The organism is Vibrio spartinae, from assembly GCF_024347135.1.
Taxonomy (GTDB): domain Bacteria; phylum Pseudomonadota; class Gammaproteobacteria; order Enterobacterales; family Vibrionaceae; genus Vibrio; species Vibrio spartinae.
The window spans coordinates 1-115,343 of sequence record NZ_AP024908.1; the positions used below are offsets into that span (position 1 = coordinate 1).

Annotated in this window: 93 protein-coding genes, 4 pseudogenes and 1 riboswitch (1 of these 98 running past the window's edge); of the genes and pseudogenes, 51 read left to right on the plus strand and 46 right to left on the minus strand. The window is 43.1% G+C overall.

Annotated elements, in window-relative coordinates; all coding sequences use genetic code 11:
* The first annotated feature begins 6 nt into the window (after positions 1-6).
* From OCU60_RS17800 to OCU60_RS17815, 4 genes are all read left to right on the plus strand, one after another.
* On the plus strand, positions 7-1,224 hold the full coding sequence (locus OCU60_RS17800) for an AAA family ATPase (RefSeq protein ID WP_074371990.1): 1,218 nt from the start codon (positions 7-9) through the stop codon (positions 1,222-1,224).
* 6 nt (positions 1,225-1,230) lie between these two features.
* Positions 1,231-2,202 carry a ParB/RepB/Spo0J family partition protein gene (locus OCU60_RS17805; RefSeq protein WP_074371991.1) on the plus strand — a complete coding sequence of 324 codons (972 nt, stop codon included), beginning with the start codon at positions 1,231-1,233 and terminating at the stop codon, positions 2,200-2,202.
* 142 nt (positions 2,203-2,344) lie between these two features.
* A complete protein-coding gene (locus OCU60_RS17810; protein WP_083602581.1) occupies positions 2,345-4,378 on the plus strand; it encodes a tRNA(Met) cytidine acetyltransferase TmcA in 2,034 nt (677 codons plus the stop codon).
* A 154-nt stretch (positions 4,379-4,532) separates the two neighbouring features.
* Positions 4,533-6,212 (plus strand): FapA family protein, encoded by a 1,680-nt coding sequence (locus OCU60_RS17815; RefSeq protein WP_074371992.1) that lies wholly within the window; start codon positions 4,533-4,535, stop codon positions 6,210-6,212.
* Positions 6,213-6,257: 45 nt separating this feature from the next.
* Here OCU60_RS17815 and OCU60_RS17820 read toward each other — a convergent pair whose 3' ends face one another.
* The 4 genes from OCU60_RS17820 to OCU60_RS17835 are packed head-to-tail and all read right to left on the minus strand — an operon-like array spanning position 6,258 to position 12,429.
* Positions 6,258-8,369, minus strand: coding sequence for a type I secretion system permease/ATPase (locus OCU60_RS17820; protein ID WP_074371993.1), 2,112 nt, complete (start codon positions 8,367-8,369; stop codon positions 6,258-6,260).
* 28 nt (positions 8,370-8,397) lie between these two features.
* A complete protein-coding gene (locus tag OCU60_RS17825) occupies positions 8,398-10,311 on the minus strand; it encodes a bifunctional diguanylate cyclase/phosphodiesterase (protein WP_074371994.1) in 1,914 nt (637 codons plus the stop codon).
* 6 nt (positions 10,312-10,317) lie between these two features.
* Entirely contained in the window at positions 10,318-10,986 is a 669-nt protein-coding gene (locus tag OCU60_RS17830) for a transglutaminase-like cysteine peptidase (protein WP_074371995.1), read from the minus strand.
* A 51-nt stretch (positions 10,987-11,037) separates the two neighbouring features.
* Positions 11,038-12,429 carry an HlyD family type I secretion periplasmic adaptor subunit gene (locus OCU60_RS17835; RefSeq protein ID WP_074371996.1) on the minus strand — a complete coding sequence of 464 codons (1,392 nt, stop codon included), beginning with the start codon at positions 12,427-12,429 and terminating at the stop codon, positions 11,038-11,040.
* A 247-nt stretch (positions 12,430-12,676) separates the two neighbouring features.
* On the opposite strand from OCU60_RS17835, the gene pdxH reads away from it, so the two are divergent.
* On the plus strand, positions 12,677-13,327 hold the full coding sequence (gene pdxH / locus OCU60_RS17840) for a pyridoxamine 5'-phosphate oxidase (RefSeq protein ID WP_074371997.1): 651 nt from the start codon (positions 12,677-12,679) through the stop codon (positions 13,325-13,327).
* Between the two features lie 94 nt (positions 13,328-13,421).
* Here the strand turns inward: pdxH and OCU60_RS17845 are convergent, their stop codons facing one another.
* A complete protein-coding gene (locus OCU60_RS17845) occupies positions 13,422-15,254 on the minus strand; it encodes a formylglycine-generating enzyme family protein (RefSeq protein ID WP_074372049.1) in 1,833 nt (610 codons plus the stop codon).
* A 157-nt stretch (positions 15,255-15,411) separates the two neighbouring features.
* Positions 15,412-16,518 carry a PEGA domain-containing protein gene (locus tag OCU60_RS17850; protein ID WP_074371998.1) on the minus strand — a complete coding sequence of 369 codons (1,107 nt, stop codon included), beginning with the start codon at positions 16,516-16,518 and terminating at the stop codon, positions 15,412-15,414.
* A gap of 535 nt (positions 16,519-17,053) precedes the next feature.
* Between OCU60_RS17850 and OCU60_RS17855 the strand changes: the two genes are divergently transcribed.
* The 4 genes from OCU60_RS17855 to putP all read left to right on the plus strand — a co-directional run bounded on the left by OCU60_RS17855 (position 17,054) and on the right by putP (position 23,619).
* Entirely contained in the window at positions 17,054-17,869 is an 816-nt protein-coding gene (locus OCU60_RS17855) for a helix-turn-helix domain-containing protein (RefSeq protein ID WP_074371999.1), read from the plus strand.
* A gap of 306 nt (positions 17,870-18,175) precedes the next feature.
* Complete coding sequence (gene putA / locus OCU60_RS17860) at positions 18,176-21,352, plus strand: bifunctional proline dehydrogenase/L-glutamate gamma-semialdehyde dehydrogenase PutA (protein ID WP_074372000.1); 3,177 nt, start codon at positions 18,176-18,178, stop codon at positions 21,350-21,352.
* Entirely contained in the window at positions 21,342-22,040 is a 699-nt protein-coding gene (locus tag OCU60_RS17865) for a 1-pyrroline-5-carboxylate dehydrogenase (protein WP_074372001.1), read from the plus strand. The genes putA and OCU60_RS17865 overlap by 11 nt, the downstream gene beginning before the upstream one ends.
* An 88-nt stretch (positions 22,041-22,128) precedes the next feature.
* Positions 22,129-23,619 carry a sodium/proline symporter PutP gene (gene putP / locus OCU60_RS17870; RefSeq protein WP_074372002.1) on the plus strand — a complete coding sequence of 497 codons (1,491 nt, stop codon included), beginning with the start codon at positions 22,129-22,131 and terminating at the stop codon, positions 23,617-23,619.
* A gap of 729 nt (positions 23,620-24,348) precedes the next feature.
* Here putP and OCU60_RS17880 read toward each other — a convergent pair.
* From OCU60_RS17880 to OCU60_RS17895, 4 genes are all read right to left on the minus strand, one after another.
* Positions 24,349-24,888: an MltR family transcriptional regulator gene (locus OCU60_RS17880; protein ID WP_074372004.1), complete on the minus strand. Its 540-nt coding sequence runs from the start codon at positions 24,886-24,888 to the stop codon at positions 24,349-24,351.
* A 67-nt stretch (positions 24,889-24,955) separates the two neighbouring features.
* Positions 24,956-26,101 carry a mannitol-1-phosphate 5-dehydrogenase gene (locus OCU60_RS17885; protein WP_074372005.1) on the minus strand — a complete coding sequence of 382 codons (1,146 nt, stop codon included), beginning with the start codon at positions 26,099-26,101 and terminating at the stop codon, positions 24,956-24,958.
* Positions 26,102-26,173: 72 nt separating this feature from the next.
* On the minus strand, positions 26,174-28,063 hold the full coding sequence (locus OCU60_RS17890) for a PTS mannitol transporter subunit IICBA (RefSeq protein WP_074372006.1): 1,890 nt from the start codon (positions 28,061-28,063) through the stop codon (positions 26,174-26,176).
* Between the two features lie 673 nt (positions 28,064-28,736).
* A complete protein-coding gene (locus OCU60_RS17895) occupies positions 28,737-29,093 on the minus strand; it encodes a DUF413 domain-containing protein (RefSeq protein WP_074372007.1) in 357 nt (118 codons plus the stop codon).
* Positions 29,094-29,264: 171 nt separating this feature from the next.
* Between OCU60_RS17895 and OCU60_RS17900 the strand changes: the two genes are divergently transcribed.
* Positions 29,265-30,155 carry a LysR family transcriptional regulator gene (locus OCU60_RS17900; protein ID WP_074372008.1) on the plus strand — a complete coding sequence of 297 codons (891 nt, stop codon included), beginning with the start codon at positions 29,265-29,267 and terminating at the stop codon, positions 30,153-30,155.
* An 11-nt stretch (positions 30,156-30,166) separates the two neighbouring features.
* On the opposite strand, the gene OCU60_RS17905 is transcribed toward OCU60_RS17900, so the two are convergent.
* A complete protein-coding gene (locus OCU60_RS17905; RefSeq protein ID WP_074372009.1) occupies positions 30,167-30,610 on the minus strand; it encodes a DoxX family protein in 444 nt (147 codons plus the stop codon).
* A gap of 277 nt (positions 30,611-30,887) precedes the next feature.
* On the opposite strand from OCU60_RS17905, the gene OCU60_RS17910 reads away from it, so the two are divergent.
* Positions 30,888-31,280 (plus strand): hypothetical protein, encoded by a 393-nt coding sequence (locus OCU60_RS17910; protein WP_074372010.1) that lies wholly within the window; start codon positions 30,888-30,890, stop codon positions 31,278-31,280.
* Positions 31,281-31,395: 115 nt separating this feature from the next.
* Here OCU60_RS17910 and OCU60_RS17915 read toward each other — a convergent pair whose 3' ends face one another.
* On the minus strand, positions 31,396-33,045 hold the full coding sequence (locus OCU60_RS17915) for a methyl-accepting chemotaxis protein (RefSeq protein WP_074372011.1): 1,650 nt from the start codon (positions 33,043-33,045) through the stop codon (positions 31,396-31,398).
* Between the two features lie 601 nt (positions 33,046-33,646).
* Here OCU60_RS17915 and OCU60_RS17920 point away from each other — a divergent pair.
* Positions 33,647-35,053 (plus strand): glycoside hydrolase family 1 protein, encoded by a 1,407-nt coding sequence (locus tag OCU60_RS17920; RefSeq protein WP_074372012.1) that lies wholly within the window; start codon positions 33,647-33,649, stop codon positions 35,051-35,053.
* A gap of 220 nt (positions 35,054-35,273) precedes the next feature.
* Here the strand turns inward: OCU60_RS17920 and OCU60_RS17925 are convergent, their stop codons facing one another.
* The 3 genes from OCU60_RS17925 to OCU60_RS17935 are packed head-to-tail and all read right to left on the minus strand — an operon-like array spanning position 35,274 to position 37,863.
* Positions 35,274-36,308, minus strand: coding sequence for a DUF2955 domain-containing protein (locus OCU60_RS17925; protein WP_074372013.1), 1,035 nt, complete (start codon positions 36,306-36,308; stop codon positions 35,274-35,276).
* 13 nt (positions 36,309-36,321) lie between these two features.
* A complete protein-coding gene (locus OCU60_RS17930; RefSeq protein WP_074372014.1) occupies positions 36,322-37,380 on the minus strand; it encodes an HlyD family secretion protein in 1,059 nt (352 codons plus the stop codon).
* Positions 37,381-37,401: 21 nt separating this feature from the next.
* Entirely contained in the window at positions 37,402-37,863 is a 462-nt protein-coding gene (locus tag OCU60_RS17935; protein WP_074372015.1) for a MarR family transcriptional regulator, read from the minus strand.
* Positions 37,864-38,414: 551 nt separating this feature from the next.
* Between OCU60_RS17935 and OCU60_RS17940 the strand changes: the two genes are divergently transcribed.
* A complete protein-coding gene (locus OCU60_RS17940) occupies positions 38,415-40,010 on the plus strand; it encodes a carboxylesterase/lipase family protein (RefSeq protein ID WP_074372016.1) in 1,596 nt (531 codons plus the stop codon).
* 152 nt (positions 40,011-40,162) lie between these two features.
* Here OCU60_RS17940 and OCU60_RS17945 read toward each other — a convergent pair whose 3' ends face one another.
* The 3 genes from OCU60_RS17945 to OCU60_RS17955 all read right to left on the minus strand — a co-directional run bounded on the left by OCU60_RS17945 (position 40,163) and on the right by OCU60_RS17955 (position 44,274).
* Complete coding sequence (locus OCU60_RS17945) at positions 40,163-42,079, minus strand: methyl-accepting chemotaxis protein (protein ID WP_074372017.1); 1,917 nt, start codon at positions 42,077-42,079, stop codon at positions 40,163-40,165.
* A gap of 150 nt (positions 42,080-42,229) precedes the next feature.
* The gene (ribB, locus tag OCU60_RS17950) at positions 42,230-42,886 is read right to left on the minus strand and encodes a 3,4-dihydroxy-2-butanone-4-phosphate synthase (protein ID WP_074372018.1); all 657 of its coding nucleotides are present in this window, start codon (positions 42,884-42,886) and stop codon (positions 42,230-42,232) included.
* Positions 42,887-43,000: 114 nt separating this feature from the next.
* Positions 43,001-43,156, minus strand: a riboswitch (FMN riboswitch).
* Positions 43,157-43,335: 179 nt separating this feature from the next.
* On the minus strand, positions 43,336-44,274 hold the full coding sequence (locus tag OCU60_RS17955) for a LysR family transcriptional regulator (RefSeq protein ID WP_074372019.1): 939 nt from the start codon (positions 44,272-44,274) through the stop codon (positions 43,336-43,338).
* Positions 44,275-44,473: 199 nt separating this feature from the next.
* Here OCU60_RS17955 and OCU60_RS17960 point away from each other — a divergent pair, with 199 nt between their 5' ends.
* Entirely contained in the window at positions 44,474-45,274 is an 801-nt protein-coding gene (locus OCU60_RS17960; protein ID WP_095533273.1) for a DODA-type extradiol aromatic ring-opening family dioxygenase, read from the plus strand.
* Positions 45,275-45,310: 36 nt separating this feature from the next.
* On the opposite strand, the gene OCU60_RS17965 is transcribed toward OCU60_RS17960, so the two are convergent.
* From OCU60_RS17965 to OCU60_RS17995, 7 genes are all read right to left on the minus strand, one after another.
* Entirely contained in the window at positions 45,311-46,189 is an 879-nt protein-coding gene (locus OCU60_RS17965; protein WP_235862148.1) for an ROK family protein, read from the minus strand.
* 153 nt (positions 46,190-46,342) lie between these two features.
* Positions 46,343-47,209 carry a ketose-bisphosphate aldolase gene (locus tag OCU60_RS17970; protein ID WP_074372021.1) on the minus strand — a complete coding sequence of 289 codons (867 nt, stop codon included), beginning with the start codon at positions 47,207-47,209 and terminating at the stop codon, positions 46,343-46,345.
* 25 nt (positions 47,210-47,234) lie between these two features.
* Positions 47,235-48,098, minus strand: coding sequence for a class II fructose-bisphosphate aldolase (locus tag OCU60_RS17975; protein ID WP_205410467.1), 864 nt, complete (start codon positions 48,096-48,098; stop codon positions 47,235-47,237).
* 29 nt (positions 48,099-48,127) lie between these two features.
* The gene (locus OCU60_RS17980) at positions 48,128-49,213 is read right to left on the minus strand and encodes a PTS fructose transporter subunit IIC (RefSeq protein ID WP_074372023.1); all 1,086 of its coding nucleotides are present in this window, start codon (positions 49,211-49,213) and stop codon (positions 48,128-48,130) included.
* A gap of 22 nt (positions 49,214-49,235) precedes the next feature.
* A complete protein-coding gene (locus OCU60_RS17985; protein WP_072954087.1) occupies positions 49,236-49,553 on the minus strand; it encodes a PTS fructose transporter subunit IIB in 318 nt (105 codons plus the stop codon).
* Positions 49,554-49,557: 4 nt separating this feature from the next.
* A complete protein-coding gene (locus OCU60_RS17990) occupies positions 49,558-50,019 on the minus strand; it encodes a PTS sugar transporter subunit IIA (RefSeq protein ID WP_074372024.1) in 462 nt (153 codons plus the stop codon).
* 35 nt (positions 50,020-50,054) lie between these two features.
* Complete coding sequence (locus OCU60_RS17995; RefSeq protein WP_074372025.1) at positions 50,055-51,563, minus strand: BglG family transcription antiterminator; 1,509 nt, start codon at positions 51,561-51,563, stop codon at positions 50,055-50,057.
* A 1,220-nt stretch (positions 51,564-52,783) separates the two neighbouring features.
* Here OCU60_RS17995 and OCU60_RS18000 point away from each other — a divergent pair.
* The 11 genes from OCU60_RS18000 to OCU60_RS18050 all read left to right on the plus strand — a co-directional run bounded on the left by OCU60_RS18000 (position 52,784) and on the right by OCU60_RS18050 (position 66,471).
* Entirely contained in the window at positions 52,784-52,921 is a 138-nt protein-coding gene (locus OCU60_RS18000) for a hypothetical protein (RefSeq protein ID WP_205410468.1), read from the plus strand.
* 148 nt (positions 52,922-53,069) lie between these two features.
* Positions 53,070-54,494: a hypothetical protein gene (locus OCU60_RS18005; protein ID WP_074372026.1), complete on the plus strand. Its 1,425-nt coding sequence runs from the start codon at positions 53,070-53,072 to the stop codon at positions 54,492-54,494.
* A gap of 326 nt (positions 54,495-54,820) precedes the next feature.
* Entirely contained in the window at positions 54,821-56,071 is a 1,251-nt protein-coding gene (locus tag OCU60_RS18010) for a hypothetical protein (protein ID WP_074372027.1), read from the plus strand.
* A 146-nt stretch (positions 56,072-56,217) separates the two neighbouring features.
* The gene (locus OCU60_RS18015; RefSeq protein ID WP_074372028.1) at positions 56,218-56,925 is read left to right on the plus strand and encodes an aspartate/glutamate racemase family protein; all 708 of its coding nucleotides are present in this window, start codon (positions 56,218-56,220) and stop codon (positions 56,923-56,925) included.
* A 108-nt stretch (positions 56,926-57,033) separates the two neighbouring features.
* Positions 57,034-57,978 carry a D-2-hydroxyacid dehydrogenase family protein gene (locus OCU60_RS18020; RefSeq protein ID WP_074372029.1) on the plus strand — a complete coding sequence of 315 codons (945 nt, stop codon included), beginning with the start codon at positions 57,034-57,036 and terminating at the stop codon, positions 57,976-57,978.
* A gap of 81 nt (positions 57,979-58,059) precedes the next feature.
* Positions 58,060-58,551, plus strand: a complete 492-nt coding sequence (locus OCU60_RS18025; RefSeq protein ID WP_074372030.1) for a GNAT family N-acetyltransferase — start codon at positions 58,060-58,062, stop codon at positions 58,549-58,551.
* Between the two features lie 107 nt (positions 58,552-58,658).
* A complete protein-coding gene (locus OCU60_RS18030) occupies positions 58,659-59,930 on the plus strand; it encodes an O-acetylhomoserine aminocarboxypropyltransferase/cysteine synthase family protein (RefSeq protein ID WP_074372031.1) in 1,272 nt (423 codons plus the stop codon).
* A gap of 224 nt (positions 59,931-60,154) precedes the next feature.
* Entirely contained in the window at positions 60,155-60,463 is a 309-nt protein-coding gene (locus OCU60_RS18035) for a cupin domain-containing protein (protein ID WP_159439443.1), read from the plus strand.
* Positions 60,464-60,622: 159 nt separating this feature from the next.
* Positions 60,623-61,273: a LysE family translocator gene (locus OCU60_RS18040; RefSeq protein ID WP_074372033.1), complete on the plus strand. Its 651-nt coding sequence runs from the start codon at positions 60,623-60,625 to the stop codon at positions 61,271-61,273.
* Positions 61,274-61,954: 681 nt separating this feature from the next.
* Positions 61,955-65,185: a non-reducing end alpha-L-arabinofuranosidase family hydrolase gene (locus OCU60_RS18045; RefSeq protein WP_083602585.1), complete on the plus strand. Its 3,231-nt coding sequence runs from the start codon at positions 61,955-61,957 to the stop codon at positions 65,183-65,185.
* A gap of 125 nt (positions 65,186-65,310) precedes the next feature.
* The gene (locus tag OCU60_RS18050; protein ID WP_074372034.1) at positions 65,311-66,471 is read left to right on the plus strand and encodes a sialate O-acetylesterase; all 1,161 of its coding nucleotides are present in this window, start codon (positions 65,311-65,313) and stop codon (positions 66,469-66,471) included.
* A 74-nt stretch (positions 66,472-66,545) separates the two neighbouring features.
* Here OCU60_RS18050 and OCU60_RS18055 read toward each other — a convergent pair whose 3' ends face one another.
* Together OCU60_RS18055 and OCU60_RS18060 are read right to left on the minus strand one after the other, a co-directional pair.
* Positions 66,546-66,746, minus strand: a complete 201-nt coding sequence (locus OCU60_RS18055) for a hypothetical protein (RefSeq protein ID WP_074372035.1) — start codon at positions 66,744-66,746, stop codon at positions 66,546-66,548.
* A gap of 281 nt (positions 66,747-67,027) precedes the next feature.
* Positions 67,028-67,219: a hypothetical protein gene (locus OCU60_RS18060; protein WP_074372036.1), complete on the minus strand. Its 192-nt coding sequence runs from the start codon at positions 67,217-67,219 to the stop codon at positions 67,028-67,030.
* Between the two features lie 1,400 nt (positions 67,220-68,619).
* On the opposite strand from OCU60_RS18060, the gene OCU60_RS18065 reads away from it, so the two are divergent.
* From OCU60_RS18065 to OCU60_RS18100, 8 genes are all read left to right on the plus strand, one after another.
* Complete coding sequence (locus OCU60_RS18065) at positions 68,620-69,207, plus strand: DUF6036 family nucleotidyltransferase (RefSeq protein ID WP_074372037.1); 588 nt, start codon at positions 68,620-68,622, stop codon at positions 69,205-69,207.
* A gap of 12 nt (positions 69,208-69,219) precedes the next feature.
* Positions 69,220-69,603 carry a hypothetical protein gene (locus OCU60_RS18070; protein WP_074372038.1) on the plus strand — a complete coding sequence of 128 codons (384 nt, stop codon included), beginning with the start codon at positions 69,220-69,222 and terminating at the stop codon, positions 69,601-69,603.
* Between the two features lie 221 nt (positions 69,604-69,824).
* Complete coding sequence (locus tag OCU60_RS18075; protein WP_261854752.1) at positions 69,825-70,706, plus strand: HEPN domain-containing protein; 882 nt, start codon at positions 69,825-69,827, stop codon at positions 70,704-70,706.
* A 456-nt stretch (positions 70,707-71,162) separates the two neighbouring features.
* Entirely contained in the window at positions 71,163-72,728 is a 1,566-nt protein-coding gene (locus OCU60_RS18080; protein WP_261854753.1) for an S-type pyocin domain-containing protein, read from the plus strand.
* Between the two features lie 8 nt (positions 72,729-72,736).
* Positions 72,737-72,982 carry a bacteriocin immunity protein gene (locus tag OCU60_RS18085; protein WP_074375120.1) on the plus strand — a complete coding sequence of 82 codons (246 nt, stop codon included), beginning with the start codon at positions 72,737-72,739 and terminating at the stop codon, positions 72,980-72,982.
* Positions 72,983-73,269: 287 nt separating this feature from the next.
* Positions 73,270-74,139, plus strand: coding sequence for a HEPN domain-containing protein (locus OCU60_RS18090; protein ID WP_261854754.1), 870 nt, complete (start codon positions 73,270-73,272; stop codon positions 74,137-74,139).
* A gap of 521 nt (positions 74,140-74,660) precedes the next feature.
* Entirely contained in the window at positions 74,661-76,415 is a 1,755-nt protein-coding gene (locus OCU60_RS18095) for an ATP-dependent nuclease (protein WP_074375046.1), read from the plus strand.
* Positions 76,416-76,882: 467 nt separating this feature from the next.
* The gene (locus tag OCU60_RS18100; protein ID WP_074375048.1) at positions 76,883-77,743 is read left to right on the plus strand and encodes a hypothetical protein; all 861 of its coding nucleotides are present in this window, start codon (positions 76,883-76,885) and stop codon (positions 77,741-77,743) included.
* Between the two features lie 392 nt (positions 77,744-78,135).
* Here the strand turns inward: OCU60_RS18100 and OCU60_RS18105 are convergent.
* Positions 78,136-79,162: pseudogene (locus OCU60_RS18105) on the minus strand (IS110 family transposase).
* 91 nt (positions 79,163-79,253) lie between these two features.
* Here OCU60_RS18105 and OCU60_RS18110 point away from each other — a divergent pair.
* The 3 genes from OCU60_RS18110 to OCU60_RS18120 all read left to right on the plus strand — a co-directional run bounded on the left by OCU60_RS18110 (position 79,254) and on the right by OCU60_RS18120 (position 81,003).
* Complete coding sequence (locus OCU60_RS18110) at positions 79,254-79,727, plus strand: GrpB family protein (RefSeq protein WP_074375049.1); 474 nt, start codon at positions 79,254-79,256, stop codon at positions 79,725-79,727.
* A gap of 95 nt (positions 79,728-79,822) precedes the next feature.
* Complete coding sequence (locus OCU60_RS18115) at positions 79,823-80,281, plus strand: hypothetical protein (protein ID WP_074375050.1); 459 nt, start codon at positions 79,823-79,825, stop codon at positions 80,279-80,281.
* A gap of 293 nt (positions 80,282-80,574) precedes the next feature.
* Positions 80,575-81,003: a hypothetical protein gene (locus OCU60_RS18120; RefSeq protein ID WP_139302173.1), complete on the plus strand. Its 429-nt coding sequence runs from the start codon at positions 80,575-80,577 to the stop codon at positions 81,001-81,003.
* Positions 81,004-81,257: 254 nt separating this feature from the next.
* Here OCU60_RS18120 and OCU60_RS23085 read toward each other — a convergent pair.
* Positions 81,258-82,606, minus strand: a pseudogene (locus tag OCU60_RS23085) (transposase).
* Between the two features lie 177 nt (positions 82,607-82,783).
* On the opposite strand from OCU60_RS23085, the gene OCU60_RS18135 reads away from it, so the two are divergent.
* A complete protein-coding gene (locus tag OCU60_RS18135) occupies positions 82,784-83,155 on the plus strand; it encodes a hypothetical protein (protein ID WP_074375052.1) in 372 nt (123 codons plus the stop codon).
* On the plus strand, positions 83,145-83,732 hold the full coding sequence (locus OCU60_RS18140) for a hypothetical protein (RefSeq protein WP_074375053.1): 588 nt from the start codon (positions 83,145-83,147) through the stop codon (positions 83,730-83,732). Before OCU60_RS18135 ends, OCU60_RS18140 begins: the two co-directional genes overlap by 11 nt.
* 461 nt (positions 83,733-84,193) lie before the next feature.
* Here OCU60_RS18140 and OCU60_RS18145 read toward each other — a convergent pair.
* A pseudogene (locus OCU60_RS18145) lies at positions 84,194-84,807 on the minus strand (transposase); the annotation flags it as partial.
* Positions 84,788-84,997 (minus strand): annotated as a pseudogene (locus OCU60_RS18150) (IS110 family transposase); the annotation flags it as partial. The pseudogenes OCU60_RS18145 and OCU60_RS18150, both read right to left, overlap by 20 nt.
* A gap of 123 nt (positions 84,998-85,120) precedes the next feature.
* On the opposite strand from OCU60_RS18150, the gene OCU60_RS18155 reads away from it, so the two are divergent.
* The 5 genes from OCU60_RS18155 (at position 85,121) to OCU60_RS18175 (ending at position 88,768) form a co-directional block, all read left to right on the plus strand.
* Entirely contained in the window at positions 85,121-85,450 is a 330-nt protein-coding gene (locus OCU60_RS18155; protein WP_074375054.1) for a YciI family protein, read from the plus strand.
* Positions 85,451-85,633: 183 nt separating this feature from the next.
* On the plus strand, positions 85,634-86,155 hold the full coding sequence (locus OCU60_RS18160) for a GrpB family protein (RefSeq protein ID WP_074375055.1): 522 nt from the start codon (positions 85,634-85,636) through the stop codon (positions 86,153-86,155).
* Between the two features lie 31 nt (positions 86,156-86,186).
* A complete protein-coding gene (locus OCU60_RS18165) occupies positions 86,187-86,618 on the plus strand; it encodes a GNAT family N-acetyltransferase (RefSeq protein WP_074375056.1) in 432 nt (143 codons plus the stop codon).
* Positions 86,619-87,183: 565 nt separating this feature from the next.
* Entirely contained in the window at positions 87,184-87,903 is a 720-nt protein-coding gene (locus OCU60_RS18170; RefSeq protein WP_205410546.1) for a hypothetical protein, read from the plus strand.
* Positions 87,904-88,003: 100 nt separating this feature from the next.
* Positions 88,004-88,768, plus strand: coding sequence for a hypothetical protein (locus tag OCU60_RS18175; RefSeq protein WP_205410547.1), 765 nt, complete (start codon positions 88,004-88,006; stop codon positions 88,766-88,768).
* Here the strand turns inward: OCU60_RS18175 and OCU60_RS18180 are convergent.
* The 3 genes from OCU60_RS18180 to OCU60_RS18190 all read right to left on the minus strand — a co-directional run bounded on the left by OCU60_RS18180 (position 88,746) and on the right by OCU60_RS18190 (position 92,790).
* The gene (locus tag OCU60_RS18180) at positions 88,746-89,954 is read right to left on the minus strand and encodes an IS256 family transposase (RefSeq protein ID WP_261854726.1); all 1,209 of its coding nucleotides are present in this window, start codon (positions 89,952-89,954) and stop codon (positions 88,746-88,748) included. The two genes, OCU60_RS18175 and OCU60_RS18180, sit on opposite strands and share 23 nt — an antisense overlap.
* The gene (locus OCU60_RS18185) at positions 89,855-90,703 is read right to left on the minus strand and encodes an AAA family ATPase (protein ID WP_083602776.1); all 849 of its coding nucleotides are present in this window, start codon (positions 90,701-90,703) and stop codon (positions 89,855-89,857) included. The genes OCU60_RS18180 and OCU60_RS18185 overlap by 100 nt, the downstream gene beginning before the upstream one ends.
* A gap of 347 nt (positions 90,704-91,050) precedes the next feature.
* Positions 91,051-92,790: a DUF262 domain-containing protein gene (locus OCU60_RS18190; protein WP_074375045.1), complete on the minus strand. Its 1,740-nt coding sequence runs from the start codon at positions 92,788-92,790 to the stop codon at positions 91,051-91,053.
* Between the two features lie 330 nt (positions 92,791-93,120).
* Between OCU60_RS18190 and OCU60_RS18195 the strand changes: the two genes are divergently transcribed.
* Together OCU60_RS18195 and OCU60_RS18200 are read left to right on the plus strand one after the other, a co-directional pair.
* On the plus strand, positions 93,121-95,994 hold the full coding sequence (locus tag OCU60_RS18195) for an RHS repeat domain-containing protein (RefSeq protein ID WP_261854755.1): 2,874 nt from the start codon (positions 93,121-93,123) through the stop codon (positions 95,992-95,994).
* A 3-nt stretch (positions 95,995-95,997) separates the two neighbouring features.
* Positions 95,998-96,210, plus strand: coding sequence for a hypothetical protein (locus OCU60_RS18200; RefSeq protein ID WP_074375165.1), 213 nt, complete (start codon positions 95,998-96,000; stop codon positions 96,208-96,210).
* Positions 96,211-96,407: 197 nt separating this feature from the next.
* Here OCU60_RS18200 and OCU60_RS18205 read toward each other — a convergent pair whose 3' ends face one another.
* The 5 genes from OCU60_RS18205 to OCU60_RS18225 all read right to left on the minus strand — a co-directional run bounded on the left by OCU60_RS18205 (position 96,408) and on the right by OCU60_RS18225 (position 100,693).
* Positions 96,408-96,605, minus strand: a complete 198-nt coding sequence (locus OCU60_RS18205; protein ID WP_021021299.1) for a hypothetical protein — start codon at positions 96,603-96,605, stop codon at positions 96,408-96,410.
* Between the two features lie 555 nt (positions 96,606-97,160).
* Positions 97,161-98,099 (minus strand): STM4504/CBY_0614 family protein, encoded by a 939-nt coding sequence (locus OCU60_RS18210; protein WP_074375166.1) that lies wholly within the window; start codon positions 98,097-98,099, stop codon positions 97,161-97,163.
* Between the two features lie 49 nt (positions 98,100-98,148).
* Positions 98,149-98,523, minus strand: coding sequence for a helix-turn-helix domain-containing protein (locus OCU60_RS18215; protein ID WP_074375167.1), 375 nt, complete (start codon positions 98,521-98,523; stop codon positions 98,149-98,151).
* A gap of 471 nt (positions 98,524-98,994) precedes the next feature.
* Positions 98,995-99,411, minus strand: a complete 417-nt coding sequence (gene mntR, locus OCU60_RS18220; protein ID WP_083602788.1) for a manganese-binding transcriptional regulator MntR — start codon at positions 99,409-99,411, stop codon at positions 98,995-98,997.
* A gap of 4 nt (positions 99,412-99,415) precedes the next feature.
* The gene (locus tag OCU60_RS18225; protein WP_074375169.1) at positions 99,416-100,693 is read right to left on the minus strand and encodes an Nramp family divalent metal transporter; all 1,278 of its coding nucleotides are present in this window, start codon (positions 100,691-100,693) and stop codon (positions 99,416-99,418) included.
* 347 nt (positions 100,694-101,040) lie between these two features.
* Here OCU60_RS18225 and OCU60_RS18230 point away from each other — a divergent pair, with 347 nt between their 5' ends.
* Positions 101,041-101,661 (plus strand): class I SAM-dependent DNA methyltransferase, encoded by a 621-nt coding sequence (locus tag OCU60_RS18230; protein ID WP_074375170.1) that lies wholly within the window; start codon positions 101,041-101,043, stop codon positions 101,659-101,661.
* A gap of 284 nt (positions 101,662-101,945) precedes the next feature.
* Here OCU60_RS18230 and OCU60_RS18235 read toward each other — a convergent pair whose 3' ends face one another.
* Positions 101,946-102,665, minus strand: coding sequence for a tRNA-dependent cyclodipeptide synthase (locus OCU60_RS18235; protein WP_074375171.1), 720 nt, complete (start codon positions 102,663-102,665; stop codon positions 101,946-101,948).
* Positions 102,666-103,012: 347 nt separating this feature from the next.
* On the minus strand, positions 103,013-103,825 hold the full coding sequence (locus OCU60_RS18240; protein ID WP_074375172.1) for a helix-turn-helix transcriptional regulator: 813 nt from the start codon (positions 103,823-103,825) through the stop codon (positions 103,013-103,015).
* A 184-nt stretch (positions 103,826-104,009) separates the two neighbouring features.
* On the opposite strand from OCU60_RS18240, the gene OCU60_RS18245 reads away from it, so the two are divergent.
* Complete coding sequence (locus OCU60_RS18245) at positions 104,010-105,425, plus strand: MFS transporter (RefSeq protein ID WP_074375173.1); 1,416 nt, start codon at positions 104,010-104,012, stop codon at positions 105,423-105,425.
* Between the two features lie 12 nt (positions 105,426-105,437).
* A complete protein-coding gene (locus OCU60_RS18250; RefSeq protein WP_074375174.1) occupies positions 105,438-107,405 on the plus strand; it encodes a glycoside hydrolase family 127 protein in 1,968 nt (655 codons plus the stop codon).
* Between the two features lie 184 nt (positions 107,406-107,589).
* Here the strand turns inward: OCU60_RS18250 and OCU60_RS18255 are convergent, their stop codons facing one another.
* Positions 107,590-107,784 (minus strand): hypothetical protein, encoded by a 195-nt coding sequence (locus OCU60_RS18255; protein ID WP_074375175.1) that lies wholly within the window; start codon positions 107,782-107,784, stop codon positions 107,590-107,592.
* 286 nt (positions 107,785-108,070) lie between these two features.
* Here OCU60_RS18255 and OCU60_RS18260 point away from each other — a divergent pair, with 286 nt between their 5' ends.
* Positions 108,071-109,831 (plus strand): SgrR family transcriptional regulator, encoded by a 1,761-nt coding sequence (locus OCU60_RS18260; protein ID WP_074375176.1) that lies wholly within the window; start codon positions 108,071-108,073, stop codon positions 109,829-109,831.
* Between the two features lie 194 nt (positions 109,832-110,025).
* Here OCU60_RS18260 and OCU60_RS18265 read toward each other — a convergent pair whose 3' ends face one another.
* Positions 110,026-111,066: a methionine synthase gene (locus OCU60_RS18265; protein ID WP_074375177.1), complete on the minus strand. Its 1,041-nt coding sequence runs from the start codon at positions 111,064-111,066 to the stop codon at positions 110,026-110,028.
* Positions 111,067-111,097: 31 nt separating this feature from the next.
* Complete coding sequence (locus tag OCU60_RS18270; protein WP_074375178.1) at positions 111,098-112,072, minus strand: DUF1852 domain-containing protein; 975 nt, start codon at positions 112,070-112,072, stop codon at positions 111,098-111,100.
* Positions 112,073-112,490: 418 nt separating this feature from the next.
* On the opposite strand from OCU60_RS18270, the gene OCU60_RS18275 reads away from it, so the two are divergent.
* Entirely contained in the window at positions 112,491-112,931 is a 441-nt protein-coding gene (locus OCU60_RS18275; protein WP_074375179.1) for an Lrp/AsnC family transcriptional regulator, read from the plus strand.
* Between the two features lie 12 nt (positions 112,932-112,943).
* Here OCU60_RS18275 and OCU60_RS18280 read toward each other — a convergent pair whose 3' ends face one another.
* Positions 112,944-113,891 (minus strand): LysR family transcriptional regulator, encoded by a 948-nt coding sequence (locus OCU60_RS18280; RefSeq protein WP_074375180.1) that lies wholly within the window; start codon positions 113,889-113,891, stop codon positions 112,944-112,946.
* Positions 113,892-113,999: 108 nt separating this feature from the next.
* Here OCU60_RS18280 and OCU60_RS18285 point away from each other — a divergent pair, with 108 nt between their 5' ends.
* The gene (locus OCU60_RS18285; RefSeq protein WP_205410555.1) at positions 114,000-114,965 is read left to right on the plus strand and encodes a DMT family transporter; all 966 of its coding nucleotides are present in this window, start codon (positions 114,000-114,002) and stop codon (positions 114,963-114,965) included.
* Positions 114,966-115,310: 345 nt separating this feature from the next.
* Here OCU60_RS18285 and OCU60_RS18290 read toward each other — a convergent pair whose 3' ends face one another.
* Positions 115,311-115,343, minus strand: partial view of a hypothetical protein gene (locus tag OCU60_RS18290; RefSeq protein ID WP_074375182.1) — the 3' portion only. Its footprint extends 1,122 nt past the window's final position; only the last 33 of its 1,155 coding nucleotides appear in the window; its start codon lies beyond the right edge, outside the window; its stop codon occupies positions 115,311-115,313.

Consider the following 115,343-nt stretch of genomic DNA (forward strand, 5'->3'; position numbering starts at 1 on the left):
TTGGCAATGAAGAGAGAAAAAACCATAGATAATCTCTACCAACTCGCTGAACAAACCAAACAAGTTCAGGCGGACCGGATAGAAATCGTTCTTGAAGAACGTAAAGACGATCACTTTCCCCCAATGTCTAAGGCATTGATGGAAACGCGTTCCGGTCTCACACGCCGAAAGCTGGATGAAGCTATTGCAAAAATGGAAGCTGAGGGGCATCAGTTTACGAAAAATAATGCCAATCATTATTCTATCTCTCTTGCCGAAGCGCATATGTTGATGGATGCGGCTGGCGTGTCTACTTTCCATCAACGTAAAAAGAACAATGATAATAAGCCTTGGATTATTAATGTTCAGAATCAAAAAGGTGGCACGGGAAAATCGATGACTGCGGTTCATCTGTCTGCCTGTCTGGCTTTAAATCTGGATAAAAGATATCGTATTTGCTTAATCGATTTAGATCCTCAAGGATCATTACGTCTATTTTTGAATCCTCAGATTAGTACAGAAGAAAATGAAAGTATTTTCTCTGCGGTGGATATCATGCTAGACAATGTGCCGGATGACACGACGGTGGACCGTTCTTTTCTGAATAAGAATGTACTGATGTCCACTCAGTACCCGAACTTGAAAACCATTTCTGCTTTTCCTGAAGATGCGATGTTTAATGCTGAAGCATGGCAATATTTATCACAAAACCAGTCATTGGATATTGTCCGTCTCTTGAAAGAAAAGTTGATTGATAAAATTGCTGATGATTTTGATATTATTGTCATCGATACGGGGCCACATGTTGACCCTTTAGTCTGGAATGCAATGTATGCGTCTAATGCGCTTTTGATACCATGCGCAGCGAAACGTCTGGATTGGGCATCAACCGTTAACTTCTTCCAGCATTTACCGACCGTTTACGAAATGTTTCCGGAAGATTGGAAGGGACTTGAGTTTGTTCGTTTGGTACCGACGATGTTCGAGGATGATAATAAAAAGCAAGTTTCTGTTTTGACGGAGATGAATTATCTGCTCGGAGAGCAGGTTATGATGGCAACGATACCACGCAGTCGGGCATTCGAAACCTGCGCTGATACCTATAGCACGGTGTTTGATTTAACTTCCGGTGATTTTGAAGGCGGGAAGAAAACACTGGCGACAGCGCAAGATGCCGTTCAAAAAAGTGCATTAGAGCTTGAGAGAGTACTACATACACATTGGCCATCGTTGAATCAGGGGTAAGAGAATATGGCAATGAAAACATCAGAATTAAACGCGAAACTGTTTGGTAAGGCCGATAAGCGCCGGGCAACAACCCCGCAAGAGGCGCAAAACGCTGCAAAAGAAAAAGCACATGTCATCGAATTGGCTGTGGCTGGCAAAGATTTAGTCACCTTTGAATTACAGCGTATACCAGCAGACCGTATTGCGACCCAAACGACCGTTTTTGAGCGGAATGCCCGTGAACAGTCGTTTCTGAATGAACATGCATTGTCTGATATTTTGAGTACGCTGCAAGACCGGGGACAACAGTATCCAGCCGTTGGACGACGTTCAACCGACGGTATGATTGAAGTGCTCGATGGTAGCCGACGTCGTATGGCATGTATTCTGGCAAATCAGGACTTCCTCGTTTATGTGGCGGGCGGAATTAATGAAGAACATGCCAAATTCTTGTCTGATGTGGCAAACGCGCATAAGCCGTTATCTCTCTACGAAAAAGGCAAAGAGATGCAGGCGAAACTGGATAGTGGCGAAGCTGAAGATCAAAAAGCCTTAGCAAAAATGTTCCAATGCAGTGAAGCGCTCGTGAGTGGTGCACTGAAGGCTGCCGATTTGCCTCTTGAGTTACTTCAAGCCTACCCCAATGTTGTTGAGCTTGGCCGCCCGACCATCGTAAAACTTCATAAGCAATATAGTGTTTTAGATGAGGAACAGCGGGAGCAGCTCTTAGATAAATGCCGTGCCGATGGTGAATTTGTCTGGCAAAAAAGTGAGGTTCAAGGTGTTGCTCGGTTGACCAAAGAAGTGACGGAAACACTGGAACAGTGGATGGCTTCACTTGCACCGAAACAGAAAGTTGCCTCGCATAAAATTGAATTAGTCAAAGGACGCGCGAGTTATTCTCGCAAAGGTAGCCAGTTAGTGCTGAATCTAAAGCGGGTTGATGATCAGCTTATGGATGAATTATTTGAATTTATTCAGAGTAAAATGAACTAACGTCTTGATTTCTTCTTGAAATAAAAAAGCCCGGTGAATCACCGGGCTTTTTTGAATCCTGAATTCCTCATGAGAAACACTTCCTTTTCCTCAGATGATTTGTATGATGTGATACCAATATTCCTGTTTTTATGGCTTTGCGATGATGTGTGCTTTTTCTGAGGTTCTTTCCCCATTATGCTCTTATTTGGAACAAACGTTCTACCGTGCCGGTATTGTGCTGAAAGGAACGCCAAAGTGGACTGAAGCCCGACTGTTGCAATTAAAGGACTATTTTGGCAGTCGGCATATACAGCTTGGCGGTCATCCCAGAGAAGGATATGAATGGTTCGATATTAAGTCTGGCCGTCGCTTACTGGGTCAGGAATGTGGACTGTTATTGGTTGATTTATCGGTTGGATTCGATGCTGACAGTTTTAATGCCGCTCTTGGAACGCTGCAAGGTGGCGGAATTTTAGTGTTTGTTAATGTCCCTGAGTGGGCTGAAAATTTAAATCCGGCCCAACAATGGTTACGGCGTGCTCTGGATCAACTGATATTCGTGGATGAGTTACAGTCGTCTGTCGAAGTCGATTTTTCACCACGACCATCAATGCGAATCGATCGATTTGAGCAACAGGACAAAGCCATTGAGTCAATTATTCATGTCGTCGAAGGGCATCGAAAACGTCCCTTCGTATTGACTGCTGATCGTGGTCGGGGAAAAAGCAGTGCATTGGGCATTGCTGCATCCGTTTTAATGACGCGTCGTCCATTTATTCAGATGATTGTTACGGCTCCTGCTTTCTCGTCGGTTGACCCGATTTTTTGCCATCTTCAACGAATGCTTCCTGACGGACAGATACAGGGAAAGACATTTATTTATCAGCAAGCCAAACTCCAGTTCATTGCACCAGATGAACTCATTTATGAGCGCCCGGGCTGTGATCTACTCTTGATTGATGAAGCCGCTGCGATACCTATATCGATGCTCACTTCTTTAACCCATCACTACCATCGTTTAGTTTTTTCGACCACTATTCATGGTTACGAAGGATGTGGCAGAGGATTTACGCTCAAATTTTTACCGTGGCTAAAACACCACAGGCCCGGTTTAACGCATCAGAAATTATCAATGCCGATCCGCTGGGCTGAAGGTGATCCACTTGAAAAGTGGCAGTATCAGACATTTTTGCTTGATGCTGAGTTACCCGCGATAGAAGATATACAAGATGGTCCAGTTCAGTATCGTAACCTGACTCGTGACGAATTACTGAATGAGCCAGCGTTGTTCGCAAATCTCTTTTCTTTACTAACCAATGCCCATTATCAAACGACACCGAATGATTTAATGGGCATTCTTTCTGATTCGAAGATCACAGTCTTTATTGCGCAGAGGGCATATCATCTTGTGGGATGCATTCTTGCAATACGGGAAGGACCGTTATCGCCAGATGCAGTTGCAAGAATTCAATGCGGTCAGCATCGTCCGAAAGGACATCTGGTGCCGACTTCTTTGGTGAACCAACTCGGGTTATCTGATGCGGCTGGGTTGTCTTGTTGCCGAGTGATGCGGATTGCGATCCATCCTGCCTGGCAAGGTCGAGGATATGGTTCTGCACTACTTTCCGCATGGACTCGTCAATGCTCGACTGACTATATCGCCACCAGCTTTGGTGCCACTTCAGCGCTCCTTCAGTTTTGGGAAAAAAATGGTTTTCATCCAGTGAAAATCGGTTCGCGTAGAGACCAGGCGAGTGGCTGTTACTCTATTGTGATGATTTACCGTAATTCGTATTCGTGGTTTGAGTCTGCGAGAAAACAATGGTCATACTATTTCCCACATGCCTTAAAAACAGAACTGACTCGGTTAGAGCCTGATGTTGTTCGGCAGTTGCTAAAGATGTGCGTCAATTTACCGATAATAAATATACCTGTCACATTGATTCGAAATTATGTTCAGGGCGGCTCCAATTATGAGAGTGTCGCGGTATGGATATCTCTCTATATGTCAGCGCTGCCACCTGAACATATCGACATGATTGATGACTTGTTGATTGAGAAAGTATTACAGAATCAGGCGTGGTCAACGATAGTTACTCATTCTTCTGTCACTGGCAGGAAGCAGATTGAGCAGAGAATCCGAGACAACCTTTCATCTATCATTGCGAGTTTACAGTGTAAATTTGAGTTATAGTCAATCAATCAAATTTGCCTATTTACACTGTAAATCTACTAAGTTGGTGACCCAGCACTGAATTTTCAATAGCGCTTATTTAGTTGCTGTCATGAGATGAGTAAAATATAAGCGAATAGAATGGATTGCGAGTATGTACGATAAGGACGCATAGATGTGGAAGAGAATTTTATCTATCACAGAAGATAAAAAGTCAGTCATCGCGAACCTGAAACCGATAGACACGCTGAGTAAGAAATTATCGAAAAGCGGAATCATGGAAGCTTTAACAAATTTAGGTGCCTCTGCGTTCTATTTGGATCAGGAAGTATTGGAACGGTTTATCAATGCTGCGAACGAAGGCAAAGGAGATGCTTATAAGGATACTGTCGTTGCGAAGCGTCTTCATGCACAAGTGAGGGTTGAGTTAGCAGAACAAGACATGCTTGCGAGTATGGTGGTTACGGGCGCATATGGTGGTCGAGGATTGCTCGGTAGTGATTTAGTTCATGCACTTGCCCAGTCAAGAGTCACTAAAGGTATCAATAAGGCAGCACTGAAAAAAGTTTTAATTGTCAGTAGAACGCTCTCCCCGGGAGAGGTATTTGTTCAGCCTATCGCACAAGGGAAAAATCCTGTCAACGGAGTTGATACGAAATTTATTCCTTTAGTTGATGATGTGAAGAAACGTGTATTGGCGCCACAGCATAAAGAAAATTCGTCAAAATTCGACATGAGAAATTTGGGAGAGACCATTACGGTAGGAGAAGGTGATGAAGTGATGCGCCGGATTCCCGCCACAAAAGGGACGCCCGGTTATACGGTTCAAGGGACGAGTATTCCCGCAAAACCGGGGAATGACTCACCCATGAAAGAAGGCAAAGGCACCACTCTTTCTGCGAAAGATCCCAATATTTTAGTCTCGACGATTTCCGGAATGCCGTTGATCAAGGAACGAAGTATCGATGTTGATAATGCATTATGTATGCAAAATATCAATGTGGGGACGGGACATGTGAAATTTAAAGGAGCCTTGATTGTCGCTGGCAATATTGAATCCGGAATGATTGTCCGTGCGACCGGCTCTATCACTGTCGGTGGATTTATCGAATCTGCAGATGTTCAGGCCCAAGGCGATATTCTCGTCGGGAAAGGAATCATTGGTCATACGACAGCCGATGACGAAAAACGCACTTGCACAGTAAAATCTGGTGCGACAATTAGAGCCAATTATGCGCAGTATTCTGAAATTCAGGCACATGATGATATTCATCTGAGCGTGCATAGCATTAGCAACAATATTCGTTGTGGGCAGGATCTGTATGTCATCGATGAAAAAGAGAAGCAAGGCACATTAAGTGGTGGCATGGCTAAAGTTGGCTGTAAACTCATCTGCGTCAATCTTGGGGTTGAGGGGGATACCGCAACGCGTGTTGAAGCGTTTGGCTGCTATGCGAGTTACAGAAAGCGTCTGGAGCAATACAAAGAACAATACAAACAGACACAGGCTAAAACAATGGACATTGTCCGTCGGGAATTAGAATTTAATAAGCGACCTAAAGAGAAGCGAACAGAAGAAGGACGTGAAGAGATTGAGCGTCTGAAACAAGAAACGAGTGAGCAGATGGCTAAAGAAAAAGAGATGCTCGCAGTGATGGAAGATGAATTTGAAGACAGGCTGAGAGAAAGTACCGTTGAAGTCAAAAGTAAAGTTTTCAGTCATGTGATTATTCAATTCGGCGATGAGCGTATTGTGATCAAGCGATCTCATGGCCCTAGTCTTTTTAATTTCACCCAGTATGAAATTAAATGTCGTTCTTTATTAGATGAAAATGATGTTGTCTCTGAAATGTGACTCCATATCGCGGCAACATCATTTTATTGTCTGCTGATGGGGGCGTTAAACAGCCCGGACGTTTCCCTGACGCAGATTGTTTAGCACTTCCTCTTTCGCACCATCAGCAATCACGTAACCTTTTTCCATCACGATAATACGATCGACAATATCCAGCATTGATGTTTTATGGGTGATGAGTATCAGTGTTTCGTTGGGGGTTAACTGCTTAAACTGATGCTTCACATGCATTTCTGAGCGGTTATCCATGGCACTGGTCGGTTCATCCATTAATAGTACCGGTGGACGACCTAACAAGGCGCGAGCAATTGCAACTGCCTGTTTTTGCCCCCCGGAAAGTAATTGTCCGCCTTCTCCGACTTGCCGTTCCATTCCGGCAGCGTCCTGTTGAGTAAACATCGTCACACCGGCACGATTTGCTGCATCGAGAACATCTCGGTCATCAACTAATGGTCTTCCGAGTGTAATGTTTTCACGAATTGTCCCGAAAAATAGCAGGCTATCTTGTGGCGTACAGCCAATATTTCTACGAATATCAATGTGATGTAACTGAGAGATATTGGTGTCATCAATACGAAGGTGGCCTTCTGTGGGTTTATACAATCCCATGATCAAGCGTTCTAATGTGGTCTTTCCTGAGCCCACTCTACCGATAATTGCGACTTTTTCTCCGGGATTGATGGTGATACTGACATCACGAATCGATGCTGTCGCCGAGCCTGGGTAGTGAAAAGTCACGTTGTCTAACTCGATTTTGCCTTTAAAGATGGGGCGATGAATATAGCGTTTCCCTTCCTCTTGTTCTTCAGGCATCGCCATAATACCTTCGATTAACGTGAAAGCTGATTTGGCCTGCGTATACCGTGTCGAGAGCAAAGAGAGCTGAATCATGGGCGCGATTGCTCGGCTGCTGAGCATCGTGGCTGCAATCATCCCCCCCATGGTCAAGTCACCTTCAGAAATCAAATAAACACCGACAATGATCATCCCGATGTTGCTCACCTGCTGGACAAAACCCGCAGCATTTTGAATACCATTGGTTATTTTTCTGCTTTTAATGTTCCAATTCGCCATGTGTGCGACTGCTTCTTCCCAGCGATATTGGAATTGACTTTGTGCACCAAATAATTTGACGGTTTCTAAACCGGAAAGGCTTTCAATCAGGTTGGCATATTTTTGAGACGCAAGTCTTGAGCCTTCTTCGATTGCGACTTTGAGTTTGCCCTGAATCAGGTAGGAGTAACATGCCAAAATCACCACGCCAACAATCGGTACGATGACCAGTGGACCTGACATTAACCAGATGAGAAATAGAAATAAGAAGGCAAACGGTAAATCAATCAGTGATGAAATTGTTGCAGATGTGAAAAACTCCCGGATCGACTCGAATTCTTGGAGGTGTCTGGCAAATGCTCCGACAGAAGGGGGGCGGTTTTCCATACGGATGCCCAGCACCTTACTGTAGAGTTTTGAAGAGATCAGAATGTCTGATTTCTTTCCTGCGACATCAATGAAATAGCTTCTGAGCATTTTTAAGGTGATATCAAACAGAAAAATACAAACGATACCGCTGGAGAGCACCCAGAGTGTTTCAAATGCGAGGTTCGGCACGACTTTGTCATACACTAAGCGGGAAAACATCGGTGCAGCAATTGCGAAAGCATTGATCAGCAGTGATGCTATCAGTACATCACGGTAAATTTTTTTCGATTGCCAAAGGGTACTCCAGAACCAGTGACCTTGATTTGTTTTTAAGACTTCCGGAGATCTTTCATCATAACTGAACTGCTTTTTGACCATAAAATAGCGGCCGATATAGCGTTCTTCCAGATCCTGAAGAGAATAGGAGATCGGTACCATTCCGGATGACTCGGTGATAACTTCAGCTTCTTGTTGCTCTTCATTAAGACTGAGTAATACGCATGACTCGCCCCCTTTAAGTAGGAGTACGACGGGGAATATCAGTCGAGGTATCTCGCTCAATTTTGCGCGGTTTTCTTTGGCAACCAGCCCTGCCCTTTCTGCTGCCCGGGGGAACAAAAATGGAGTGAGTCTCCCATCTGATAACGGTAATCCATTAACCAGCGCTTCCGGAGAGTTAGCTAAGCCATAATACCGGCTGATATAAATCAGCGAATTGAGTAATGTATCTTTCATTCAAGCTGACCTTTTCAATTATTTTCCATCACTTATCAACAATAAAGCCTTGGAATACATCAATAAAGTGTTCAGCCAGAAAGTCTAGCTGCTCTTGTGTTTCTATTCTTGACGCTACCGTTGTAATGTCTAGGTTATGCGCGGCTCTTGAAATCGACGCAAGTGTATAGGTCTGTTTCTCGTCTTTCAGATTATGTGTGAATACGTAATCCAATTTCACGTAATTCGGTCTGAATTCGTTGAGGTAATCCAGTGTCTGGAAATGTCGGCCATAATGATCGACACCAAAGTCCGCACCAGTCTCTCGGATGGCATGACAGAATAGTGCAGTATAGTTGGCGTTTTCGATAAAACAGGCTTCCGGAATTTCAAAATGGAATCGTTTCGCGACCGATGGATTTTGTATCAGTAACTGAGAGATCCAGCGAATAAAGCTCGGATCCGAAATGCTGTTGCTAGAAATATTAATCGCCAGAATGTCGTTGCCGCTTTCATCCTGAGCTAATTTTTCGAACATCTGCTGAATCACATACTCATCGAAAATATGGCTGACGTTAAGCTGTTCCAGCGCAAACAGGTATTGTGGCGCACTGTATCGTTGACCATCTTTTTCGATTGAGGAAAACACCTCTTTATGTAATTCCTTACCATCCTTGTCACATGCAGTCTGAAATCGAAAGCGAACCAAATCATCTTTCATTGCTTGATCAACTAGCGTTTTCCACTGCTGTTTACCCATGACTAGGTGATTTTCATCACTGTTGATATAGCTGTATGGTTTTGTCCGCTCCGCTTTTGCAGACGCTAAAGCGTTATCCAGTAGCGACAATATATTGGAAGTTGTGGTTTTCGATTTATTCAGCACCAACCCCAGATAAGCTTCCGGAGAGACAAGCCCCGTCGGATCCGGTGTTATGTTAGAGACGCAGTTCATTATATTTTCCGCAATGGCCTGAATTTCATCGTCCTCAGCATGAGGGAAAAGAAAGGCGAATTCACTATTTGATAAGCGTGCAAGAGTCGTTTTCGGAGCGTTAACCGACAGTTTGAGATGTTCTGCCAGTGTTTTTACTTGCGCGTCGCCGCTCTCATAACCCTCAACATCATAGCTTTCTTCGATAAACGTCGCCTGAAGTATCGCAACAGCACCGTATCCGCCTTCACTTAACCAGCTTTCCAACTGATTCATATAGTAAGAGCGATTGCCCAGTTTTGAGACGGTATCGAGATAAGCCCGGTCTCGCAGTTGTTGCGCTTCTTTGGCCTGAGCCATAAAAGCTTTTTCGATCTGAGAAGACATCCGGTTGATCCCGTCAACGACATGGACGAGGTCTTTCGTCATTGGCGGGGGCAACGGCTTACCAAACTGGCTGCGCGCGACCTGCTCCATTTTAATCACTATCGCATGAAGGGGGCGTAGAGAGTGTTTGATCATCAGCGAAATTGCGATCAGCCCGAATAGGAAAATACAGCCGAAAACAATGCTCAGGCGAATGAGGGCATCCCATAATTGTCGATATGCTTCGCCCGGATGGCTGACAATGTTCACTTTAGCGAGCTGCATCCAGCCACTGGTCACCACGCGGCTTCTATTGATTGGTTTAAACAAGCCAAGGTGAGTGAACCATGCAGGGACACCGTTTGGTGTAATGGGATACGTTCGCACAATCGCAGGGCGATCATCGAAAAAGGTTAATTTGACCAGTGAATACGTGCTGCCATCAAACAGTGCATTGATTACCGACTCGGCTGAAACCGTGTCTTTATCTTCCAAATACGGGGCCAGTGCCAGTCCTACGGTATTGATGGTGTTGCTGACTTCTGAACGTTGCTGTTGTTCAAGATTGCTGCGTGTCGTATTAAATTCAATAATAAATACAGAACTAATCAGCAAAATAAACAGCGCAATCATTCCCATAACGATTTGCTTGTAAAGAGTCATATTTCCCTACCCATCGTAGCTAACTATCGGTTTATTCAAAATGAGTTCCCGTTCCCGATCCCTTAAGTCATTCCACAGACTCAGACGAGATGAGTCGCCCGCCAACTGACCGTTTTTCGATTTCATCAGCCATAGATTCCGACCATTGAAGCTGTAGATCGGCAATAAATCGGTTCTGCGCCTTGCTGGCTTGATTTGAGGTATCAAATTATCGAGGATGAGAGGCTCTGCATCTGGTGTTTTGTAATAGGCAAGTACCATGTGAAACTGATTGAGTTTAATGGCTTTAACATAGACTAATCTTAGTTTGCTGTCCGGTACGCCAATTTCTCTGAGAGAAAAATATTTGGCAATTGTAAAATCTTCGCAATCTCCTGCATTCGCTCCCAGAAATTCCAGCGGCGTTGCCCAGTAATCTTGCTTACCCCATAGCTTGATATCGCTGACAAAGTAGAGTTGATTGAAAAAGGCATTCACTTTTTCCAGCTTTTTTTGTGTTGAAAGTGGTTTATATTCGGCCAAAGCATTCCGCCAGGCTTCGACTCGTTTACCAGCCCGCTCACCGTAAACTCGTGTTACGGCATTTACCCACTTCTGTTCCGTGGTATCAAGGGCCTGTAATGACGATACCGTCAGTAGTAATAGCATAAAGATGACTGTCAGCCAGCGTTTCATAATGCCTCTATTTTTCTGATCGGATTACTCATGGGCAGATGTCGGGCTCCATTATTCTTTCAGTGCGTTTTCCTGAGCACCAAGTATCGGCTGTAAAAGATACTCCATCACGGTTCTTTTCCCAGTGATGATATCGACTGATGCGGTCATTCCCGGGATTATGGGGAGGTCTCCATCATGATGCAATGTGGTGGAAAACGTCCTGACCCGAACGATATAGAAACTGTTGCCCTCTTCATCCTGAGAGGTATCGGCACTGATATGTTCAAGCGTGCCTTCCAATCCACCATATTTACTAAAGTTATAGGCGCTAAACTTGACGATAGCATGTAAATTCGGACGGAGGAAAGCAATGTCTTGGGGGGCAATTTTTGCTTCAACGAGTAATGTATCTTCTGACGGAACAATTTCAACAATATCCATGCCCGGTTGAATCACGCCACCCACTGTATTGACATTGAGCGTTTTGACCGTACCGGTGACCGGAGAAACGACCACCGTCCGGTTGACCCGATCTTCCAGCCCGACGGCTGACTCGGTGAGCGCTGATAATTTATCCTGAGCCTGATTTAACTTGTCCTGCTGCTCGGAACGGAAGGTTTGTGCGGTATCAATACGGCTATACATCGCTTCTTTGAGCGCCGCTTTTGCCAGTGGTATTTTTAATTGACCAGATGTCATATCTCGGCGGATATCGTTCACTTGCCGTTGTAATTTTAGGATCTCGATCTCTGGCACAACGCCTTCTTTTGCCAGCGGTTCAGTCATCTGTAGTTCTTTTTGAACATACTTATAGCTTTGCTCCAAATTCGCGACTCTGGCTTGTAATTCAATCAGATCCTGATTTTTCTGTTTGATTTGTTGATCGACCACCGAAAGCTGGTTTCTCAAATTATCCAGTGACTGCGTGTACTGTGCTTTTTGTCGTGTCACTAATTTGGCTTTTTTTTCGGCCAATGCTTTAGGAAATTTCAAATGACTGTAGGTTACGACAACATTTTTCTGCCAGTTGGTTTCGTCGAATTTCTCATTAATTTTCACACTGTTGATCGATGTGGACAATTGGACGACGTTTGCTGTTAAGTTGGCAACTTCCTGCTCCCGCTCGCGGTAATCGGATAAGAATTGGGTTTTATCAAGGAGTATCAGTTGTTGCCCTTTTTCGACGTGCTGGCCTTCTTTGACCAGAATTTGTTTGACCAGCCCGCCTTCTAAGTTTTGGATCACTTGAACTTGGGAGGAGGGGATGACTTTGCCATTTCCGACGGTTACTTTATCTATTTCAGCAAAAGATGCCCAGATGATTGCGATAACAAAAAAAACAGCCATAACCCATAACATAATCCGAGCACTATCTGGGGTATTCAGTAGAAGTGCCGCCGTTTTATCGTCAACATATTCCAGTTCTTCTGATGAAAGTTCGCTGTAGCTGTCTTTACGCATCAAGACATCCTATTCGGTTCGGATTACTCTGTTGATTTTATTACTAGTCTGATGAAATGTTAAGAATCGGCATCAGATAGATGCTGAAAATCGCTGAATTCCTCTATTTTCGCTAGAAACTGTACCATACCTTGACAAGATTGCTTGGTTTTTCTGGAAATTGTTGCCGTTTTGTCGCGGGGTTGATGTGATACTTGTCTTATCAATATGAAAGGCGCACAATCACGAAAAAAATGCAGGAGCACGCATGGAACTCTCAGATATTCGTCGGGAATATATTCAAGGTGGCTTAAGAAGAAAAGATTTGATGTCAAATCCTTTTCATCAATTCGAGCATTGGCTACAACAGGCGATTAATGCCAATATTTCTGATCCGACAGCCATGACTGTTGCGACAGTTGCTCCCGACGGTCAACCTTTTCAACGGATTGTGTTGCTGAAGGATTCTGGTGAACATGGCTTTATTTTCTATACCAATCTGGGCAGTCGTAAAGCTCACCATATTGAACACAATAATCGCATTAGTCTCCATTTTCCGTGGCACATGCTAGAGCGTCAGGTGCATATCACCGGACGGGCTCAGAAACTTTCAGCGATGGAAAATTTTAAATACTTTTCCTCTCGTCCAAAAGATAGTCAATTGGCTGCCATTGCAAGTCATCAGAGTCAGCGAATCTCTGCTCGGGGCATCCTGGAAGGGAAGTTTCTGGAGTTAAAACAAAAATTTGTAAAAGGAGAGATTCCTGTCCCCAGTTTTTGGGGGGGGTATCGGGTGATTCCTGAAAGTTTCGAATTTTGGCAGGGTGGGGAACATCGTTTACACGATCGATTCCTTTATGCACAACAGGAAGCATGTCAAGGTGACGGACAGTGGGAGATTAACCGATTGGCTCCTTAAGCCGTTGCATTTGTTATCGCCCTCATCGGCAATCGGATGACGGCAGAACCAAAAAAGGGAAGCCATGGCTTCCCTTTTTTGGTTGATCAGTGAATTACTCTTTAATTTCTCTTACAACCCGAAAGCCGATGTAATTCGCGGCTGTTGATGGCTCAGAGAAGAGTTGGCTATAGACCACGGCATTGAGTGGCGAGAAACTCCAAGCACCGCCTTTGAGGAGACCTTGAGGCGCGCTGGTCCATTCCCAGACGTTGCCGATAACGTCATACAGCCCGAGAGGGTTCGCTGGGAATGATTTGACCGGAGATGTACTTTTGTTTGCCCAGAAAGAGCCACTCCACCCGGTATTGGCTAAACCAGTCGCAAAATCATCGCCCCACCAGTAGTCGGTTTGCGTGCCAGCCCGAGCTGCAATTTCCCATTCATCTTCCGTTGGGAGTCGGTATTTAAACCCTGTTTGTTTTGAAAGCCAGTTTGTAAATGCTTTCGCATCATTTTGGCTGACGCAAACAACAGGCGATTGCGAGGATTGTTTAAACCCGGGGTTACGCCAGTAATGACCAGACTGTGGGGTCATTTGGTTATTGATCATCGCCACACACGTTTTCATCAGTTCTGCATCTGAACGGTAATTGGTCTGCGTGACAAACACTTTGAACAGTCCAACAGTGATGGGGGTCGATGAAATTGCGAAAGCATGATCAAGGAACACTTGAGTCGATGCATGTTCCCCGATGAAGAATTTCCCTGGCGTTATCGTGACCAACTCGGGGCCTGAGAGGCTTTGTGATAATCCATCCGCAAATGCATAGCCAGTTTTCAACTGATTATGCTCTTCTTTCAAAACAGCCCGAAGTTGGCTGTCTGACTTCAAATTAATCTCTGTTTGATATGGAATATAACCTGTTTTTTCGATCCGGATCTGATGAACACCTTCCGATAGCGTTAATGTCAGTGGTGTATGACCATAGCGAACATCATCAATAATTACCTGATCGTCATACAGATTGGAACGAAGTATCAGATTAAACCAAGCAACTTCCTGCTGAATTGGTTGTTGATCGTCAATGATACAGTACTGGGCATCAATATCTAAAAGTTGGCAAGGCGCTGCATTGTCCGGCTTCGCTCCTAACCGTGCTTCAACAATGGTTTGATAACGGCTGGCATCAGAGAAACCTGATTGAACCGTTTGATGCTGAAGGACATGAATATTCAGGGATGCCTTTGAAGCATGTTTTATTGCAGTTGGAGATTCGCTAACACTGTTTATTAAAGACGTCTGGAACTGTTTGACCGCTTTTTGCAGAGCCAATTTTATGGTTTGCTGTTCACATGCGGCAATGGTCATTGATGGGTGACAACGGTTGGTAAAGCTGACTTTTTCCACCCCTTCTTTTAACAGTTCGATCCTCAACCGTTTTGCCCGAGCTTTCAACTTATTTCGCTGGAGATCGGCAATGTTCTTTTTGAGTAGAGAAACCTTGGTTTCCTGATCTTTGAGTGACCCTTTCTGTTCTTCCAGTTGGTTATCCATATCAAACAAACTCTTCTGATTTTGCTTGTATTTTGACCATGCATTCTGGTAGGTCGACTGATAAGAGCTGATATCCAGTTTGGGATCCGAGATCATCTTTTGATAGGCATTTTCCAAATCTTTTTTGGTTCGGTTCAGCTTGGCTGAAAGTTCCTTATCTTGCTGACGAAGTCTGCTGAGCTCGGTTTGTTGGTTTGCGACGGTCTGTTGTTTTTCTTGCAAAACGTTCTGGGCTTTTTCCAGATCTGTATTTTTACTGAAAAGTGCATCGTCAATTTGGTTGACTAAAGGTGCGGCTTTTTCTGGCAATGTCGCATCTTCAGCAAAAGCGCTGAATGATACGAAACCAAGCAGGAGGGTTGATAATAGAGCAGTTATTCCTTGTCGCATGCTTTTGTACTTCAATGTTGGATCGTCAAGTCGTCTGATCGATTGTAAACGAAAACGCCATTCGTCCATAAGTCATATATCAATAACTTACAGACAAAATGGCGTCGTAACCATATCTTTGTGAATCGTACCAAAAAAATAATTCACAAATTGGCATCTAGCTTTGCTTATTCGGACGAAGTTTGACCCATACCGTATCACTACTATTGACTGTAATGACCTGATTATATGTCTCATACCCGTCTTTGGACACTGTAAACTGATGGCGGCCATGTGGTAGAACGATCTCTACCGGGGTACTACCATAACTGACACCGTCAATGGTCACAGAATCCTGATATTGGTCAGAGCGGACGGTTATGTTTGCCCACTGCTTTTCCTTTTTTGGTGTATAGTTTTTCTGTCCTTGCAGACAGTATCGCGTCGATACAGCCAACAGTTTACATCCGGCAGTTGCTCCTGGCCGAGCCTGAAGTTGCGCTTGAATTTTGGTGTAGTAGTCATTGTTACCCTGAAAACCGCTCGACAAAATCTGGCTATCCTGAATGGATACATTCAGATCGACATTTTTAAGATTTTGCTTGGCGATGACAGACTCTGTCAGATTATCGAGTAGTTTATCCTGAAAGGCAGAGACCGCTTTCTGTTTGGTTAGATAAACACCTTGATTCGCACATTCACCCAACGTCATCGTCGTAGAACATGTTGTTTTATAGTTCGCTTCAATCGTGTTGCTATCCATCAACTCAGCATTAATGCGTTTGACCCGAGCTTCAACCCGAGACTCTTTCAGGTTATCGAGCTCGCTTTTCAGGCGGGCTTGCTTCTGTTTGAGCTGGGAGACACGCATTTCACTTTCAGTAATCGTCTGTTCATGATCCAGTCGAGATGCTTGATTTTGCTTTAACTCATTCCAGACTTCCTGATACTTCTTCTGAAAAGTCGCTAAATCGATGTCCGGATCTTCGAGAAGTTGGCTATATTGTTTGTCCAGATCTGATTTGGCACGATTTCTTTTCGTTTCCAGCTTACTGCCTTCGCGTTTCAAACGGTCTTGATCATTTTTCAACTGCTGGAGTTTTGTGATTTCAGTATCGTACTTGGATGAAATAGATTTTATCTCATCTTGTTTTGTATCTATTTTTGCATCAATCGTCGCAACAGGGTCAGTCTGTGCGACATTTGCTTCATCAGCATATGCGAATGCTGGTCCCAAAAGAGGGATAAGCGCCAATACGAGCGCTGGGATGTGACGTAGTATCATAGGTCCCTGCAACAATTTTTAACGTTTAGCCACAGTAACTCTGTGGAGAAGACAATGACTCGACAACTAGAAAAATAATGAAGTAGCTGTCTCATAATTCTTACTCTATTGGAAGCATAAATAACACAAAATCTAACTTAGGTCGCTGATTTTGTATATTTTAAATATGCTACTTCCATTTTGAGCCGAATGAGAAAATATGCAAGTATTTCACCTCAATCTCTGCTCTGGTTTTGCGTTTGAACAAACATTCTCCGTAATTTATGTGCACTTGATCATTGTTCCGGTTTTTGCTCAAACGTTCAGCGTCATACTCTTTCGAGATTTATCAACATGCTTAATATACATGAACGGCAATTATTTTCACGGAATTAGTTACAGATTTGGATCCATCACTTCTGATAATCATCTATATGCTTATTTGTGTCATTGTGTTTGAAAAAATAGCTGTTCTAAGGTAGAAATCTACTATTCATATGATTGACACTATATTGCGCATCGCAATTGTCGTACCGGATTTTGAGGAGGATGTGGGATGTCTATGCAAAAAAAAACTTCCCTACTTGTGTCCGATCAAGTTCCGACACCGAGACCGGCGGAAGTGATGACGTTGCCGTCGGGGATGGATTGTCATGCTCATTTTTATACACAAATTGTCGTGTGCCTCAATGGCATGACGGAGTTTGAAATCAGCGGATATGGTAATCGAGTCGGCCCGGGGCAGGGGTGTATTGTCCACGCGGGAGCCAACCATGCTTTCGGTGGGATTGTTGAAAGCGCTGATATCATGGTTCTCAATTTACCGTTTCCTGCCACAGAAACACCACTGATGATGCAACAACTCAATGATCTGTCGAGTTCGGGGTGTTATTTCTGTCTTGATGAACCATTTAAAAATCTGATTCGAATTCTGGGGCAGGAGATTGCCACAGCTCCGGAGGATTATCTCTTGAGTCAAGCTTGCCATGATACGCTGGTCTCGATCTTACCTCGTCATATCACTGGTTATGTTCCGCACGCTAAAGAATCTCGCTTTGATATGGATATCATCGATCATTATATCGACCGAAATATAGGCCGACCGATCACGGTTGCCCAACTTGCCGGCAGTGTTTTTCTCGGAGAAAGTCAGTTCCACTCACATTTTAAAGCAACGACCGGCGTCACACCGTATCAGTATGTACTGAATAAGCGGGTTCAAATGGCAAAACGGCTCATTCAACAGGGCGGATATACTTTGGGTCAAGTTGCGGATATCACCGGTTTCTCTGGTCAGAGTTCTTTCTCTCATGCATTTATTCGACTCGTGGGTCTTTCCCCTTCTGCTTACAAGAAACGTTATCAAAAATAAGACGTTGTTCCCAAATCGAACCTATCATTGTTGCTTCTTGCTCATTTATTTCTCACGCCATTGTTTATATGAACGGATCCGTTCGTGTCTGTTTTTTACCGCTCTCAAAGTGTTTATTTCTCTGGTTATTCGCTAAAAAAACATGTCGATAGATTAGCTTAATTGATGTGATTGTGTTTTTAATTTGTTAAATATCGGAGCTTTCCACAAAAAAAACGGAGTTTTTGACAAGTAATCCTCAGATGCTCAGAATACACTGCTAGCTATTGTAAAAGGCCCATTCGGGATCACGTTAAGGGAAAACGCATGTTTACTGCAAATGATGTGTTGAAGTCGGAGTTTGTTGAGCAGCCACTGAATAAACTTTGGGCACTTATCTCGCCACTATATATGGCTGATGAGTCACAATGGCTACAGGAATTGTTACCGCTGGCAACACCGACTGATCAAGAAAAACAAGAAATTACAGAAAAGACGACTCAGTTGATTCAGTCGATCAGAGCCGATAAGAAGTCAGTGCAAATGATTGACGCGCTGCTTCTGGAATATAGTCTGGATACGCAGGAAGGTATTTTGCTGATGTGCATTGCAGAGGCGCTGATGCGTATCCCTGATGCTGAAACAGCCGATGCCTTTATTAAAGATCGACTGAGTGTTGCTGACTGGCATTCTCATTTGAAGAACTCAGACTCGGTTTTCGTCAATGCTTCGACATGGGGATTGATGATTACTGGCAAAGTGCTGGAGTTATCAGATATTCAGAGTACCAGCCCGATGCAGGCATTAAACCGGTTAGTCAACCGTTTCTCTGAGCCTGTCATTCGTCAAGCGATGCATCAAGCCATGAAAGTCATGGGGCGCCAGTTTGTTTTGGGTCAGTCGATCGATGAAGCGCAGAAAAATGGCCAGTCAATGCGTGATAAAGGATATACATATTCTTTCGATATGCTTGGGGAAGCTGCGCTGACCAGTGCGGATGCAAATAAATATTGTCAGGATTATCTGTCAGCCATTGAGTCGGTTGGTAAAGCTTCAGAAGCGGGAACGCTTCAGTCATCGCATTCTGTCTCGATCAAACTGTCTGCATTGCACCCTCGTTATGAAGTCGCGAATCAGGAACGGGTTATGACCGAGCTGCTGGAGGCTCTGGTGGTGCTTGTTAAACGGGCGAGAGAGTTTGATATCGGTATCTCGATCGATGCGGAAGAGGCTGACCGGCTGGAGTTGTCTCTGATACTGTTTGAGAAATTGTACCGCCACGATGTTAACCGCGGCTGGGGCAAGTTGGGAATGGTGGTTCAGGCTTATTCAAAACGCGCGTTACCGGCACTCACTTGGCTGACTGGTTTAGCAAAAGATCAAGGGGATTTAATTCCGGTACGGTTGGTTAAAGGTGCTTATTGGGATAGTGAGATTAAGTGGTCGCAGCAAAAAGGGTACACCGGTTATCCGGTCTTTACCCGCAAAGAAGCATCAGATGTCTCTTACCTAGCCTGTGCTCGCTTTTTGTTATCGGAGCATGTTCGAGGTGCCTTATTTCCTCAGTTTGCCAGTCATAACGCTCAGACAGTGACCGCCGTTGCTGTGATGGCAACACACCATGATTATGAATTCCAGCGGTTACATGGCATGGGTGACGCACTGTTTAATCAGGTAATGACGACTTATCGCCCCGCAATCAGAATTTATGCGCCGGTGGGCAATCACAAGGATTTATTGCCTTATCTGGTGCGGCGTTTGTTAGAAAATGGTGCCAATAGTTCTTTCGTTCATCGGCTGGTCGATGCCCGTTGTCCGATCGATTTACTGAATCGCCATCCTGTGGAGGCACTACAGGCGTTTGAAACGTTGCATAATGCTGCGATTCCGTTACCGCTGGATATCTATCCCGACCGTCGCAATTCCTACGGTGTCAACATTGATATTGAAAGTGAAGCTGCTCCTTTTGAGCACAAAGTCTCTGAGCATTTACATCAGCAATGGCACGCGGCACCGATTATTCATGGCGAAGACCAATACGAAAGCATGATCAAGGAGAAAGCTGCGTTGACGCCGGTCACTGCACCTTATGATCATCGCATCGAAGTCGGAAACGTGATCATGGCAAATGAGCAGCAGATTACGACAGCGATTGAGATCGCACAGCAATCGTTTCCTCAATGGCGCGACACTGAGCTTGCTGTTCGGTCTGCGTATTTGACACATTTTGCTGATCTGTTGGAATCACACTTGCCAGAGTTTGTTGCATTGTGTCATCAAGAAGCGGGTAAAACCATCCATGACAGTGTTGATGAAGTCCGGGAGGCAGTCGATTTCTGTCGTTATTATGCCACTCAGATCATGCAACTCACGCCAACATCGCATCTCGGTTTCAATGGTGCTGAACGGCATACGCAGTATCTGGGACGTGGTGTTTTTGTCTGTATCAGCCCATGGAATTTCCCATTAGCGATCTTCGTTGGACAAGTGGTCGCGGCTTTGGCAGCAGGGAATACGGTGATTGCCAAACCCGCGGAACAGACGTCCCTCATTGCATTTCGTGCGATTCAACTGTTGTTGGAAACGGGGATTCCTGCCGGTGTGATCCATTTGTTGCCGTGCAATGGTAAAGACAGTGGTCACTTACTTACCTCTCATCCGTTAATTGCCGGTGTTGCTTTTACCGGTTCAACAGGAACAGCACAACGAATCAACCAAACATTAGCAGCAAGACCATGTGACCCGGTTCCTTTAATCGCCGAAACTGGTGGGCAAAATGCCATGATTGTTGATAGTACGGCATTGCCTGAACAGGTTGTGAGGGATGTTTTGCGTTCAGCATTCGCGTCAGCCGGACAACGTTGCTCAGCATTACGTGTGTTATTCATCCAAGAGGATGTCGCGGATCGGGTGGTGACATTGATTGAAGGGGCAATGCAGGAGCTTTCCGTCGGTGATCCCAAACTGCATCGTACTGATGTAGGGCCGGTGATCGATAAAGCAGCACAGAGCCGGTTATTCACGCATATTGAAAATATGAAACAGACTCAAACGCTCATTGCTGAACTGACCTTGGATGATGAATGTGCGCATGGCATGTTTGTCCCACCGGCGGCATTTGAAATTAGTGGGATTGAATGTCTGAAAGAAGAACATTTTGGTCCGGTATTACATATCGTTCGTTATCGGGCAAAAGATTTGCCACACATTGTTGAACAGATCAATCAGACTGGTTTCGGTTTGACCTTAGGGATTCATAGCCGGAATGAAACAACGTACCGGTGGATTGAAGCGCATGCCCGGGTCGGAAACTGTTATATCAACCGTGATCAGGTTGGTGCTGTTGTGGGCGTTCAGCCGTTTGGAGGGCAAGGATTGTCAGGGACAGGGCCAAAAGCTGGCGGGCCTCATTATCTCTACCGGTTTACCCGCCCTTTTTATCGTGACACAGCGGTAAAACATAGTGAAACAGCGGTAAAACAAGGAGCGGACCATGGTGAGTAAAACAACACATTTTTCTGATGCTGCTTTGGCATGGCAGCAATGGAACTTAACAGATTTTAGTTCTAAAAGTGAGCATTTACTTCGTCTTGCTCAAGCTTTGGAACTCGATGCGGCTGACTTTGCTCAGGTCATTACTTATCACCTCAATAGTGCGAGAACTCGGATTGCAGAGGGACAGCTTTTAGTTGGTCCGACAGGGGAAACAAACGAACTCTATAGTTCTGGACGCGGGGTTGTCGTGCTCCTTCACAAACGAAGCGGTGTCAATGCTTCACTGGCTGTGGTTGCTCAGTTAGCAGCCGCTTTAATTGCTGGAAACAGTATTTTACTTTGTTCTGATGATACGCCGCTGAATTCACGTTTGGCGTCAGCATTGGAAAACAGTTGTTTTCCCGTTCATCTGGTACAAATCGTGGCGGTTGAGGCATTTAATCAGATCATGACGTGTGACGTGCGTCAGGTCGGAATGATTTGTGAGCCGCAAGATGCCCGACAGGTAAATCAAGAACTGTCTAAGCGCCCGGGCGTGATTATTAGTCCGGTTATCGAAACGGATTTGGATCAGCTCCCGATGGCACATGATGCAGCACTAGTGTTACGTTTCATCACGGAACGGACACGCACTATAAATATAACAGCGATAGGGGGAAATGCTTCTTTATTAGAAATGGGAAGCTCGAACCACTAAAACCTGCTTTCCGACGTCTGTTGGTCTTCGGGCTGACAGACGTTCGGTGAGAAACAGGGAAGGCGATCAATATAGAGAGGAATGAATTATGGAAAATAGCTTTGCTATTACAACGACCTTTATCGTGTACCTCATTATGATGTTAGCGATAGGGATTTATGCATACTTACGAACGAAAAACTCAACCGACTACTTTCTCGGTGGGCGTTCTCTGGGGCCTTGGCCTGCAGCCTTGTCAGCCGGTGCATCCGATATGAGTGGCTGGTTGCTGCTGGGGCTGCCCGGTTACGCATATGCCGCAGGACTAGAATCTATATGGCTTGCCGGTGGCTTGCTGGCCGGAAACTGGCTCAACTGGTTTATCGCATCAAAACGTCTCCGTACTTACAGTATTACCACCGATGCTATTACAATTCCGGAATTTTTATCTCGCCGTTTTAATGATCGGTCGAAGCTGATTCAAACAATTTCTGCATTTTTTGTTTTGTTGTTTTTCCTCTTTTACACAAGTTCAGGCTTAGTGGCTGGTGGGAAACTGTTTGAGACAGTCTTTGGTCTTGATTATACCACTGCGGTAATTATCGGCACGATATGTGTGGTTTCGTACACGCTGTTTGGTGGATTCCTTGCTGTCGCATGGACCGACTTAGTTCAGGGCCTGTTAATGGCGGCAGCCTTGCTGATTGTACCGATGGCCATGATGCAAGATGGTTTTTCTGTGTTGGGCGATAACTTAACAAAGATTAATCCAGAGTTACTGACCATTTGGCGTGGTATGGATGGTCAACCACTAACCGCAATTGCTATTATTTCTCTGGCGGCTTGGGGCCTCGGATATTTTGGTCAGCCACATATTCTGGCGCGTTTTCAGGCGACGCGTTCCAATAAAGATTTGCGCACGGCGCGCCGAATTGCAATCGGCTGGTCTGCACTAGCGATGTTTGGGGCAGTGATGGTTGGGCTTGTTGGTTTGGTTTATACCACCAACCACCCAACGCTGACCTTAGAAGATGGCGAAAAGATCTTCATGCTATTGGTCAATGCTGCTTTCCATCCGGTGATTGCCGGCATTCTGTTAGCTGCAATTCTCGCTGCAATTATGAGTACAGCCGATTCTCAGTTGCTAGTGTGTTCATCAGCATTGGCAGAAGATTTCTATAAACAAGTCATCAAGAAAGATGCAACGTCTGAAGAAATTGTCCGGGTTGGTCGTCTCTCTGTTATGGCGATTTCTATTCTCGCCTTGGTACTGGCGATGACACCGGATAGCTCGGTGCTGGGATTGGTTTCTTATGCATGGGCCGGATTTGGCGCTGCATTCGGACCTGCACTGGTGATCAGTTTATTCTGGTCTCGTATGAACCGTAATGGTGCTTTAGCGGGTATCATTGTGGGTGGCGTGACGATAGTGGCTTGGAAGCAATTAACTGGTGGCATTTTTGATGTCTATGAAATTGTACCGGGGATTATTTTCTCTACACTGGCAATTGTCGTTGTCACACTACTCAGTCGTGAGCCGGAACAAACGGTTCAAGCACAACATCAGACATTCTTGAAACAGCTTAAAGAGCTCGATTAAAGATAAAAATAATATGAGGAACCCCTCTTTTTGAGGGGTTTTTTGTGCCACCAGAATAATGAGCTAAGCAATTGATAAATGGTTGCGGATCTGAACGAAATAGAGGTTTTTGGGAATAATTAATAAATTTTAGTGACTCGTGCCACAATTTTAATGTTGACCTTTGAGAGGATGTTTCTATATGGATAATTATGCTTATTATTAGCAATAAGTAATTTACTTGATGAGGTTTATCATGTCTGAAGCATATTGTCCCGTGTGTCGTAAAGTGACTCCACATAAATCAATTATGCGACGTTGTCAGACTGAACGTTGTGCTCGATGGAAAGAGATCCAGCTATTCATTTCCTTACTGATGCGTGGTAACCATTATTATAAAATGGAAAGGCAACACTTTTGCCGGGTATGTAACCACCAGAATGTCAGACCTGTACTCGCCCTCCCGAACAATCCCCAGAATGAGCCCCGAGTTTCTTAGTCTATAGGGTGAATCGCTTAGGCTAAAACTCTCCTCTGACGCTTTACAGTGTAAATCAGAGCCATCACATATATGGTTCACGGTTTGTTTTGGTTTGATAAACTTTATGCCTTGATAAACCTTATTCTTTCACAAACTGTTCTTTCACCGACTTTAGAAGACTCCCCCATATAATGATTTGAAGAGCCTCTCATTTTAGATGATGGGACATTAAAAATATGTCGTAGCACGACATTTTCCCGCTTGGCGTGCTACGTAGTAAAAGGGCTTTCAACATTGAGCAGATTACATATCTCAACAATAGCGAGCGACAGACTTGATTTAATCACTTGTTGTTGGCGGTCCAACTGTAATTGATAAAGTTTTGCATCGATTTCTTCATCATCGATTTGCACTGGTGTTAATTGAAATATTCCCATTTTTTTGAAAGCGCTAATTTTGTGAATCGAATCCAATATCTTTGGATCTGTAAAATGATATTCGGCCCCATCTTTGTTCAACTGATTTCTGAGGCGGATCATCGTCTCGATATCATGATAGACGTCATCCTGTATCACACCTAATCCAAACAGCAGTTTGATTCGGACACTTAAATCGCCAAGCGGACCCGAAGACTCCAGGAGTGGATTAATCACTGATTTGACAGCGAGATAATCACTCCGGAAAATACGTTGTACTAGTGAATCGATAGATTTTTCAAAGATATTGACAGCAGCGATGAAAAAACCTCTGACCGATGAGGCTGCATTCAACTGTTCAATAATGTCTGCTTCGTTAATTTTCTCTACCATAAAGAAAGCATCATAGTTAAAAAGGAGGAGGGGGCAGGAGCAGGCCCCCAGCCTCGCTTATTATTTTTTAGAGGGTGTTATAGATAGCTTCGACTTGCTTAGCTTCTGTCCCGTATTCATCCAGATTGGCATAGTGAGCTAATGTTGCCAAAACACCATGCTGACTCAGATATGCCTGTAATTCGACGGCCTGAGGATCTGAAGCGTTCGTGTATTTTAATGCAGCCGCAACGCCTTTCAACAGCGCTGTATTTGCAATACCATACGCTATTGTACCACGTAATGGTTTGATTAAACGGTCATTTTCTCCGAGCTTACGGATCGGTTGACGGCCAACCCGTTCAACGTCATCGATTAAATACGGATTTGCAAATCGGGACAAAATTTTCTCGATATAAGCCGCATGGGCTTGACGGTCAAACTGATAGCGTTGGATTAAAACTTCTCCACTTTCGGTCATTGCTTGTTTGACGTCAGCATAGATCGCTTCATCCTCAATGGCTTCTTTGACCGTCTGAAGACCCTTGAGACAGCCCAGATAAGCTGTAATACAGTGGCCAGTATTGAGCGTAAACAGTTTCCGCTCGATATAAGCCATCAGGTTATCGGTTTTTTCCATGCCCGGAATATCAGGAATATCACCGATGAATTGCAATTGATCAACAATCCATTCACTGAAACTTTCAACCGTGACATCCAGAATATTATCAGATGCTTCTGCCGGTGGGACGATGCGGTCAACGGCTGAATCAACAAAGCCAATCAGAGTATCTGCTTGGTTATGATAGTCTGCCGCCAGATGCAAATAGACTTGTTCTTTTAGATGTGAAGAGCCCCGAATCATGTTTTCACAAGCGATGATATTCAAGGGGGTGGTATTGCCACTCTCTATACGTTTCTGGATACCTGTCGCGATCGTTTTAGCAATAATATCCAGAACGTTTGGTCCAACGGCTGTCGTGATTAAGTCAACCTGAGTCATGTGTTGATAAATCTCATCACTGGTTGAATGAACGGCCGTGACATCTTTCACCGTTTGCCACTGACATTCTGACCCGACAACTTTCACTTGATACTGCCCGTCTTGGCGCAGTTTCTGGACGACTTCCTGATTGACGTCTGCAAAAATAACGTGGATTCCCGCATCCGCCAGAAGTTTGCCAATAAATCCTCGGCCGATGTTACCGGCACCAAAATGAATTGCCTTTTTCATAGACTGTTACCTACCAATTAAAAAACTCAGAAGAAAAAAGTAGAGATCGTGAACGACCTCTACTGGTGAACCTTATGCAGTGGGATTTCCCAACACGGCTAAAATGGCGTTCACGTCATCTGTTGACGTGAGTGTCGCGATCGCATCCGGGTCATCAAGCGCATTGGTGATCGTCGAAATGACCCCCATATGTTCATCGTTCTGTGCTGCAATACCGATGACCAGTTTGGCAATGCTGTCTTCGTCATCTGTAAATTGAACACCCTCTGGGTATTGGCAGATGACAATCCCGGTTTTCAGAACGTGATTCTTCGCTTCAATCGTACCGTGTGGCACTGCGATGGATTCACCCAGATACGTTGACACCATTTTTTCTCTTTCAAACATGGCATCGATATAGCTGGCGTCTGCATATCCGAGTGCGACGAGTTGTTCTCCCGCATAACGGATTGCTTCTTCTTTGTTACTTGCTTTGAGGTTTAAGTGAATGTTACGGGCTTCTATTTGGAATGCCGGTTGGGTCTCAGCGTCAGTGTTTCGGGGCGCGACAGATTGACCGGCATCAGACTTTTTTATCTCATTGACGAGATTGTTATACATTTCATTATCCAGAAAGTTGGTTAAAGAAATGTGGCGTGCCGATGGCGCATGTTTGCGGGCCCGATCGGTTAAATCTTTATGCGTAATGACGATATCAACATCTTGGGGAAGATTATTAATTGCCAGATTAGTGACCTGAATATCCAATCCCGCTGCTTGTACTTTTTTACGCAGCATACTGGCACCCATCGCACTGGATCCCATGCCCGCATCACACGCGACAATGATCTTTTTGACATCATCTGTGTATGCCTGAACGCTTGATGAGCCTTTGGATTCAGCTTTCATCCCTTGCACTTGCGCTGTTGCTTTCTCCAAAGAATCTTCATCATCGGTTTCTTGATTTCTTTGTGTTTTCATCAACAGTGACGCAACCGTAAATGAGACGGCAGTCGCAGCGGTGATTGAACAAAGCACTCCGATAAGTGAGCTCTTCGGCGTCATCAGTAATACGGCAAAAATCGAACCGGGTGATGCTGGTGATACTAAACCGGCACCAAATACAGTGAGTACAAAGACACCCGTCATCCCGCCGGCAATGGCAGCGAGAATCAAACGAGGATTCATCAGGATATATGGGAAGTAAATCTCGTGGATCCCGCCCAAAAAGTGAATGATGGTGGCGCCGCCGGCTGTTTGTTTGGCTGTCCCTTTACCAAACACGATATAGGCCAGAAGAATACCCAATCCAGGTCCCGGATTCGCTTCAATCAGGAAGAAGATGGATTTACCGGTTTCACTGGCTTGTTGAATCCCCAGTGGAGAGAAAATACCGTGGTTGATGGCATTGTTCAGAAATAGAATCTTAGCGGGTTCAACAAAAAGTGAAGTTAAAGGGAGTAGGTGTGCTTTCACTAAGACGTCTACGCCTGTTGCAAGAGCCGTTGAGAGAACTTTGACGAATGGACCAATCAGGAAAAAAGCGATGATCGCGAAGATCATACCAATAATACCGGCCGAGAAGTTGTTGACCAGCATTTCGAAGCCGCTTTTGATTTTCCCATCGACTTTTTGGTCAAACGTTTTAATTGCCCATCCACCAATTGGACCCGCAATCATTGCGCCCATAAACATTGGGATATCAGCACCGACGATAACGCCCATTGTGGTGATAGCACCAACGACAGCACCGCGTTCACCCCCGACAAGTTTACCCCCGGTATAACCAATCAGCAGTGGTAATAAGTAGGTAATCATTGGGCCAACAAGAGCAGCCAATGTTTCATTGGGTGTCCATCCGGTTGGAATGAACAGCGCTGTAATAAATCCCCATGCGATAAATGCCCCGATGTTCGGCATAACCATGTTGGACAAGAACCGGCCAAAATTTTGTATCTTGACCTTTGCATCTGGTGATATCATATGGATTCCCCGTTCGATGTATTATTTGATGTTGTTGTGTTGACGGCTCGGCAAAGCCGTGAGTTGAATCGTTCTAAATCAATCTAGCACACAATCTTTCAATTCAACTGAGAGCGGGTTTTTTGTGACTAACATCAAGGAATGGCAGGGTCACAACTGTCTTTTTAGTGATTTAAATCTACTTTTAGGCCTGTAATTTTGTTACAAAGTATTAAGTTTAAATAAGTCAATTAATTTTTAATGCGTCATGTCTGTTTTTCGTGAATTTATTTTTTATATTTATGGTGATGGTTATCACGTTTTTGTTAGTTTTTATCTTCGAAAAAAATTCAAGTGTGACGTATAACTCATTGTGATATTTATTTTAATACGTGAAATAAATTGGTTGAAGAATCAGCGTAGTTTTTGTAAGAAATGTACATTTCTGTCACGGTTCGTCGCTGTTTGTATCGCGGTTTCATTGACGAAGAGTGCTATGGACGAAGAGTGCTATGGACGAAACGTGCTACGGACGAAAAGTATTGTGGACAGAGAGAAGCAAAAGAGACCACCTCGCCGCAGCCGAGGGCTCGGAAAGACTGAATCACAAAGAGCAGAGAGAGCACGCTGCTCTTTGTATGACAGATGATGTTTGTATGACAGATACTATATGTGTGACAGATAATACTGGCACTCAGCTTTCTATCTCGATATCTGAATCACCAACAAATTCGTCGAGCGCATCCGGTTTGTTACGACCATTTAAGGTATGGAAGCGTTTTCGTCCACGAGCAAGACGCACATATTTCAACCAGACTCGCTCAAGTTTTGTTGTGGCTTTTTCTGGGTGGTCGAGCACCAGAAGAAAGTGCCTTTCATCGGGATTCATCGGCTCAAGGCCCCCTGATTCCAACTGGGACATGGTCTCACCAAACTGAATGAGTAGCTCTTCTTCAGCCAGCGTAAAATCACCTGATTTAGCAAATCCCCGTGGGAATTTTTTGTTGTCGTAAAACCGCTTCTTTCCGTAGCGGAATTCAGTCTCAGACATATCAACCTCGCATCAATTCAGCGTTACACTTTTTGTATTGAATTACGGCGAAAGTTAGGCGTAATCTAAGGAAAAGAAAAACAAAAATTTTTTATCGTCATCATTGCATTTCATTATGTATATATCCTAAATAACTTTAAGATGCAGTTTCAGTGAGAATAAAGGGTTGCTATGGACGTCAAAGTCTTTCGTACTTTTCTGGAATTGGCTCGGGTGCGCCACTTTGGCCGGGCAGCAGAAAATTTATATTTAACGCAGGCAGCAGTCAGTGCACGTATTAAGCAGCTTGAAAGTTATTTTGATACTCAGTTGTTTACCCGGGATCGCAATAATATCAAGTTGACCTCAGCCGGAGAGCGCCTGATTAGTTATGCAGAAGTCATGGTTGCGACCTTACAACAGGCGAAGTTCGAGCTGTCACTGGAAAGTGGTAAAGCTCTCCAGTTAACGATTGGCGGGACACCAAATATTTGGGATGCTTATTTACAACACTGTCTGGGTAAAGTGACGGATACGTTTACCGGCTATGGGTTTATCGCGGAAGTCATGGGACGGGAGCAACTGAGCCGTGGATTGCTTGAGCGTACTCTGGATATGGCATTTGTATTCGACCCGATTAAGGCCGAAGAGCTGCATTGTCGGAAAGTCACGGATCTGGCACTGCTCTTTGTTTCAACTCAGCCACAGTCAGTCGATGATGCTTTTCAGCATCACTATGTCTATGTGGACTGGGGGGCCCGGTTTGCTGCTGAACATGCGGAGCGGCATCCCGGTGTAACGACACCATTTCTACGGACGTCAACGGCCAGAATCGCACTCGATTTCATTCTTGAAAAGCAAGGAAGTGCTTACTTACCTGCATCGCTTGTGGAACCTTTTCTACGGACAGGTCAGCTACACTGTATTGATGGGGGATCTGAATGGAAAAGACCGGTTTATCTCAGTTATCGTAAAAATAGCTCGTCGGTTGATGCGATCGGACAGGTTGAACTGTTGGTCAAAGATATCGACCCGCTGACGGCTTTCTCATTGCAGCAAGCGGGCGATATCGGCAGGGATTAGCGTCAAATCGGTTATGATTTGATCGTGCGCAGGATGGCTTGATCGAGGCTCGGTTTTCCGGCGCCGGAGACAATGAGTGAGACAGAAATTGCGAGGAGTGCAAGCGCATACTCATAACCATGATTAGACAGAAACAGACCGTTGTTGATGTGTACGGAAAAAATCGCGACCACCATCGTAAAAGCGGTGACACATGCAGCCGGTCTGGTCAGTAGCCCGAGTAACAGGAACATACCACCGAAGAACTCTCCACTACCGGCTAGGCCTGCCATGAGCATACCGGGCTCAATACCGATGGAGGCCATCCATTTTCCTGTTCCTTCGAGACCATACCCACCAAACCAGCCAAAGAGCTTTTGCGCACCGTGAGCCATAAAAATGATGCCGACCGGAACACGAAGCATCAGTGGCGCATATTGCGCATTTGAACTTAGTAATTTACGTAAAAAATGCATATCATTATTCCTTATATCAAAAAAATTGAATTTGTTATGAAGCTTGTAATCACTATTAAAAGATGAAATTATCTCTTGATAAATGTGTTATTTTGAACGAACTTGTTTTAAAAAATTGAATAACAGAACGAAACTAACGATCATGATATGCAGGTCGAGATAATCAATGGCTATACTGTCTGTAACCGAAGTTCATATAAATCATGGATGATTTGTGAGGGAGTTGGTACGTTTTTTGTTCGGAAATAGCGTACTCTGGTAGGAGAGGAGGGTAGATATGTATCAATTCAAATATGCAGTGAAGTCGTATCTGGTCGTTCTATTGTCTTCCCTGTCGCTGTATGGATGTTTTCAGGAAGAGCTAGAGCATTGGGTGAATCAGGAAACTTATGCATTTCAGGGAACTTATGAGAATCAGCACAACACCGATTTGATCGCTTTTCGTGAAGCCAAAGTGTCAATTCAGAGTAAAGGGAAATCGATGGTTGTTCCTTTTGAGGTTGATGACAACTTTATCTACATCCAGGTCAGGCAAAGTTCGAAAGAGAAAAGAGAAGACATTGTCATGCGTATTCATGGTGATGGTGAAGTACTGACATGCAGTGCCTGTGCGAAATATAATCTGAGTAATATCTGGGTACGGACTGTGCCTGAAACACCGGCGGAATAACGCGTATCGTTGCGTTTTGTCTGTCGAAGGTACCGCTCGTTTCCCTTTTCGCTTATCTTTACTTTCCCTTGTCCTTACTTATGCGTGTGCAGTGTCACCATCATTCGATTCTCATTCAGGAAAGCTTAAATGATGCGACCTGCTGAGTGAGTTTCTGAATGGATAAAGTGACTTCATCGATTGCATTATTCGCTTCAGATGCGTTCACCGTTACCTCTTTTGAGCTTTCACGCATTTGCTCCATATTATTATTGACTTGATTGACGACCGTGCTTTGTTCTTCAGTTGCGGCTGCAATTTGAACAGAAAAGTCAGTAATACTGTTAACTCTTTCGATAATCAGATTCATATCTGCTCCCGCGGAATCGGTATAGCCGGATGTTTCAACGGCTTTTTCGGTACCGGATTTAATCGTCTCAACTGCTTTGTTTACGCCAGCATTCAATTCTGAGAGCGTTGTTTGAATGCTTTGCGTGGACTCTTGCGTTTTTTGTGCTAAAGCGCGGACTTCATCGGCAACCACCGCAAAACCTCTCCCGGAATCGCCTGCCCGAGCTGCTTCTATGGCGGCATTAAGCGCCAGTAAGTTCGTTTGTTCTGCGATACCCCGAATTACATCAACAACAGAGTTAATACTCTGGCTATCCTGTTCTAATTTGCTGATGACACTGGCAGCTCCTTCCATTTCCTGAACGAGAGCGGTGATCTGGTGAATGGCATTTTGAATCCCCTGATGGGAATTGGTGACATCCGTTCTGGCGTGATTGGATTCATCGGATGAGCGTTGAGATTGCTGGGCAACTTCAGAGATTGCCGTATTTAACTCAGAGATTGAGTGGGCAATATCATCGAGCGCCGTATTTTGATGCGCAGCACTTGTCCCGGTTTTAGATGTCAGGCTTTTTAGCTGATTGGCATGGTTACGGATCCCCGAGACCTCGTCTTCAATGGTCAGCAACATATTGTGCAGATAAATGATGAACTCATTGGTTGCTTTCGCCAGTTGTGAAAGCTCATTGTTACCAGAGTCCGGGAGCCTGAGTGTTAAATCACCGCCGGACTGACTCAGTTCTTGCATCTTGTCGGTCAATGCTTGTAACCGAGTTGAAATCAAGCGAGGAATATAGAATAAGAACCAAAGACCGATCACAACAGAAAAGAGACAGGTAACTGTCGTATAGCGCTCTTGCTGCGCCTCTAAATGGTTAATTTCTTTTGCGACGGCTTGGCGACGAGACTCCAACTTCTCACCGAATTTGTCGTAGTATGAACGCAGGGTAGAGAACACTTGCTCCTGATCTTGGATGAGGATGCCATAAGCAGGTTGGTATTGATCATCATCCACCAAACGGATGATCTTTTCTGAGAGGCTTTTCCACTGGTTAAAGGTGTTAATGTAAGTTTGATGTTCCTGAGGAATGAGTTTAATTCCGGCTTTTTCTCCGAGATCTCTCGATACTAGCATTCTGTCATAGGCTTGCCGTTGATTCTCATGATATCTGTTGAGTTGTTCTTTGCCGTCTTTCTGTTGTGAGGACAAATACATATAGTCTCGCAATGCAACGACTGACTGGTAGAGATCTCGATCTGCATTTAAAACCGTTGCTGTTGCCGGGGAGAGGTAATCTGTCAGCATATGGGTGTTCTGGGTCATCTGATCGTTCACTTTTAACCCGAGTGCCGCCACTGTTAAAATTGCTATCAATAAGAAAGCAATGGGTGTGAAAATCTGATACTTAATTTTCCAATCAGAAAAGTACCCCATAATATTTCCCCTTCATTTGTTGATATAACTATCTTTAAGCGGTTGCTTCTATTGCATTTTTAAGCATAGTCACTGTTAGCCTGAACGCTCACCTTTATTCACAGGCCATTCCGGGTGGATGAAATTTTCCGACCTATATCACAATCAACAGGGGGGAGGATTGTTTGTCTGAATGAGGGTCGGTATAAACACAGGATAGATTTTGTTATATCCTCTGTGCAGGAATAACCTGACGTATACGGAACGAATACCATGCAGGTGTTTCCAAGAGTGTCGGGTTTTTTTATAACTAAAAACTAGGATTGTTACCGCGTTCGCGGGCAAAGCCTGAAAGATGCAACTGACCGTATGGTGGGGCTGTTCTTTCGGGTTTTTTTTGTTCTCAATTTTGTGGTGCTGAATTTTAAATCATGATTGGCGGTTGCTATAACCCTGTGGATGGCGATGACCGGAGCATTTGTTGGGACTGGCTGGTTATTTGGGTGAATCGAGAGGAGCAGACCGTGCCGATCAATCGATGAATGAAGGGGCTACATCAGTTGCTGAATAAAGTTGCTGAATAATAGAGTTAACATCAGGATGAAACAGGAGAAGAGAGAAGATGAGTTTTAAATTTCCCGATTCGTTTTTATGGGGAGGCGCAACGGCTGCGAACCAGATTGAAGGTTCTCACTTGAGCGACGGTAAAGGTCTATCCACTTCAGACGTTTGCCCTTATGGTGCATTTGGCGACATTGTGCCTCGTCAGACAGGGGATTTTAATATTAAAGACCTTGCGATTGATTTCTATCACCGTTATCCCGAGGATATCGCTCTTTTTGCTGAAATGGGATTTACCTGTTTACGCTTATCGATTGCCTGGAGTCGTATTTTTCCTCATGGAGATGATGCGGAGCCGAATGAAGCGGGTTTGGCGTATTACGACAAAATTTTTGCGGAGTTGAAAAAACATAATATTCAACCACTGGTGACGCTATCTCACTACGAGATGCCGCTGAATCTGGCGGAAAAATATGAGGGTTGGGCGAGCCGGGATGTGATTGGCTTTTTTGAAAAATATGCGCGTGTGGTGTTTGAGCGCTATGGTCACGCGGTCAAGCTTTGGCTGACATTTAACGAGATAAATGTGACGTTGCATGAACCATTCACGGGTTCCGGATTGCCAAGAGACTGTGACGAACAAACTCGCTACCAAGCGATCCATCATCAGTTAGTTGCCAGTGCCAAAGCGGTGAAAGCGTGTCATGACATGATTCCTGATGCCAAAATCGGCAATATGATTCTGGGCGCGATACAGTACCCGTTCACCTGTCACCCTGATGATGTGATGCATACCCTGACACAAAACAGGGAATGGCTGATGTTCGGTGATGTTCAGGCAAGAGGATACTATCCGAGTTATATGACGCGGAAGTTCAAAGCGCTGGGCGTTGACATCAATATCACCGAAGATGACCGAGATGCCCTGAAAGAAACCATCGACTTTGTGTCGTTTAGCTATTACATGAGCGGATGTGCCAGTGCTGATCCGAATGAGCAGTCTAAAACGAAAGGCAACATGCTGAATATGGTGGCTAACCCGTATCTAAAAGCGTCCGAGTGGGGCTGGCAGATTGATCCGGTTGGATTGCGTTATCTGCTTAACTTCTTATATGACCGTTATCAGCTCCCGCTGTTTGTGGTTGAAAATGGCTTTGGTGCGAAAGATGTTGTCAATGAAGCGGGTGACATTGTTGACGATTATCGGATTGATTACCTCAATGATCATCTCTTCCAAATCGGCGAAGCAATTCAGGATGGTGTTGCGCTGATGGGGTACACTAGCTGGGGGCCGATAGATTTGGTCAGTGCCAGTACGGCGCAGCTTGCCAAACGTTATGGTTATATTTATGTCGATCGCAATGATGATAATCAGGGAACGCTTGATCGGATACGTAAGAAAAGCTTCTATTGGTATCAGGACATCATTCAGTCACAGGGGAAAAAACTGACGCCACCGAAAGCTTAAGGGGGTTAAACCCGCTGTAGACATGGTTGGTTCTGGTTGCTGAATATCAGGGCAGAGGCGAATCCGTTGGGTGTGTCTTTAAACGGATAATCAACATTCAGCAAGCTACAAAATACCGGATTGAGCGTCATCAGACCTCAATCCTTTTTTGTGACTTTACAGTGTAAAACCGGGTATATCTGGATATGCGATGTTGAGTAAGGGCTGTGCTTGTTTCGATTCAGTGCCCGTATTTGGTCGCTTCCATGGTATTCAAGAGGCGATGGATCAGATAAGTGGCAATCAATGTGGCAACGATGGCAAATAAGATACTACTAATCCGGTATAACGCATTAAATGTTAAGTCACTGGTCGGGGTCAGGTACTGACCGAATAAAATCCCTAGCGTGGTTAATCCGCCGAATCCAACCCCGGATCCGTTTGCTTCTTTCATGTGCAGATAGCCAAATAACATCGTTCCGATCCACAGCAATGGGATAACCAAGATTAACTGGTTCGAGCGATCATATAACAGGATTTGACAGCTCAGGCCAAAAACAACGCCCAAAATTGTCCCCATCGCCCTTTTTCTGGCATAGCCTAAAGCACCGTTCCAGTTCATCGGAAACAGGAGTAACAGGCTGGTGGACTGCGCTGACATCGAATCACTGAGGTTGAAGGTCTGGAATACAAGAAACGATAACGTCGCGACACCGGTTCCTAACAGCGTCTCATGGCGAAAACGATGAGAGCGCTTGGGTTCTGCCGGTGGTGGCGGCGGTTGTCTGGGGGCGACATCAGGAATGAGATAGTGCATGAGATATGCAATCCCAATCGCAAGGAAATTCGCGGCCATATTACAACTAATCATGTCGTTAATATCGGTGGTTGAATAACTGGCGAAATGCAGCATGATACTTAGGTTCAACACACAGTTTGCACCGAACAGGAATAACGGTCCGCGAGCCATACAGGCAAATTTGGAGAGAAACAGTAACAACGCAATGATTGTCATTATTCCCGGATGTCCGCCGAATAAACCTGCCAGCAAGCCGACTTCCAGAGTGCAGATCACTGCCGACGCAATCATTTGTCGGGCAATATGTCCGTTGAGTACCGGGATCATCCCCAGCAATAGCATCGGAACTACGGTAAAAAAGACCCCAAAGTTCCAGCCAAAGTATTTATTAAAAGCAAAACCAAGGGTCGCGCCAGTTGCAATCCGTAAACACTGCCGGAGATCGTTATCATTGAGAGGATGAGTCCATAAGCGCATCTTGTTCTCCGGATCAGTAAATGTAGTGTAATAAGCTCAGCGCATGAATTTGCATCTGTGCAAACCAAGCAAACACGGGTTGTCGGGGGATCAGTTGTACCGTGGCTCTGGCACCGGATGGCAGATTTTCTGGCAGTGGCTGATTGAGCGAGAGATGGAGTCGGATCCGCTGCGCATCTCTGACCCAACGATTCGAACTTGTCGGAGAGGCAAGAGAGCCGTTGGCATCAAACTGACCACTACTGACACCGGCATCAATGGTACTTACCTTTGCGGTATAAAGGCGACCCGGATCGCGATCAAAGGTAATCAGTGCCGGCGTATTATGGCTAAAATTGCGCAGACTCTTTTCTCTGAAATCTGCAATGATATCCAGTTTTTTATCGACCAGTGCAATCAATGGTGTGCCTTTATTGGCGTAACTTCCGACCATGAGTTGTAGGTTGGTGATAATGCCAGCATGTTCTGCTTTGACTTGGGTATAAGAGAGATTCAGTGCAGCTTGCTGAAGGTGGTTCTGCGCCATCTTCACCGTGATATTCTCATGCGTTGTCGTGCCGCGACGAACCCGTAGCTCTTTCAGTCTGGCTTGTGCGGCCATCAGGTTTGCTTTTGCCGCAGTCGCATTACTCAATGCATCATCGCGTTGTTGCTGGGAAACACCATTACGAGCGAAGAGTTTATCCAGCCGTTTGGCTTCCCGGACTTTTTGGTTAAACACGATTTGATTGGCTTCGGCCCCTGCTTGTGCAGCCGCAATTGAAGCATCTAATTGTTGATTGTCCTGAATGGCTTTTTCCAAATCGAATTTTGCTTGTTCGACTGCAAGCTGATAGGGCGCCGGATCGATCTCAAACAAGAGGTCGCCTTGCTGAACCTGTTGATTATTATGGACATAAACTTGATTGATTTGTCCGCTGACTCTGGGGGCAATTTTAGTAATGACACGAGTTGCCATCGCCTGTGGTGTCAGTGGCATCACTGTGTCTGCCAGTAAAAAATAGGCAAAAAGAACGATGAAAAACACACTGGCGTATTTCACCCAGCGTGCAAATTTTTGATCAGGGGTCATCTTGTGAAACTTCCTTCGTTATTATTCTGGCTGGTGCAGGTTTTCCTGAGCATTATGGGCAATTTTTTCTAATGTTTGACTCAGTTGGTTTAGCTCGGCTTCGTCAATATTGATGAGCATACAATGTCTGACGTGTAGCACTCTTTCTTCTATTTGTTTTAAAAGTTCTTTACCACTGTCCGTTAAATGGACAATTCGGGCGCGCTTGTCTTGTGGACAACAGTGGCGCTCGATAAGGTTTTGCTCTTCAAGCAGCTTTAAGGTTCTCATCAATGAACCGAGTTCGATTTCAAGTGCATCAGCCAGTATTTTTTGGCTGACACTGTCACCGAGACGTTGGAGCTTCCACAGGGCAACCCAACGACTTTGGGTTAATCCGAGTGGTGTAAGCGCCTGATTTGCGACGCTCTTCCACAAACGAGCCGCTCGGGCGAGTTGTTCGGCAAGCGATAAGTTCTTCAAAATAGTCAGATCATCGACCATGGTGGATTGTCTCAATTACTAAGCGTGCTCAGCAATATATAGTAGTTAGCAGGCTAAGTAAATATTTTTGACTTAGGTCACAGAAATTAATGTCAAATCTATTGGTAGACAATTGTACTTACTGGTGTTCTGTTATCGACTTCACAGGGTGAGCGGGAAACATTTGAGTTAGGGAGTGTATCTCATTAGATTAGTTTCATATTTGGATTGTTACTGTGGTTACTCAATAATCTGTGCTTGATGAGATTATGTGAGAATGATGCAGGCAAAACCTAGCTTTCCTGAAGCAATGCTTCGGGGGCTAGGTTTTTTTATGGATATTCGGTTTTCATGGAAGCTTGGTTTTTATCAAGAAAGGTTTTCATCAAGACAGGTTTCTATGGGGATATGTTGCCAGTTGCGATGCCACGGTTTTGGTCCGAATTGAATCACAACAAGATTATTAACGTGTGATATGAACAGCACGTCATCTGAATTCGGTCAGTCTGATGGTTGAGTGTAGACACCGAGGATGAGTTGATATCCAATCGATGAAACGGAGAATACTTCAAATGAAAAAGAACCGCATTTATATGCTGGCACTCGCACTTGTGGGGTTGAGCTGTAATGTGTCTGCACATGAGAATACGATAGTGGAAATTAACGATGGCCTCATGCAAGGGGTTCACAATGGTTCGGTTATTTCTTACAAAGGAATCCCTTATGCGCAGCCTCCCGTCGGAGACTTACGCTGGCGAGCACCCCAACCCGTAACGGCTTGGGATGGTGTTTTACAAGCGAAAGATTATGGCAGTGACTGTATGCAAGTCCCTTTCCCGGGCGATGCAGCACCACTCACTGGCACGCTGTCTGAAAATTGCCTGTTTTTGAACGTTTGGCAACCCGCAGAGCCAAACCGGACATTACGTCCTGTGATGGTATGGATCCACGGTGGTGGTTTTGTCAATGGTGGATCTTCCGCTGCAAATTATGACGGGACGTCTTTTGCTCAAAACGGAATTGTCATGGTCAGTATCAACTATCGTTTGGGACGTTTTGGCTTTTTTGCCCATCCGGCTTTGACAGCAGCAAATCAAGATCCGGCGCTGGGCAATTACGGACTGATGGATCAGATTGCGGCATTAAAATGGGTGCAAGACAATATCGCTCATTTTGGCGGGGATCCAAATCAGGTCACGGTTGTTGGTGAATCTGCCGGAGGCTTGTCGATTCATGGACTTTTAACGTCACCACTGGCTGAAAACTTATTTGGGCGAGCGATTATTCAATCGGGAGCTGGTCGTCGTAATTTCAGCGACCGCTATCTGAGCCATGAGAATAAATTTGGTCAAACCTCTGCTGAAACCGCTGGATTGCTATTTGCACAGAAGTTTCATATTGAGGGGCAAGGGCAAGGTGCATTGGACGCTTTGCGGTCGCTACCCACTGAAGATGTTGTCGGTGATTTGAGCATGATGAATATGGATAGTGAGACATACACCGGCCCGATGATTGATGGCACATTGATCACTGATCATCCTCAGAATATATACAACGCTGGGCGAGGGCTGTCTGTACCACTCCTGTTGGGGGCGACAACCTCAGAAATTCCCGTTTCATCTCCCTTTACCGAATGGCCTGAAACCATAGATCAAGCATTGTCTATTTTCGGTCCGGTGAGGGCTAAAATTGCGAAGTATGCCTATGGTGTCACCCCAGATACTCCTGTCACGAAGCTGGTTCTGGATATCATCCGAGATACGGGGATGGTTGAGCCTGCTCGCTTTGTGATGAAAGCTGCTGAGTTGCAGGGGCAATCCGTTTATGGTTATCGCTTTGGTTATATCGCTGACGTCTTGAAACCAACCTCGGAAGGGGCGGACCATGCCAGTGATATTGTTTACGCATTCAATACCTTGCACGCTCAATATCATGATGCAGTGACTGACGCTGATCAGGCAATGGCTGAGATGATGCATCAGTATTGGGTTAACTTTATTCGCAATGGCAATCCGAATGGTCCTGATGTGCCGCATTGGTCTCATTACCGGAGTTGGGCGGACAATCTGATGATGTTCTCCAATGAGGGCGCAGACCAATCCGGTATGGTTTTTGACCCTTGGAAAGTTCGCCTGATGTTGATTGAGTCAATCCAGCCATCGTTGTAATACGCACCGGTTGTGATCTTAACCAATCTTAAGTAACGAAAAAGCGCACCTTTTGGTGCGCTTTTTGTTCAACAAACGATAGGCGGTTTAAACAATCGGGGTTTAAACAACAGGGGCTTAAACGATAGCGTTTTATGGTTTATACCTTATCATTAAAGTTTAAAACGCCCGACAATGTTGATGAGGTTATGGTTGATATCATTGATGCCTTCCATGCCTGACAGAGACTGCTGTCCATTCTGATTCAATTCATTGACGATATCATTCAGCGCGGACATATTGCGACTAATCTCATGAGTGACACTGCTTTGTTCTTCTGCCGCAGTGGCAATTTGAGAACTTAAATCATTAATTTTGTAAATGAATTCGGTCATTTTTTCCAGACTGACTGCCACATTTTCAGAGCCGGTTGAGGTCTCCAGACAACGTTCTCTGGTATGCGCCATCGAATCGACAATGGTTTCTGTTCCCTTGAGCAGGTGAGACAGTGCCTCTTCTATTTCTTCTGTGCTTTTCTTGGTTCTGCTGGCCAGATTTCTGACTTCATCCGCAACAACGGCAAACCCACGCCCCTGTTCTCCGGCGCGTGCTGCTTCGATAGCGGCATTGAGTGCCAGTAGATTGGTTTGTTCTGCAATACTACCGATCACGGTCAGAATGGAATGGATACTCTGGGTCTCATTATTCATATTTTGAATGTGAGTTGAAGAGTTCTCCACATCATTCATTAATTCAGAGACAGTATGTTGAGACTGAGTCATGATTTGGCTTGATTCAGTGCTGGTTTCATTTGCCTGTTGAGTCAAATTGGCCGTATTAGCAGCATCTGATGCCATCGATTCGGCCGTTGCATTCATCTCTTCAATTGCAGTGACCACTTGTTCCGTTTCTATGACGTGATTTTTTAGGATCGCAGAGTTGTGTTCCGAAAGTTGCTTCATGTCTCCGATATTGGTTTGAAGCAGACCGGATGCGCTTTGGATTTCCTGCATCATTTCCTGCAAGCTACCAATGAACTGATTAATTCCCCCGGCAATTTGTCCCAGATCATCATTGGAATTAACATCCAAACGTTGGGTCAGATCACCATCACCACGAGAGAGACCGGCAATCATATTTTTCAGAGAAATAATGGGACGATATAAGACCTGAATAACAAAGAAGGCAATGATCACACTCACGATAGTGGCAATGATAGTTGTCGTAATGGCAGTCCGTTTGGCCGAGATCAGTCCTTTAAATGCAATCGTTCTATTGAGACCGATCATGAAATACCAGTTTTTATTGGCAACCTTAATCCGATGCGTAAACAAAATTTTATCTTGGCCGTTCAGTATATAATCTTGCATGGTCTGCTCTTGCTGGACGGCTTTGGTAACGACGTCTTTGAACCAATCGAAATCCGTGCCTTTGTCTCCGGGTTTTATGCTATCAGAAGACGAAGCCAGCACGGTCGTATCTTGATTCAAAATTACAGCGACGGAACCTTCAATGTCGTTTGAGTCTTTAACCAACTGACTCAAAAAGGCAAGCTTCATATCAACACCGATCATCCCATCTTTAATTTTCTGAACGATACTGACCCAGTAAACATCAGGATTAGATTCATCAGGATAGGGTTCTGTCATTGACGGATTGACCGCATTCCGACCATCTTTATAGTAGCTCATGGTGCGGATATCTCCGCTGTACTTATGATCGGGCCAGGCTTCACTGGCCTGATTCCAATACGCATCGCCGGTCGCTTCAAACCCGATGAATGAGCTGCCGGTATTGAGTGTGGTCGCAAAAATTTTGGCTTGATTGATATAGTCTTGGGGAGACTGGCCAGGGAGAGAGGTATCTTTATACATTTCACCGATACCTTTTATGCCTTGCACTTTCTCGCTGATGAACTGGGCGACCAAATCGGCTTTATTCGCCGCGTAATCTTTTCCGGATGCCGTGATCAATTGAGAAATTGCCTCAGCCTGTTTGATATAAGATATATAGCTGGAAATGGATACAGAGGCACCAACGAGTAACATCACTGAAATCAGTAATACTTGTTTAAGTCCGTATTTTTTCATATTGAATCCTTCCGGATAATTGGTCTCATAAACTTTTTCGGCATGGTTTATTCAAAGTTTAGTATTCTTTTTGATAATAAAGTAATTTGTATTGATATAAACCTGAAGAATTTTTTCTTCAGGTTTAATTATTGTGCGGAATGGATTTGATTAGGCAGATTTCAGATGTTTCTGAAGCAGGTAGGTTGCGATGTCTTCAATGGTCAGCACCGGTAAATCATGTTGATGACTAAAACGGATAATCTCCGGTGTTTGTGCCATCGTGCCATCTTCATTGGTCACTTCACATAAAATGCCCGCGGGTTGTAGTCCTGCCAGTTTCATCAGCTCAACCGTCCCTTCGGTATGACCCCGGCGGACTAACACGCCACCATCCCGGGCTCGCAGTGGGAACACATGCCCGGGGCGGGCCAAATCATCGCCTTTTGTTTCCGGGTGAACGGCTGTTTTGATCGTTGTCACCCGATCTGCGGCAGAAACGCCGGTGGTTACGCCGACTTTCGCTTCAATACTCACGGTAAATGCTGTTTGGTTCTGACTGTTGTTTATTTGAACCATTGGCGGCAATTCCAGACGATCTGCATCTTTTTCTGTTAAGCACAGACAAACAATCCCACTGCATTCACGGATCATGAGTGCCATTTGTGATGGGGTCAGATGTTCTGCTGAATAAATAAGATCGCCTTCATTTTCCCGGTCTTCATCGTCAAGCAGTAAGACGCCTTTTCCTTCTCTTAATGCTTGCAATGCGGTTTCGACGCGATGTATCGGGTCACCGAATTCGGCGAGTAAATTTAACTGATTCATGGTTACCTCTATGTCGTTGTTCTACCAGAATCAGGGCAAATATGAGGGATGATAAATCACAGACACAACTTCCCCACTGCGGGAAGCCCGGTACAGGAAAGCGTTGTGACTATACTTAATTCTCTCTCATCCGGACTATAACCGTCGGCTCTGGCTTGGGACCAGATCTGCTTGACCCTGATATAGATACATATCAGGCGCTCGTGGGCTCGTCAGACTTATTTCTGACCTACCACCGGTGGGGAATTCCGCCCCGCCCTGAGAATATTAAACATACCGTACAGAAAATGAATGAATAGATTCAACCAATACGGCGCTCATATCATAAACTTGCCTAAGGTAAAAAAGAAGTGTCTTTTGACCGATGTAAACACGAGTGTGATTTCATGTCGTGTTTGTGTCCGGAGAAGTGGATGCAAATTGAGTCGGTGATCACATGGGGAGCAAGCTCACCGTTCAACCGTGGCGGTGTATGACGGATGACGGTCACACGGTTTGTCCCAGTAGGGCAGTTCACCATAGTACCCACTGATAAAGTCGATGAAGTGACGAATTTTGCTGGCCAGAAACTGACGGTTTGGATAAACCGCATATAATCCCATCATCTGGAGAGGGAACTGTTCGAGGACGACCAATTCACCCCGAGCCACGGCATTGTAAGTCAGGAACGTCGGTTGAATCGCAATTCCCTGATGCCGAATCGCTGCGTTGATCAGAATATCGCCATTATTGCTGACCAGCTGCGTATTTTGTTCACTAAATGGTGAATGCTCGCCCCATGATTCAGTCAGTTCTCTGCCTTCTGAGTAGCTATAGCGAAGATAGCGGTGCTGAGTCAGATCCTCTGCGGTTTTCGGCTCGCCATACTCTGCCAGATATTGGGGGGAAGCACAGGTGACCATGCGGATCGGTGCAATTTTCCGCCCGATCAGCGACGAATTTTTCAGGTGGCCGATGCGCAGAGCGATATCAACATTGGCTTCCAGTAAATCGACTTTTTGATCGGTCAGAAAAAGCTGAACTTTGACTGACGGATAGCGTGACTGAAACGCTGCAATCGGTGCAGAAAGATGGTGAATACCGAAAGACATCGGTGCGCTGATATTGAGTGTTCCCGTCACCTGATTTTGCAGGTCGGTCAGGGAATTTTCCATTTCTTCAATATCCAGCAGCACTTGCTGACATCGTTGCAGATAGATGTGACCGGCTTCTGTTAGATTTATTTTGCGTGTTGTACGGGTCAGTAAGCGGGTTTTCAGATCGGATTCTAATTGAGAGACGTACTTACTGATGAGTTGGGGAGATAAGTTCATCCGGTCAGCGGCTTTATGAAAACTGCCTTCAGTTACGACGGAAGTAAACGCCTTCATCATCAGAAGTTTATTCATAATATGGTATCGCGAATGGTTGGATGGCTTGTTTTTACCATAAATCGGTTGGTAAGTATATCTGGGGAAAGCTGGGACGCTGCTTGGTCAATTCACAACAATACGTTGTTAATCATTCAATAGATAAGGGTTTTATCATAAATCAGTTGATCGGTATATTGAAGGTATCTGATGAAGTGACGGGTTAAGAGAGGTTGTGATGAATAATGTACTGATGCCGACACTGTTTGTGTCTCACGGTTCTCCAATGATGATCGTGGAGCAATCTGAGACAACCGAATTTTTTACACAAATGGGTCAAACAATTCCACAGCCTGAGGCGATTATCATATTCTCAGCACATTTCGATATCGCGGGTCCGGTGATGATTACCAGTGGCCAAACATTGGGGACGATCCATGACTTTTACGGTTTCCCTCAATCTCTTTACGAGGTTGAATATCCCGCCCACGGTGCACCTCAGTTAGCGCAAAAGGCCGGTGAACTGTTACAGAAAAGTGGTTTTTCAATCGCGCTCGATCAGACGCAAGGCTTGGATCATGGGGCATGGGTTCCGCTGCAATATATGTTTCCGCACCGGGATATTCCGGTGATCAGTGTTTCGATTAATAGTCAGGCAAGTGCTCAGATCCACTATGAATTAGGGCAAGCCTTATCTCCGTTGCGACGGGAAGGGGTGCTCTTCATCGGTTCCGGCGGGATCAGTCACAACCTGAGAGCGGTATTTTCTCAAGCGTCCGATCCGGAAAGTATTCACAAAATGCAACTGTTCACAGATTGGATCGCTGAGAAAATAGAGCATCGGGATGTTGAGGCGATTAATCATTATTTACAAACGGCACCGCATGCGCTTTTCAATCATCCGACACCGGATCATTTTTTACCGCTTCCCTGTATTCTGGGTACCAGTGATGCCGCTGAAAATGGCAAAGTGTTGCATCGTTCGGTGGATATGGGGTTACTGGCGTTGGATGCATACGGGTTTGGCCTGACGGCGTAGAAAATAAGGTGTCCATCTTATCGGGTGAAGATCATTTTATCCCAATCTTAGTGCATCTTTTGCGAGGATAAACCCGCCGATAATTGCGGCCTCATTTTTCAGTTGAGGTCTGACAATATAATGATCAATGTCGGGGATCTGAATATAGTGATTTAACTGTTGATTCACCGAAGTTTTGACCATTTCCAATATATGCTCCTGTTGCATGACTCCGCCACCCAGTATAATTTTTGCCGGAGATAAAATCAGACTATATGTGACAATTGCTTGCGCCAAGTAATAAGCCTCAATTTCCCAGAGTGGATCATCTTTGCCAATTTGGTTCGGCGGCTGATGGGCTCGTTCAGCCAGAGCCGGCCCGGATGCCAGACCTTCTAAACAATCCGTGTGATAAGGACATATGCCGGCGAACGTATCCGATGGAAAACGTTTGACGGCGATATGCCCCAGCTCCGGATGATGATACCCATTAAATATCTGCCGATCCACAACGACGCCCCCACCGATTCCGGTGCCGACTGTGATATAGATACAGCTTTGTTCGCCAACCGCAGCACCGCGTTTTAACTCTCCCAAAGCCGCGACATTGACATCCGTATTCAGGGCGATCGGGATGCGATATTGTGCTTGTAATGCACCAAGGATATTAAAACCTTTCCATGCTAGCTTAGGTGTAGATTCAATATATCCGTAAGTCGGGGATGATAAATTCAGATCGATGGGACCAAAACATCCGACCCCCATAGCGGCAAGCGAATATGACGAGAAAAAGTCAGCGATTGCCCCCAGTGTCTGACTCGGATCTGTGGTTGGTACGCTGATTTTATCAATCAGATTCAGATCTTGGTCAGCAACTGCTGCAATACATTTCGTTCCACCAGCTTCTATTGCACCTAACATGAATGTATCTAACATAACAGCCTCATTTAATTATCATCAATAAAATACAGCAATAAAACACGGCAATAATACGCCCGTGCAATATCACGCGTGATATAACATATGAATCAGCATATTAAGCCGTGCTTTATTTTAAATAAAAATTAGAAGTTGCGTTGAACTCAGTAATTATTGAAGATAAAGCTCAACTTTATTTATCGAATTAAATAATTTCATTTTTGTCCGAATAACTTCTTTTGCCGCATCGATACAATCAGGATAAATAACATTTGGATCCCACCAAGTATTTTCTGAAAGAATCTCTCTACATTTATCAAAATAAGCCGCTTTCATATCACTTGAAATATTCACTTTCTGAATGCCGATTTCAATCGCACTGGCAATCTCTTCATCGGGATTTGCTGAACCACCGTGTAATACGAGAGGAATATCAACCCGGTTTGCAATATCTGCCAAAATATCCAGTTTCAGTTTGGGTTCCATATCTTTCGGATAAATACCATGTGCGGTTCCGATGGCAACGGCCAGCGTATCGACACCGGTTCGGGTGACGAAGTCTTCTGCTTCGGCGGGATCGGTATATATGACTTTGCTCACACCGCCTTCCACTGAGGTTCCTGTAGATCCGATGGTGCCTAACTCCGCCTCAACAGAGACCCCGATGGAATGTGCAGCTTCAACCACTTTTTTAGTTAACGTCACGTTATCTTCGTAAGGGAGCAGCGAACCGTCGATCATCACCGAAGTAAACCCACAGCTGATCGCCCGCATCACATCATCAAACGAACCACCGTGATCTAAGTGAATGACAAAGGGAACCGGACTATTTGACGTTCTCTTCGCGACATAGGCAAAAAAATCATCGGTCAAAAATGACAATTCCGTAGGATGGATAGAAATAATTGCCGGGGCCTGACAAGCTTCAGCTTCTTCAACCACTGCACGTACAAAACTACTGTCTGCCACATTGAAAGCACCGATGGCGAATTTATTTTTCTTGGCAACTGATAATAAATAATTCATTGAAACTAACATAGATAAATTCCTTATAAATTCAACTTTAATGATGTAAATAATTACTCAGCAAGGATTTCCCTTCGGATCCAGAAATAGAAATGTAATACTTAATTATTTCTTTACTCTGTTCTTCAGCTTGTCGAATAACTTCCCAGTAATTTTTATTTGGATTCTCATGGAGCTGCTCTTGAATACTATTCACATTGGCTTTCATAAAATCGCTCCCAACATTAATTTTATTAATGCCCAATGCGACTGATTGTTTGATATTGTCAGCACCCACGCCGGATCCCCCATGTAAAACTAAAGGCGCATGTGTTGCTTGCTTAATTTTTGTCAGAATATCGAAATTCAATTCTGGCACTACGCCTTGCGGATAGTGGCCATGTGAAGAACCATATGAGACCGCCAAAGCGTCAATCCCGGTTTCATCAATAAATTTTTTCGCTTGGTCAGGATTGGTAAACATGGCTTCATTGGTGTAATCCCCCGACATTGTCAGGCCAATATTTCCCAGCTCACCTTCGACACTGGCATCATATATTTTGGCAAAATCCACGATTTCTTTGGTGTAGCGGATATTTTCATCAAATGAATACTTGGATGCATCGACCATCACGCTCGAAAAACCGTCAACCATACATTTTTTGATTAAGCCAATATCTTCTCCGTGATCCAAATTTAAAGCGACATCGACATTGGCCCGACGTGCCAGTTCAATCACCAGCGGTGTGATCAATTTGCTGTCACAGTGATGACATAGGTGTTCCTGAACAATATCGATAATCATCGGTGCACGCAGTTCCTGCGCAGCTGATATCACACTCCTGACGGTTTCCAGGTTGAAGCAGTTTATTGCCATAACAGCGTAATTCTGCTGATTCGCCTGAGATAGCATCTTTTTCATAGAGACATACATGTGATTTAACCCTCTATTTATTGAGAAATTTTGATCGATGAGAGATCGAGTTCTTCTTCATCCTCATCTTCTGTCGCTGAGTCGTCTTCCTTCGGTTTTTTCTTCAGGATGACAAGCAGTAATGCGGTAATGAGTGAGCCGGCCAGCAAAGCGATACAAAATGAGAGAGGGTGGTTCATGGCCGGTACAATAAACATACCGCCGGACGGTACCGGAGAGCCGATTCCTAGATACATCGATATACCACCGCCAATCGCAGCACCCACGGTACATGAGAAAATTACCCGGATTGGATCGACGGCCGCGATAGGAATGACGCCTTCGGTGATCATGCAAATCCCCATCGGGAATGCGATTTTGATATTGTTTTTCTCAGAAGTGGAGTAGATTTGTTTACCAATGAGTTTGGATATGAGTAAAGAGATCGTGACCCCGAAAGGCGGCACCATCGACGCTAATATTTTGATCGCTTCCGGCTCTTTAATCCCCTCTAGTAATAGTCCGTCGGCAAACAGAGAAGCCACTTTATTGACTGGACCGCCAAAATCAAAGGCCGCCATGCCACCCATAATCATACCAAAGACAAACCGGGTTCCGCCCTGCATACTCATCAGGAAAGTGGTTAACACATGGGTTGCCCAGACAATGGGAACGCCAATGACGAAATACATCAGGATGCCAATACAAACGGTGGAGACCAACGGGATGATCATCATCGGCATCAAGCCTTGGGCCCAGCTCGGGACTTTGATTCTGTCTTTTAAAAATAAGATAAAGAATCCGACCACATAGCCGCCTAACATCCCGCCAAGGAATCCGGCGCCAATTGAATTGGCAATCAGCCCCATCATCAATCCGGGGGCTATCCCCGGCCGATCAGCAATCGAATAGGCGATTGCCGCAGAGATTACCGGGGCCAGTAATCCCATTCCGAGGACTCCCAGAGAGACCAGTGCATCGGGAATATTATAGGCAGCTTTATAGTCATGAATGACGTTACCTCCGGTTAAATTGCCTATTGCAATCAATAGACCGGCAGTGACAACTAAAGGCAACATGTAGGATATAGCAGTTAATGCATGCTTTTTAAGTTCAAGTTTCATCGTTTAACTCTCTATAATAAAGTTATACTTTAGGAATCATATCTTCCTGTAATTTATTGATTAACGCCTTAGGAGATTTAATTAATAATTGCGTTGGTACTTCAACGATACGTTTTCCCGCAAATCTCTCTTTTCCTGATACTTTTATATCAGCGGCAATAATAACAACGTCCGCTTCGGCAATATTTTCTTTTCTTAATTCATTTTCTACACCGATGGTTCCCTGAGTTTCTACGTAAATACTATGTCCTAAAGATTGTGCAGCTTTTATCAGTTTTTCTTTAGCGATATAGGTGTGGGCGATTCCAGAGGTGCAGGCTGTAATAGCGACTATGTTCATAGTTTTAGTCCTCTTCTATGTTTCCAAATAAACTGAATAGTTCTTCTTTTGATTTGATGTTTAAAAGTTGATCTAATAAATCATCATCTGCTAAAAGCTCAGATACATGAGCTAATAATTTTATATGTACGGTAGATTTATCTATCATTCTGACGGCAAATAAAATAATGAAGCGAACGGGAAGATCATCTAAAGATTCCCATGCGATATCATGAGGTGTTTTCCCAATGGCAATCGATGTCTTAATCACTGAATCTGATTTTCCATGAGGAATCGCAATGTAAGATCCCAACCCAGTTTCACCTTCATGCTCTCTTAAATAAACATCCTTTAAAAAAGCATCAACATCTGAAATACAACCATTGTCGTAAAGCATATGACAAAGTTCATTTAATACTTCATCTTTCGTCTTTGCCTGAAGATTTAAATTAATTAGTTTTTCATTCAATACGTTTCTGATATTCATTTCAGCTTACCATTTCAATTGATTAAAGATTCTATTCATAATATAGATTGTTCATCCACTTCTAGTGTTTTAGTTATTTTTAATATATTATCGATGTCTTTTTCATTAATAAAAGCACTGACGTGAACATAAGGTATCTTATAGTCAAAACTCTCTATATTAATCGTTGTTAGTATTAAATCCACATTTTCTATATCTTGGACATTTTTTATCTTTGAAAACGGAATGATGTCGATAATTTTCCATTTTGGGAAAGATTTTAACACCCGACCCTTTAAAAGATGAGATGTCCCGATGCCTGTGGAACAAACAATAACAATATTCAAAGATTGCAAATGTTGCTCATAGTAATATTGAAAATACAAAGTGAGGTAACCGATTTCATCATAACTAATGTTTTTATATTTATTAAATTCGGTTGAGTTGTTAATGATTTTGGTTAGAGAGTTAAATAAAAGATCACACTCACTTCTAATCTCGTTCAACAGCGGGTTGTGGATATTGATGTGATGTTTTAACCGCATGATCAACAATCTTACATGTGGCATGAGATTTCGCCGTAGTTCATTGTTATCAAAGAATTTAGCCGAACATTCATCGACCATGTTGACGATGAGAAAATCAGTAAAATTCACACACTCCATTTCTTCATTGGAACTGTCGAATTTATTTCTATTACAGTTTTCAGAAAATCTTGATGAGTAAATAAGGTAATATAGATTATCTTCTTCATAATCATTTAATATACTCATGGTATATGATGATATTCTTTTGGTTAATTCGCTCGCTATTTTTCTGATAGCTGAGTTTTTTGTTCTCTCTTTATTTGGGTAATTTACCCGACCTAAATATTGTCCCGTTTTAATTCTTTTTATCGTTACAATTATATAAATTAGTATATTAATGTAATAGGGCTCTTCTAATGAGATGTCTTCTGACATGATATATTTTAAAATATTTTTAGTGAAAATAATTTCTTCATATAGAAAATAATTCTGAAGTAAAATAAGATCATAACTATAGTCATTATTGGTAATAATGTTAATGATAAAGTTTTTCAGTAATTCCCTTATTTTTGCTTCGTCACCATGAATAAAGGTTCCCTGACTTGTTTTTATGAGTTTAACATTGGTATCATTGATTATCTCTTCTATATGCTCAAGATCATGGGCGATAGAAGATGCACTGATCATATATAATTCTGATAATCTGGCAATTGATGTTTTTTCTGGAGAGCTCAATAATAAATAAATGAGTATTTTTTCTCTCCGCTCACTGGTGGACATTGCATGTTTTTTATAGGCATTATTATTTGAGTTAGAGAACTTGCTAATATATTCTTCGTAATTTATTTTAAATCCTTTACCAATATGGTTAATGATGATGTCCATGTACTTAGATTGACTTTCTTTAATGCTTTTTATTTCGCGATATATTGTCTTCTCAGATACATTCAATTTTATAGAGAGTTCTTTTGCGGTAATGAAATTATCCTCTTGAACTAGATGGTCAAGAATATTTTTTTGTCTTTTAGATAAAATCATATAACCCCCCTCCCTGTAGCATTTTTTAGTTCCTATCTGCAACACTTCTATAATAGCAACATGAATCACATATAATGAATAACATAATCTGTCCATTTTTAATGGACACGATTAAAGTTAAAAGTTTGATCTGGATCTTATTTAATGTTCATTGTAAAAAGTGCAATTAAACAGCCTACCTTAATTATGGTTCAGTTTTTGTGTTCTATGACGACTACTAGGAAATTTTGAAAGAATACCCATAAAGTTGCATGAGCAATTAGATAATTGAATACAACAAATAACATCCTCAAGGGACACTGGATGATATGACACTATGAGACTATTTCATGAAATATGAAAAACTCGGAAAATTTAACCAATGGATATAATTAATTAACCCATGAGCCATCGTTTTTTGGATGGGTGTTGAATATAAATTTGGGAGGCGATATTGGTTGACCAGAAAGTGCTCATATTCGGCTAGAAGAACTGCAAAGTCTCGTCCTTCAAGTCGCTTCTGAGCTGGAACTTTTGAGTTGGGGCAGGGTAAAGCCAAATCATGACTTCAATGGGGTGAGCGAAGCGACCGTGTGAAAACCGGGCAGTTGTGTTGCCCTTATCAAGTCGCTGCCAGAAAAGATCATTGCATCTCAAACCGCAACATCATCACTTTTGACTGACGGTTAAAATACCGCAATTTTGTACAAATCATGCCCATGTCAAAGAATGTCATGTTGGTATTCATTTATTCTGGCGGTTCTCTGCTATTTATTCAGTGCTATGTACGGTGTTCCGATGCTTATTCTTAATCAGTCGATCTTATCCGAGAAGAGTCTGGATTGCGGTCGTGTTGATGAATCATGCGTGCGCAGATTAAGACAGCACAATGGGGGCATGTCTGCCTGATAATGATGCCGGACTGATATTTTTATGCGTATTTTTAAGTCATTTTGTATGGCTATCAAGTGATATGTTTCTTGATTGTTAAAAGGCAACCCTGAATTGTATTTCTCTGAAATTAACTCTAGAAGCAAGTTATTGATGTCAGTTTTAATGGCTGTCGTTATATCGAAAACCAAAGTGGACATTCAAGTGAATGAGTTGAGGTTTACATAAAGTGATATTGACCTAATTAATTAGACTGATATCTAACAAAAGCTTCAAACCGACAGCCAACGCTTGATACTTTTGGTTTGTGGTTATTTTAGTGTTTACGGTGCAATGCCGCGGTTTGTTTTATGCTTTGTCTGCGGTTTAAGCTGGCGTTATTGGCGTTATTGGCGTTATTGGCGTTATTGGCGTTATTGGCGTTATTGGCGTTATTGGCGTTATTGGCGTTATTGGCGTTATTGGCGGCATTGTTCAAGGTGGAATGAAATAGAGATGTTTTGTAAGTATTCGGCCTTGTAATCTTTATTTTGTGGAAAGACTGAAAAATGCGTGACTGGCTCAATTGGTTGTGTCGTTGTGTTGAATGATTAGTTTAAATGGACCATTTATTTTTTAAATGTTAAAGGATAAGTTATGAAAAATGTTACAAAAGGATTATGTCTTTTTGTTCTAATCGGATTCGCTTGCGAATCACCGATATATGCTGCTTCAAGTAAGCTGGACAGGGCTATTAAATCCTATGAGAAGAAAGTGGTACGGGCTGAGCAAAAGGACTGTAATACTAATCTTGGAAAGCCAATCGGAACCATCAGTAAGCGTTGTGCAAGGTCAATGAAAAAACTGGACAAGGTCTTCGATAGATATTCCGATGAAATTAAATCCGACGCCAAGATTAGCAGCTTACGGGAAAGACAGGAAAAATTGCGAGGATTGCTTGATGGGATGGCGCATCAGGCCATCGTTGAGAAAGCTGCTCGAAATTATCGCAATAAAATTTCACTCATGGAAAGAAAATCCTGTCCCAAAAAGGAGAGCTATGGCTCTCGGGACGCATATGTCTGTCTGGAGGATGTGGAAAAAGCGGATAAGATCAAGGCAAGAATTCCTGCCGAGTTGTTGGATGAGCCAGTCATCAAAGACCTGATTGCGCGTCATGATGCCTTGAAGAAAATGCCGGAGTATATGGATAACATCTATGCCGATAAAAATGCGAAGTTTATGGAAAATGTTAGTCTGGTCGGTGATTTTGACAATACCGTCCACGATATCTCTTATTGGAATCAATTAGTCGTCGGAAAAGCGAACAAGCCGGCTGACATCGGTTATGTCAAGGGGTTGAAGAAGGATTTGCCTCGAATCAAACAATTAGCCGTGGATTGTAAAGGTAAATACGCGGAAATGGTTAAGAAGAACACCGGCAGAGACAGACAGGCAGAATGTGAATTGGCCGAAAATGCGGATAAATATTATGCACAATTGGCCGCTGTTTCATACCAGCGTCATCTTCAACAGGAAATCAAAAACATTAACGCCGTTATCGCCCGCTTGACCGATGACGGCTATATAGAATGGTCTGACTACAAGAAGTTTGTGTTGGATGGCAAAGACTATGTTCGCGAGTTGGAACAGAATATAGCTGAAAGCCATAAATTAGCTGGACTTGCAGAGCCCTCCTACGCTGAGCTGGAAGCTGGCATAGCCAAGATTCCGGAGACGATCAAGGTAGTTGCAACGTCTAAAAACAAAAACCGCTGGGCCGATGAAAAGACTGTATCCGTTTCGGATGCCATTGAAAAAAGGACAACTCAGGTTGTGAAAAAAATGGGGTATGAATTGGTTAAAGTCGGCCGTCAGGACGGGCCCTGGACCTTAGTTAAGAATGGATTGGGAATACCCCTGTACAAGAGCACAAAGGGGTGGGTCATGATGAAATATTCAAAAGACTCATTCTGCCGCATGCAACATGCCTCGTTTACCCGGACATATGACGGCACCGGTTATGCCGATGCTTCAGGTGTTAGCATTATTCCGGCAATTGTCCCCGTCCCGTGTGACTAGTCTCCTCTTGTCCCTTATTTTTAAAGTAAGGATGGGGAGTTAAACAGGCCCGATACCAGATCAGGATAGTTTGGTGTCGGGCCAGTTTTTTCAATCCTCTTCGGCTGTTTGGGTTATTGTGTAGGCTGTAAATTAAAGTATTATTTACGATTATAACTGAACCCATAGCATGAGACTCCCAGATAGGTATTGGCAATGCAGTTAGCCAGTATTTTTCTAATAGAGGGCATCACTTCTGTGGTGTTTGAAGGGGTCACAAAAAGATGTCACAAGATGTCTACGATTGTGAGAAAAGGACTGGTCTTTTTTAATATGAGTTATCGTCAATGTTACTAGTTAATCGCTTTAAAGTAAGAATTCTCGTGGCATTGTGCCTGAGTTTTTTTCTTTTCCATTCACCGCTTCCGGCTGCGAAAGACTTAACCCCTGAATCACAGCTAAAGCATGATATTAAGTATCATAAATTCACACAAAAACAGATGCATAAAATCCGGCAATTCCTCAATGCGGAGTCATATAAGAGTGTGGAGCGCAGTGTCAAGCAAGCTAAAATTTTTTATGCAAAAATCTCAGATGGGTATAAGGCCGTACCTGAAGGCCGTACCTTGAAAGATGAGTATGAAAAATTAATTCAGGAAGCTGAAAGTACGGTTGCAGGTAAACAAAATCCATCAATAGACAAGAAAATACTTAGGCTAGAAAAAGTCAATTTCTACAACCAAATACCTCAAATTGACAAACTTATAACATTATTGACTATCGGTAAGAAGAAAACGGCAAAAGAGTCTATTCTTTCTTACCACGATCTTGATTTTATTAAAGAGAACATTCCTGATTTACTCGCGTATGAGGATGAATTTCGCAAATCTTTTCCGGTTCTTATTGAAAAATTTCCAGAGTACGGCGTCCATGGTTCATACATGACCATTACTATCAATATGGTTTTAGATTCTTTTAAAAATGCCAGGGTATACCAGGCTAGCTTGTTAGAAAGAACCTGTAATGCAGCCGCGCAAAAGCAGGTTGAAAAAATGGTTAAGGTAAAAGACCTATTTATGGAAAAGCGCATTATTGCAGAATCCTGGCTCGATGTTTTCTACTCTAATAATACCGATGCATTTATCAACAAGCTTATCAAAAGAGATTCTTATTGTGTCAATAATGGACATCCACTTGATAAAAAGGTAACTGCTAGATTAGGCGCAATAAAATCCGATATCATCAAGCAGTTAGAGTCAAATCCACGTAAATGGACGTTTGCTGAATACCCACAACAAACCGCTAGAATGAGAGATTTAGCTAAAAAATATGCCAAAAAAGTGGGGGGGAAACTCGAAAGGTACGGCGCTGAAAATGATGCGACCTTGTTTAAAAATTCTGGTGGCTTCCCGCTTTATAAAAGTTATTCTGGTGTCATGGTTATCCATATGAAGAATGAGCCGTTTAGCAGAGGCTATTTTACCAATTTTAAAAACCCATTTGATGGTACGGGATACTCTGGTATTTCTGAGATGTTAAAAGTCAGTCCATATGTCGCTGTATTTAACCCGAATTCCGCAGTTGAACGCTCGTATTAGAGGGTAACCTGCTGTTGCGTAGTATCATATATAAAGACACCCAATGATTCAGTAATGACTTCAGTTAAGTAAAAGTGAGCTTCGGATGCTGAAGAGTATCTTGTTCGGCAGTTATGCCAAAGGCGATTTCAATTATGGAGTACAGAATGAAAACAATCGGAATGTTAGGTGGGATGAGTTGGGAATCAACCGCCAGCTATTATAAGGCAATCAATGAGGGGGTTAAGTCTGAACTTGGTGGTCTACATTCTGCAAAAATTTGTTTATATAGCGTCAATTTCGATGAAATTGAAAAGCTACAACATGAAGGCAAGTGGAATGAAACGGCATTGATTTTATCGAATGCAGCAAAGTCAGTTGAAGCTGGTGGTGCTGATTTTTTAATGATTTGCACCAATACAATGCATAAAGTTGTTCCAGAAATTGAGGCTGAAATTTCTATCCCAATTCTTCATATTGCCGATGCAACTGCCAATAAATTGGTTGCTGACGGTGTTAAAAAAGTTGGGTTACTTGGTACTCGCTTCACAATGGAACAGGATTTCTATAAAAGTCGTTTAGTTGATAAATTTGGGATTGATGTCATTGTTCCTAATCCCCACGATCAGACCGTTGTTCACGACATCATTTATGACCAATTGTGTCGGGGGATGATTTGCACTGAATCGAGAGAACAGTATTTGAATATTGTAAACAGTTTACATCAGCAGGGTGCCGAGGCTGTGATACTTGGTTGTACTGAAATCGCGCTGCTTATTCAACAAGGACATACACAAGTACCATTGTATGATACGACTGAAATTCATGCTGCACGGGCCGTTCAATTAGCAATATCGAATGATATGGTAATATAAATCAAGGTGATGCGTTATACTCAGAGGTTTTGGTCGCGTGTTTGGTATGCTTTGCTGGTTCAGTGTGGTACACCTTATTGCAGGCGTTATAATAACAAGGAAAGTTGAATGAAAATAACGGTATTGGATGACTATCAGGACGTGGTCAAAACTCTGGATTGTTTTGAATTACTGTCAGCGCACGATGTCACGATCCTCAATGAAACCCTCCCGGAGGCAGAGTTAGTCACCAAGCTGATAGATACTGATGTTCTCGTGTTAATCCGAGAGCGCACCGTCATCACTGAGTCACTACTTTCTCAGTTGCCACGCCTACAGGTTATTAGTCAAACGGGTAAAGTCAGCAATCATATTGATGTTCGCTTGTGTGAGAAACACGGTGTGAAAGTACTAGAAGGTCGCGGCTCTCCAATCGCGCCTTCAGAGTTGTGTTGGGCTTTGCTCATGGCAGCAAGTCGTCATATTCCAGCATATGTTTCTAACCTTCAAAATAACCAATGGCAGGACTCAGGTGTCCTTGGCTTAGGTCGCACTTTAAAGGGGTTAAAACTCGGTATTTGGGGTTACGGAAAGATAGGACAACGAATAGCTCAATATGCAAAAGCGTTTGAAATGACAGTTGTCGTTTGGGGGAGTATTCAATCTAGAAATTTAGCCCTCGAGCATGGTTTTGAAGCTGCGGCGTCAAAACAAGCGTTCTTCTCTACCTCAGATATAGTGTCACTGCATTTACGGCTAAATAAAGCAACCAGAGCATGTGTTTCTGCCGAGGACCTCCGTCTCATGAAACCAGATTCTTTATTTATCAATACCAGCCGTTCAGAACTTGTCGCAACTTCGGCACTTTATCATGAGCTGGTCTCCGTACCAACGAAGCGAGCAGCCATCGACGTGTTTGATCATGAGCCAGCATCTGTAAGCAACGAACCCTTGCTTTCATTACCCAACGTAACGGCAACACCTCATCTTGGATACGTTGAACAAAATAGTTATGAGTTGTACTTCAAAATAGCATTTGAGAATATTTTAGCTTTTGAGCCGGGTGCAGTATAAATCGTTGCATCGCTATGGTGGGTCTCACCTTAAATTAGGATTATGTTGCTATTCGAATTCATCGTATAAAAGGGAAGAGAAATGGTTGTGCTCAGAGAGATGAGACAAGAAGAATATCCGGCATTCTGTCAGTATTTTATTGATGACTATAGTCAGGAAATCGCTACGAATTACGGTCATTCAATGGCGTTGGCAATTGAGCTAGCGGAAAAAGATTTGAATCGTTGTTTTCCAAATGGTCTGAAAGACACAGAGCATTCACTGCTATGTATTGATGCGGAAATTGAAGGGGAACAACATTTAGTCGGTTATCTATGGCATTCCGTTAATCACAACGACAGTTCAACGTTTATCTATGATTTCTTTATCGCGCCAGAGCATCGAAGCCGAGGTTTCGGCCGGCAAGCCATATCAGCGTTAGAAAAACAGCTTCAATCAGCAGGCATAAATCAAATAAAGTTAAGAGTCGCGTATCATAATGAACGAGCATTAAAGTTGTATAAAGAGGTCGGTTTTGCCGTAACAGGTTTCAATATGTCGAAGACAATATTGAAACGGGAGACGAGTCATTAATCAGCATCAAACTGGACGAAAAATCATAGAGTAGTGGCTTTTCTTAACCAAAAAGAAAGCTGTTATTGAAAGTAATATAACCACTATAAATTTAGATGAGACATCCGATGAAACTCGAATCAATTGCTCTGCATGAAGGCTATAAATCCGAAGCGACCACGAAAGCCGCAGCTGTACCCATTTATCAAACCACATCGTATACCTTTGATGATACTCAGCATGGCGCAGATCTGTTTAATTTAGCTGTACCGGGTAATATTTATACTCGGATTATGAACCCAACGACCGATGTGTTGGAAAAACGTGTGGCAGCGATGGAAGGCGGCATTGCGGCGCTCGCGGTGTCATCAGGTATGGCGGCCATTACCTATGCGATTCAGTGTATTACGCAAATGGGTGACAATATTGTAAGTACCAGCCAATTGTATGGCGGTACGTATAATTTGTTTGCGCACTCGCTGCCACGCCAAGGTGTGGACGTGCGTATGGTGTCGCATGATGATTTTGCGGGGTTTGAAAACGCAATCGACGAAAATACCAAAGCGGTATTTTGTGAATCGATTGGTAATCCAGCCGGCAATATTGTAGATATTGCACGTTTGGCGGAGATTGCACACAAACACGGTGTCCCTTTGATTGTCGATAATACGGTCGCCACGCCTTATTTGTGTCGCCCGTTTGATCTGGGTGCCGACATCGTTGTGCACTCACTCACGAAATATATTGGCGGCCACGGTACAACGATTGGCGGGATTATTGTTGATTCTGGCCAGTTTGATTGGGTTGCCAATAAAAAACGTTTTCCGATTCTTAATGAGCCAGACCCTTCCTACCACGATGTGGTTTACACTGAAGCCCTTGGGGCTGCCGCGTATATAGCGCGTTGTCGAGTGGTGCCACTGCGCAATACCGGCTCTGCCATTTCACCGGTGAATGCGTTTCAAATTTTACAAGGTTTGGAGACGTTGGGTTTGCGGATGGATCGCCATTGTGAAAACGCTCAGCGCCTTGCGGAATATTTACAGCAACACCCGAAAGTCGAGTGGGTAAACTACGCTGCCTTACCGGATAGCCCGTATTATGCAACCTGCCAAAAAATTACGAAGGGCAAAGCCTCGGGTATTTTGAGTTTTGGCATCACCGGGGGAATTGATGCCTGTGCCAAGTTTATCGATTCGCTCGATATGATTTTACGCTTGGTCAATATTGGCGATGCGAAATCACTGGCATGTCATCCTGCTTCGACTACGCACCGTCAGCTGAATGAAGAAGAGCTGAAAAAAGCCGGTGTGAGTGCCGACTTGGTGCGTATTTCGGTGGGTATTGAGCATATCGACGATATTATTGCCGATGTATCGCAAGCGTTGGATAAAGCCTAAAGAGTGATTCGAAGGCCTGCATTGAATTTAGGATGACAATCCTCTTTCTGATGCAGGCATCCATGCCCGGAATGGTTTACTTGGTTTTGAATTGAGTGAAACACTTTAAAAGCTAACTTGATCGCGTGTATAGATTAGACAGCACTCATGCAGTGATTTCTGTCTTACCATTCTATTATATTCACTAATCATTTATGTAAGAAAAATATATGATAATCCCTCGTATGAAAGAAAATATAACATGGTCAAAAACGCCATTTTCTGGTGTTGAATTTTTTTGGCTATCTGAGAAAACTGAAAATGGTAGAACGGCAATACTCAAATTTGAGGAGCATGCAGAGTTACCGTTGCATCATCATCCCGGCTGGGAACAAATATATGTTCTTGACGGTCGTCTACAAATAAACTCAGAAATTTATGCAGCAAATGATTTTGTTCTTATCGGTGCAAGGACCGATCATTCGGTATTGGCTTTAGAGCCGAGTAAATATATGACTATTTCACAAATGGAAGGCGTAACAGTTGTTGAGTAACAGGTGTTGAGTAACGGTTAGTTAACAAACGGTTAGTTAACAAACGGCTTGGTGTTGACGGCGCATTGTGGTTAGTTGGTCATTGCGTTGGCAGATGCTTAACCGGGCGTTATATTTTTATCGAGTCGTGAATGCTCTCAAATAACAGGGAATTTAAATATGGATTGGGCACTCTTCAGTATATTTGTAACAGTCGCTATTGCGCATTTTCTGGCATTATTAAGTCCGGGGCCTGATTTCGTACTTGTTGTAAAAAGCGCTATAAAAAATGGTTCTAAAAAATCGATTGGGGTTGCAGCCGGTATAGCAAGTGCGAATGCATTATATATTGCTCTTTGCTTAATTGGTGTCGGTTCACTGTTGGCAAGCTCTGTAATCATCATGATCGCACTGAAAGTTGCAGGTGGTATTTTTCTTGTTTATCTAGCGATTATGGCTTTAAGAGCCAAGAAAAGTGACTATCAGGATCTGGAACTGTCTGACAGCCAGAGCCAGCAATCAGAGACTACTTTTGTAAAGGAATTCATTACAGGGTTTATGTCTGGCATTTTGAACCCTAAAAACCTTTTGTTTTACTTAAGCCTATTTACTGTCGTCTTAACTAATGATGTAAATTTTGGTTTTAAAGTGGGACTTGGTCTTTGGATGACATCAGTTGTTTTTGTATGGGATTTGTCTGTTATTTATGTACTATCAAGGGACAAGATGCGTCGCAAATTTTCAAAGCTAGCTTATTATATAGATAAATGTACTGGCGCTATTTTAGGCCTGATTGGTTTCACAATAGTAAAATCAGCTTTAACCAAATAGTTCGAGCGCAACAAAAATATAACAAGTTAATCAACTAGCAACAAGGTTGTGGACTTGCAACGTCTGCGGTTAACCCACTTTGTAACTTAGCGTTCAATTCAGGCTTAGTTGAAAACGTAGTCGCTCGTATTTTCTCAACAAATGTAGCCTTACTCCATGCTGTAAAAGCAAATAATTTCATTTTTGCTGGTACTGTCGTTGGGCGATAACGAAGAGCTGGGGAAAAGAGTGCTAAATAAAACATCCTGTGACTTACATCGATTTTTTCAACTAAAAGAGCGGCTTATTTTTTAAATTCAATCGTATGATTTTTATGTGGTTTATTTATTGTGATCAATACCTCAATTATTATTGTGTATTTACTTATTCGTGTGTTTGGAATTAGTGGCGGGGGTCAAAGATAATAAAAAACATAACCGATAAACAAATTATGAATATTGCGCTCTCAAAGCTAAATACTACATTTTAGACTAGCGTCAAAACGTCGGCTGTTATTTGACAAAACAGTCAAGATAACCACTCTAAAATTTTTCAATTAAGCGACGTAATTGACTAGAGATTATTATTTTTCAATCTGATAACGAATCGAGTGACCTTATTTTAATTAAGTCCCTTAATCGAGAAAGATCACAACATCTAATCCGAGCTAATAGGATGTTTACTTTATAAAAGGAAAACACAATGAATATAAAGTGTCTCTCTAAGAACATGTATGCCAAGGCATCGGCAGCCATTGTTCTTGGAGTACTTGCAAGCAGTGTTACTGTACCTGAAACTGCGCTTGCAGCGAACCCTATTGTATCACATGTTTATACGGCTGATCCTGCCGCCCGTGTTTTTAATGGGCGGGTCTATGTAGTGACCACGCACGATCAAGATACTCAAACAGGTTATAACGAATTGGTCGATTATTATTTATTTTCTTCCGATGACATGGTGAACTGGCAAGATCACGGCATTATTTGGAATTCTAAAACGAATACAAACTGGGCCAATTTGGCTTACGCCCCTGATTTTATAGAGCGTAATGGGAAATATTATTTATATTTTCCTGATGGTGGCGGTTCAATTGGTGTGGCTGTTGCTGATAACCCAGAAGGTCCTTATGTCGATCCACTCGGTCATCCTTTGGTAGATGGCAGTACACCAAATGGCAGTGTGCAGTGGATCTTTGATCCCAGCGTGTTTATTGATGATGATGGTCAAGCCTATTTGTATTTTGGTGGCGGTGGTGAGGGGAATGCCCGTGTGATCAAATTAAATGATGACATGATTAGCACCAGTGGCAGTGCCATATCCCTCAATGTCCCCAACTTCTTTGAAGCGCTTTATATGCATAAGCATAACGGCACTTATTACTTATCATATTCTTCCGATACCAGTTCGGGCATGAAAATTAATTATATGACCAGTAATAATCCGACTACAGGATTTTCCTACCGAGGTACGGTTTTGCCCAATCCATGGGAAAATAACTTCAATAACAATCATGCTTCAATTATTGACTATAAAGGTAAAAGTTACATTTTTTATCATAATCGGGTTGTGGCTAACGAACGTGGCGCGAGTACTTTTCAGCGTTCAGTCAATGTTGACCTTTTAGAGTACAACGCTGACGGTACCATAAAACAAGTGAATGCCGGGCGCGCTGGTGCACCACAACTGAAAACGGTCAATGCATTTAATATCAATCAGGCTGAGATGTTTGATGAAGAAAATGGCATAGAAACTGAGAACGCGTCTGATGGTACCTTGAATATCATGATGGGTACGGGTGATTGGATAAAAGTATCTGGTGTTAACTTTGGCAACGGTGCTCAAGAGTTAAAACTACGCGCAGCCACAGACACTGGCTCAAGTTTAGACGTTATTTTGGATCGCCTTAATAACTCTCCCGTCGCCACAATTGATATCAATGACACCGGTGGTTGGCAAACATGGCAAACCCAATTAACGGCATTAAACACCACGATAAGCGGTGTGCATGATGTCTATTTGCGCGCGAATGGGTGGCATAACTTAAACTGGTATCAGTTTACCGGCAGCGGTGGCAATGCCGGAAGTAGCTCATTAGCGGTCGAATTAGAGTCTTTATCAGGACAAAATCGCTTTAGTCCACTGAGTGTTAAATCAGATGGTGGCGCTTCCAATGGGAAATACATTGAATGGCCAAACAACGGCAGTCATCAAGTATTAAGTAGTCCTTCTAATTCTGCCAGCGGACAGGTGGCAATAAAATTCAACGTTTCTCAAACCACGAATGTCGGTTTTAATATGCTGGCGTCATTGGCTGGTGGTTACGATGATTCATTTTATTATCAGTTAGATTCGGGTAATTGGATCACGCAAAATAACACCACCACAAATGGCTGGGGTAAAATCACGCTTCAGACTTTCAATAACGTTGCTGCCGGTGATCACACACTCAGGATTTTACGACGCGAAGATGGTGCTAAATTAGATAAAGTCACACTCAATGCTGCAAGCGGTAATATTCGTTTACTTGCTGATGATAACAGTGGCGATGATGGCGATTATCAAGTACCCAGTAATAACTTTGCTGACAATGGTGGTGCAGAAGGCAGCTTAATGAATTGGTCTAAAACGGCCGGCTCTATCCGTTTAAGCAATACACAAAGTCACAGTGGCTCATCAAGTGTACTCATTACTGGACGCACTGCAAATTGGCACGGTATTACCTTTAACGTAGGCTCCTTAACCAATGGGAATCAATATGACGTCGCTGTATGGGTTAAATTAGCCGCAGGCTCAGCTGATGTACCCATTACGTTAACTGCAAAACGCCAAGAAGACGGTGATAGCTCAACGTACAATGAGTATGAACAGGTTGCGACTGCTGTTGCATCGGCGAATCACTGGACGCTATTACAAGGCTTTTATACCCAAAGCGGTACACCTTTTGAGCATTTTATTATTGAATCTGACAATGAAACCGTGAGTTTTTATGCGGATGATTTTTCAATTGGGGGTGAAGCTGGCAGTGGCAATCAAACGTGTGATTTGAAATCGAAATTCAGCTGGACATCAACCGGTCCGCTCATTTCTCCTCAAAGACGGAATTGGGCGTCAATTAAAGATCCAACCATTGTTCGTTACAACAATAAATATCACGTATTTGCGACGGTATTTGATACGGCTAGAAACACTTGGGGTGGGGTTTACTTAAACTTTAGTGACTGGAATCAAGCTGGTTCTGCAAATCAAGTCGATATGAACACCACTCGGGCAGGCAATACAGTTGCACCTCAAGTATTCTTTTTTGAACCAGAAAACAAATGGTACATGATTTACCAATGGGGAGCTAAATATTCGACTAATACTGATATTAGTAATCCAGCGGGTTGGACAACGCCTAAACCATTGTTACGGAATGGATTGAATAATGGTATCGATTATTGGGTGATCTGTGACGATAACTATTGTCATCTATTCTTCTCTGGCGACGACGGTAAGTTGTATCGTTCAAAAGTCTCGATTGGTAACTTCCCGAACTTTTCCGGTTATGAAGTCGTGATGCAAGATACCGCTGCGAGACTGTTTGAAGCCTCTAACGTTTACAAAGTGGAAGGAACGAATAAATATTTATTATTAGTAGAAGCATATTCTCCTCGTTATTTCCGCTCTTGGACATCGACAAGTTTAGATGGTCCTTGGACACCGTTAGCTGATACCAAATCAAATCCTTTTGCAGGGGCGGCAAATGTGTCTTTCCCTGGCGGCAAATGGACGGATGATATTAGTCACGGTGAGATGATCCGTTCAGGATATGATCAAACCCTTAAGATTAATGCCTGTAATATGCAGTATTTGTATCAAGGGCAAAATCCAAACTCAGGCGTATCAGATTATAATCGTTTACCTTATAGACTTGGTTTAATCAGCGCCAAGTAGTCATGCAGTAAGCAGTAAGCTATCGCCACCAGATAATCGGTGGCGATATGAATAAAATAATGATGTGGTGGTGGATGTTTTAACTGCCACATTCAATCTTACAACACAAAATTAAGATGATGATTATGAAATATATAAAAAATATATATAGCTTAATTGCACTGACTGTTTTGATGTCGATGTCGGCTATGGCAGCGCCTGATCCCAACTTTCATATTTACTTGATGGTCGGGCAATCAAATATGGAAGGTGCATCACCTGTTGAACCGCAAGACCGTATCACGAATCCCAGAGTCATGGTATTACAAGACGAGTCATGTGGGGGCCTCGGATATTACGGTCAATGGCGTGTCGCATCACCACCTCTCGTCCGTTGTTCTGGCGCTTTAGGGCCTGGCGATAATTTTGGCAAAATCATGGCGAACAATTCTGACAGCAAGGTCACGATTGGTTTAGTCGGTGCTGCACATGGCGGTCAAAAAATCGAATATTTTCTGAAAAATTGTCGTGATTTTAACGCATGTAAACCTACCTTTGGTTCGACACCTAACAACCTTTATGGTGGTTATCAATGGCTACTCGATCTGGCACGTAAAGCGCAGCAGAGAGGGGTAATCAAAGGTATTATTTTTCACCAAGGTGAAAGTAATACGGGTGATCCGGCTTGGCCTGGACGTGTTAAGCAATTAGTGACCGATATCCGTAACGATTTGGGGATTGGTAATGTTCCTTTCATTGCGGGTGAACTGCCTTATCCGGCATGTTGCTCTAGCCATAATCGTTTAATCGCGCAATTGCCGTCACTGATTACCAACGCGCATGTTGTCAGTGCAGCGGGTTTGAATATTCACGATCAATATCATTTTGATTCAGCAGGCGCGCGTGAAATGGGTAAGCGCTATGCAACCAAAATGTTGCAGTTAGTGGACACTGGTGCTGATGATGGTGCAGGAAGTAACACTATCGTTGTTCGCTTAAGTGGCGTTGTTGGTGATGAAAGCGTTAACCTGCAAGTCGGCGGGACCACAGTCAAAAACTGGACCGCGAAAAATTATATGGCTGACTACACTGTAAATACAAATGCGACGGGCGAAATTCGTGTTGGCTTTACCAATGATGGCGGCAATCGCGACGTTCAAGTTGATTACATTGTCGTCAATGGTGCTGTTCGCCAAGCTGAAGATCAATACGATAACACAGGCGTATGGGGCAATGGTACTTGTGGTGGTGGTTCATTTTCAGAGTGGCTTCACTGCAATGGCTCTATAGGATTTGGTGGATTATAAACAGTAGTGGCGACACCCATTGTTCGGGTTGTCGCCACATCATGAGTCATCGCGTAATCACTGCACCTCACCTTTTAATCTTCCCAGCCTCCGGTTCCAAATTTTGACGCACAATCTCGTTTTTCGGTTTCAGAGGCATTGGTGTCTTGTGCGCCAGTTACTCTTGCCGAGATGCAAGAGTAACCAGAAAATCTTTTTTGTTTGACGGCGTCGCATGTTGTCCAGAACCGACTTTTACGGGCGTCCTGCCCGGAAAAGCCTAACCATTCTTCCATGAATGGTTTTCTTGGTTGAGGGGGTGATTTGCGTGCGGTGAAACATTTTTAAACAGTCAATTTGGTCATTGAACTCAGGGTGAAAAATCATGGACGATTTTTCAGGATTGCTTGAGCAGGATGCGAATCAATCCGACCCTGATAACGCGCACTGAACCTAAAAAAGATGCTTTTGGTTCCTTTTGACATCTATCAAAAGGAACTGGGGCGCATTCGAAAATGCTAATGAAATCAATGAATTTTATTGCGTCCCAAACACCTACATCACAAGTCTTATTAGTCTAGCCTCCGGCTCCCAAATTTGACGCACAATCTCGTTTTTCGGTTTCAGAGGCATTGGTGCTCTGTGCGCCAGTAACTCTTGCCAAGATGCAAGAGTAACCAGAAGATCTTTTTTGTTTGACGGCGTCACACGTTGTCCAGAACCCGCTTTTACGGGCGTCCTGCCCGGAAAAGCCTAACCATTCTTCCATGAATGGTTTTCTTGGTTGAGGGGTTGATTTGCGTGCGGTGAAACATTTTTAAACAGTCAATTTGGTCATTGAACTCAGGGTGAAAAATCATGGACGATTTTTCAGGATTGCTTGAGCAGGATGCGAATCAATCCGACCCTGATAACGCGCACTGAACCTAAAAAAGATGCTTTTGGTTCCTTTTGACATCTATCAAAAGGAACTGGGGCGCATTCGAAAATGCTAATGAAATCAATGAATTTTATTGCGTCCCAAACACCTACATCACAAGTCTTATTAGTCTAGCCTCCGGCTCCCAAATTTGACGCACAATCTCGTTTTTCGGTTTCAGAGGCATTGGTGCTCTGTGCGCCAGTAACTCTTGCCAAGATGCAAGAGTCACCAGAAAATCTTTTTTTATTTGACGGCGTCACACGTTGTCCAGAACCCGCTTTTACGGGCGTCCTGCCCGGAAAAGCCTAACCATTCTTCCATGAATGATTTTCTTTGTTGGGTGGTTGATTTGAGTGGAATGAAACACTGAAAAAATGAAGCTAAATTGAACGATGTTCTCAGGGTAAAAATTCACGGATGAATTTTAAGCAATTCCCTAACAAAAGAGCTGAGCAGGAGCGAATAAAAGCGACCCTGATTATGTGTGCTGAACTTAAACTCAAGGCACTTTTGGGGACTTTTGCTGCTGGGCAAAAGTCTCTGGGGCGCTTTCGGAGATGCCATTGATATCGGCAAAAGTAATCGCGCACCAAACCGCTGCACCTCAACTTTCAATCTTTCCAGCCTCCGGCCCCAAATTTTGACGCACAATCTTGTTTTTCGATTTCAGCGGCATTGGTGCTCTGTGCGCCAGTAACTCTTGCCAAGATGCAAGAGTCACCAGAAAATCTTTTTTGTTTGACGGCGTCGCACGTTGTCCAGAACCCGCTTTTACGGGCGTCCTGCCCGGAAAAGCCTAACCATTCTTCCTTGAATGATTTTCTTTGTTAGGTGGTTTGTTTGAATTGGGTGAAACATAGCAAAAGCTGGATTGGTCACGAGACTCAGGGGGGGGAATCATGGACGATTTTTCAATTATCCCCTAACAAAAAATCTTGAGCAGGATGCGAATCAATCCGACCCTGATAACGCGCACTGAACCCAAAAAGATGCTTTTGGTTCCTTTTGACATCTATCAAAAGGAACTGGGGCGCACAAGACGTCGCTGCCTGAGATTCCAGAGAAAAAGACATTATGCGTCACACCTCGAAGCCGGAGACTGAGAGAATCATAGAGGAAAACCATAAAAACGAACTGCGTCGCATTTTATCCCGTCATGGTGCTAAAACTATGATAAACAGTATTTTTTGCTGAACGCTTCTTTTATGTTGTAGCGATTTTATCCGCTTACAATTAGGAGTGTCAGCGTGAAGCCACTACATAAAAATACGCCTCTCGCAAAGGCGGTTTTCAACATTTTAAGTGAAATTTCAAATATTGCGGAAGATAAATATGGTGCGCTCCCAAGTGGTACTATCAGGGCATTTATATTTGGTGGTTGTGCTGTTCATATTTATACGAATGCGAGAGGTAGTAATGATCTTGATGTTGAGCTTGAGGCGAGTCGAAGACTTGATATCAGTGAGTTAATTGTTGAATTAGATGACGCAGATTATGATGACGAAGACGGAACACATAGAACGCTTACCTTTGATGACACATTTAACCCCGCTATCCCAGATCTTCACCCAGATTGGCGGGATGACTCTATTCTCATTCAATCTGGTGAAGCAGTTATTCATATCTATTTAGTGAGCGCAGTCGATATTGCTATATCAAAATTAGGCAGATGCACTTCATATGATGTGAATGATATTGTGTCACTATACGTTGCTGAACGTTTTTCTATTGAAGCCTTTGCAAAGCGCGCTTGCGAGGCTTTATATTACAGCCCCACGCCAGACCGATTGCGTTACAATATCGCTTATGCTACACAAGTATTAAAGAGTATCTAATCCGGTTTTATCATGAAAGCGCAGCATGCATTTGATAGGTTGGTCAGTCGAGACTTTAAAGAGGCATCATCTGAAGATGTTAAGTCAGTTGCGCTTGCTGTTTGGCATGAAAACTTTGTACCTGATGTCAGCCAATTAGACGCCAGATCTGCGAGGGCTGCCAATTATTTGCTCGATAGATTAATGAGATATAACTGCGTTACCCCAGCAGAGCAAAAACAATTGCTTGATGTTGTGAATCTTTTGTCACGTCAATTTCGCATAGGAAAAACCACGGTCATGTCACATGACTGCAAAGTTGACAAATATGCGAGAAAGTGGGGATTGAAAAGTGATCTCAAGCTGATGCTCAGAGCAATGTTGCCATACCAGACTAGGCACTACAGGCATACATAGACAAAACAACCGCCATTCGGCGGTTTTTAGATTTCCTTCAATATTATAATTTGCGTCACACCTCGAAGCCAAAGCCTGAGACAATCATCGGGGAAAGAAATAAAAACGAACCGCGTCGCATTTTACCCCTGAACAATGCTAATACTATGATAAACAGTGTTTTTTGCCGAACGCTTCTTTTATGCTATAGCCATGTTGTCTACCAAAGCGAAGCACGTTTTATGAAAACATCTCTCGATCACCTGCCTGAATTTAAACAGCAAGAGCTTGCGACGATCTCGACCATTCTGCGCGATACGCTGGACGACTATCTCGAAGGTAAAACGGGGAGTAAAAGCGAGTTTCGTATCCTGAAAATCATTCTGTTCGGCAGCCACGCCAAAGGCAATTGGGTCAGTGATCCGATCAATGGTTACATCAGCGATTACGATATTCTGGTGATCGTCAACAAAGCCGATTTGGTGGAGGATTATGCGGTCTGGCAACGGGCGGAAGAGCAAATTGATCGCAAAGTAAAATCCGCGCCGCTTGGTTTGATTGTCCATGATTTGCAGGAAGTGAATGAACGGTTGCAACAAGGTCACTATTTTTTTAAGGATATTCGTGAAGAAGGGATTGAACTGTTTGCCGCAACACCGAAGCCGCTGATTGAGCCGGGGGATTTAACCGAGGCCGAAAAACGGGAGATTGCTCGCAAGCATTATGAGAAATGGCTTAAAAGTGCATCTCAGTTTTTTATTATTTATCAAGAAACGGCAGCTAAAAATTGGATTACGGAAGCCGCTTTTCTGCTGCATCAATCGACAGAACGCTTTTTGGCCTGTGTATTACTCACATGCACCAACTACTTACCCAAATCCCACAACATCGAAAAGCTGAGTAAATTGTGCGCGCAAATCGAGCCAGAGTTTAAGACGATTTTCCCACTCGACAATAAATTCCACCGTCGCAGCTTTCGTCGTCTGCAACGGGCCTATATCGAAGCCCGTTATTCAGAGCATTATGAAATCACCGTAGAAGAGCTGGTTTATCTCGAAGGGCGAGTGTTGCAGTTAAAAGCGCTGGTTGAACGGGTTTGTTTGATGCGGATTGATTCCGCCTAACCATTCATGAATGGTTTTCTTGGTTGGGTGGTTGATTTGCGTGCGGTGAAACATGCTTAAACAGTCAATTTGGTCACTGAACTCAGGGTGAAAAATCATGGACGATTTTTCAATTATCCCCTAACAAAAAATCTTGAGCAGGATGCGAATCAATCCGACCCTGATAACGCGCACTGAACCCAAAAAAGATGCTTTTGGTTCCTTTTGCATCCATCAAAAGTAACTGGGGCGCAGTCGGAGATGCTAATGAAACCGAGAAACGTAATTGCGTCCCAAACCTAATATACCCCTTTATTTCATGTTACCCCCATTCCAAACATCACTTTTTCCCTATCAGAAAACCAAATTCAAATATGACTTACAAGCCTATTTGAGTATAATTATTAATTCATATGAATATAAAATTATCAATAAGCATCCATCGATAAAACAATCACGGCTCAGCCAACAACGTCAATGAACGATCAAATCACTCAAATCTACAACCTAATGAGCCATGAATTTGCTCAAGTTGAAGGAGACTTCACTTCTCTACGAGAGTCAGATGTGAAATCCGTTATCCCTGCCGGAATGCGCTTTGCCGATTTTCTTGGACAGCTTCGTAGCGGCCATCAGGTATTACTGACGGATGTACCGTCGGTTCCGTTACTCATTCGGGATAAAGATGAATGGGGCAATTCATACTGGCGGGTCAATCCCGAGGTTGAGCCTCAGCTCGACGGGCTGGCCTACAAGGCTTATACCGCCAGAGTGGCGTTGGTCAATCATGGTATTGGTTCATCTTACTCTGGCAGCGTCAACGCTTCTGTTTATACCGAGCCTTATGTCGAACGCGAACCCGTGAAACTCACTTTAGCAGCGCGTCTGAATAAGCAACGTCAGGAGCGGTTACGGGCGTTGGATACAATCCCACTGCCTTCATCCGCATGGCAAAACGCATTTAATCAGCCACCCGTCAAACCCTCTCGTTTCGCCAAATCCGCTCTGGTGCCGAGAGGCTCGTGTGATATCGGTACACAACGAGAGTCACTTTCTGCGCTGGGGGATTATGCGGCTTATACAATTGCCGTCGGGCAGGGGATCAGTGCTGCTTCTGAAGACGCTTTTTTAACGCGCATTGGCGGTGCAGCGCTGGCAGAATTGCCGGGGCTGACGATGAAAATCATCGGGCGAGCCGGAATGTTGGCCGCATTTGTGCCGAACCAATTAGCGGACAGTACGCTCTACAGTGCAGCCGATATTCGCGGTAAAGACAGGGTTGAAACCAATATCCGCTTGGGTTTCAATACGGCAGGCCGGATTTACGGCTATCACGTCAATGGCGCGATGATTCCCAAGCGTGAAGTCAAACGGGTCGGTGAGCAGTTTGTCGTTGCGTTAGAGCCGGATGTCACCATTGAATGGGTGCCGATTAGCGGTGATTTTGGCGGCAAACCGATTCTGGTTAACCCCATCCCGGAGATGGAAAAGTTCGATATCTGGATCCATCCGCAAGCGGAGCAAGGCCAAGCATTTGATAACACTTATATCACGCCGATCGCGGATGCGGATTCACAAGACTATATTCTGACCTTTCCGGCAGAAACCGGATTACCACCGTTGTATGTGGTTTACAAAGAAAGCGCTCGTAACGAGTCAGGTGTTGTGACCGGCAACGGTGAAGATGTCACTGGCCTGTGGTTGGAAGCCGCCGGGAAAGAGTTAGGTGTACCGGTGCCGTCACAAATTGCGGATCAGCTCAGAGGCCGTGAGTTCAGTAGTTTTGACGGGTTTCGGAAAGCGTTTTGGAAAGCTGTAAGTCAGGATGAAGTTCTTTCATCACAGTTTAATGAAGGAAATCAAGAACTGATTCAAAACGGTTTTGCTCCGTTTCCTCGTTTTAAAGAGCAAGTCGGTGGTAGAGAGAAATACGAAATTCACCACGTTGAAGAGATTCAGTATGGTGGCTCGGTGTATGATGTTGATAATATGACAATTACGACACCAAAAAATCATATTCGAATCCATTCAAACAAGGGATAAATTATACAATGGGCATTGAAGAATATACGGAAACTGAATTTCTGAAATTGGTTCAGGATATAATTTCCGTAAAAGCAGGAAATGAAGAAACTCATACAAAAATGGTAAGGATGTTTTGTAAGTTAACAGAGCACCCAGATGGTTCAGACTTAATTTACTATCCAGATGATCCGGCAGATGCAACCCCCGAGCGCATTGTTGAGATTGTCAAACAATGGAGAACCTCGCAAGGATTACCATGCTTTAAGGATTGATTCGGTCTTTTATTTTCCACTGAGTCTATCGGTCAATTGAGTGATGTTTCACATCATTCAAATTAAGCACTGGGGCGCACAAGACGTCGCTGTCTCAGATTCCAGAGAAAGGCATTATGCGTCACACCTCGAAGCCAAAGCCTGAGACAATCATCGGGGAAAGAAATAAAAACGAACCGCGTCGCATTTTACCCCTGAACAATGCTAATACTATGATAAACAGTGTTTTTTGCCGAACGCTTCTTTTATGCTATAGCCATGTTGTCTACCAAAGCGAAGCACGTTTTATGAAAACATCTCTCGATCACCTGCCTGAATTTAAACAGCAAGAGCTTGCGACGATCTCGACCATTCTGCGCGATACGCTGGACGACTATCTCGAAGGTAAAACGGGGAGTAAAAGCGAGTTTCGTATCCTGAAAATCATTCTGTTCGGCAGCCACGCCAAAGGCAATTGGGTCAGTGATCCGATCAATGGTTACATCAGCGATTACGATATTCTGGTGATCGTCAACAAAGCCGATTTGGTGGAGGATTATGCGGTCTGGCAACGGGCGGAAGAGCAAATTGATCGCAAAGTAAAATCCGCGCCGCTTGGTTTGATTGTCCATGATTTGCAGGAAGTGAATGAACGGTTGCAACAAGGTCACTATTTTTTTAAGGATATTCGTGAAGAAGGGATTGAACTGTTTGCCGCAACACCGAAGCCGCTGATTGAGCCGGGGGATTTAACCGAGGCCGAAAAACGGGAGATTGCTCGCAAGCATTATGAGAAATGGCTTAAAAGTGCATCTCAGTTTTTTATTATTTATCAAGAAACGGCAGCTAAAAATTGGATTACGGAAGCCGCTTTTCTCCTGCATCAATCGACAGAACGCTTTTTGGCCTGTGTATTACTCACATGTACCAACTTACCCAAGTCCCACAATATCGAAAAACTGAGTAAATTGTGTGCGCAAATCGAGCCAGAGTTTAAGATGATTTTCCCTCTCGACAATAAATTCCACCGTCGCAGCTTCCGACGCCTGCAACGGGCCTATATCGAAGCCCGTTATTCGGAGCATTATGAAATCACCGTAGAAGAGCTGGCTTATCTCGAAGGGCGAGTGTTGCAGTTAAAAGCGCTGGTTGAACGGGTTTGTTTGGCGCGGATCTAATCCGCCTAACCATTCATGAATGGTTTTCTTGGTTGAGTGGTTGATTTGGATTGGGTGAAACATTTTTTGAAGCTAAATGAGTCACTGAACTCTGGAACGTTATCGCGCATCAAACCACTGCATCATAATTTCCACTGATTGTTAAAACGCTGCAATTTTGTACAAATCTTATCCATATCAAAAAAATGTCATGTTTATGTCAATTTTTTCTGGCGATTTTCTGCAACTTATTCAATGCTATGTACGGTGTTTCGATGCTTATTCGAGAACAAATGGCGCTTATACGAGATGTATATGGTGGTGGGAATGTTAGTCAATCATTTGTGAGCAAATTAGACAGCGTTGTACTGTGATTTCTGATGTAATGATATTTTTTACTGGTGTTTTTTCTGTATTTTCATGCGATTAGGACAGAAAATCATCGAGTGTCAGTAAGTTATACAGAAGTATTCCTATAGAGTGATTCTGTATAATAAATTGTTAAATGTCTTTCGGCTAATGTACACCAATCAGGAGGAGCAATGGCTCTGCAAATAACTGATGTAACAATCAAAAATTACAAATCATGTATCAATACTAGTTTACAGCTTTCAGGGCTAACTCCTTTAGTCGGTTATAACAACGCAGGCAAATCAAATTGTTTATCGGCTCTACAATGGTTACTTCGAAAGTCGAGTTTATCTGAACAAGATTTCAATGATCCTGCCAGTCCAATTGAAGTTGAGGCAGATATTCATGGAGTATCTCAGGCTTTGTTAGATATCATGCCTGATAAGCAGAAGAAATCGATAGAGAAGTATGTTGATAATGGGGTACTCAGTATTAGGCGAGTCCAGCTAGTACCGGCGGCTAAAGCAGCTGATATAAAACTATCTGTAAAAGATCCCGCAACTTCCCAGTGGGTAGTTAACCCTACGGGTATAGACAATGCTATAAATGCATTGCTTCCTGAACCTATTCGTATTGGGGCAATGGAAAACGCTGCGGAAGATGCATCAAAATCGAAAAACACTACAACGATTGGTAAGTTATTAGCACAATTTATTGAACCTGTCAGACAGGCCCATGAGCAAGATCTTAACACTCATTTATCTGAAGTTAGCAGAAGAATCTCAAGTGATGGTGACATGAGGTTTGTGGAGTTTTCTAATATTGACACGAACGTAAATGCTAAGGTGACAGAGCTGTTTCCTGGAATGAGTGTAAAGTTACACTTCGAAACTCCTACGATTGATGAATTAATTAAAGCGGGTACATTAAAGGTATTTGAGGGGCAAGGTGACGGTCGAGATTTTACGTCTTATGGGCATGGTGCGCAACGCTCTATACAAATGGCATTAGTCCAGTACCTTGCGGAAGTAAAACGTAATGTTCCCGATTTAACTACTCTGTTATTAATCGATGAACCAGAGCTATATTTGCATCCTTTTGCTATTGAGCAAGTTAGAGAGGCTCTAACTTCGTTGTCCAATTCAGGTTATCAGGTAGTTATTACGACTCACTCAGCTCAGATGGTCACGCCTGAATTGGCTGAAACAACATTACTTATACGTAAAAATGATCAGCAAGGTACATATACTAGGCTACGCCTAGCAGATGCAATACAAAAGGTTGTTCCGAACTCAGTTCATCAAATGGAACAGTTGTTCAGTCTTTCTCATTCAACCCAAGTACTCTTTGCCGAAAATGTTGTTCTTACTGAGGGGAAGACTGAACTTAGACTTCTTCCCTTTTTGTTTAAGAAAGCCAGTTCGAAAACGATGGGGCAAGAGAAACGAGCGTTGGTCGCTCAAAGTGGCGTGAATGATACTAAAAAGTCATTAGAAATTTTGGTAGCAATGGATTTGCCCGCAAAAGCAATCTGCGATTTAGACTACGGATTAACAGGTGCTATCCGAGATGGTTTTGTGGGTGCTACATCACCAGAAGTACTTGCAATTAAGTCGCGTTTAGCTCAGATCGCACCTGCAAATAACATTACTCTAAATGGTATTGGTCTTCCAAAAAATAGTAATCATTGCACAGCTGCACAGGCGTTTGAAATTTTAGCAAATGATGCAGTTGCAAAACCTGAAATACAATCGTTACATAATGTACTAAAAGCACAAGGTATTTGGCTTTGGACTTTGGGGGCAATTGAGGCTCATATAGGTACTCAATCAAAGGATGAAAGTGCATGGGCACAATTTAAAAATGATGTAAATCAAAATGGTTTAGCTGCGTCATGCCCGGATCACCAGTCTATCTTAGATCTAGTTGAGTGGATACGAAACTAGACATTTAACAAAGCAAATCAATGGACGCTTAACGCTTGGTTGCTTGTTGTTTAAAGGTTTTTTGTTGCTGCAACATTGGTGAAAGCGCCACTGTTTGCGGCGTTATATTTCACGAGGGATTCGAGTGTTCAGTAGATCTAAAAAATTGAAGCAGAGCTAGATGAGCTGGTGAGTATTCATGAGCAAGGCGGGGGATTCGGTGATCCTGATGCAGTCAAAGAACATGAGCGAAAAATTGATCTACTCAAGCATAAGCAGATTCAAGAAGTCAGCAAGTCGAACAATCGTATAGCCGTTTTCAATATTGTCATCGCATTAGTAAACGTGGGCATCTTTATTTATCAGGTTTTTTACAGAAAATGAAATTTAACAAGGCCAGTCAGCAGGACGCAGCAAAGCTGCGCCTCTGCTGGCTGAGTTAGGTTCCATCATGTGCACATTTTACATATGAATATTTAAGGAAAATTATGACTGTTGTCGTTTCGTGGACCAGAAAAACGAAAACTGGGCGTGAACTCTGGATCATGTCAGATAGTAGGCTCAGTGGTGGAAAGTTTTGGGACTATGGGCCGAAAATTTTCAGCATGGGGAGAAGTGATGCAATAGTTGCCTTTGCAGGGGACACTGCTTGGACTTACCCTTTAATTTCTCAGATTACTTCATATGTCGAATCGTTTGTTAATCTGAGAGAGAGAGTTGTAGACTTTCTAGATGTTCGCAAGAAAGTAGTTAGGGTACTAAATGATTCGCTGAATTTTGTTTCTGATGCTGCCGACCCATCATTGGAAATTCCTGAATGTTCATTCATTCTCGCAGGCTACTCTGTGCGCAAACAGGATTATATAGTAAATAAGATTGTCTTTAACGCTAATAAGAAAATTTTTGAAATTAAGGCTATAAAAAAAATTCATGGTGAATTGTTTGCAATTATAGGAGACAAAGACCCAGTTAGTGCTATTGCTGGTGAAGTCTCACGGATAGAGAAAAAACATGAGGGAAAACACTTCAAACTTGACATGATCCCGTCTGACGTCTTTTTTGATGTACTGTCATCTGGAAAATTCCATGAAATTGGTGGGGCTCCCCAGATTTCAAAGATTTATCCAAATATGAATCAACAACATATTCCAGTCTATTGGCCAATGAATAAACCTCACGATGAACAGAGCATTTATCTAAGAGGGCGTGAACTTGGTGACTATGAGGCTTTGGATAATCCTTGGGTATTTGATCCAGAGTCTGGTCGGGCGTATTGGAATGACTTTTCTCCAATCAAAATGCAGGAAAAATCAAAAGCAGCGAGACAAGAAAAATTCCCGTACTTCTAATAGCCATACAAGCATTTAAGAGTGATTCCCAACGCTTGGTATTTTTCATTCCATCGTTGGGTTTCGTGTTTAAGGTGGTATGGTTTAGTTTCGTGGCCGCGCCGCTCACACCTTAATGCGGCTACATGGATTCCCCCGGTTGTCAAACATCCGCTAACTTCAAAGCGATTGGTTTTGGACTGCCGCTCTACATTCGGTCTTTATATCGATGGTTCGCAACATCGTGACCCTGATGACTTTGCGCGACTGCGGTGCCTTATTCGTTAGATGACATCTCATATGTCCGCCGCATTAACAGGCTCTCCGCTAGTGGTCTTAACCTATCTCCATCCATTGCGTCTGCTATGACCCGGTGGGTGTACTCTTGTGACTCTGCTTGGATTAATGGTTACTTAAGCCGTGTAATTTTCATATTGTGTTTGGTTGTGCAATAGCGACCAGATTATTCGAGCATTTTTGGCGGCTAGAGCGACAATGGCTCGATTCATTCCCCGTCGCTCTAGGACCCCTCGACACCACTGGCTGAGCCTATCTTGCTTGTCGCCTAAATTCGCGATGACGGTTCGAGCACCATGGACAAGCAAGGTCCGTAGATACTTGTCTCCGTGTTTGGTTATCCTGCCGAATCTAGTTTTGCCGCCCGTCGAATATTGTTTAGGAACTAGCCCCAACCAGGCAGAGAAATCTCGGCTTTTATCAAACTGTGAGCCATTGCCAATCGAGGCTAAAATGGCGGTTGCGGTTTGAGGTCCAAATACCTCTGACTTTCATAATACGCTGGACGTTATCGCTCACCTTTGCAAAGGAATCGAATACTTGTTCAGTATCCGCAATACGTTGGTTGAGTTGTTCAAGATGGTCGTAAGCGTCAGCAATAACGGTTCGAGCTAAGTGTGGGAGTTCGTTTTCAGCCACTTCCAACATGAGAGGCACTTGTTTCATTAAAGAAGAGCGTCCGACTGGAATAATGAGACCGAATTCAGAAAGTAATGCTCGTATACGGTTCATTAAAGCGGTGCGTTCGCGAACCCAATGCTCACGCATTCGATGAACAGACAGTATGGCTTGTTGTTCAGGAGACTTTACAGGAACGAAACGAGTCGATGCATGTTGGACGGCTTGGCAAATAGCAACGGCATCATTGAGGTCATTTTTGCCTTTAGTTCTATGGGGAACAACATACTTAACTGCCATAATACGAGCATCATGACCTAATTTATTAAGCGTTCTTGCCCAATAATGTGCACCACCACACGCTTCGAGTCCTATACGCATAGGTGGCATGTTTGCTATCGTAGTCAGTAAGTTAGAGCGGGTAACGGATTTATGAAGAATCACTTTATTTTTCGAGTTAACGACATGGATACTGAAATGGTTTTTCGCTAAGTCGATACCGCCAAAATAAGAATAATCAGACATGGTGCCTCCGGTTCTAATAAGTACCACGTAAGTGTGGCAGATCCTCGGGAGGGGGAATCCATGTCATTCGTTATGCCTTTTGGGAGAAAATATGCAGTTTTACCAACCAGATGAATATCTGGCATCTTGTGAAAACCTCTACCGTAAGTACGAACTTGAGATAGCGGCTTTACTTCCAGACGCAACAATTGAGCATATTGGAGCTTCTTCTATCCCTAATACTATATCTAAGGGAGACTTGGACATACTTGTTGGTGTTAACGGTAACGAGCTAGAGGAAGCAGTAAAGTTACTTTCTACTTTAGGTTTCAATGAAAAATCCAATACGCTAAGAACTCCAGAGCTTTGCATGCTGGAAAATAGCTCAGGTGAAGACGTCGCTTTCCAAGTCGTAGCGAACGGCTCAGAATTTGACTTCTTTGTGAGGTTTAGGGACAAGCTCCGCGAAAGCCCTGAGTTGGTTCAACAATACAATGAGCTCAAAATGTCTTGTACAGGTTGGTCTCACGAAGAGTATCGTCGAAAAAAGTCAGCTTTTATTGAGCGCGTTTTAGGACAGGCATAACAAGTTATTATCCATACAAGTCACTGCACACGGAAAAATTAATCGCTACGCTCCTAATTTTCCGGTGAGCAAGGCATTAACCATCAAGGAGAGATATGTCTGGGTTCAAGCTTACTAAGGAAATCATAGGTCTTTCAGTGTCTAGCATTTGGGATGTTGCGAAGCTTGAATGGTCATTGGCGCAAATCTATGAAGCCGATGAGCCTGAGCGCTGTTTGTGCGGCCATTTTCCAATTATTGAAATATGTGTTTTACAGAATAAGCAAAATAAAAACCAAGCAATTGTAGGTAATTGCTGTGTTAAAAAATTTATAGGCCTACCTTCTGACAAAATATTTCAAGCGGTTAAACGTGTCCGTAAAGACAATGAAAAGTCACTTAATGTGGAGGCCATAGATCATGCTTATAGAAGCGGCTGGATTAATGAGTGGGAATATAATTTTTCTATAGATACTATGCGTAAAAGAAACCTATCAGTAAAACAGCTAGGAACACGCAAAATAGTTAATGAAAAAATGCTATTCAACATGCGTCGCGCCAATCAAAATGGTTAACAAGGCCAAGCAACATCAGCCACTGCGTGGCTTGGGCAGCCTTGCGGCCGCGCTTTTTGTGCATGGCTTTGCCTTCACTACAAAGCTGCACGTGTTGGCAGCGTTAGCTTTCTAAGGAGAATATTATTACTATTATCGATGCAATAACAATCTTAGCAGGGGTGTTAATTTTAATCATCCCTTGTGTACTTTGGTTCGTATCACGGATAAACAATAAATCTAGATTGGTATTATTTACTGCTTCTATTGTATTAATTATAATAAGCTCATTTTTAACATATAGATTTCTTTTTTTGCAAGATATGGCTAGTGAAATAAAAGAAAGCAGAATATATGAAATAAATAACTTGAAATCACAAATTAAGATGTTGAACTTGGAAATTGATAAATTAAAAGAAGAGAAAGAGTCATTTTTAATTATTTATTCTCAGAAAAAACAATTTGAAAATGAAATAAAACATAAGAAGAAGATTTTAGAACAATCTAAAGATTTAGTTCATCGTTTGCACATTATAAATTTATTGATTGCTTTTTTTGGTTTTAGTGTTGCAGTGAATTATATATCCAAGATTACATCAGAAAATGATGTGGCGACGAATGTATATGAGATACCAAGAGATATATACTCTCGTATAGAAAAGATTGAGTTCAAAATTAATTTTTTGTCAGTTGTATTACTCTTAGTATTAGTTATGCAGATAGTGTTGTTTTTCAAAAGCTAGCAAGACGCATAAATGTCCGGCGCATGCGTTTTTAAGTTTTGTTGTTAGTTAAGTGAATGTGTTGCTTAGCTCAGCGTTGAGGCTGTAGGATTTCTCGATTTCTAGCGGATTTTCCATGTTTTTGTCGTCATTTATCTTGCCGAGAACGGCTTAAATGCCACGCGATGATAGTGGCCTTTATCATGACAAGGAAAGAGACAGCGGCAAGATGGGAGTTAAGCGGTTTTTTTCTTTGATTTTAGAGGTTTTACCCTCTATTTAATGTGATTTCGTAGTTTTTCTATATTGTGAAGCATGCTAAACATCGCCCATTGGGCGTTTACTTTTTCTCTTCCTCTCAGCGTAAACTGGTTCATTTGTTTGTTGACAGTGATGTTGCCAAAAACAGGTTCAACACATCCAAGCCGTTTACTGTATTGCCGCCTCCCTTCAGAGCTATCGATTTTGTCTTTCATTGCTTGCATGTGGTCAAAGTCTTTGGTGTTTTTGTAGATAAAGAAAACTTGTCGGCCTTGCTGTTTACCCAGCGATTTTCTCATGCACTGAGATTGAAGAGCACAGTGTCGGCAATCATTCAAGTAGCCGCAAAACTGAGCGCCACGCTCTCCGCTTATTACGGCATTTTTACTGCTAAGGCGCATCATCTTCCCTGCAGGGCAGCGGCAAGTTAGGGCATCTTGGTCGAACTGAAACATGGTAATGGGGTAACAGGTTTTTCCTGTTTTGGAGCGTTTTTTTCGCTTCTTTGCCTGCTTGGTCTGATAGGTTTCACTGTTTTGGAACAGTGGGTTACGGCTCCGAAAAGCAGTATCGGTGACATAACAGTCGTATGGCGTTTCGGATAAAAATTTGAGGTTAGCTTTGCTGTGGAATCCACTGTCTGCGGTGAATTTGGTTATGGTTGAATGAGTCTTTGGCAGTTTATCCAATTGAGCTTGCAACGCAAGCACAGCAGGTTTCAATTGTTGGCGAGAAACTTTCCAATTTTACTGGCACTTTTATCCAGCTTCTGTTTTTGTTTTAAGTCTTGTTCGATAATCTCATTCGGGAGCGAATCTTGGTTTTGGTGACGTTCAATAATACGTTGGCTTGCGCGTTGTAGCTTTTCTTTTTTACGCTGCAATTCATCGTGTGTGCCACTCCATTCTTTACTGGCATTGGATGAGATTTTACAGCCATCAATAGCAAACATATTACGGCCGATGAGGCCTTGTTCATCACATATCATCAGAACTTGAGTAAACAAGGGTGCAATGGTGTCTTTCATGTTAGCGATGAAGGCTGAGATGGTGGTGAAGTGTGGTCTTGCATCACCAGAGAGGCACATAAAGGTGACATTGTTGATGCAGGCTCGTTCAATACGTCTGCTCGATAACATACCGAGGGAATAGGCGTAAAAGATAATTTTAAGCATGATAGAAGGTTGATAAGCGGCTGCGCCACGTTTCTCGTTATGATAAAGCGCATCAAATAGAGATAAATCTAAGTGTTTATCGACGATGTGAGAAATGGCGTACTCAATGGTTCCCGGAATTAATTGCTCATCAATGATGACAGGGACAAACATGTTTTGGTTTGAGCGATCGGTTTTAAAGTTGGGCATGACCGTATCTCAATGTGAATAATGTAGATTAGATCACAAGGAGTTAATGCGTTCAAGCTCATATCGTGATGAAATAGAAGTAGGATCAGAATTGGGAACGGGTGAGGGAGAAATCCTACAGGCTCGTTAGTCGTAAGTGGTTTTAACTCTAGCTGTGATTAGTAATGTGAGATTGTAATGAAAGACACAGGTAAATTCCGTTTAATTATATTAATACTTACTTTCACGACCGCGATTACGACATTTGCAGCGAATTTTAGCACTTTAGTCGTAAACTATAAGAAAACGGAGATTTTTGTCCTTTCTATTACAGAACGTATTTTAGGAAAGGGAGGTGATTCAGTGGATGAGTCGGAGGAGAACTCATTTCCCGAAGTTAGTGATGGCGCTATGTCTGGAAAACTAAAATATATGCCATCATATTCGAGTAATGCACAGCCAAGCTTTAAAGGAAATGAAGAAAAAGAGAATGAGCTAAATCCCTGCAGATTTGGTTTTAGCTCAAACACGCCCATTAATTGTCTGTTTGAGGAACGTAATGAAAAATAAGATCTTCGCCATCATCTTAGGTGTTGCTTTTTGTAAGTCAGTTGCTGCCTGTGAACTGCCAGATTCTATAGAAAAAATTGGCGATATTGAGGCTGCCCTAAAATGCCTGGAAAGCAGAATGTCAAATCTAGAAAATGAACGGGGGAATGGAAATGTTGATGTTGTTACTCAGCTAGGTAAGAAAATGACATTCTCGTCTCAACAATCTGTAGAGCAATCCGGGATTGTTTTCGATGTCATAAGCTGCAAAAAGTCAAGGCATGTAAATTGTGAAATTAGAATAACTAGCTTGGATTCAGATTTGGTTTTCGAGTTAGATAAAAATTCCAAGATATTTGATGAGTCTGGCTTCGAAAGCACAGTGAAACACGCAAACGTAGGGGGAGTAGAGTCAAGATTTCCTAAATATGCAGAGGTCCATAAAAGACTAATCTCAAATATACCAACTGTTGTAAATTTGCAGTTCCCTTTGCCAAACGCTAACTCAACTGCGATTTCCGCAATTCGATTGGTATATGAGTTGAATGATAGCAAGGATATTGTTGTATATGTGCGAAACGTGTCTTTTTCAAAATAACGACTAACACATATGAGCCTTCTGCCTGTCAATAGACGAATTTAACTAATCCGGCTTTTGTTAGTCAGATCAACAAATGCATTTACTTCGTCTGTCATACGGCTGTTAATCATCGTTTACAGCAAACACATATAGAGGCTCTCTTATTACGGTCTTACCGCAGCCTGTCATTTTTCATTCCATTGAAAGAGCAGGGGCACTAGACATTTATCGGTTAACCCTAAGATGGCACTACTCAAGTTCAGGTGCTTTATGTACAGTTAGTTTCAGGCTCATTTAAGGTGTAAACGATTTTGTTGATTGTATTGAGTGCGCGACAATAAGGTGTCTAATCAAGGCGACGTAGCTTACGTTGATGGCACAGTGATGATGAAAAATGAAATCATGCTTCATTGACCGCATTATTCACAGTGGTGCTCGCTTTTATCTAATTAGACGTTCAGCTCACCTTATTGCGCGACTTATCCTTTTAAGAGTCGTTGTTCATCAAACCCGTTTTGTTTTTCAGCATGAAATAGACGCAGCGTCCAAGTTTATGCGCCAGTGCAGATAACGCTTTAGCTTTACTCATTCGTTTCTGTAATCGATTAAGGTAGTTACGGGCTTTCTCGTTACCGCGTAAATACAGCACGGCTGCTTCAGAGAAGGCCCATTTAAGATGGACATTACCGATTCGATTTCCCTGAGTGCCGTAGGTTTTTCCCGTTGATTCGGCTTTGCATCTAACTAGGCGGGAATAAGACGCAAAATTTTGAACGGATTCAAATCGGGAGATATCATCAATTTCATATAAAATAGTAAGTGATAATATTTTGCCGATACCGGCAACAGTTCTGAGCCGCTCAAGATAAATAGGATTGTGGACTTTCGCTTGTTGTTCAATAAACCATTCAACTTGCGCGAGCTCTTTTGCATAGAAATCAAGGATGGACATATCCATATCGATATTGCGCTGAACAATCGGGTCTTGGAATTGCGCTCGGAGTTTTTGTCTGGCGGAAATATTTTTTAGATTAAGTTCGGTCGCGGGTAAGTTGTACTGACTATTGGTATTCACCACATGGCCCCGCTTCATAAACAAAATGGAGTGTGGCAGAGGGATACTTAGTTTGAAATTGACGGGCAAACTTTTTAATAGCCACCTTAGAGCTTGATATACGCCCGAAATGAATAGGTGTCGTTCCGCGCTGCTCCTCGATATAGGCGATTTCAATAAACTCTTTATGAGTGTCCAGCCCTATAAAAACTATGCTATGTTCAATCATGCTAGCTTCCATGATTTAGTTGTTGACACACTAATTATGGATCTGGTTTTACACTAACCCACGGAATTGGAGGCTAGCCTCGTGGGGAGTCATTATGTCTATGTTCAAAGGAAAAGGAAGTATATGAATAAGTATGTGGCAATTTTGTCTAAGAAAAATAGACAGTTATTCAGCGATGAACTTTTACGTAAGCATGTAAGCTATCTTAAGGCCCAAGAGAAGTCTGGAGTTTTGGTGTTATGCGGTCCGTTTTCGGACAATGATTCAGCAATTCAAGTAATAATGTCAGATAGCTTAGAGGCAGCTAAGGAAATTGTTCAATCAGATCCATTTGTAAGTCAGGGCTATTATGGTGAGTTGGTGGTAAAAGAATTAATAGAAGCAAACGCCATGAATAACTGGTTAATAGCAGATCCGCAAACAGAAGCTAATCGTGCTAGCTCACAAACGTAACAAAAGCAATTATCAGACAAACTAATCGCTTAGGCTCTAGTTTGCTGCTGTTGCTAGCGTTAGCCATCAGAGGATACAAGACGCTCAAGCAGACGCATAAATGTCCGGCGCATACGTTAGTTTTGTTTTGTTGTTAGTTAAGTGAATGCGCGGCTTCGCTCAGTGTTAGGTAAATAGGAAGTTATGAGTCAAAGGATTATTGAAGTCATTGATTATCAGCCGCAGTGGGTTGTCGATTTTGCTAGAGAAAAAGATCTAATCAGTTCTGTTCTAACCGCCGCTAATATTCATGCAATACATCACATAGGCAGTACATCGGTTAAAGGATTATGTGCTAAACCAATTATCGATATCCTTTTGGAAGTAAAAAGCCTTGATACATTAGATGATGAATCAGAAAATATGGCTTCTCTGGGATATTTGGTGAAGGGAGAGTTTGGTATCAAAGGTCGCCGTTATTTCCAAAAAGGCGGAATACAACGAACTCATCAAGTCCATGCATTTTTAGCAGATTCGCCAGAAGTTAAAAGACATCTCGCATTTCGAGATTATTTAAGAGCGTTCCCAAATATTGCGTTCAAGTATGGAGAAATAAAAAAGGCGGGTGCAGAAATTTGTAACAATGACATAGATGTTTATATTGATTACAAAAATAGCTTTATAAAAGAATATGAAGCAAAGGCAGTCCGGTGGAAATTTACATAACAAGAGGCCATGCCGTCAAAATGGAGAAAACATGGAAGTTCGATTCTTAGAGAAAAATTCTGATTATGAATCAGCCCTAGAGGTAATGTTACAACTTCGCCCAAATTACAATGTAGATACTTTATCTCGTCAGATCGATAAACAGCAATTGAATGGTTACAAAGTCGTTTATGTTAAATCATCAGAAGGTGTACTGGCCGTAGCAGGATTTAGTGTCGGTGAGAAGCTAGCTTGGGGTAAGCACATTTACATTGAAGACTTGGTGACTAACTCTCAATTTCGTTCGCGTGGCGTTGGAAAATTCATAATTGATTGGTTTAAAACGTACGCCTTAGAAACTGGCTGTGAGCAAATTCATCTGGATTCTGGTGTTCAGCGTTTTCCCGCACATAAATTCTATTTACGCGAAGGTTTCAATATCGCGAGTCACCACTTTTCAATGGTTGGGGTTCAAGATGGGTAATAAACGAGTATGACGTCAATCGTTAATGTTTCACTATCTTCCCAACACTTGGCATTTTAATCTAATTCCAATAGATCCCTAAACCAAGAAAATCATTCACGGGAGAATGGTTTTCTTGGTTGGGTGGTTTGAATTGGGTGAAACATTTTTTGAAGCTAAATGAGTTACTAAACTCAGGAATGTCATCGCGCACTAAACCACCGCATCACAATTTCCACTGATTGTTAAAACGCTGCAATTTTGTACAAATCTTATCCATATCAAAAAAATGTCATGTTTATGTCAATTTTTTCTGGCGATTTTCTGCAACTTATTCAATGCTATGTTGGTGTTTCGATGCTTATTCGAGAACAAATGGCACTTATACGAGATGTTCCGAATGGTGGTAGCACTGGTGAATCATTCGTGCGCAGATTAGACAGCACAATGCTGTGATTTCTGATGTAATGATATTTGTTACTGGCATTTTGTCTGTATTTTCATGCGATTAGGACAGAAAGTTCATCGAGGGACGGTAAGTTATACCGAAGTATTCCCATAGAGTGGTTCTGTATAATAAACTGTTATGCGTTTCAGTATAATTGAAAGTTTAATAGGAGTAGTAACATGGGTAAAAATAGCAAAGCCAAACGAGATAAAAAAAAAGAAAAAAGCGCTTAAAGGTTCACCGCAAAACTCTACAGGTACAATGAATATGCCAGAAAGCTCCGAAGAAGCTATGCGTATGAATCAAGAAATTGAAAAATTATTTAATCCAAATGATTTAACAACGCCTACTGAAATTGATGACAATATTACAGCCTTTTGTAAGGCTATTAGTGATAATGCGCCTGTTTTATTAAATGTTGAGCCTGAGAACTGGTCGAGGCAGTCATGTTGTGATCTTAATGTCAAAAAGTACATCGAAGAACATGGTGGGAAGATCCTTTTTGGATATAAAGTTTGGTATAACAAACCTAATTATATAGAGGGTGAGCGCCATGCTGTTTGGCAGGCAGATGATGGTACATTGAAAGATGTAACGTTTAATGCAGATGGTGAAATGGAGGTTCTTTTCATACCGGATAGAAGTGAAATGCAAACCTCTTTGGAAGCTAATAAGCAAAAAATTCGTTGGGGTAAGACATCAAAGGTAAAGAGTCTGATTCAGCTCTATGAGCAAGCAGAAAGCATGATTCCTATGCAGCACATGGCTGATGATGTTGCTTGGGCTACCGCTATAACATATGAACAGTGGCTAGCTGGTAAGCGTATGTCAAACATGACCCTCCAAACACACGGCTAACAAGCACATTAAATTCGCTCCCTATCGGTCGCCGGACACGCAAAAAAACTCGCGCCGTTTATGTTGACGTTATGCACCACCTTAAATTCGAGTCTTAAATATGGATGAAAATCAAAAGCTAGATGCCGAGTGGCTCGCGCTTAATGCCTTTCGAGGGATGACAAAGATCGCTTCGCATGGGGATATGGAAAGATCGACTTACGATGCCGCACTAGATTTGGGCGGTGAGCTATATCCTGAATTGCTAGGGCCTGACGTCAGTATTCTTAAGAGTGAACGCGAGAGCGATATAACTAAAGAATATCGTCAAAAGGCAAGATTGAAATCTATCAAAGACAATATACCGGTGACACCTCTTGCTCTTGCCATGGAGGATATAGAAGAACATGAAGGGCTATTAGAAATAGCAAAACAAGAGAAAGGTAAGAATCAGAGAGTAGATCAGCTCCAAAGAAGACTTGGAATGCTAAATAAAGCCAGAAAAGAGCTTGAGCCTAAATCACATTCAGAGAATCAGCTAATTTTTCGAGACGCCTACAATGTTCAAAGAGACGTCAAAGCTTTGGAGTCCGGCCAAGGTTATAGAGATTTTGAATTGCCCAACTCTAATATTCTCCGTGTTCGAGTGCTACATCCCGACAGCCCAGAACATATTACAGGCTCCGATATCATATACGAAAGGCATTCGCCAAAAGAGGATAAGGTGAGCATTGTCGCTGTACAATACAAAATATGGGAAGATAAAAAACTTTATCTTTCGGATCAAAGGATGATCGATCAAATTGAAAAGATGAAATTATTCTTGTGTGGAGACTGTTCATTATTCTGTGTCACGCCCATTTTTATAAATCCAGATATGGAGTGAGTCTGCCTTCAAAGTGGATGCTGAGCTGAGACAGTGTCAGGTTCCAGTTCTGCACCGGATGCGTCCACTTTTCACTGGCTTTCAACATACCTGCATACAACAGCTTGAGCAAGCTGGTTTCATTAGCAAAACCGCCCTTGGTTTTGGTCAGTTTGCGGAACTGACGATGTACCGCCTCAACCGCATTGGTGGTGTAAATGGCTCTGCGGACCTGTTCGGGATATTTGAAATACACCGATAAGTTCTCCCATTTATTGCGCCATGACTGAATCACCAGCGGGTATTGTGGTCCCCATTTGGCTTCCAGCTCATCCAGCTCATGTTCGGCAGCTTTAAGGGTTGCCGCTTTATAAACACATTTTAAATCCGCCATAAACGCTTTCTGATTTTTGCTGGCGACATACTTCATCGAGTTACGGATTTGATGGATAACACAGAGTTGGACTTCAGTCTGCGGGTAAATGGTTTCAATCGCCTGAGGGAACCCTTTGAGGCCATCGACACAAGCAATACAAATATCTTTGACACCGCGATTTTGTAAGTCGGTCAGGACACTGAGCCAGTAATGCGCGCCTTCGGCATCAGAGAGATAAATCCCCAGCAGCTCTTTTTTTCCTTCGATATTGAGTGCAAGGATGGTGTAAATGGCTTTGGAAACAAAGCGACCGTTTTCCTTGATTTTGTAGTGAACGGCATCAAGCCAGACGACCGGATAGACGGGGTCTAAATCCCGCTCCTGCCATGCTCTGAGCTCAGGGATAAGACGGTCGGTGATGGCGTTAATCGTGCCATTGGAAACGCTGATACCATACATATCCAGCAGATATTCCCGGATATGTTGATAGCTGTTGCCAAGGGCAAACAGGGAGAGGACATTACGTTCCATCTCATCGGTCAGTCGGGTCTGGTGCTTCTTGACAGTTTGCGGGTCAAAAGAGCCATTTCGGTCACGGGGCGTTTCAAGTTCAAATTCCCCGGATGAGGTTTTAACGGTTTTGCGGGATTTTCCATTTTTGCGATTGTCGGGCTCAGCTTCAAGGTGCTGTTCGATTTCAGCCCCGAGCGCGGCTTCAGTGATTTGCTTAATCAACGGGGTGAGCAAACCGTCTTTGCCGTTGAGGCCCTGACCGGATTGCAATGCTTTGGCAAAAGCTTGAATATCAATTTCGAATTTATCGTCAGACATAAGGTGTCATTTCCTTTTTGGTTCAGTTTAAAGAAATGACACAGAAATTTGAACACTACCGAACGAATAGAAAAATCATACTCCTCTAATTCTCGATTGATATCCTCTAGATGTTCAGCCTTGAAAGTATTCTTCTGCTGTCGGTACTCATTTTTCAGTTGATAGCGCTGTGGTTGCTCAACTGTAGCTTCGTACATAGCTCTAACGTATTGGCTGTTCGCATACTCACTGTTTATTTGAGTGCTATCAATAGATAAGTACTTTAGAAACTTTCTGTAACCCGAATATGCTTCTCCGTTAAAGGTTGTAAACTTGGTAATGTAAAATTCAAAAGGAAAATTGTCTCCTTCAGCTTCTAGTACTTGTTGAATCTCTGAAGTTAACTCTTCATTAGGTTCACAAATTAGCTGAAGTCCATCTGCATTTTCGTTGTCACTATTAGTTGCACCATTTAAGTCTGGATTACCAGTATCATTCAAGAATAGCTCGATATGCATTATAGGAAGGTCTTCGATGTTTTTATCTCCACCCAAAAATGAAGATACTTCGTCTGCATTAAGCAATGACTCGATACTATAGCTCTCTACTTTGCTCCTGCTACCACTTAGAACAAGTTCAATAGCAGTTAAAATTGTACTTTTGCCTGCTTCATTGTCACCAATCAAGATACTTCTGCTTGGATCTAGCGGGATTTCATACTCTTTGAATTTTTTAAAGTTCTTAAGTTTTACTTTTACTATATGTGTCATTAGATTTTCACCTACTGAATCGCCACCACGCCAATAATCACTTTGTAGCATAAGAAAAAGTAGGTCAAATCACTGTGTAAAGAAATGAGAGTCTACACAGCAACAGCTTAAAATGGGGCAGAAATGTTTCAGCCAATTCTGGCTGAAACGAAAATGGCCAAATTCACTATACCACTACCGAACTAGCAACCGAAACGTTGTTTTGGTAATAATCATTCATGTTATTCCTCACTATTACATCTGGAACCGAAAGAAATATTACGCCATACATCACTGACAGCAAAAAGCAGAACGAGGAACCAAGCGGCGCTTTTTACTGTCCGAGTGCAGTGATTATTATACTATTTTCACAAAAGTAACTTCTTAAATGCAGAAACAATTAGCTTCTCTCTTTGCTCAATAAACTCTTTGAAGTTTTCAAGTGATAGATCAATATCAGGTATGTAATTCCTCTCCATGTAAGCTTTTCTTTCATCCTTATTTGGATACTTTTCTTTGATCCAAACTTCAAAATCTTTTCCTGATTTTTCTTGATTGGGCACGCCCTCAAGCAACTGAATATTTGCCAAATAGTTATAATTATCAAGATAAAACTCAATATCTTCTTCTTTTATACCACGTTTTTTTAACCGCTTTGCCGTAAAAAGCTTCTTAGGGAATATATGGTCCTGATGGAACTTATTTCTAAAATCAAGCGATGGGTAGAGGAACGCCAATACTGAATATGTATAAGCCTGAGCATATTGGTAATAAAGGAGATTTTCTATTTCATCATCATCAAATGATATTGCTTTCGTACTCCCCTTCAGTTTAGATATTATTTCATCAAAGGGGAAACCATTTTCTGATTTATTTATTACTTCACGGACTGGTCTTAGCACGTTATCTGGTTGACCACTAAATGTTCTTTTCAAAAGAACCATCACGAGCCACTTAAATATTTTTACTCTATCAGTCTCATATTTTGAAGATTCTGAAAAATTATCTGGACTACCTATTTTGTAAAGATATGTAGCTATTGGAATAAGTGCATTATTCGATGTCAATGTGTCTCTGTGGTACCCAAGGCAAGATAGAAGAATTACGGAAGATTTAATTGCTTTTGTAATATCATCCCATTGTTTTTCAATGGTGCGCATGTTTTCTTGATTGAAGTTATCGACATTGAAGGCTATATCTTTGAAGCCTGATAGAATCAAGCAGTTCTTTAAAACAAAGTCTTTATTAATATTAAACCCATCACCAACTGAATTAATTTCATCAACAAAAGATGTTATTTCTTCTCTTGCATCTTTTTCTTTCCATTGTGCGGTTGCGATAGAAAGTAGCAGATCTGAATAGCTTAGTTGTGTACCACCACTATTGACGCGAATAAAAATATTCAAAACCTTATCTAGGCTCTCTCCTTTCTCCAGGAAAAAATTTATTGATTTATTTTTCTGTATGATTTCATACAGTTTGAAAAGCGTTTTGTTTGCATACCTAAATTTTTCTTTACCCAGTTCTGAAATATCATTTTCTAGTAGGTAATCATTAACATCCACTGCTTCTGTTAAGTTAAGAATATCTCCTACGACAAACCAAACATGATTTTCATCAGTTTGCTTGTACTCTTTTTTAGTTAAAAACCGAAAATCATACTGTAGATCACTATCCTTTGATGGAGAAACTAAATTTAAGCACAGCTTTCTTTTGGGGAATGCAGAGTCATTGTCCCATCGTTTGCGAGGCAATTTGTAAGCATATGTCCCCTTTAGTCCGATGTACAATGAGGTAAGCCGCTGCTGTCCATCGAGAATAGCTGTAATTCCACCTTCACCATCAATATTTGCTTTTGGGTTATGACTATTATCTCTTTCGTGATATTCACGAACAAACTCATAAAACTGATAGTTTTTTATATTTTTCTTTTCAACCTCCCAAAACAAGAATGAACTTATTGGGTAGTCTCTCATTAGAGAATCAAAAAGACGCTCAATCTGGTATGTATCCCAGACAAATTCCCTTTGAATAGCGGGAAGGAGATAATCCTTTTTATGAATGCTCTCTATTGCTTCTTTAATCGTTATTGGCTCTACAAACGCCATTCATAATCTCCCTTTTGATTTTTGTCGCATAACAGTGTCTTTTCAGCATATATTGTCTTTTTTATATTTTTAGAAAATAAAGACACAACGCTAGCAACATACTGTTCTATGTGTCTTATTCTTCCTTGCACTCACAAATTGCAGAACATGTCTGCATAGCCGTAAGTATTCAACTATGCCCATAATCTGCTATTAGTAAATGTAGGTCAAGTACTGACAAGTGAAAGAAGTCAAGAGGCTGGTGCTAGCTGATTTTGGGGCTTAAACAAGTTACCACCTTTTTAATCATCAAAACCCTCTCTCAAACAATACACCTACGATGCCCAACATGTGATTCAGTCGCGCGAGCTGGCCGGTGGTGCGGTGTTCCGCTGGGAATGGCAGGGCGAAGGGAAGGATGTTCGGGCGGTGCGCCAGTACAGTAACCTGACGCAGGTCGATACCCGCTATGACTGGGATGAAGATGCCGGGACGGTGACGCTGACCAACAGCGACGGCTCGCAGCAAGTTTACCAGCATGATGACAACGCGCGGCTGATTAAAGAAGTGGACGGCAGCGGCGGGGAATACCTCAAGGCCTACGATGACAAAGGGCGGTTGACCCAAGAGACTGATGCGCTCGGCAATGTCACCGAATCGGTGTACAACGATGCCGGTGAGCTGATTGCTAAAGTCGAGCCCAATGGTTTAACCACCCATTTCAGCTATAAAAACGGTTTACTGGCTCAGGTGCAGCAGGACAAAGCGGTGTGGCGTTACCGGCATGACCGCTGGGGTCATATCACCGAGCAGAGCGACCCGCTGGGCCATACCACCACTTATGATTACAACGACCACGGCCTGATTGAGAAAATCACCTATCCGGACGGTGGCATTCACCAACTGACATGGAATCGCAACGGTCATCTGGTCGATGAGACCACCCCGCAGGGGGAAGTGATTCGTTACCGCTACGATATTCTGGGGCGGTTGCGGCTGCGTCATGACAGTCAGGGCGTCACCGAGCTGTCGTATGACCGCAGCGGGCGGTTGACCAAACAGGTGTTGCCGGGCGGTCAGACCCGCTTTTATGAATACAACGCCTATAACAAGGTCACCAAGTTCACCGATGAGCAGGGCAGAGCCACCACCTACGATTATGAGTTCCCGCTGCATCTGGTGACGCAGAAGACCAACCCGGACGGCAGTACGCTCCAGTATCGTTATGACAACCCGTTCCACTTTGTCAGTGCCATTATCAATGAGCGCGGTGAGCACTATCAGATAGACTACCTGCCGACCGGCCATGTGCAGCGGGAAGTGACGTTTGACGGGCGTCAGTTTGTCTATGAATATGACGCGCACACCCAACTGACGGCAAAAACCGAAATCGGCAGTGAAGGCACCGAGCTGACGACCCGTTACGCGTATGACGCACAGGGCAAGCTGATTGAGAAAACCCTGCCGGATGAATCGACAGTTCAGTACAGCTATGACTTACTCGGCAATCTGACTGGTGTGGATGACGGCCGCTGGCCGCTGGTGTATGCCTATGATGTGCTGGGCCGGTTGACCACCGAGCATCAGGGCTGGGCAACCTCCGGTTATCGTTATGATGCGCTGGGCCACATCACGGCTCAGTTACTGCCGGACGGGCAGCAGCTTGACTATGACTTCCAACATGGGCGGCTGCATCAGGTTAATCTGAACGGTCACTGCCTGACACAACACCACTATCAGGTCAGTGGTCTGGAAACCCGCCGGACGCAGGGGGCGCTGAGCAGTCATTTTCAGTATGATGAAACCGGTCGCCTGACCGAGCATCGGGTCAGTCAGGCGCAGCAACAAACGTTGTTCCGCCGTTATCAGTACAACCGCTCGGGGAACTTAACGCAGGTGGAAGATAACCTGCGAGGGTTGACACAATATCACTATGACCCGTTAGACCGCCTGACGCAGGTGCGCGGCAGCCTGAGTGAGAACTTTGCCCACGACCCGGCAGGCAACCTGATACAGAGCCGACAGAGTAATGTTGAAGGGAACCGGCTGCTGTTTCAGGGGGACCGACACTATCAGTATGATGAGTTTGGTAATCTGATACAGGAAGCGCGGGGCACCAATCAGTCGCTGGTCACCCGCTATCAATACGACGGCCAGCACCGCCTGACTCACGTTGAAAAGCCCGACGGCACCCTTGCGGAATACCAATACGATGCCTTTGGCAGAAGGACCCATAAAACGGTCACTGACAAAACCGGTCACCAGACCACCACTGAGTTTTTATGGCAGGGCGACAAGCTGCTGGCCGAATCGGGTGAGCGTCATTATCAGACCTATCTGTACGAATACGGCAGCTTTAAACCGCTGGCACTGGTCACCGGTGAAGGGGCGGAGAATGCAACACCGTACTTCTACCACCTTGACCAAATCGGCACCCCGCTGGAAATCACCGATGTAGAAGGCCGTGTTGCCTGGTCGGTGGATTACCACAGTTACGGCAATGTGGCTTACCAGCGCAAGGCCGAAATCGTCAGCCCGCTGCGTTTTCAGGGGCAGTATTACGATGAAGAAACGGGTTTACATTACAACCGTCATCGTTACTATAGCCCTGACTCCGGTCGGTTTATCACCCCGGATCCAATCGGCCTCGCGGGTGGTTTAAACAATTACCAGTATGTGGTGAATCCGACGGGATGGGTGGATCCGCTGGGGTTGATGATGCGCAGAGCACTCTGTGCTTGTGAGAAACAGTTAGCGAAGAGTGGTGTAGATGGGGCTTTAACGTCTAAACCAGATTTTTATGTAGGACCATCGGGGCCGTCTTCTACGTTGCCATCAACTGGGTTCCGGTATATGGATTCATCTTTTGCAGATCAAACAATGAAATCAATGGAAGCGCCATTAAGCTACTTTGGGTTTACTGACTTTAATAGTGGAAAACAAGCAAGAGAAGCATTTCAGATATACTATGACAAAAACGATCCTTTAAATTCATGGAGTGATGCTAGGTTAAAAGGTGAGTTTGATACATTACAGCTATATGATCTTAAAGGAAAACCTCAAGTAAGGGTTCCAATGGAGGCTGGAGATCATGGCAATATTCCTGAGCCTTTTACGAGATATTACCCTGAATATGGTAAAGGTGGGGAGAGACAATTAATTCCATTTGATATGTCAAATAAGCCTATGATCAAGTTTAGAGCAGTGAAAATTATAGAAGAATAATTTATGGATAAACAAGAATTGGATAAAAATTTAATATATCTTCTGGATAAGTACTATTCTGATGAAAAGAGAAAAAGTCATCTTATCGATGAAGTTAAAAATAGTAAAAATCCTATTGCAAAATATATATTGCATGAAATGAGAAAAGATTCAGTGAAAGTCGATAATGAGCTTGATGGTCGATTGATCAAAGAAATATTCTTTCATTTTGGTTGATAATCCAACAAAAATACTCTAATCCAGTTCACACATTTAACCCCCCTCAAAAAAACAGCCGGGCTAAAAATAGTCCGAGCTGTTTTCATTCATATGAACTGATATTTGGGATGTAGCCGACGAGTTACACCTTATATTTCAGATAATTCAAAACGAGCCGCGACCGCGGCTCGAAAACTAAATCAACCAATCAATCATCACACCAAATCTGATTCATCCGGCTCTTCATGATAGCGCACGTAATGGGTGGTAATCAGATTATTCAGATACAGCAGCACATTGCGCAGTTCTTGACTGTTGTGCCGCTGTTCGGCTTCAAATATTTCTTCTAGCTGACGTAGGTATTCGCGGGCTTTTTGGGCGAATTGGTGATCGTAAGGGATGGTTTCGTACATAGTAGACTCCTAGAGGATGTAGAGATAATTTCACCACGGGAGTTCCTACGCTCGGGTGGTGAACTGGAACAAGAGTAGGAATGCCGCCCTCTAGGTACGACTAGCCGAAGCCGCCTTGCCCAGCTCACCATAATTCAGATGTGCTGAAGCCGCATATAGTAAAAAACCAACGTAAAGTTAGCAACCTATAATGCTAGAGGTTATTTGCGGGTTCCTACGCCCGACACCGGATTTTGCCAGTGCAGAGCGTAGGTTATCTGTTTTTGGGAAAATAAAAGTATTAAAAAAGTATGAGATTTTGGGTGTGGGTTCTCAAAATAATCAGCCGATGAGCGTTTCAGCGAATTTGAGTACAGTTTTAAAAAGGAATTGGACAATTCCGTGTTTGGTCATGTACTAATTTAGCTTCACACGGATAACTTTTCGTATTGAAAAATCGCTTAGTGCGTTGTCCAGTATTGCTGGAGCAGATCAAAATCTAAGCCATACCACCGTAAACACAAAGCCCAGCGATTGAATGAAAAATGCCAAGCGTTGCGAATCCCTCTTGGACAGTTATGCGATTTTTGACTCTGCTGTAGTAAGAAAGACTAACGTTGAAGCAGTCATATGTAGCATATATGCAACTAAGTATTCAGGAATTTCAACAGACTCTGAGCCTTGACCGTGGCCACTAAGTTTATTCCTACCTGTTGGGATGCTGCTTTCAAGCAAGCTTCTTAATGAGGTCATTTGCTGCTGCCAAAAAGCTGGTATTAGCCCGTTGTCAAAGCATATTTGAATTAAACCTTTAGACGTTACATTTGGTTGGTACTTCCATCCCTGCTTATCACAAATTGATTTCATTGTACTTTCAAATGACTTTAAACAGTCGTTCAATGATTCTTTGTATCTACCATGACGATAGTGTTCATATGCAACCAAAAACTCTTCTTGAGCGCCCTCATAATGCTTTTGATTCAGAAGCTTTAAAGCTGGTTTAACAGCTTCTGAATGAAGTAACTCTGAATCAACCCTAATAATTTCATTTCCAGTAAATTGAAAACCTATCCCATGTTCTTTAAATCGCTTGTTTAACTCGTCTATCGCTTGATCGGCAATATCGTTGGCATTGTGACGACATAAGTATCTGTGTTCACGAGTAAAGTTATTTATAACTTTGAAAGTAAGCTCAACTATATCTAGTTGCTTTTCAACATTATCTTCACGCAAAAAGTAATTAGCAAGCTCCTCAATGTAGTGGCGGTCTCCATACTGTTCAGTATGTGGGAGTTTAAACAAACCATATTCTCGACACAAAGTTTTGACCACAAACTTGTAAGCTTGCTTGACATCATCATAATGCCAGTATTGATCTTCTTGCCCGAGTGTATCGCTCCAAATATGAATGATCTGTACTCTTAGCGGGTTAGGCAATGTGTTATATGTATATACATCTGGCACATCGCCTCTTAATCTTTTTTGTCGTTTTGAGAATAGATCAAATATACCCATTCGTTTTTCCTTCTATTACTCTGCACCATGTGAAATCGCATAACGCTTATTAACTAAATGTTGCTTTTTGTACTTTTGCCAATAGATTTGATATCGCTTCTTCAACCGAAGAACCCTCAGCCATCTTATCGATAAATTCACGGTCAGCAGGTGTACCAAGACCAACACGATAGTTGGTTGTGAACTTACAAATTGTGTAGTGGCCATCCGCAACGATATTTGCAAGGGCGGTTAGCTTTTCAATCGCATTGTTTTCTTTCGCTTTTATGCGCATCTCAATGATTGTTTGCGCATAAACTGGAACATCTGAGTGCCCATTAACCCATTTAGATACCTGAACATCTGATACTCCACAAAGTGATGCAAAGTCAACTTGGCTTACTTTTGTAGCTTTCAGCTTATTCTTTAATTCTTGTCCCGTCATAATAGCTCCGCAGGATGTCATGTTTAAATTCAATAAAGAAAACTTAAACTAAATGACTAACAATCGTCAATATAAAATTTAACTTAGTTTAACAATTGTTGTGTGTTCTAATTAAATGGATACCAACCGAAATCGATATAAACATTTGAATAAATTGAAAAATTCTTAAGGAAAACTAATGAAACACTTTAACTAACTATGCAAGGAAGTTAGGTTGCTAAGAGGTACATAATTTTTAGATTAGTGGTATTCGCATAACTTGTTGTAATGCAAATTCACATTAACAAGATATGAATGAATATTTACTCTGAATTGTTCTGGGGCAAAAACGTGTCAGGGGTTTTACTAAATTTGCCATCCACAAATGACTTTAGGTATGGCAACGTCGCTTCATTGTTTTGTCCGGTATGAATGGTGCAGATCGAAGTAAAGCAATCATGGCAAACATCAACACTGTTCATCACATCTGGTTTATCCCTTTGAAGCCATCAGATAGCGCTGCATCGCTTTCACGGTATCTTCGCTGCAATGATGCTCAATGCCTTCCGCATCTGCTTTTGCGCTGGACTCCGGGACGCCCATTTTGATCAGCGTTTCATAAACAATGTGATGTCTTCTGGTCACCTTTTCTGCTAACTGTTTTCCTTCCTGTGTTAAAAACACGCCACGGTATGGCTTAGATTCAACCAGACCGGCGCTTCTCAAACGAGAAATAAACTTAGACACCGCCGCCGGACTGACACCAAACCGTTTCGCCAAATCAGCACTGCGGACTTCTCCCCGGGATGCGAACAAATCCGCAATTTCTTCTACATAATCTTCAACCAATTCAGCCTGATGGTCTTCTTTGACTTTACTGAAATCACTGCTCTGTTTAACTTTAGGCATAACGTTAAGATACGATCGTGTAATAAATGACATAGATATTTAATCCGATGATCAAGCTACAAATGAGGCTACCTATCCAGGTTACCGATTTACTGTTTGCCATATCACCCATGATGGTACGACGTGCAGTGAAAATAACTAACGGAATAAGAGCAAACGGGATCCCAAAACTCAGTACGACCTGACTTGCGACCAATGCTTTTTGCTCATCAACGCCCAGCATAATGACAGCCAGAGCCGGAATCATCGTAATCAGACGACGGATACCAATCGGAATGGTAAAGCGGACAAACCCCTGCATTAATATTTGTCCGGACATCGTACCCACAATCGATGAAGATAATCCCGCCAGTAACAGCCCGACACCAAATATGATACTGGACATTTTACTGCCCATTAATGGCGCAAGTAGCTGATAGCTTTCCGATATTGTCGCCACATCGTGGTAACCGTTAGCGTAGAATGCCGAGGCTGCTAATGCGAGTAATGCCATGTTGACAATCCCGGCTAATGCCATCCCCACAATCACATCCATACGATAAAATCTGGCAATGGTTTTTTTCTCCTGATTATTTGATGCTTTGATCCGGTCTGTTGCTAACGCGGAGTGCAGATAAATCACATGAGGCATGATGGTTGCGCCCAGAATACCCGAGGCCAGATAAACCGCGTAACTATCCGGGAAATCGGGAATAAACATCCCTTTGGTTAAACTGACCATATCAGGCCGGCTTAACAGAAGTTCCATCGCAAACCCACTCGCAATCGCCAGAATCATTGCGCCGATAACAATTTCCATTAAACGGAATCCAAGCCGTTGCGTCAGCAGTGCTAAATATGTGATAACACCTGTCAAAAGTGCACCATAGATCATCGGAATATCAAACAGCAGTTTAAATGCCAGAGCAGCCCCCAGAAACTCGGCTAAATCGGTGGCAATCGCAACAACCTCCGCCTGTATCCAGTAAAACCAGACGACAGGTTTCGGGTAACGATCTCGTATTATTTCCGCTAAATTCTTTCCGGTTGCCACGCCTAATCTGGCAGACATACCCTGAATCAACATTGCCATCAGATTCGCGGCCAGCACAACCCATAGCAGTGCATAACCATACCTTGCACCGGCCTCAATATTCGTTGCAAAATTACCAGGATCAACATATGCAACGGCAGCGATCAAAGCAGGACCGAACATAACCATCCAGCTAAAACCTTTCGCTTTTCCTCGCAGTATATTGGTTGCCTGAGACTGGACAGTATTATTCGAAATTGCCTGCAACATTTAACTTACCTCATATAAGTTAACCTTGGTTAATGATCTTATATTCGGTTAAATTGGTGTTTAAAATCTAATCGTTTAAACCTATTGAAATGATAAGTGTTATCAACTATGGCGGGCTTACATCTAAGTTAACCGCTTCATTGTTAAATGAAAGTGACGGATAAGCCGCTTGTCGCACAATGGGGTAATGGTCTGATATGCTTCACTTTGATGTCAGATTTATTTTATGCAGAATATTTAACTAAAAATGTTATGTTATACAAAATGATGTAGGGAAGTTATACGACAGGATACATTCTAATCACGGTTATGTGGTTTTCTCAGCATCGGGACAAGGGAAGAATTCTATGAGTAATTATTTCGATTCGGTTGCAAGTGCATGGGACGACAATCCTATGAAAATTGAACGTGCAGGAGCAACGGCAGCGAAGGTTAAGGAAATTGATTTCGAATCTTATAATAGTATTGTTGATTTTGGCAGTGGCACCGGTTTACTTGGTGTCCAGCTTCGAAATACGTTTGCGACTGTACATTTGGCCGATTCATCAGAAAAAATGTTAGAGGTCGCTAAAACCAAAATTTCTACAGCTAACTTAGACAACATTCATACCCACCACATCGAATGTTTATCGGAGCTAAATTCAAAGCATTCAGCCATTGTTACTTTAATGACGCTGCATCATATTCCCGATGTTCAAAGTTTTTTCTCGCAGGCATACAATACGTTAGACCTCAGAGGAACGTTGATCATTGCGGATCTTTATAAAGAAAATGGGTCGTTTCATAAAAACCATCCTGAATTTAGTGGGCACAATGGGTTTGATGTTTCGGCGTTAAAGGGAATTGCCGAGGATTCTGGTTTTCACGTCGAGCGAGTGGCGCCATTCTATGAAATTTGGAAAGAAAATGAAGTTGGTGTTGAAGTCTCGTATCCATTGTTTTTGCTGGTCGCCAAAAAATCGGGATAAATAAAACCACATACGAATTGCTTAAGCGTCATCGGTGCCATCCTGAATTCTTTTTCCAATGCCTTCAGCATGGTGTCTAAGCTGCTGCGTTTTTGGGTAAAGCGGGGATTGACGGCTCGAATTTGAGTTCTGAAGCTATTTAATATGTCAGCTATTGGATGTCCCCTGTATATTGGCTGAGGCGGTGCAGAATGCTCAATAAAATGAGCATTCTGGCAATATATCAGGAGCGATGGTTCTGAACTTGGTAGAAACGCTGCGAGTACCGGAGGAAATACAGGTTATTAGCTGAGAGGCAACTGACATAGCTGTTTCCGTTTCTTGAGCCGGACACTGACATTAATGAGAGCATTGAATTCTTCAGGCAGGTGAGGAAAATGTCCGTCCGCTATTTGCTCAAAGATAGCAAGCGATCCGGGATAAATAAGTACTTCATGACCTGCATGAATCATAAAACATGTCTCGGCTAATTCTTCAAGAACATATTGTGATGAAAGTGATATGGCTCTTTCTGTCAGCTCATTTTCGCTCATTGCCCGGGCGATGAATTTTCCGGAAAAACGGTTCACTGCCAATTTAAATTCTGAATTATCGTGATACTCTCGGCGCAAATGATCTAAATAAGACTGTACCCGTTCGTTATGGCAGATATGAGAACCTTTTATAAAATTGAGGGAAAGTTGCGGATGGTTTTTCTCTAACAGGTTCCTGTGTCGTTCTATATATTCTTCCCCCATTTGTAGCGCTGTTTTTTTTGCTTCGTCTTCTGCTAAACCTTCGCTGATTTGCAGGGTCAGTCTGTGAATATAATCGCCAAGCAAAAATGTACACTCATGATGTCGATTTGCGATGAAGTTAATCAGGCCTTCGAATTTAGCGCCCAGAAAACTAGGGTTGCTCAAACTGATACCGACAAAACATTTGGGTTTACTCTTTAGATGGTCTCTTCTGATTTTTGGTGAGACTTGCTGTATTTCTCCCTTATATTGATGCTGATAAGTCATGAAATTCCTTATAAAAAAGTAAAATTGATGAGATACACAATATACCGTATCTCATTAATCGGTAAGAGATAATTTTATTTTTGATTTTCTGAACTAGCGGGGACAGGCACCTCAATATCACTACGGGCAAAAGCGTGTGTCCCCCACAAATATTTTTTCAACCGGAATATCGATTCATTCTTGAACTGACTACTGGTCGTCATATTGCTGAAGAATCTCTAACCAAGGGCGGAATCTGCTTTCTGTGTGAATCCGAGCGATAACCCACAGATAAGGCGGGATATATAATGTGTGCTTTCAGGCGGATAGCGTTGTCTTTAGCTTAACTGATGACGATGTTGCCCAAACTACTCAGAGTTCACCGACCGAATCGTATGTAATTTTCGGAAATTCGAAGGGGTCATGCCAACATACTTAAGAAAAATGCGTCTAAAGTAGCCAACATCTTGGTAGCCAACGCCGCGAGCGATAAATTGGATAGGGTGTGTCGCATCCGTTAAAGCTTGTTTTGCAGCATGAATCTTTTGTGTCTGGATGGCTTCTGTCAACGTGGCTCCAAAAGCCTGTTTATAGACCCGGCCTAAATAATCCACATTACATCGCAAGCGCTGAGCCACCCATGATGGAGTAATCGGTTCTCGATAGAACTGTTTGATAATGGAACGTGCGTTGTACGCTAAATTGACTGGCTTGGGCTCAGATTCATTTGCATTCTTATTGCTTACTTTACCAATGATCATCATCAGCAGCAGATTTAATGACAGTCTGTCGTCTACCAATTCTTGTTCGTTTAATAATAAATTAAACAACGAAATCACTTTTGATTCGTCGTCAACACGCCCCAATTTCGGCAAGTGAATGAAATGCTGAGAGGCCGAATCTTTACTATGGCGCGACAGACGAAAGTGAACCCAGTAAAATTTTAAATCATCTGGATAATCCTCAATCCCCATATGTTCACAGTGCGGATAAAGCAGTAGACATTGACCAGCAACAAGCTTGTACTGGTGATCATTTTCTTGAATCGATAACGTCCCACGTTGCACAAAAATGAGTTCAAAAGAGTCAATAATTCTTCTGGGATGCCTGCCATTTCCATTAGAAATGAACAATCCGCCATTCTCTATTTCTACCGGAACATCGTGATATATATTTGCCATCTCTGAGCCCCTTCGTTACCTGGATACATCTTATTTGAGGCTTGAACATAGCAAAAAGATCATTATCACACTTCCTCTCACAAAGTCGGATTTATCCTCTTTTTATACAAAATTATCACCTATTGTTGGTCCTCCGCTCTCGTTACGATGGATGCATAAAAATAATGACAATAATGAATTCAATATGGATGAAACAACCATGAACGAGACAAGTACCCAAGTGCTGAACAACGATATGGTCAACACGCCTCAAACAGAAAAAATAACGATCAATGAAAAGTTCGGATATGGCCTAGGTGATGCCGGAGGCATGATTATTACATGCTTAATCGGAAACTTTTTAACCTTCTTCTACACCGACATTTTTGGACTGACTCCCGCTATCGTGGGCATCCTTTTTATGACGCTACGTATTTTTGACGCAGTCACCGATCCTTTGATGGGGATTGTGGCCGATAAAACACGTAGTAAGTACGGGCGCTTTAGACCTTGGCAGCTATGGATAGCATTCCCCATTGGTATAGTCGGAATTCTTACCTTTACAACACCCGAAATTAGCTACAACCTGAAGGTGATGTATGCTTTCGTCACCTATATGCTGTTATCTGTTTGTTATACCGCAATTAACGTTCCCTATTGCGCACTCATCAATACGATGACCACCGATCACAAAGAAGTCATTTCATGTCAGAGCTGGAGGTTCGTTCTCACTGGCGCAACAGGTTTACTCGTCTCGGTTGGTCTGCCATGGTTTGTCGGTCAGTTTGATTCAAACCAACAAGCTCAGGGCTACCAATATGGCGTTAGCATTTTATGCGTAATCGCAATTGTGATGTTCTTGTGGTGTTTTGCGACCGTTAGAGAGCGAACACCCATTGAATCTCTGGGAAACGTCCCTTTCAAAGAGCATTTAAAAAGTATCAAGCAAAACGATCAACTCATGCTGATGCTCATCATGTCATTTTTGCTCATCACTATTTTTAACACGCGTGGTGGCGCGTACATGTACTTTATCAACTACGTCATGGGCGGCACTTCCAGCTATACATCGCTATTTTTTGCCATGGTCACTGCGGGTTTAATTATTGGACCGATATTGGTGAATTACCTAACGAAGTACATTGATCCTAAAAATCTGTATTTATACACCAATGTACTCCTTGGTATTTATTCTTTGGCCATGTTTTTCGTCCCTGCGAATGATACAACCCAGAGCATATGGTTGGGCATCATTTTGTGCTACAGCGTACTGCTCGGTTTTACGCTGCCTTTACACTTCTCATTAATGGCATTTGCTGACGATTATGGTCAGTGGAAAACCGGGGTTCGTTCTTCTGGGTTGAATTTCGCCTTCAATTTATTCTGTATAAAACTGGCGTGGGCATCGAGTGCCATTATTATCAGCGCGATTCTGGTCTGGGTTGCCTATCAGCCGGGAATAGAAAACCAAACCGAGGCCTCCGTATCGGGCATTATATCCTTAGAAAGTATTATTCCTGCAGTCATTCACTTTGCGTTAGCGTACATGATTGCCAAAACCAAGCTAGACAACCGGCTAATGGCGCGCATTAGCACTGATCTAAAGAAACAGATGGCGTAAGAGAGAACACCCATGACTCACAACAATGAATCACAATACACACGCGTTAACATTACCGACAAATTTTGGAAGAACTATCAGACATTGATTAATGACGTGGTGATCCCTTATCAATGGGATGCACTGAACGATAATCTGCCTGATACCGAGCCAAGCCACGCCATCGAAAACTTTAAGATTGCAGCTGGTGAACTCGATGGCGAGTTTTATGGCATGGTATTTCAGGACAGTGATGTCACTAAATGGCTAGAAGCGGTCGCTTACTCTTTGGCAAACAAGCCTGACCCGTCTCTAGAAAACCTAGCAGATGATGTCATTCAACTCATTGGCAAAGTGCAATGTGACAATGGCTACATCAATACTTATTTCTCTGTCAAAGCGCCGGATGCAAAGTGGCATAATTTGTGTGAATGCCACGAGCTATACTGTGCCGGGCACCTCATTGAAGCGGCAGTTGCCTATTACCAAACGACGGGTAAAGATGCCTTACTCAATATCGCGTGTCGATTTGCCGACCATATTGATCAGGTTTTCGGCCATAAACCTGATCAACTGCTTGGCTACCCGGGACATCCTGAAGTTGAGCTTGCACTGATGCGTTTATACGAAGTGACTGAACAACCCCGTTATTTAGACCTCTGTAATTTCTTTGTTGAGCAACGCGGCCAAAGCCCATATTACTACGATGAGGAATATCAACGTCGCGGCCAAACCTCGTATTGGCATATCCACGGGCCCGCATGGATGGTGAAAGACAAGGCCTATAGTCAAGCGCACTTACCACTCACTGAGCAACAAGTCGCGGTTGGTCACGCAGTCAGGTTCGTTTATCTACTTACGGGAGTCGCTCATCTCGCTCGCTTAAGTGGCGATCAAGACAAAGTCGCCATATGCAAGACACTGTGGCAAGACATGGTCAACAAACAGATGTATGTAACCGGTGGTATTGGTTCACAGAGTGAAGGCGAATCATTCAGTTGCGAATATGACTTGCCCAATGATACCGCTTATACAGAAACCTGCGCGTCGATTGGATTAATGATGTTTGCGAACCGGATGCTACAGCTCGATACCAATAGTCATTATTCGGATGTTATGGAGCGAGCGCTCTACAATACCGTTCTGGCCGGTATGGCGATGGATGGAAAACATTTCTTCTATGTTAATCCGCTGGAGGTTCATCCAAGCAGTATCCCACATAATCATATTTATGATCATGTGAAACCGGTCCGTCAACGTTGGTTCGGTTGCGCTTGTTGCCCGCCCAACATTGCGCGAATTATCGGGTCATTGGGGAACTACTTGTATACCGTTAAACAAGACACGGTGTTAACTAATTTATACATAGGTTCTACATCCACGCTTGCGACTGAATATGGCAACTTAACGATTACCCAAAGTGGCGACTATCCATGGAAGGAGACCATCACACTCTGTATTGACGAGTCGCCTAATCAGGCGATCTCATTAGGGTTAAGGATTCCAGACTGGTGCAGCCAGCCAAGTATGACGGTAAATGGCAATCAATATTCACTTGAGAACGCAGTGGAGAACGGCTACGCCTTGATCAATCAAGTTTGGCAAAGCGGAGATACCATTACCTTAACCTTACCCATGGAAACGTTGATCCTCAGAGGAAATGAAAAACTGCGTCACAGTGCCGGTAAAATTTCGGTTCAACGTGGCCCGCTGGTTTACTGTATTGAAGAAGCAGACAATGGAAGTGAACTGTATAACCTGCGTCTCGACAGTGACGCAGCGTTTACGGTCGTACAGGGAGAAGGGCTGTTTGAAGGTAAAACGCTACTTAAAACACAAGCGGTGAAAATCCTTGGTCCTCAAGACAGTGAAACATCACTTTATCGTTATCACTCATCTAAACCACAATGGGTTTCACAGCCATTGACGCTCATTCCTTACTTTACTTGGGCAAACCGTGGTGAAGGAGAGATGCGGGTGTGGATCACTGAGAAAGAATAATCCTCGATACATCATCCGTTAATCCGTTAAGAAAAAGCTGGTTGAATACTCTCCATCCGCCTTCAACCAGCTTTCGTTAACGGGACCGCCACTTCAGTTAACAGGACATCAGTTAACAAGACATCAGTTAACAAGACAGTCCCTTCAGTTCGGTTTTTACACCCAATGACAATGTGATCAAGTCTCACTTTTGTTTCTCATCTTTTTCATCTTTCTCATCTTTCTCTTCTCCATCCGAGTCATTCAGGGAAAGCAGAGACAACATATTTTGAATTGCCTCTTGCTCGAGCGCTTGGCTGGTTTGCTCAAGACGCCGTTGATAATACTGTGCGAGTGAGTCAGATTTTAGCGCCCGCGGTAAGCTTTTCAATGAAATCATATACTGTACCTCCTACCTATGATGGTCGACTGACAGGTTTTGCTGCGACATTTAAGGTCAATGCATCTCTAACCAGGCAAGCCTACAAACCGATTTGCCTTGTTCATGGTCCTGCTTCGTCATTTCTCTATCTAACGAGGTAAAGTGTGATACAAAAAGGGGAAGATAAAAACAGACGGAATATAATGATCTTGTTCCTGATATGAGCAAGATATCGAGTAAAAATCTGCCTCATGTCTATTTTGGTAAAAAAAATATGAAAAAATGAAGGGGAAAGGTTCCTATTTTGAATATCAGTCGACAAATCTTGTACTTTTCCCGTTTAGCCAGGCTCGGTGTGAATACCGCTATTTTTACCACGCTTCCTGAGGTCGCGGAGCACTTGTTCACAAGCCCGCGGCATTGCCGGACATTGCTCAAGCAGATGCGTGATAGTGGCTGGATTGAATGGGAGCCAAAAGTGGGGCGTAACCAGCGCTCTCGCCTTTACCTGATTTACAGCCTTACAGAACTGAAAGCGATGCTCGCTCAGACGCTCATTTCGATTGGCAAATACGAAAAAGCATTGGATTTGATTGACCATGACCAAATGTTATTTGCTCAACTGCTTCGATGCACCTCTGGCACTCAAATACGCCAAGGCAGGTTACATGTTCAGCTTACCTATGACCGCATATTTTTACCGCTCCTGCCTCATACAGCATTGAGGAACAGTGAACGTTTTCTGTTACGTCAGGTTTATAGCTGCCTTACGCATTGCACTGAGAGCGGTGATATACAGCCTGAGCTCGCCCATCATTGGACAAGTGATGAGAGCAAATTAAATTGGAAGTTTTTTCTCCGTCCTCTGCTTAGATTTCATGATGGCAGTGATATCACCGCGAATGAGGTTGTTACGCTATTCAGGCAACTACGGGACTTCCCGTTGTATACGAAAGAACTGGCCCATGTTGAAAGCGTTTCTGAGGTGAATGAACTTTGCATTGCGTTTACGCTTTCGAAACCTGATGCCGATTTTGCAGGACTGCTATCGGGCCTAAAATATTCAATTCAACCGTCAAGCCAACTCTTGGGCACTCATTCCGTCATTGGGAGCGGCATCTTTCAGGTTGTGGAGCACAGCAAACAACGCATCACTCTCCAAGCCTATCGAGAGTATCATGGTCTGCGTGCGCTCACTGATACCGTTACTATTTGGCAACTCCCGGCACAAAGTAGCCATGTGGACGATGAGATCTCACCGCAAGTCGGTACCACGAATCAGTTCAATTCTTTATACATAGACTCCCTTTTTGTTGATGGTTTCAATCCCCAATCAACGAGTGAATCTTCCGACAAAGACCAAAAAAATGGCATTGAAGAGGGGTGCCTGCTCGCTATCATCAACAATAAAACTCGGTTTTCTCTCTCGCAACGTGCCTACCTGAGTGAGCTGATTCATACGGATAAGGTTCTCAAACAGATTGGCGGCTTAAAAAGTAGAGTGAAGGGCGTCCCTGCATACAACCTGTTTCCCGGATGGCTAAAGATAATACCTACCGCCATACCACCACAACCCTTGCCAGATACTCTGACGATTGCAATATTCGAACATCATGCCTTAAAGGAATGCGCAGAAGCGATTACCGCTTTATTCAGTCAGGTTGGGATACATTGCATCGTAAATATTTACTCATTTGATGCGTTCTACGCTAAAGCAAACAGTCAGGCACTCAACGAAGATATCATTCTTACCAGTCTCAGCCTCGACGACAACCTCCCTGTATCAGCATTTTGCTGGATGCTATCAGATCCGGTCTTACAGCAAAGTATGAGTAAATCAAACCGGGAGTGGCTGGATAACATGTTGTATGATGTCAGAAGTCGTCTACCGGCTTCCTCATACATGCAGGAGCTAGAGCCAATCTCATCGGCCATGATTACATCACATTATCTAATCCCAATGCTTCACCACCTACAGACATTACGATTTGAAGGTGTGCTTAAAGATGTTGATATCAATGTGTGGGGGTGGCCTGAAATACGGGATGTTTGGGCTGATGAATAGCGTGATTTGTTATGATCACTCATCTAACGGGGACAGCCACCTCAATATCGTTATGATGTCGTGCAAATGAGCGATGTAGTCGCGGTTACATGAGTGCAACCGCTTGTTGTTGATTGTTGTTGATTGTTGTTGATTGTTGGGATGTTGGGTGGTGTAGACGATATGAACCTCATGCTTTTCGAGGTCTCGGTGGGTTAATGACGGTCCTTTGCCGCGAGTTCCTTTCGAACAATGGCTGCACCTGCGCTGAGGGCATTCAGCTTCGCTGTGGATACGTCACGAGGTAAAGGGGCCATACCACAGTTAGTGCAAGGGTAGAGCTTGTCTGCATCGACATATTGCAGCGCTTCCCGCAGTGTATTCGCGACCTCTTCAGGCGTTTCAATGGTGTTGGTTGCGACATCAATCGCGCCGACCATCACTTTCTTACCCCGAATCAGTTCAAGCAGCTCAATCGGCACATGAGAGTTGTGACACTCAAGTGAGATAATATCGATATTCGATTGCTGTAGCTTGGGGAATATTTCTTCGTACTGGCGCCACTCAGAGCCTAATGTCTTTTTCCAATCGGTATTGGCTTTGATGCCGTAACCATAGCAAATATGCACCGCCGTCTCACACTTGAGCCCTGCAATTGCTTTTTCTAAACAAGCAATCCCCCAATCGTTGACGTCATCAAAAAACACATTAAAGGCCGGCTCATCAAATTGGATAATATCGACACCCGCAGCTTCTAATTCCTTCGCTTCTTGATTGAGTATTTTGGCGAATTCCCAAGCCAGTTTTTCGCGGCTTTTATAATGGTCATCATACAGTGTATCGATCATGGTCATCGGGCCGGGTAAAGCCCATTTGATCGGCTGATTCGTTTGCTGACGTAAAAACTTAGCATCTTCGACAAAGACTGATTGTGGCCGGCTCACCGGACCGACAACTGTCGGGACGTTGGCTTCATAGCGATTACGAATTTTAACCGTCTTACGATGGTTGAAATCAACCCCATCAAGGTGCTCAATGAAAGTAGTCACAAAGTGTTGGCGCGTTTGTTCTCCGTCGCTGACAATATCAACCCCTGCAAGTTGCTGTTCGTGTAAGGACAAACGGAGCGCATCTTGTTTGCCGTGAATCAGTTCTTCATCTTGCAGTTTCCAAGGTGACCAAAGTGTCTCAGGTTGAGCCAGCCAAGAAGGCTTCGGTAAGCTGCCGGCCGTTGAAGTCGGTAATAATTTTTTCATAGTCAATTCTGCCGTTCGTTCTCGTGATTGATTAAGCGCAATCTGCTATCCATTGTTCAAGTATCGCCTGATAGGGTTTGATGAAATGCTCTTCAGCAAATTTCCCTTGCTCAATCGCGAGCTGGCTGCGTTCTTCACGGTCATAAACAATTTGAGTGGATGAATGATCGCGATTCTTCAGATTCGGTTGGTAAGACATGCCCGCTACCGCATTCGCATTGTAGATTTCAGGTCGGTAAATTTTTTGGAATGTTTCCATGGTGCTGATCGTGCTGATGAGCTCAAGATTAGAGTAATCATTGAATAGGTCACCAAAGAAATAGAATGCCAATGGAGCCGCGCTATTCGTCGGCATGAAATAGCGAACTTGTAACCCCATCTTTTTGAAGTATTGCTCCGTCAAAGATGACTCATTCGGCTGATATTCAAAACCTAAGACAGGATGATGATTGCCTGTGCGATGATAGATTTTATTATCCGAGACGCTCAAACAGATCACGGGCAGCTTGTGGAAATACTGTTTGTATTCGTCTGAATTGACGAAAGACTGAAACAGCTGGCCATGCAGATCGCCAAAGCCCTCGGGAATACTGAATTGGGGGCGATTCTTGTTATGATCGGACAAAAGAACGCTAAAATCGTAGTCTCGTACATAAGAAGAGAAGTTATTCCCGAGGATACCGTCAAAGCGGTTGTTGGTTTGATGATCAACAATGTTGGTTTTCAGCATTTCAATGGATGGAAAGGTTTCACCATTGCCTTGGATATCCATATCAACGGAGACGATCTCAAGCTCGACAGAGTAGCGGTCACCTTTCGGGTTATCCCAATGCGCTAACGAGTTAAAACGATTATTAATCATGCTGAGTGTATTGCGCAGATTCTCTTGCCGACGGTCCCCCCGGGCCAAATTGGCGAAGTTAGTCGTGAGACGTGTATTGTCTGATGGTTGATAATGTTCATCAAAACAAATGCTCTTAATCGCAAATGTGAAATTGTCGTTCATGGCAGTGTTATCCTTTTTTTCCTTAAAAAGCTGAACTGATTTCTTACTCTTGTGATGGGGAGCGTTATGTTTTTAGTTTCCCAATCGTTACTTCACAGCCTTTTGCTATTTTCTCAGCAGCGTTTGATTCAACACGACTGTCGCTTATCTAACGTGAAGTGCTGTCTATTTTTATACGGGGTTTTTGAGTTGATTAAAATTCATTTTACTTCACTGCAATTATGAGAAAAATTCATGATGAAGAGGCTTATGATCTTGAGAGGACAGTCACGAGTTGATAAAAGTGACTATTCTTTTAAGGGACTGTCCTTTTAAGAGGCCGTCTTTTTAAGAGAATAGCGATGAGGAAACGGGTTTACATTACAACCGCCACCGTTACTATAGCCAGAGCACTGCTCTTAAACACCATGAGTTGAAAATGGATCGATTTGACGAAAAAATATTACAAGAGTTGGCTCGTTTTGGACGAATCTCGAATGTTGAACTTGCTGAGCGGGTTGGGTTATCGCCTTCGGCGACGTTACGAAGAGTTCAGGAGCTGGAACGTAACGGAACGATTAAAGGTTACCGAGCGGTTATTGATAAACATAAGCTAGAGATTGGCTTTGTTGCTTATGTTTCCATTGGGTTGTCTAATCACAGTAAAAACGCTCAACTGGCATTTGAAGCACATGTACAGTTTGCACCTGAGGTGACAGAGTGTCATAACATTACCGGTGATAATGAGTACTTACTTCGTGTTGAGACGAAAGATTTGCTGGCTTATAAGCGGTTTCATTCCGAAGTATTGGGTGAATGCGCTCAAGTTAATACGATTACCACCATGGTGGTGATGGATTCACCGAAAGATGAACGGTGAATAACTGTCAATCTATTCAGCGCTAACATTTTTCTCTGGATAGGGAATCATATCGTGTATCACTTCTCGACAAAGTGAGCGAAACCACTGACTACCGGGGTCATCTGTCAGTGCTTTGGGCCAGCAAAGATAATATTCCGGATCCGGAAAGGAGAAGGGGAGATCCCGAATCGTCAGACCAAATTGATCTTGGAAGCGCTCGGCCAGTAAACGGCTAGAACTGAGTAGCAGATCGGTCTGTCCTACGGTTGCCAATGCCGCAAGAAAATAAGGGGTTCGGAAAGAGAATCGTCGTTCTTTGACCTGTTCTTTAAGCGCATCATTGATGAAGTTTCTGGATGTCCCGCCCATGCTGACCAGAATATGATAATGCGCTATATAGTCATCTAACGTAATATTAGTTTTACTCGCTAACGGGTGATTTCTCGACATAATGCAGCCGAATTTCTCTCGGCCAAGCAAGCATCGTTCAAATGAGTTGGGAACCTGAATGTAATTACTGACGAGCACCACATCAACATGATGTTCTGTCGAGTGGATCAGGCTGGTTTCGGTAATTGTACTGGTTTCGAGCGAGGCATGTGGGGCACTTTGGTAAAACCGAGAAGCGATATAAGGTACATAAGCTTGGGCCTGATAGTGGGTTGTCTGCAAGCGAAATGAGCGCTCACTTTGGTCCGGAGAAAAAGTCCGGATGGAGTTGAGACCGGCCATTTGTTCGATCATCTGGCGAATTGGAAACTCTAGCGCTGCGGCTTTTGCTGTCGGAACCATGCCTTTTGACGTTCTAATGAACAACGGGTCGTCAAATGCGTCACGCAAACGTTGTAACAGGCGGCTCATCGCAGACTGACTTAAAAATAGGCGATTGGCTGCTTTACTGACGTTTCGTTCTTCCAGTAGATAGAGTAATCCCATTAATGATTTCATATCTACATGCTGTAATTCTGACGATAACATCTGTTTATCCCACTTTTCGCATAATTGTTAGAAACATTATGCATTGGATTGTTTGGGAAGAGAACCGCATGATATAGGGAAGGAGATTTTTTTCGCAAGGGGATAGTGGTGAACATATCACGTAACTTTATATATGGGCTGTTATTGAGTTGTACAACCATGATTGCGTGGGGAATGATTGCGATAGCATTAAAATTATCGAATGATTTTGCTGATCCGGTAACACTCACATGGCTGCGTTTTACAGTGGCTGGTGTCATCGTTTGGTTATGGCAAAAACGGAATAATCGTTTAGTTCAATATCGGCAATTAAAACGTTCAGAATGGCTGCGTTTGGGGCTGGCCGGGGTGTTATTAATGATTAATTACACCTGCTATGCATGGAGTCTGGCTTATCTGACTCCGGGCTCATCTCAATTAAGTATGCAAATGGCGCCGTTGTTTTTGGCGGTTGGAGGCGCGGTTTTCTTTAAAGAATATATTTCATGGCAGCAATGGGGATGTTTCGCTTTGTTGTTTGCGGGGCTGTTGATCTTTTTCCATCCGGTTTTGCGAAGTGGCCGTGAGACTGAAACCGCCATTTTGCTGACTGGTTTGAGCATTATTTTCGTGTCTGCGCTGGCATGGAGCCTTTATGCGCTGGTCCAAAAGTCTCTCTTTAAACACCTTGATTCATCCAATATATTATTGGGGATTTATCTCATGGCGATGGTGGTCATGTTGCCTCTGACATCCCCAGCAGATTTGCTGAAAATGTCATTGGAAGAGTGGTTAATTGCACTGTTTTGTTGCCTGAATACTGTTGTGGCTTATGGGGCGTTTGCCAAATCGCTGGCATATTGGAAGACGGTACAAGTGAGTTCTGTGATCGCTGTGACTCCTGTCATGGCCTTTTTACTGACAGAATTATGTGTCGCCATGGGATGGTGGACAGACGTGATCGAGCCAGCGCAAGCTGATTGGTTGAGTCTATGTGGGATGGGTCTGGTCGTTTTTGCTGCGATTAGCGTTCAGCTTGTGAATGTTAAGCGTCGTAAACGGGTGAGCAGTGAGGTGGAGCCATCGACGGCTTAAGAATCGTGCTGCTACGGGGACAGATGCTTTAGGCTGTTTAAGTTCGCTGTTTTGAAGTGCGTATCCGCATGGAATAAAGTGCGTATCCGCATGAAATAAAGCGTGTATCCTTATAAAACAAGAGTGTGTACCCACATAAAATAAAACCATGCTGTAGATTTTATATCCGGCATGGTTTTTTTGGTTCTTAAGACTGACACTTTCGTTAAACATCTGGTGGCTGTATTGAGACAGTGAGAATAATGATTGTTTGCAAACTTTTTTATTATTTCATCTTGCGAAATGGGCTTTACTAAAAACTATATATCTTTATAAAACCCATTAATATTGATAAAAATGATTAGGTTACTTTGTTTGTGTTTTAATAATAGCCAGAGA

Excerpts from the sequence above, each read along its gene's own strand:
- OCU60_RS18275 (WP_074375179.1), top strand. The coding sequence starts at position 112,491 with ATGGATCGATTTGACGAAAAAATATTACAAGAGTTGGCTCGTTTTGGA.
- OCU60_RS17805 (WP_074371991.1), top strand. The coding sequence starts at position 1,231 with ATGGCAATGAAAACATCAGAATTAAACGCGAAACTGTTTGGTAAGGCC.
- OCU60_RS18000 (WP_205410468.1), top strand. The coding sequence starts at position 52,784 with ATGCTTTGTCTGCGGTTTAAGCTGGCGTTATTGGCGTTATTGGCGTTA.
- OCU60_RS17945 (WP_074372017.1), bottom strand. The coding sequence starts at position 42,079 with ATGAAAAAATACGGACTTAAACAAGTATTACTGATTTCAGTGATGTTA.
- OCU60_RS17905 (WP_074372009.1), bottom strand. The coding sequence starts at position 30,610 with ATGCATTTTTTACGTAAATTACTAAGTTCAAATGCGCAATATGCGCCA.
- OCU60_RS18115 (WP_074375050.1), top strand. The coding sequence starts at position 79,823 with ATGTCTGGGTTCAAGCTTACTAAGGAAATCATAGGTCTTTCAGTGTCT.
- OCU60_RS18015 (WP_074372028.1), top strand. The coding sequence starts at position 56,218 with ATGAAAACAATCGGAATGTTAGGTGGGATGAGTTGGGAATCAACCGCC.
- OCU60_RS18080 (WP_261854753.1), top strand. The coding sequence starts at position 71,163 with ATGAACGATCAAATCACTCAAATCTACAACCTAATGAGCCATGAATTT.
- OCU60_RS17845 (WP_074372049.1), bottom strand. The coding sequence starts at position 15,254 with ATGCGACAAGGAATAACTGCTCTATTATCAACCCTCCTGCTTGGTTTC.
- OCU60_RS17955 (WP_074372019.1), bottom strand. The coding sequence starts at position 44,274 with ATGAATAAACTTCTGATGATGAAGGCGTTTACTTCCGTCGTAACTGAA.
- putA (WP_074372000.1), top strand. The coding sequence starts at position 18,176 with ATGTTTACTGCAAATGATGTGTTGAAGTCGGAGTTTGTTGAGCAGCCA.
- OCU60_RS17855 (WP_074371999.1), top strand. The coding sequence starts at position 17,054 with ATGTCTATGCAAAAAAAAACTTCCCTACTTGTGTCCGATCAAGTTCCG.
- OCU60_RS17975 (WP_205410467.1), bottom strand. The coding sequence starts at position 48,098 with ATGAAAAAGATGCTATCTCAGGCGAATCAGCAGAATTACGCTGTTATG.
- OCU60_RS18185 (WP_083602776.1), bottom strand. The coding sequence starts at position 90,703 with ATGACACATATAGTAAAAGTAAAACTTAAGAACTTTAAAAAATTCAAA.
- OCU60_RS17985 (WP_072954087.1), bottom strand. The coding sequence starts at position 49,553 with ATGAACATAGTCGCTATTACAGCCTGCACCTCTGGAATCGCCCACACC.
- OCU60_RS18100 (WP_074375048.1), top strand. The coding sequence starts at position 76,883 with ATGACTGTTGTCGTTTCGTGGACCAGAAAAACGAAAACTGGGCGTGAA.
- OCU60_RS18095 (WP_074375046.1), top strand. The coding sequence starts at position 74,661 with ATGGCTCTGCAAATAACTGATGTAACAATCAAAAATTACAAATCATGT.
- OCU60_RS17935 (WP_074372015.1), bottom strand. The coding sequence starts at position 37,863 with ATGGTCGATGATCTGACTATTTTGAAGAACTTATCGCTTGCCGAACAA.
- OCU60_RS17920 (WP_074372012.1), top strand. The coding sequence starts at position 33,647 with ATGAGTTTTAAATTTCCCGATTCGTTTTTATGGGGAGGCGCAACGGCT.
- OCU60_RS18050 (WP_074372034.1), top strand. The coding sequence starts at position 65,311 with ATGAAATATATAAAAAATATATATAGCTTAATTGCACTGACTGTTTTG.
- OCU60_RS18280 (WP_074375180.1), bottom strand. The coding sequence starts at position 113,891 with ATGTTATCGTCAGAATTACAGCATGTAGATATGAAATCATTAATGGGA.
- OCU60_RS17800 (WP_074371990.1), top strand. The coding sequence starts at position 7 with ATGAAGAGAGAAAAAACCATAGATAATCTCTACCAACTCGCTGAACAA.
- OCU60_RS17810 (WP_083602581.1), top strand. The coding sequence starts at position 2,345 with ATGATGTGTGCTTTTTCTGAGGTTCTTTCCCCATTATGCTCTTATTTG.
- OCU60_RS18055 (WP_074372035.1), bottom strand. The coding sequence starts at position 66,746 with ATGGAAGAATGGTTAGGCTTTTCCGGGCAGGACGCCCGTAAAAGTCGG.
- OCU60_RS18175 (WP_205410547.1), top strand. The coding sequence starts at position 88,004 with ATGGATGAAAATCAAAAGCTAGATGCCGAGTGGCTCGCGCTTAATGCC.
- OCU60_RS18010 (WP_074372027.1), top strand. The coding sequence starts at position 54,821 with ATGTTACTAGTTAATCGCTTTAAAGTAAGAATTCTCGTGGCATTGTGC.
- OCU60_RS18250 (WP_074375174.1), top strand. The coding sequence starts at position 105,438 with ATGACTCACAACAATGAATCACAATACACACGCGTTAACATTACCGAC.
- pdxH (WP_074371997.1), top strand. The coding sequence starts at position 12,677 with ATGGAACTCTCAGATATTCGTCGGGAATATATTCAAGGTGGCTTAAGA.
- mntR (WP_083602788.1), bottom strand. The coding sequence starts at position 99,411 with ATGCCTAAAGTTAAACAGAGCAGTGATTTCAGTAAAGTCAAAGAAGAC.
- OCU60_RS17925 (WP_074372013.1), bottom strand. The coding sequence starts at position 36,308 with ATGCGCTTATGGACTCATCCTCTCAATGATAACGATCTCCGGCAGTGT.
- OCU60_RS17890 (WP_074372006.1), bottom strand. The coding sequence starts at position 28,063 with ATGATATCACCAGATGCAAAGGTCAAGATACAAAATTTTGGCCGGTTC.
- OCU60_RS18160 (WP_074375055.1), top strand. The coding sequence starts at position 85,634 with ATGAGTCAAAGGATTATTGAAGTCATTGATTATCAGCCGCAGTGGGTT.
- OCU60_RS17885 (WP_074372005.1), bottom strand. The coding sequence starts at position 26,101 with ATGAAAAAGGCAATTCATTTTGGTGCCGGTAACATCGGCCGAGGATTT.
- OCU60_RS18265 (WP_074375177.1), bottom strand. The coding sequence starts at position 111,066 with ATGAAAAAATTATTACCGACTTCAACGGCCGGCAGCTTACCGAAGCCT.
- OCU60_RS18245 (WP_074375173.1), top strand. The coding sequence starts at position 104,010 with ATGGATGAAACAACCATGAACGAGACAAGTACCCAAGTGCTGAACAAC.
- OCU60_RS17820 (WP_074371993.1), bottom strand. The coding sequence starts at position 8,369 with ATGAAAGATACATTACTCAATTCGCTGATTTATATCAGCCGGTATTAT.
- OCU60_RS17965 (WP_235862148.1), bottom strand. The coding sequence starts at position 46,189 with ATGTTAGATACATTCATGTTAGGTGCAATAGAAGCTGGTGGAACGAAA.
- putP (WP_074372002.1), top strand. The coding sequence starts at position 22,129 with ATGGAAAATAGCTTTGCTATTACAACGACCTTTATCGTGTACCTCATT.
- OCU60_RS18180 (WP_261854726.1), bottom strand. The coding sequence starts at position 89,954 with ATGTCTGACGATAAATTCGAAATTGATATTCAAGCTTTTGCCAAAGCA.
- OCU60_RS18225 (WP_074375169.1), bottom strand. The coding sequence starts at position 100,693 with ATGTTGCAGGCAATTTCGAATAATACTGTCCAGTCTCAGGCAACCAAT.
- OCU60_RS18190 (WP_074375045.1), bottom strand. The coding sequence starts at position 92,790 with ATGGCGTTTGTAGAGCCAATAACGATTAAAGAAGCAATAGAGAGCATT.
- OCU60_RS17815 (WP_074371992.1), top strand. The coding sequence starts at position 4,533 with ATGTGGAAGAGAATTTTATCTATCACAGAAGATAAAAAGTCAGTCATC.
- OCU60_RS17995 (WP_074372025.1), bottom strand. The coding sequence starts at position 51,563 with ATGATTTTATCTAAAAGACAAAAAAATATTCTTGACCATCTAGTTCAA.
- OCU60_RS17990 (WP_074372024.1), bottom strand. The coding sequence starts at position 50,019 with ATGAATATCAGAAACGTATTGAATGAAAAACTAATTAATTTAAATCTT.
- OCU60_RS18135 (WP_074375052.1), top strand. The coding sequence starts at position 82,784 with ATGAAAGACACAGGTAAATTCCGTTTAATTATATTAATACTTACTTTC.
- OCU60_RS17865 (WP_074372001.1), top strand. The coding sequence starts at position 21,342 with ATGGTGAGTAAAACAACACATTTTTCTGATGCTGCTTTGGCATGGCAG.
- OCU60_RS18215 (WP_074375167.1), bottom strand. The coding sequence starts at position 98,523 with ATGACGGGACAAGAATTAAAGAATAAGCTGAAAGCTACAAAAGTAAGC.
- OCU60_RS18240 (WP_074375172.1), bottom strand. The coding sequence starts at position 103,825 with ATGGCAAATATATATCACGATGTTCCGGTAGAAATAGAGAATGGCGGA.
- OCU60_RS17895 (WP_074372007.1), bottom strand. The coding sequence starts at position 29,093 with ATGTCTGAGACTGAATTCCGCTACGGAAAGAAGCGGTTTTACGACAAC.
- OCU60_RS18110 (WP_074375049.1), top strand. The coding sequence starts at position 79,254 with ATGCAGTTTTACCAACCAGATGAATATCTGGCATCTTGTGAAAACCTC.
- OCU60_RS17915 (WP_074372011.1), bottom strand. The coding sequence starts at position 33,045 with ATGGGGTACTTTTCTGATTGGAAAATTAAGTATCAGATTTTCACACCC.
- OCU60_RS17900 (WP_074372008.1), top strand. The coding sequence starts at position 29,265 with ATGGACGTCAAAGTCTTTCGTACTTTTCTGGAATTGGCTCGGGTGCGC.
- OCU60_RS18035 (WP_159439443.1), top strand. The coding sequence starts at position 60,155 with ATGAAAGAAAATATAACATGGTCAAAAACGCCATTTTCTGGTGTTGAA.
- OCU60_RS17880 (WP_074372004.1), bottom strand. The coding sequence starts at position 24,888 with ATGGTAGAGAAAATTAACGAAGCAGACATTATTGAACAGTTGAATGCA.
- OCU60_RS18070 (WP_074372038.1), top strand. The coding sequence starts at position 69,220 with ATGAAAGCGCAGCATGCATTTGATAGGTTGGTCAGTCGAGACTTTAAA.
- OCU60_RS18170 (WP_205410546.1), top strand. The coding sequence starts at position 87,184 with ATGCGTTTCAGTATAATTGAAAGTTTAATAGGAGTAGTAACATGGGTA.
- OCU60_RS18140 (WP_074375053.1), top strand. The coding sequence starts at position 83,145 with ATGAAAAATAAGATCTTCGCCATCATCTTAGGTGTTGCTTTTTGTAAG.
- OCU60_RS18205 (WP_021021299.1), bottom strand. The coding sequence starts at position 96,605 with ATGTACGAAACCATCCCTTACGATCACCAATTCGCCCAAAAAGCCCGC.
- OCU60_RS17830 (WP_074371995.1), bottom strand. The coding sequence starts at position 10,986 with ATGAAACGCTGGCTGACAGTCATCTTTATGCTATTACTACTGACGGTA.
- ribB (WP_074372018.1), bottom strand. The coding sequence starts at position 42,886 with ATGAATCAGTTAAATTTACTCGCCGAATTCGGTGACCCGATACATCGC.
- OCU60_RS18040 (WP_074372033.1), top strand. The coding sequence starts at position 60,623 with ATGGATTGGGCACTCTTCAGTATATTTGTAACAGTCGCTATTGCGCAT.
- OCU60_RS18235 (WP_074375171.1), bottom strand. The coding sequence starts at position 102,665 with ATGACTTATCAGCATCAATATAAGGGAGAAATACAGCAAGTCTCACCA.
- OCU60_RS18085 (WP_074375120.1), top strand. The coding sequence starts at position 72,737 with ATGGGCATTGAAGAATATACGGAAACTGAATTTCTGAAATTGGTTCAG.
- OCU60_RS17970 (WP_074372021.1), bottom strand. The coding sequence starts at position 47,209 with ATGTTAGTTTCAATGAATTATTTATTATCAGTTGCCAAGAAAAATAAA.
- OCU60_RS17960 (WP_095533273.1), top strand. The coding sequence starts at position 44,474 with ATGAATAATGTACTGATGCCGACACTGTTTGTGTCTCACGGTTCTCCA.
- OCU60_RS18270 (WP_074375178.1), bottom strand. The coding sequence starts at position 112,072 with ATGAACGACAATTTCACATTTGCGATTAAGAGCATTTGTTTTGATGAA.
- OCU60_RS17850 (WP_074371998.1), bottom strand. The coding sequence starts at position 16,518 with ATGATACTACGTCACATCCCAGCGCTCGTATTGGCGCTTATCCCTCTT.
- OCU60_RS18165 (WP_074375056.1), top strand. The coding sequence starts at position 86,187 with ATGGAAGTTCGATTCTTAGAGAAAAATTCTGATTATGAATCAGCCCTA.
- OCU60_RS18060 (WP_074372036.1), bottom strand. The coding sequence starts at position 67,219 with ATGGAAGAATGGTTAGGCTTTTCCGGGCAGGACGCCCGTAAAAGCGGG.
- OCU60_RS17835 (WP_074371996.1), bottom strand. The coding sequence starts at position 12,429 with ATGCGTAAAGACAGCTACAGCGAACTTTCATCAGAAGAACTGGAATAT.
- OCU60_RS18075 (WP_261854752.1), top strand. The coding sequence starts at position 69,825 with ATGAAAACATCTCTCGATCACCTGCCTGAATTTAAACAGCAAGAGCTT.
- OCU60_RS18155 (WP_074375054.1), top strand. The coding sequence starts at position 85,121 with ATGAATAAGTATGTGGCAATTTTGTCTAAGAAAAATAGACAGTTATTC.
- OCU60_RS17825 (WP_074371994.1), bottom strand. The coding sequence starts at position 10,311 with ATGACTCTTTACAAGCAAATCGTTATGGGAATGATTGCGCTGTTTATT.
- OCU60_RS17940 (WP_074372016.1), top strand. The coding sequence starts at position 38,415 with ATGAAAAAGAACCGCATTTATATGCTGGCACTCGCACTTGTGGGGTTG.
- OCU60_RS18200 (WP_074375165.1), top strand. The coding sequence starts at position 95,998 with ATGGATAAACAAGAATTGGATAAAAATTTAATATATCTTCTGGATAAG.
- OCU60_RS18255 (WP_074375175.1), bottom strand. The coding sequence starts at position 107,784 with ATGATTTCATTGAAAAGCTTACCGCGGGCGCTAAAATCTGACTCACTC.
- OCU60_RS18025 (WP_074372030.1), top strand. The coding sequence starts at position 58,060 with ATGGTTGTGCTCAGAGAGATGAGACAAGAAGAATATCCGGCATTCTGT.
- OCU60_RS18030 (WP_074372031.1), top strand. The coding sequence starts at position 58,659 with ATGAAACTCGAATCAATTGCTCTGCATGAAGGCTATAAATCCGAAGCG.
- OCU60_RS18090 (WP_261854754.1), top strand. The coding sequence starts at position 73,270 with ATGAAAACATCTCTCGATCACCTGCCTGAATTTAAACAGCAAGAGCTT.
- OCU60_RS18020 (WP_074372029.1), top strand. The coding sequence starts at position 57,034 with ATGAAAATAACGGTATTGGATGACTATCAGGACGTGGTCAAAACTCTG.
- OCU60_RS18210 (WP_074375166.1), bottom strand. The coding sequence starts at position 98,099 with ATGGGTATATTTGATCTATTCTCAAAACGACAAAAAAGATTAAGAGGC.
- OCU60_RS17910 (WP_074372010.1), top strand. The coding sequence starts at position 30,888 with ATGTATCAATTCAAATATGCAGTGAAGTCGTATCTGGTCGTTCTATTG.
- OCU60_RS18230 (WP_074375170.1), top strand. The coding sequence starts at position 101,041 with ATGAGTAATTATTTCGATTCGGTTGCAAGTGCATGGGACGACAATCCT.
- OCU60_RS18045 (WP_083602585.1), top strand. The coding sequence starts at position 61,955 with ATGAATATAAAGTGTCTCTCTAAGAACATGTATGCCAAGGCATCGGCA.
- OCU60_RS17930 (WP_074372014.1), bottom strand. The coding sequence starts at position 37,380 with ATGACCCCTGATCAAAAATTTGCACGCTGGGTGAAATACGCCAGTGTG.
- OCU60_RS18005 (WP_074372026.1), top strand. The coding sequence starts at position 53,070 with ATGAAAAATGTTACAAAAGGATTATGTCTTTTTGTTCTAATCGGATTC.
- OCU60_RS17980 (WP_074372023.1), bottom strand. The coding sequence starts at position 49,213 with ATGAAACTTGAACTTAAAAAGCATGCATTAACTGCTATATCCTACATG.